112 protein-coding genes and 3 tRNA genes (2 of these 115 only partly in view) are annotated in these 113,174 nt (G+C 62.8%); 62 read left to right on the top strand and 53 right to left on the bottom strand.

What is annotated here, in order from left to right; genetic code table 11:
• Positions 1-204 carry the start of a (2Fe-2S)-binding protein gene (locus D6201_RS07285; protein WP_120048194.1) on the bottom strand. 372 nt of this gene lie to the left of the window's left edge, so only the first 204 of its 576 coding nucleotides appear in the window; its start codon is at positions 202-204; its stop codon lies off the left edge, out of view.
• 78 nt (positions 205-282) lie between these two features.
• Between D6201_RS07285 and D6201_RS07290 the strand changes: the two genes are divergently transcribed.
• Complete coding sequence (locus tag D6201_RS07290; protein WP_242447469.1) at positions 283-1,692, top strand: MATE family efflux transporter; 1,410 nt, start codon at positions 283-285, stop codon at positions 1,690-1,692.
• Here D6201_RS07290 and D6201_RS07295 read toward each other — a convergent pair.
• The 3 genes from D6201_RS07295 to D6201_RS07305 all read right to left on the bottom strand — a co-directional run bounded on the left by D6201_RS07295 (position 1,675) and on the right by D6201_RS07305 (position 4,494).
• Positions 1,675-2,469: a response regulator gene (locus D6201_RS07295; protein WP_120048195.1), complete on the bottom strand. Its 795-nt coding sequence runs from the start codon at positions 2,467-2,469 to the stop codon at positions 1,675-1,677. The genes D6201_RS07290 and D6201_RS07295 overlap by 18 nt on opposite strands.
• A 334-nt stretch (positions 2,470-2,803) precedes the next feature.
• Positions 2,804-3,253 carry a response regulator gene (locus D6201_RS07300; protein ID WP_242447470.1) on the bottom strand — a complete coding sequence of 150 codons (450 nt, stop codon included), beginning with the start codon at positions 3,251-3,253 and terminating at the stop codon, positions 2,804-2,806.
• An 83-nt stretch (positions 3,254-3,336) separates the two neighbouring features.
• A complete protein-coding gene (locus D6201_RS07305; protein ID WP_120048196.1) occupies positions 3,337-4,494 on the bottom strand; it encodes an N-acetyltransferase in 1,158 nt (385 codons plus the stop codon).
• A 138-nt stretch (positions 4,495-4,632) separates the two neighbouring features.
• On the opposite strand from D6201_RS07305, the gene D6201_RS07310 reads away from it, so the two are divergent.
• Positions 4,633-5,724 (top strand): fatty acid desaturase family protein, encoded by a 1,092-nt coding sequence (locus tag D6201_RS07310; protein WP_120048197.1) that lies wholly within the window; start codon positions 4,633-4,635, stop codon positions 5,722-5,724.
• Positions 5,725-5,777: 53 nt separating this feature from the next.
• On the opposite strand, the gene D6201_RS07315 is transcribed toward D6201_RS07310, so the two are convergent.
• The 6 genes from D6201_RS07315 to D6201_RS07340 form a co-directional block, all read right to left on the bottom strand.
• Positions 5,778-6,023, bottom strand: coding sequence for a hypothetical protein (locus tag D6201_RS07315; RefSeq protein WP_120048198.1), 246 nt, complete (start codon positions 6,021-6,023; stop codon positions 5,778-5,780).
• A 54-nt stretch (positions 6,024-6,077) separates the two neighbouring features.
• The gene (gene lptG, locus D6201_RS07320; protein ID WP_120048199.1) at positions 6,078-7,175 is read right to left on the bottom strand and encodes an LPS export ABC transporter permease LptG; all 1,098 of its coding nucleotides are present in this window, start codon (positions 7,173-7,175) and stop codon (positions 6,078-6,080) included.
• Positions 7,165-8,454, bottom strand: a complete 1,290-nt coding sequence (locus D6201_RS07325; RefSeq protein ID WP_120048200.1) for an LptF/LptG family permease — start codon at positions 8,452-8,454, stop codon at positions 7,165-7,167. The genes lptG and D6201_RS07325 overlap by 11 nt, the downstream gene beginning before the upstream one ends.
• A gap of 85 nt (positions 8,455-8,539) precedes the next feature.
• Positions 8,540-8,929: an ATP-dependent Clp protease adapter ClpS gene (clpS, locus tag D6201_RS07330; RefSeq protein WP_242447472.1), complete on the bottom strand. Its 390-nt coding sequence runs from the start codon at positions 8,927-8,929 to the stop codon at positions 8,540-8,542.
• A 152-nt stretch (positions 8,930-9,081) separates the two neighbouring features.
• Positions 9,082-9,843 (bottom strand): phasin family protein, encoded by a 762-nt coding sequence (locus D6201_RS07335; RefSeq protein ID WP_120048201.1) that lies wholly within the window; start codon positions 9,841-9,843, stop codon positions 9,082-9,084.
• A gap of 141 nt (positions 9,844-9,984) precedes the next feature.
• Positions 9,985-11,844 (bottom strand): PHA/PHB synthase family protein, encoded by a 1,860-nt coding sequence (locus tag D6201_RS07340; protein ID WP_193725691.1) that lies wholly within the window; start codon positions 11,842-11,844, stop codon positions 9,985-9,987.
• Between the two features lie 144 nt (positions 11,845-11,988).
• On the opposite strand from D6201_RS07340, the gene D6201_RS07345 reads away from it, so the two are divergent.
• Together D6201_RS07345 and D6201_RS07350 are read left to right on the top strand one after the other, a co-directional pair.
• Complete coding sequence (locus D6201_RS07345) at positions 11,989-13,188, top strand: LL-diaminopimelate aminotransferase (protein WP_120049277.1); 1,200 nt, start codon at positions 11,989-11,991, stop codon at positions 13,186-13,188.
• Positions 13,189-13,419: 231 nt separating this feature from the next.
• Positions 13,420-14,028, top strand: a complete 609-nt coding sequence (locus tag D6201_RS07350; RefSeq protein WP_242447473.1) for a winged helix-turn-helix domain-containing protein — start codon at positions 13,420-13,422, stop codon at positions 14,026-14,028.
• 9 nt (positions 14,029-14,037) lie between these two features.
• Here the strand turns inward: D6201_RS07350 and D6201_RS07355 are convergent, their stop codons facing one another.
• Positions 14,038-14,325 carry a PilZ domain-containing protein gene (locus D6201_RS07355; protein ID WP_120048203.1) on the bottom strand — a complete coding sequence of 96 codons (288 nt, stop codon included), beginning with the start codon at positions 14,323-14,325 and terminating at the stop codon, positions 14,038-14,040.
• 224 nt (positions 14,326-14,549) lie between these two features.
• On the opposite strand from D6201_RS07355, the gene D6201_RS07360 reads away from it, so the two are divergent.
• The 6 genes from D6201_RS07360 to D6201_RS12825 all read left to right on the top strand — a co-directional run bounded on the left by D6201_RS07360 (position 14,550) and on the right by D6201_RS12825 (position 20,277).
• Positions 14,550-14,623: transfer RNA gene (locus tag D6201_RS07360), tRNA-Cys, on the top strand.
• 49 nt (positions 14,624-14,672) lie between these two features.
• Positions 14,673-14,748: transfer RNA gene (locus tag D6201_RS07365), tRNA-Thr, on the top strand.
• 568 nt (positions 14,749-15,316) lie between these two features.
• Positions 15,317-15,868, top strand: coding sequence for a hypothetical protein (locus tag D6201_RS07370; protein ID WP_120048204.1), 552 nt, complete (start codon positions 15,317-15,319; stop codon positions 15,866-15,868).
• 257 nt (positions 15,869-16,125) lie between these two features.
• Complete coding sequence (locus tag D6201_RS07375; protein ID WP_165853517.1) at positions 16,126-16,827, top strand: fimbria/pilus periplasmic chaperone; 702 nt, start codon at positions 16,126-16,128, stop codon at positions 16,825-16,827.
• Positions 16,828-16,830: 3 nt separating this feature from the next.
• Positions 16,831-19,383 carry a fimbria/pilus outer membrane usher protein gene (locus D6201_RS07380; protein WP_120048206.1) on the top strand — a complete coding sequence of 851 codons (2,553 nt, stop codon included), beginning with the start codon at positions 16,831-16,833 and terminating at the stop codon, positions 19,381-19,383.
• A 3-nt stretch (positions 19,384-19,386) separates the two neighbouring features.
• Positions 19,387-20,277: a hypothetical protein gene (locus D6201_RS12825; RefSeq protein WP_133303968.1), complete on the top strand. Its 891-nt coding sequence runs from the start codon at positions 19,387-19,389 to the stop codon at positions 20,275-20,277.
• 10 nt (positions 20,278-20,287) lie between these two features.
• Here the strand turns inward: D6201_RS12825 and D6201_RS12830 are convergent, their stop codons facing one another.
• The 5 genes from D6201_RS12830 to D6201_RS07410 form a co-directional block, all read right to left on the bottom strand.
• Entirely contained in the window at positions 20,288-20,740 is a 453-nt protein-coding gene (locus tag D6201_RS12830) for a hypothetical protein (RefSeq protein WP_133303969.1), read from the bottom strand.
• A gap of 286 nt (positions 20,741-21,026) precedes the next feature.
• Positions 21,027-21,650, bottom strand: coding sequence for an ATP-binding cassette domain-containing protein (locus D6201_RS07395; protein WP_120048209.1), 624 nt, complete (start codon positions 21,648-21,650; stop codon positions 21,027-21,029).
• Entirely contained in the window at positions 21,640-22,332 is a 693-nt protein-coding gene (modB, locus tag D6201_RS07400; protein WP_193725710.1) for a molybdate ABC transporter permease subunit, read from the bottom strand. Before modB ends, D6201_RS07395 begins: the two co-directional genes overlap by 11 nt.
• Entirely contained in the window at positions 22,332-23,105 is a 774-nt protein-coding gene (modA, locus tag D6201_RS07405) for a molybdate ABC transporter substrate-binding protein (RefSeq protein WP_120048211.1), read from the bottom strand. Before modA ends, modB begins: the two co-directional genes overlap by 1 nt.
• Positions 23,106-23,154: 49 nt before the next feature.
• On the bottom strand, positions 23,155-24,852 hold the full coding sequence (locus D6201_RS07410; protein ID WP_242447474.1) for a CHASE domain-containing protein: 1,698 nt from the start codon (positions 24,850-24,852) through the stop codon (positions 23,155-23,157).
• A gap of 218 nt (positions 24,853-25,070) precedes the next feature.
• On the opposite strand from D6201_RS07410, the gene D6201_RS07415 reads away from it, so the two are divergent.
• The 3 genes from D6201_RS07415 to D6201_RS07425 are packed head-to-tail and all read left to right on the top strand — an operon-like array spanning position 25,071 to position 27,070.
• On the top strand, positions 25,071-25,256 hold the full coding sequence (locus D6201_RS07415) for a NepR family anti-sigma factor (protein WP_120048213.1): 186 nt from the start codon (positions 25,071-25,073) through the stop codon (positions 25,254-25,256).
• Entirely contained in the window at positions 25,253-25,888 is a 636-nt protein-coding gene (locus tag D6201_RS07420) for a sigma-70 family RNA polymerase sigma factor (RefSeq protein WP_120048214.1), read from the top strand. Before D6201_RS07415 ends, D6201_RS07420 begins: the two co-directional genes overlap by 4 nt.
• A 24-nt stretch (positions 25,889-25,912) precedes the next feature.
• Positions 25,913-27,070 (top strand): AI-2E family transporter, encoded by a 1,158-nt coding sequence (locus D6201_RS07425; protein WP_242447475.1) that lies wholly within the window; start codon positions 25,913-25,915, stop codon positions 27,068-27,070.
• 56 nt (positions 27,071-27,126) lie between these two features.
• Here D6201_RS07425 and D6201_RS07430 read toward each other — a convergent pair whose 3' ends face one another.
• Complete coding sequence (locus tag D6201_RS07430; RefSeq protein WP_120048215.1) at positions 27,127-27,738, bottom strand: superoxide dismutase; 612 nt, start codon at positions 27,736-27,738, stop codon at positions 27,127-27,129.
• A 182-nt stretch (positions 27,739-27,920) separates the two neighbouring features.
• Here D6201_RS07430 and glmM point away from each other — a divergent pair, with 182 nt between their 5' ends.
• Positions 27,921-29,258 carry a phosphoglucosamine mutase gene (gene glmM / locus D6201_RS07435; protein ID WP_120048216.1) on the top strand — a complete coding sequence of 446 codons (1,338 nt, stop codon included), beginning with the start codon at positions 27,921-27,923 and terminating at the stop codon, positions 29,256-29,258.
• A 6-nt stretch (positions 29,259-29,264) separates the two neighbouring features.
• Entirely contained in the window at positions 29,265-30,017 is a 753-nt protein-coding gene (gene thiD, locus D6201_RS07440; RefSeq protein ID WP_120048217.1) for a bifunctional hydroxymethylpyrimidine kinase/phosphomethylpyrimidine kinase, read from the top strand.
• A 9-nt stretch (positions 30,018-30,026) separates the two neighbouring features.
• On the opposite strand, the gene purU is transcribed toward thiD, so the two are convergent.
• Both purU and D6201_RS07450 read right to left on the bottom strand, forming a co-directional pair.
• The gene (purU, locus tag D6201_RS07445; RefSeq protein ID WP_120048218.1) at positions 30,027-30,896 is read right to left on the bottom strand and encodes a formyltetrahydrofolate deformylase; all 870 of its coding nucleotides are present in this window, start codon (positions 30,894-30,896) and stop codon (positions 30,027-30,029) included.
• 6 nt (positions 30,897-30,902) lie between these two features.
• Complete coding sequence (locus tag D6201_RS07450; protein WP_120048219.1) at positions 30,903-31,787, bottom strand: LOG family protein; 885 nt, start codon at positions 31,785-31,787, stop codon at positions 30,903-30,905.
• A 187-nt stretch (positions 31,788-31,974) separates the two neighbouring features.
• On the opposite strand from D6201_RS07450, the gene D6201_RS07455 reads away from it, so the two are divergent.
• The gene (locus D6201_RS07455) at positions 31,975-32,352 is read left to right on the top strand and encodes a response regulator (RefSeq protein ID WP_120048220.1); all 378 of its coding nucleotides are present in this window, start codon (positions 31,975-31,977) and stop codon (positions 32,350-32,352) included.
• Positions 32,353-32,363: 11 nt separating this feature from the next.
• On the opposite strand, the gene D6201_RS07460 is transcribed toward D6201_RS07455, so the two are convergent.
• From D6201_RS07460 to D6201_RS07485, 6 genes are all read right to left on the bottom strand, one after another.
• Positions 32,364-35,819, bottom strand: a complete 3,456-nt coding sequence (locus D6201_RS07460; protein WP_242447476.1) for a chemotaxis protein CheB — start codon at positions 35,817-35,819, stop codon at positions 32,364-32,366.
• Between the two features lies 1 nt (position 35,820).
• On the bottom strand, positions 35,821-36,363 hold the full coding sequence (locus tag D6201_RS07465) for a PAS domain-containing protein (RefSeq protein WP_120048221.1): 543 nt from the start codon (positions 36,361-36,363) through the stop codon (positions 35,821-35,823).
• Between the two features lie 81 nt (positions 36,364-36,444).
• Positions 36,445-36,518: transfer RNA gene (locus D6201_RS07470), tRNA-Gln, on the bottom strand.
• A 61-nt stretch (positions 36,519-36,579) separates the two neighbouring features.
• Positions 36,580-36,996, bottom strand: coding sequence for a DUF2147 domain-containing protein (locus D6201_RS07475; protein WP_120048222.1), 417 nt, complete (start codon positions 36,994-36,996; stop codon positions 36,580-36,582).
• Between the two features lie 33 nt (positions 36,997-37,029).
• Entirely contained in the window at positions 37,030-38,016 is a 987-nt protein-coding gene (locus D6201_RS07480) for a radical SAM protein (RefSeq protein ID WP_120049281.1), read from the bottom strand.
• On the bottom strand, positions 38,016-39,434 hold the full coding sequence (locus D6201_RS07485) for a dihydrolipoyl dehydrogenase family protein (RefSeq protein ID WP_120048223.1): 1,419 nt from the start codon (positions 39,432-39,434) through the stop codon (positions 38,016-38,018). Before D6201_RS07485 ends, D6201_RS07480 begins: the two co-directional genes overlap by 1 nt.
• Before the next feature lie 93 nt (positions 39,435-39,527).
• On the opposite strand from D6201_RS07485, the gene D6201_RS07490 reads away from it, so the two are divergent.
• Positions 39,528-40,586, top strand: coding sequence for a methyltransferase domain-containing protein (locus D6201_RS07490; RefSeq protein ID WP_120048224.1), 1,059 nt, complete (start codon positions 39,528-39,530; stop codon positions 40,584-40,586).
• Positions 40,580-41,578: an SDR family oxidoreductase gene (locus D6201_RS07495; RefSeq protein WP_120048225.1), complete on the top strand. Its 999-nt coding sequence runs from the start codon at positions 40,580-40,582 to the stop codon at positions 41,576-41,578. Before D6201_RS07490 ends, D6201_RS07495 begins: the two co-directional genes overlap by 7 nt.
• Positions 41,579-41,590: 12 nt before the next feature.
• On the opposite strand, the gene D6201_RS07500 is transcribed toward D6201_RS07495, so the two are convergent.
• Together D6201_RS07500 and D6201_RS07505 are read right to left on the bottom strand one after the other, a co-directional pair.
• The gene (locus D6201_RS07500; protein WP_120048226.1) at positions 41,591-42,313 is read right to left on the bottom strand and encodes a glycosyltransferase; all 723 of its coding nucleotides are present in this window, start codon (positions 42,311-42,313) and stop codon (positions 41,591-41,593) included.
• Positions 42,310-42,891, bottom strand: coding sequence for a TIGR04282 family arsenosugar biosynthesis glycosyltransferase (locus D6201_RS07505; RefSeq protein ID WP_120048227.1), 582 nt, complete (start codon positions 42,889-42,891; stop codon positions 42,310-42,312). The genes D6201_RS07500 and D6201_RS07505 overlap by 4 nt, the downstream gene beginning before the upstream one ends.
• A gap of 104 nt (positions 42,892-42,995) precedes the next feature.
• On the opposite strand from D6201_RS07505, the gene D6201_RS07510 reads away from it, so the two are divergent.
• On the top strand, positions 42,996-44,174 hold the full coding sequence (locus D6201_RS07510) for a Ppx/GppA phosphatase family protein (RefSeq protein ID WP_120048228.1): 1,179 nt from the start codon (positions 42,996-42,998) through the stop codon (positions 44,172-44,174).
• Complete coding sequence (locus D6201_RS07515) at positions 44,171-44,842, top strand: RlmE family RNA methyltransferase (RefSeq protein WP_120048229.1); 672 nt, start codon at positions 44,171-44,173, stop codon at positions 44,840-44,842. The genes D6201_RS07510 and D6201_RS07515 overlap by 4 nt, the downstream gene beginning before the upstream one ends.
• Positions 44,843-44,901: 59 nt before the next feature.
• Here the strand turns inward: D6201_RS07515 and D6201_RS07520 are convergent, their stop codons facing one another.
• A complete protein-coding gene (locus D6201_RS07520) occupies positions 44,902-45,573 on the bottom strand; it encodes a c-type cytochrome (protein ID WP_120048230.1) in 672 nt (223 codons plus the stop codon).
• 119 nt (positions 45,574-45,692) lie between these two features.
• On the opposite strand from D6201_RS07520, the gene D6201_RS07525 reads away from it, so the two are divergent.
• The 10 genes from D6201_RS07525 to D6201_RS07570 all read left to right on the top strand — a co-directional run bounded on the left by D6201_RS07525 (position 45,693) and on the right by D6201_RS07570 (position 56,012).
• The gene (locus tag D6201_RS07525) at positions 45,693-46,586 is read left to right on the top strand and encodes a prephenate dehydratase (RefSeq protein WP_120048231.1); all 894 of its coding nucleotides are present in this window, start codon (positions 45,693-45,695) and stop codon (positions 46,584-46,586) included.
• A 125-nt stretch (positions 46,587-46,711) separates the two neighbouring features.
• Positions 46,712-47,305, top strand: coding sequence for a hypothetical protein (locus tag D6201_RS07530; RefSeq protein ID WP_120048232.1), 594 nt, complete (start codon positions 46,712-46,714; stop codon positions 47,303-47,305).
• On the top strand, positions 47,302-48,564 hold the full coding sequence (locus D6201_RS07535) for a DUF4350 domain-containing protein (RefSeq protein WP_120048233.1): 1,263 nt from the start codon (positions 47,302-47,304) through the stop codon (positions 48,562-48,564). Before D6201_RS07530 ends, D6201_RS07535 begins: the two co-directional genes overlap by 4 nt.
• Positions 48,561-49,523, top strand: coding sequence for an AAA family ATPase (locus D6201_RS07540; protein ID WP_120048234.1), 963 nt, complete (start codon positions 48,561-48,563; stop codon positions 49,521-49,523). The genes D6201_RS07535 and D6201_RS07540 overlap by 4 nt, the downstream gene beginning before the upstream one ends.
• A 6-nt stretch (positions 49,524-49,529) precedes the next feature.
• Positions 49,530-50,891: a DUF58 domain-containing protein gene (locus tag D6201_RS07545; protein WP_120048235.1), complete on the top strand. Its 1,362-nt coding sequence runs from the start codon at positions 49,530-49,532 to the stop codon at positions 50,889-50,891.
• Positions 50,891-51,940 carry a stage II sporulation protein M gene (locus D6201_RS07550; RefSeq protein ID WP_120048236.1) on the top strand — a complete coding sequence of 350 codons (1,050 nt, stop codon included), beginning with the start codon at positions 50,891-50,893 and terminating at the stop codon, positions 51,938-51,940. The genes D6201_RS07545 and D6201_RS07550 overlap by 1 nt, the downstream gene beginning before the upstream one ends.
• On the top strand, positions 51,937-52,821 hold the full coding sequence (locus tag D6201_RS07555) for an RDD family protein (protein WP_242447477.1): 885 nt from the start codon (positions 51,937-51,939) through the stop codon (positions 52,819-52,821). The genes D6201_RS07550 and D6201_RS07555 overlap by 4 nt, the downstream gene beginning before the upstream one ends.
• 84 nt (positions 52,822-52,905) lie before the next feature.
• The gene (locus D6201_RS07560; protein WP_120048237.1) at positions 52,906-54,153 is read left to right on the top strand and encodes a mechanosensitive ion channel; all 1,248 of its coding nucleotides are present in this window, start codon (positions 52,906-52,908) and stop codon (positions 54,151-54,153) included.
• A 42-nt stretch (positions 54,154-54,195) separates the two neighbouring features.
• Positions 54,196-54,714: a GNAT family N-acetyltransferase gene (locus tag D6201_RS07565; RefSeq protein WP_120048238.1), complete on the top strand. Its 519-nt coding sequence runs from the start codon at positions 54,196-54,198 to the stop codon at positions 54,712-54,714.
• A 47-nt stretch (positions 54,715-54,761) separates the two neighbouring features.
• Positions 54,762-56,012, top strand: coding sequence for a sensor domain-containing phosphodiesterase (locus D6201_RS07570; protein ID WP_120048239.1), 1,251 nt, complete (start codon positions 54,762-54,764; stop codon positions 56,010-56,012).
• A gap of 9 nt (positions 56,013-56,021) precedes the next feature.
• On the opposite strand, the gene D6201_RS07575 is transcribed toward D6201_RS07570, so the two are convergent.
• On the bottom strand, positions 56,022-57,779 hold the full coding sequence (locus D6201_RS07575; RefSeq protein ID WP_120048240.1) for a cation:proton antiporter domain-containing protein: 1,758 nt from the start codon (positions 57,777-57,779) through the stop codon (positions 56,022-56,024).
• A gap of 25 nt (positions 57,780-57,804) precedes the next feature.
• Positions 57,805-58,812: a zinc transporter ZntB gene (locus D6201_RS07580; protein ID WP_120048241.1), complete on the bottom strand. Its 1,008-nt coding sequence runs from the start codon at positions 58,810-58,812 to the stop codon at positions 57,805-57,807.
• Between the two features lie 88 nt (positions 58,813-58,900).
• Here D6201_RS07580 and ispG point away from each other — a divergent pair, with 88 nt between their 5' ends.
• The 6 genes from ispG to D6201_RS07610 are packed head-to-tail and all read left to right on the top strand — an operon-like array spanning position 58,901 to position 63,817.
• The gene (gene ispG, locus D6201_RS07585) at positions 58,901-60,040 is read left to right on the top strand and encodes a flavodoxin-dependent (E)-4-hydroxy-3-methylbut-2-enyl-diphosphate synthase (protein ID WP_120049283.1); all 1,140 of its coding nucleotides are present in this window, start codon (positions 58,901-58,903) and stop codon (positions 60,038-60,040) included.
• Complete coding sequence (locus tag D6201_RS07590; protein WP_120048242.1) at positions 60,037-60,555, top strand: thioredoxin family protein; 519 nt, start codon at positions 60,037-60,039, stop codon at positions 60,553-60,555. The genes ispG and D6201_RS07590 overlap by 4 nt, the downstream gene beginning before the upstream one ends.
• 37 nt (positions 60,556-60,592) lie before the next feature.
• Positions 60,593-61,504: a histone deacetylase family protein gene (locus D6201_RS07595; RefSeq protein WP_120048243.1), complete on the top strand. Its 912-nt coding sequence runs from the start codon at positions 60,593-60,595 to the stop codon at positions 61,502-61,504.
• A 23-nt stretch (positions 61,505-61,527) separates the two neighbouring features.
• The gene (locus D6201_RS07600) at positions 61,528-62,073 is read left to right on the top strand and encodes a retropepsin-like aspartic protease family protein (protein ID WP_120048244.1); all 546 of its coding nucleotides are present in this window, start codon (positions 61,528-61,530) and stop codon (positions 62,071-62,073) included.
• Positions 62,070-62,999, top strand: coding sequence for a hypothetical protein (locus D6201_RS07605; protein ID WP_120048245.1), 930 nt, complete (start codon positions 62,070-62,072; stop codon positions 62,997-62,999). The genes D6201_RS07600 and D6201_RS07605 overlap by 4 nt, the downstream gene beginning before the upstream one ends.
• Positions 63,000-63,052: 53 nt before the next feature.
• The gene (locus tag D6201_RS07610; protein ID WP_120048246.1) at positions 63,053-63,817 is read left to right on the top strand and encodes a murein L,D-transpeptidase catalytic domain family protein; all 765 of its coding nucleotides are present in this window, start codon (positions 63,053-63,055) and stop codon (positions 63,815-63,817) included.
• Positions 63,818-63,825: 8 nt separating this feature from the next.
• Here D6201_RS07610 and D6201_RS07615 read toward each other — a convergent pair whose 3' ends face one another.
• Positions 63,826-65,208: a L,D-transpeptidase family protein gene (locus tag D6201_RS07615; protein ID WP_165853518.1), complete on the bottom strand. Its 1,383-nt coding sequence runs from the start codon at positions 65,206-65,208 to the stop codon at positions 63,826-63,828.
• A gap of 119 nt (positions 65,209-65,327) precedes the next feature.
• On the opposite strand from D6201_RS07615, the gene D6201_RS07620 reads away from it, so the two are divergent.
• Positions 65,328-66,224: a DMT family transporter gene (locus tag D6201_RS07620; protein WP_120048248.1), complete on the top strand. Its 897-nt coding sequence runs from the start codon at positions 65,328-65,330 to the stop codon at positions 66,222-66,224.
• Here D6201_RS07620 and D6201_RS13165 read toward each other — a convergent pair.
• Positions 66,221-66,346, bottom strand: a complete 126-nt coding sequence (locus tag D6201_RS13165; RefSeq protein ID WP_277949486.1) for a hypothetical protein — start codon at positions 66,344-66,346, stop codon at positions 66,221-66,223. The genes D6201_RS07620 and D6201_RS13165 overlap by 4 nt on opposite strands.
• A 219-nt stretch (positions 66,347-66,565) precedes the next feature.
• Between D6201_RS13165 and acnA the strand changes: the two genes are divergently transcribed.
• Positions 66,566-69,238 carry an aconitate hydratase AcnA gene (gene acnA / locus D6201_RS07625; protein ID WP_120048249.1) on the top strand — a complete coding sequence of 891 codons (2,673 nt, stop codon included), beginning with the start codon at positions 66,566-66,568 and terminating at the stop codon, positions 69,236-69,238.
• Positions 69,235-69,663: a rhodanese-like domain-containing protein gene (locus D6201_RS07630; RefSeq protein ID WP_120048250.1), complete on the top strand. Its 429-nt coding sequence runs from the start codon at positions 69,235-69,237 to the stop codon at positions 69,661-69,663. The genes acnA and D6201_RS07630 overlap by 4 nt, the downstream gene beginning before the upstream one ends.
• Before the next feature lie 59 nt (positions 69,664-69,722).
• Here the strand turns inward: D6201_RS07630 and D6201_RS13225 are convergent, their stop codons facing one another.
• A complete protein-coding gene (locus D6201_RS13225; protein WP_422664718.1) occupies positions 69,723-69,956 on the bottom strand; it encodes a PEP-CTERM sorting domain-containing protein in 234 nt (77 codons plus the stop codon).
• Here D6201_RS13225 and D6201_RS13090 point away from each other — a divergent pair.
• Positions 69,844-70,650 (top strand): hypothetical protein, encoded by an 807-nt coding sequence (locus tag D6201_RS13090; RefSeq protein WP_242447478.1) that lies wholly within the window; start codon positions 69,844-69,846, stop codon positions 70,648-70,650. The genes D6201_RS13225 and D6201_RS13090 overlap by 113 nt on opposite strands.
• Before the next feature lie 533 nt (positions 70,651-71,183).
• Here the strand turns inward: D6201_RS13090 and ruvB are convergent.
• The 4 genes from ruvB to ruvA are packed head-to-tail and all read right to left on the bottom strand — an operon-like array spanning position 71,184 to position 73,842.
• Positions 71,184-72,212, bottom strand: a complete 1,029-nt coding sequence (gene ruvB, locus D6201_RS07640; protein ID WP_120048252.1) for a Holliday junction branch migration DNA helicase RuvB — start codon at positions 72,210-72,212, stop codon at positions 71,184-71,186.
• Positions 72,209-72,697, bottom strand: coding sequence for a hypothetical protein (locus D6201_RS07645; protein WP_120048253.1), 489 nt, complete (start codon positions 72,695-72,697; stop codon positions 72,209-72,211). The genes ruvB and D6201_RS07645 overlap by 4 nt, the downstream gene beginning before the upstream one ends.
• Positions 72,694-73,230: a DsrE family protein gene (locus tag D6201_RS07650; protein WP_242447479.1), complete on the bottom strand. Its 537-nt coding sequence runs from the start codon at positions 73,228-73,230 to the stop codon at positions 72,694-72,696. The genes D6201_RS07645 and D6201_RS07650 overlap by 4 nt, the downstream gene beginning before the upstream one ends.
• Before the next feature lie 9 nt (positions 73,231-73,239).
• A complete protein-coding gene (gene ruvA, locus D6201_RS07655) occupies positions 73,240-73,842 on the bottom strand; it encodes a Holliday junction branch migration protein RuvA (protein ID WP_120048255.1) in 603 nt (200 codons plus the stop codon).
• 346 nt (positions 73,843-74,188) lie between these two features.
• Here ruvA and aroC point away from each other — a divergent pair, with 346 nt between their 5' ends.
• The 6 genes from aroC (at position 74,189) to D6201_RS07680 (ending at position 81,914) form a co-directional block, all read left to right on the top strand.
• Positions 74,189-75,259 carry a chorismate synthase gene (aroC, locus tag D6201_RS07660; RefSeq protein WP_120048256.1) on the top strand — a complete coding sequence of 357 codons (1,071 nt, stop codon included), beginning with the start codon at positions 74,189-74,191 and terminating at the stop codon, positions 75,257-75,259.
• Between the two features lie 55 nt (positions 75,260-75,314).
• Positions 75,315-76,343, top strand: coding sequence for a hypothetical protein (locus D6201_RS12835; protein WP_133303971.1), 1,029 nt, complete (start codon positions 75,315-75,317; stop codon positions 76,341-76,343).
• Between the two features lie 308 nt (positions 76,344-76,651).
• Positions 76,652-78,865 carry a catalase/peroxidase HPI gene (gene katG, locus D6201_RS07665; RefSeq protein ID WP_120048257.1) on the top strand — a complete coding sequence of 738 codons (2,214 nt, stop codon included), beginning with the start codon at positions 76,652-76,654 and terminating at the stop codon, positions 78,863-78,865.
• A 249-nt stretch (positions 78,866-79,114) separates the two neighbouring features.
• The gene (locus D6201_RS07670; RefSeq protein ID WP_120048258.1) at positions 79,115-79,471 is read left to right on the top strand and encodes a hypothetical protein; all 357 of its coding nucleotides are present in this window, start codon (positions 79,115-79,117) and stop codon (positions 79,469-79,471) included.
• 149 nt (positions 79,472-79,620) lie between these two features.
• Positions 79,621-80,997 carry a glycosyltransferase family 2 protein gene (locus D6201_RS07675; protein WP_199798181.1) on the top strand — a complete coding sequence of 459 codons (1,377 nt, stop codon included), beginning with the start codon at positions 79,621-79,623 and terminating at the stop codon, positions 80,995-80,997.
• Positions 80,988-81,914 (top strand): hypothetical protein, encoded by a 927-nt coding sequence (locus tag D6201_RS07680; protein WP_120048259.1) that lies wholly within the window; start codon positions 80,988-80,990, stop codon positions 81,912-81,914. The genes D6201_RS07675 and D6201_RS07680 overlap by 10 nt, the downstream gene beginning before the upstream one ends.
• On the opposite strand, the gene D6201_RS07685 is transcribed toward D6201_RS07680, so the two are convergent.
• Positions 81,915-82,700 (bottom strand): LytTR family DNA-binding domain-containing protein, encoded by a 786-nt coding sequence (locus D6201_RS07685; protein WP_120048260.1) that lies wholly within the window; start codon positions 82,698-82,700, stop codon positions 81,915-81,917.
• A 159-nt stretch (positions 82,701-82,859) separates the two neighbouring features.
• Here D6201_RS07685 and D6201_RS07690 point away from each other — a divergent pair, with 159 nt between their 5' ends.
• The gene (locus tag D6201_RS07690; protein WP_120049285.1) at positions 82,860-83,408 is read left to right on the top strand and encodes a DUF2306 domain-containing protein; all 549 of its coding nucleotides are present in this window, start codon (positions 82,860-82,862) and stop codon (positions 83,406-83,408) included.
• 3 nt (positions 83,409-83,411) lie between these two features.
• Here the strand turns inward: D6201_RS07690 and D6201_RS07695 are convergent, their stop codons facing one another.
• Genes D6201_RS07695 through D6201_RS07705 form a run of 3 tightly spaced genes read right to left on the bottom strand, consistent with a single transcriptional unit; the run spans position 83,412 to position 85,826 of the window.
• Positions 83,412-83,963, bottom strand: coding sequence for a Smr/MutS family protein (locus D6201_RS07695; protein ID WP_120048261.1), 552 nt, complete (start codon positions 83,961-83,963; stop codon positions 83,412-83,414).
• Positions 83,960-85,144 carry a murein transglycosylase A gene (gene mltA / locus D6201_RS07700; RefSeq protein ID WP_422664719.1) on the bottom strand — a complete coding sequence of 395 codons (1,185 nt, stop codon included), beginning with the start codon at positions 85,142-85,144 and terminating at the stop codon, positions 83,960-83,962. The genes D6201_RS07695 and mltA overlap by 4 nt, the downstream gene beginning before the upstream one ends.
• A gap of 19 nt (positions 85,145-85,163) precedes the next feature.
• On the bottom strand, positions 85,164-85,826 hold the full coding sequence (locus tag D6201_RS07705) for a Tim44/TimA family putative adaptor protein (protein WP_120048263.1): 663 nt from the start codon (positions 85,824-85,826) through the stop codon (positions 85,164-85,166).
• 247 nt (positions 85,827-86,073) lie between these two features.
• Between D6201_RS07705 and secB the strand changes: the two genes are divergently transcribed.
• The 6 genes from secB (at position 86,074) to D6201_RS07735 (ending at position 91,057) form a co-directional block, all read left to right on the top strand.
• Positions 86,074-86,619 (top strand): protein-export chaperone SecB, encoded by a 546-nt coding sequence (gene secB, locus D6201_RS07710; protein WP_120048264.1) that lies wholly within the window; start codon positions 86,074-86,076, stop codon positions 86,617-86,619.
• Positions 86,620-86,647: 28 nt separating this feature from the next.
• A complete protein-coding gene (gene murJ, locus D6201_RS07715; protein ID WP_120048265.1) occupies positions 86,648-88,228 on the top strand; it encodes a murein biosynthesis integral membrane protein MurJ in 1,581 nt (526 codons plus the stop codon).
• Complete coding sequence (gene trpS / locus D6201_RS07720) at positions 88,225-89,244, top strand: tryptophan--tRNA ligase (RefSeq protein ID WP_120048266.1); 1,020 nt, start codon at positions 88,225-88,227, stop codon at positions 89,242-89,244. Before murJ ends, trpS begins: the two co-directional genes overlap by 4 nt.
• Positions 89,245-89,397: 153 nt before the next feature.
• Positions 89,398-90,102: a DUF4136 domain-containing protein gene (locus D6201_RS07725; RefSeq protein WP_120048267.1), complete on the top strand. Its 705-nt coding sequence runs from the start codon at positions 89,398-89,400 to the stop codon at positions 90,100-90,102.
• A gap of 194 nt (positions 90,103-90,296) precedes the next feature.
• Positions 90,297-90,563: a hypothetical protein gene (locus D6201_RS07730; RefSeq protein ID WP_120048268.1), complete on the top strand. Its 267-nt coding sequence runs from the start codon at positions 90,297-90,299 to the stop codon at positions 90,561-90,563.
• A 149-nt stretch (positions 90,564-90,712) separates the two neighbouring features.
• Positions 90,713-91,057, top strand: coding sequence for a hypothetical protein (locus D6201_RS07735; protein WP_120048269.1), 345 nt, complete (start codon positions 90,713-90,715; stop codon positions 91,055-91,057).
• A gap of 5 nt (positions 91,058-91,062) precedes the next feature.
• On the opposite strand, the gene D6201_RS07740 is transcribed toward D6201_RS07735, so the two are convergent.
• The 5 genes from D6201_RS07740 to D6201_RS07760 form a co-directional block, all read right to left on the bottom strand.
• On the bottom strand, positions 91,063-91,629 hold the full coding sequence (locus D6201_RS07740) for a hypothetical protein (protein WP_133303972.1): 567 nt from the start codon (positions 91,627-91,629) through the stop codon (positions 91,063-91,065).
• Positions 91,630-91,659: 30 nt separating this feature from the next.
• Positions 91,660-92,130, bottom strand: a complete 471-nt coding sequence (gene dut, locus D6201_RS07745; protein ID WP_120048271.1) for a dUTP diphosphatase — start codon at positions 92,128-92,130, stop codon at positions 91,660-91,662.
• Complete coding sequence (locus D6201_RS07750) at positions 92,123-93,856, bottom strand: bifunctional phosphopantothenoylcysteine decarboxylase/phosphopantothenate synthase (RefSeq protein ID WP_242447480.1); 1,734 nt, start codon at positions 93,854-93,856, stop codon at positions 92,123-92,125. The genes dut and D6201_RS07750 overlap by 8 nt, the downstream gene beginning before the upstream one ends.
• A gap of 90 nt (positions 93,857-93,946) precedes the next feature.
• Entirely contained in the window at positions 93,947-95,503 is a 1,557-nt protein-coding gene (gene ubiB, locus D6201_RS07755; protein ID WP_120048272.1) for a 2-polyprenylphenol 6-hydroxylase, read from the bottom strand.
• Between the two features lies 1 nt (position 95,504).
• Positions 95,505-96,236: a class I SAM-dependent methyltransferase gene (locus tag D6201_RS07760; RefSeq protein WP_120048273.1), complete on the bottom strand. Its 732-nt coding sequence runs from the start codon at positions 96,234-96,236 to the stop codon at positions 95,505-95,507.
• A gap of 55 nt (positions 96,237-96,291) precedes the next feature.
• Here D6201_RS07760 and mutM point away from each other — a divergent pair, with 55 nt between their 5' ends.
• The 5 genes from mutM (at position 96,292) to D6201_RS07785 (ending at position 101,713) form a co-directional block, all read left to right on the top strand.
• The gene (mutM, locus tag D6201_RS07765) at positions 96,292-97,107 is read left to right on the top strand and encodes a bifunctional DNA-formamidopyrimidine glycosylase/DNA-(apurinic or apyrimidinic site) lyase (protein WP_120048274.1); all 816 of its coding nucleotides are present in this window, start codon (positions 96,292-96,294) and stop codon (positions 97,105-97,107) included.
• 414 nt (positions 97,108-97,521) lie between these two features.
• Positions 97,522-97,782, top strand: a complete 261-nt coding sequence (rpsT, locus tag D6201_RS07770) for a 30S ribosomal protein S20 (RefSeq protein ID WP_120048275.1) — start codon at positions 97,522-97,524, stop codon at positions 97,780-97,782.
• A gap of 470 nt (positions 97,783-98,252) precedes the next feature.
• On the top strand, positions 98,253-99,713 hold the full coding sequence (dnaA, locus tag D6201_RS07775) for a chromosomal replication initiator protein DnaA (RefSeq protein WP_120048276.1): 1,461 nt from the start codon (positions 98,253-98,255) through the stop codon (positions 99,711-99,713).
• A 355-nt stretch (positions 99,714-100,068) separates the two neighbouring features.
• Positions 100,069-100,854, top strand: a complete 786-nt coding sequence (locus D6201_RS07780) for a HesA/MoeB/ThiF family protein (protein WP_120048277.1) — start codon at positions 100,069-100,071, stop codon at positions 100,852-100,854.
• Between the two features lie 55 nt (positions 100,855-100,909).
• On the top strand, positions 100,910-101,713 hold the full coding sequence (locus D6201_RS07785) for an ion transporter (RefSeq protein WP_120048278.1): 804 nt from the start codon (positions 100,910-100,912) through the stop codon (positions 101,711-101,713).
• On the opposite strand, the gene D6201_RS07790 is transcribed toward D6201_RS07785, so the two are convergent.
• Complete coding sequence (locus D6201_RS07790) at positions 101,710-102,411, bottom strand: NAD-dependent deacylase (RefSeq protein ID WP_120049287.1); 702 nt, start codon at positions 102,409-102,411, stop codon at positions 101,710-101,712. The genes D6201_RS07785 and D6201_RS07790 overlap by 4 nt on opposite strands.
• 35 nt (positions 102,412-102,446) lie before the next feature.
• Between D6201_RS07790 and dapB the strand changes: the two genes are divergently transcribed.
• The 3 genes from dapB to nth are packed head-to-tail and all read left to right on the top strand — an operon-like array spanning position 102,447 to position 104,478.
• On the top strand, positions 102,447-103,175 hold the full coding sequence (gene dapB, locus D6201_RS07795; protein WP_120049288.1) for a 4-hydroxy-tetrahydrodipicolinate reductase: 729 nt from the start codon (positions 102,447-102,449) through the stop codon (positions 103,173-103,175).
• Entirely contained in the window at positions 103,172-103,831 is a 660-nt protein-coding gene (locus tag D6201_RS07800) for a DUF6891 domain-containing protein (protein WP_120048279.1), read from the top strand. Before dapB ends, D6201_RS07800 begins: the two co-directional genes overlap by 4 nt.
• Positions 103,828-104,478: an endonuclease III gene (gene nth, locus D6201_RS07805; protein ID WP_120048280.1), complete on the top strand. Its 651-nt coding sequence runs from the start codon at positions 103,828-103,830 to the stop codon at positions 104,476-104,478. The genes D6201_RS07800 and nth overlap by 4 nt, the downstream gene beginning before the upstream one ends.
• Positions 104,479-104,481: 3 nt before the next feature.
• On the opposite strand, the gene D6201_RS07810 is transcribed toward nth, so the two are convergent.
• From D6201_RS07810 to D6201_RS07825, 4 genes are read right to left on the bottom strand one after another with little or no spacing between them, the layout of a single operon-like run.
• Positions 104,482-105,045 carry a DUF7010 family protein gene (locus D6201_RS07810; protein ID WP_120048281.1) on the bottom strand — a complete coding sequence of 188 codons (564 nt, stop codon included), beginning with the start codon at positions 105,043-105,045 and terminating at the stop codon, positions 104,482-104,484.
• A gap of 13 nt (positions 105,046-105,058) precedes the next feature.
• Entirely contained in the window at positions 105,059-106,342 is a 1,284-nt protein-coding gene (locus tag D6201_RS07815) for a dicarboxylate/amino acid:cation symporter (protein WP_120048282.1), read from the bottom strand.
• Positions 106,343-106,347: 5 nt separating this feature from the next.
• Complete coding sequence (gene dapE / locus D6201_RS07820; protein ID WP_277949487.1) at positions 106,348-107,493, bottom strand: succinyl-diaminopimelate desuccinylase; 1,146 nt, start codon at positions 107,491-107,493, stop codon at positions 106,348-106,350.
• Complete coding sequence (locus D6201_RS07825; protein WP_120048283.1) at positions 107,490-108,155, bottom strand: glutathione S-transferase family protein; 666 nt, start codon at positions 108,153-108,155, stop codon at positions 107,490-107,492. Before D6201_RS07825 ends, dapE begins: the two co-directional genes overlap by 4 nt.
• Before the next feature lie 196 nt (positions 108,156-108,351).
• Here D6201_RS07825 and D6201_RS07830 point away from each other — a divergent pair, with 196 nt between their 5' ends.
• A complete protein-coding gene (locus D6201_RS07830; protein ID WP_120048284.1) occupies positions 108,352-110,670 on the top strand; it encodes an EAL domain-containing protein in 2,319 nt (772 codons plus the stop codon).
• A gap of 205 nt (positions 110,671-110,875) precedes the next feature.
• Here D6201_RS07830 and yihA read toward each other — a convergent pair whose 3' ends face one another.
• Positions 110,876-111,520, bottom strand: a complete 645-nt coding sequence (gene yihA, locus D6201_RS07835; protein ID WP_120048285.1) for a ribosome biogenesis GTP-binding protein YihA/YsxC — start codon at positions 111,518-111,520, stop codon at positions 110,876-110,878.
• Positions 111,517-113,174 carry the 3' portion of a membrane protein insertase YidC gene (gene yidC, locus D6201_RS07840; RefSeq protein ID WP_120048286.1) on the bottom strand. It continues 115 nt past the right edge of the window, so 1,658 of the gene's 1,773 nt are visible here — the last part of the coding sequence; its start codon lies off the right edge, out of view — the gene reads right to left on this strand; it ends in the stop codon at positions 111,517-111,519. The genes yihA and yidC overlap by 4 nt, the downstream gene beginning before the upstream one ends.

The raw sequence follows: 113,174 nt of genomic DNA on the forward strand, positions 1-113,174 counted from the left end.
ACGCCCCTCCGCCTCGGCGATGGTGACCAGGCAACTGCGCAGCGCCGCGCCATCGATCAAGACCATGCACGATCCGCAATCGCCGGTTCCGCAGCCATATTTCGTGCCGGTCAAATTCGCCCCGTCGCGCAGCGCCCAGAGCAGCGGCGTGTCGGGGTCCATGTCGAAGAAAACAGGCCGGTCGTTGACGGTCATCGCGGGCATGGCGCAGCTTTAGCACTCGCCCGGCGCGATTGTCACAGCCCTATTGCTCGCCTGTCCCCGCCCGCCTAGTGCCCGGTGGTGGCCGACGCACCCGAAAGCATTCCCGACGAAGAACCGGAAAACGAAAGCGCGAAGCTGGTTCGCGGCTCGATTGCCGGGCATCTCGTCAAGCAGACATCGCCCGCCGTGGTCGGCGTGGCGGCAATCATGTCGGTCGGTATTATCGATGCCTATTTCGTCGGCCAGCTCGGTGCCTCGGAACTGGCTGCGATCAGTTTCATCTTTCCGGTCATCACCGCCTTGCAGAGCCTCGGCGTAGGCGTGATGGTGGGCATCAATTCGGTGGTCAGCCGCGCGCTGGGCGAAGGCGATGACGAGCGTGCTCTGGCCCGTGCCAATCTCGGCATGGCGCTGGGACTGGTGGCGGGCCTCGCTCTCGGCTTATCGCTTTTCCTTCTGCGTCAACCGCTGTTCGAGCTGATGCAGGCGGAAGACGATGTGCTCCCGCTCATCGACGATTACATGGCGCCATACGCGCTCGGCTTCCCGTTGATGATGACGATGATGGGCATGAACGGCGTGCTGCGCGGACAAGGCGCGGCAAAAGCCAATACGGCCGTCCTGATCGTCTATTCCATCGCCAACTGGATCCTCGATCCGCTGCTGATCACCGGCATGTTCGGGATAGAAGGTTTCGGCGTGGCTGGCGCGGCCTATGCGACGATAGGGGGCTGGGCCATCGCCATCTGCGTCGCGTTCTGGCTGCTCGGGCGGTATAACCTGCCGTTCAAGCCCGCCGCGATGACCGCTTGCAACTGGAAAACACAGCTCGGCGCGATTGGCCGGGTGGCCGGCCCTGCGGCGTTCACCAATTCGATCAATCCCGCGGGCTTGGCCATACTGACGTCCTTCCTCGCCGCGGAATCGCAGGCGGCTGTCGCGGGTTTCGGCGCGGGCGGACGGCTGCAGAGCTTTGCCGTGGTGCCGCTGCTGGCGCTATCGGGATCGATCGGGGCCATTGTCGGACAGAATTGGGGTGCCGGTCAGCATGACAGGGCGCGCCTCGCCCTGTGGCAGGCAGGCCTGTTTGCCATCGGCTACGGTCTGGCTGCGGCGCTGGTTCTGTATTCCGCGCGCGGCTGGTTTGCCGGATTGTTCAGCGAAGACGCGCAGGTGCTCGACGCGACCGTCGCCTATCTCGCGATTTCGGTCTGGGGCTATGCCGGATACGGCGTGCTGATCGTCGTCAACGGGGCGTTGAACGCCATCGACCGTGCTTCGACCGCTCTGGCTTTGTCGATCACGCGCGTGCTGCTCGTGATGGTGCCTATCGCCTGGTTCGCACGCGCCATACTCGGTACGCAGGCTGTCTATATTGCCGAGCTTGCCGCCAACCTTCTGGGAGGGCTGGCGGCAGCGGCGATTGCATGGTGGGTGCTCTGGCGCGGTGCGGACACCGACGCCGAAGCATCAGTCCAGCGGGCGTGACGATCCGAAGAACAGCGCCTGGCTGATCGCCGCGCGCACCGTATCTTCCTGGAACGGCTTGGTGATCAGATATGTCGGCTCCGGCCGATCGCCCGTCAGCAGTCGTTCGGGATAGGCGGTAATGAAGATCACCGGCACGCTGGTGATTTCGAGAATGTCGTCCACGGCATCGAGGCCGGACGAACCGTCGGCGAGCTGGATGTCCGCAAGGACGAGGCCCGGCGTTTTCTCGGCGACGACTTCCTGCGCTTGGGTGCGCGTGGCAGCAGTGCCGCAGATTTCGTGGCCGAGTGACTTCACTAGGTCTTCCAGCTGCATCGAGATGAGCGGCTCGTCCTCGATGATCAGGACGCTCGTCGTCGTCTCGCGCTCGATTTCCTGCACGGCCTCTCGCACGAGCGATTCCACATCGTCCTCGGACACGCCCATGATCGTCGCGGCATCGGTGTTGGAGAAATCCTCTACCGTGGTGAGCAACAGGGCCTGACGATTGACCGGGGTGATGCGCTTGAGCTGGTCCTGCGCGGCAACCTCGTGCGCGGTGCCTTCGGATTGGCTTTCGGCCACTTCCATATAGGCGCTCGACCAGACCTTGTTGAAGGCACTGTAAAGCGGCACGCGGCCGCCCTTGAGAGATGCTGCCAGCTCGTCGTCCGCGAGCGCGGCTTCGAGTGTGGCTTGAACGAAAGCATCGCCGGTAGACTGCGAGCCCGTGAGGGCACGAGCGTAACGGCGGAGAAACGGAAGATGTGCGGCGACTTCGGCCCCGATGGACATATAAACCCTTCCCGGTCAACTGGTTGACCATGAACGCCCCTTTGCCCGGTCGGTTCCAGAATAAAGAAGCTGCAATCTGCGGCTGCCGTTTCGATGGTCTGCAGGGTCGATTTTCGATGCCTCGAAAAAATTTCGCATTTTTTGAAAACCGGCGGGAACGCATTTTCCGAACAGCCATTTAGTCTATGTCACCGCCGAGACCCCCCCTCCCGTCCAAGCGGCTGGTGATACGATCCCGAAAGGCCTCCGTTCATAAAGAGCGGAGGCCTTTTTTTCACCCATGTTAAATCGCACACGCGAATGGCGCGCATCAACTTCGGATGGTGGATGAGGATCAGCCCAGAAGGCGGGCGAAGAGACCGCGTTTGCGGCCGGTGCCGAGCTCCGCAACCAGCTGTTCGGGATTGTAGGGCTTTTCGAAGACTGGCCCCATTTCGGCGATCTCTTCGGGAATGTCCTGCGGGCTGCCTGTCGAAAAGGCGATGTGCGGGCGTTTGGGCCCCAGCATGGTCACCAATTCGGCAATGGCCCAGCCATCGTCGCGGTCCGCCAGATGCACGTCGAGCACGATGGCGTCGGGCCGCCGCCCTTTCTCGAGCGCCTGGACAGTCGCCTGCATGGTCTGACAGATTTCGACATCCTGGGTGCCCGCGCGGCGAAAGGCATCCTCGAGCGTCATGGCGAGGACGGCATCGTCTTCCACCAACAGAACACGGCCCAGAGGCTTGGGAGCCTTGGGGGCGCGGTCTTTCGAATTTTTCCGCTTCGGCAGAACCGGCTTCACGTGCGGGACCCTTCCGATGCGCTGATCGCATCATCACCCCAACGCCGCCCGTGGCTGCGCAGTTCCCCGCATGCCGCGGCAGCTTACTGCAACGGCTTTTCGTAAATCCGGTATTCGCGATTGATCTCGGACTCGATCGCATCGGCGATGGCGATCATCCCCTGATTGTCGTCGAGGATCCAGCCGACCTCGCCGCGCTCCGCATCATGCGCTTCCACGGCATAGCGGCGGATATATTCGATCATCATGAAAGCGAGCTGGCTGGCGAGCCTGCTGTTCTGGTATTTCGAAGCGACGCCCATAAGCGGAACGCGGAAATCGGCCTGCTTCGGATTGCGCAGCCACCAGAGAAGCTTCGCCCAGTTGAACGGAAACAGCTTGCCGTCGAAGTCCTTCACCAGCTTGTTCATGTTGGGCCAGGCAAGCATGAAAGCGGCGGGCTCTCCATCGACCTCGGCAATCATGTTCGCGCCTTCCAGGATCAGCGGCTTCAGCTTCTTCGCGCCATAGGCCTTTTCCGCTTCAGTGAAGGGCACGAAGCCCCAATTCTTCGACCACGCATCGTTGAGGATATCGATGCAGATCGCCGCCTCTTCGGCAAAGCGTCTCTTGTCGACCCGCCTGACATTGATCCGGCTGCTGCGCTCTCCCGATGCGACGATACGATCGATGAGCGGAGGAAAGCCGCCGCGAATATCCAGCTCATAAGTATAGAGCCGCTTCGCCGTGTCGTAGCCACGCGCCTCGACCCAGCCCTGATATTCGGCCTTGTCATGCCCCATCAGCAGCATTGGCGGTTGGTCGTGACCGCGCACCAGCAGGCCTGGCTCTTCCCAGATCGACAGGCTGATCGGCGCGAGCACGCGGGTCATGCCCTGCTCGCGCAGCCAGTTCTCGGCCCGGGCGATCAGCGCGGCGGCAACGGTTTCGTCGATCGCTTCGAACAGGCCCCAATTGCCGGTGCCGGGGCCCATGCCCTGCTCTGGCGGCTGGGCCAGTGCCAACTCGTCGATATGCGCGGAAATCCGCCCGACCACCTCATCTCTGCGCCGCGCGAGGAACAACTGCACCGTCGCATGTTCGTGGAACGGGTTCTTGCCCGGCGTCAGCAGCTCGACCATGTCGGCGCGCAACGGAGGCACCCAATTAGGATCGTCGGCGTTCAATCGATAAGCGCAATCGATAAATGCGTTGAGGTCGCCCTTGCCCGATACAGGCGCAATCTCTATTTCAGCGGCCACGGATAATCGCCCCTTCGTTCAGCAGGCAGCATTCCTGTGTATGCAAGGGGCGCAATGTCAAGCGCGCTGCCGAGCCTTTTGAACCGAGCAATGCGTGCCATACGACCGCATGGAAATTGGCTGAGCAATACACCCGTTATGGATGCGACGACGACCCTTTCGGACACTGAACGCGCCGGCCCTGCCGCCGGGGAACGGCGCGTGCATGCGCAAATTCCGGACGACAAGGCGATGCTGCGCGCCGCGGCGGAGCTGACGCGCGATATCAACACCGCGCGACCGGAAATTTACTGGCCAGACATGATCGCAAGCGCGCTGATCGGCTATGGCGCTCTCGCGGGCGCGATCCTGCTGGAGCCGGTCTGGCTGGCCGTGTTGAGCGGCGTGGTCGCCGTGTTCGCCCTCTATCGCGCCCTGCTCTTCATTCATGAGATCAGCCATCTTCATCGTGACGCGCTGCCCGGTTTCCGCACGGCGTGGAACCTGCTTGTCGGCATTCCGATGCTGACGCCAAGCCTGATGTACGAACAGGTGCACACGCTGCACCATGCGCGCACGAAATACGGGACAGTCGAGGATCCGGAATACATGCCGCTTGCGCTGATGAAGCCGTGGAGCCTGCCCGCCTTCGTGCTCGTCGCCGCGCTCGCGCCCATCGCGCTGATCGTGCGCTGGGGCATTCTTGCGCCGCTCGGCGCGATCGTCCCGGCACTGCGCCGCTTTTCGTGGGAGCGGTTTTCGTCTCTCTCGATCAATCCGCAATTCCGCCGCAAGCCCGCCGACGCGAAGACGCGCCACTGGTTCCTTTTCCAGCAGGTGGGCGCGAGCGCATGGGCCGTCTTCCTGATGTCGACGCCCTTCTGGCTGGGCTGGAAGCCGATCCTCGTCGCCGCCGGTATCACCGCCGCCGTGGCGGTCTTCAACCAGCTGCGCACGCTGGTTGCGCATCTGTGGGAGAATGAGGGCGAGGCGATGACGGTCACCGCGCAATATCTCGACAGCGTGAATGTCCCGCGCTTCATCGCCGGTATCTGGGCGCCCGTCGGTCTGCGCTATCACGCCGTGCACCATTTGATCCCCAGCATGCCTTACCACTCGCTGCACGAGGCGCATAAGCGCATCAGCGCGCATCTGGGCGCCGGCTCCACGTTCGAGCAGGCGAGCCATACGGGAATGTGGCCGCTGGTCGGGCGCATTGCGCGCAGCACGATGGGCCGGCGCGAAGCCTGATACGAAAAGGCCCCCGCTTATGCGGAGGCCCATCTCGTCGATCCGACAGCTTGTTATTCCGCGGCATCCGCGTCGATCATGGGATCGGCGGGCATATCCCGCTCGCTGGTCTGTGCAGCGTCCACCTGCTCGTCGAGGCCGCCCTCTATGCTGTCATTATCCGGCACCGGCTCATTGCCGGTCACGTCCGGAACGGGGGCTTCCATGCTGCTTTCATAATCGGTGTCGAGGGTTTCCTCCTCCGCTCCGCAAGCGGAAAGCGCGAAGGTGGCGGCGGCGGCGAGGGCGATTCTCTTCATCGATAAAGCTCCGTTGGTGTTCGACCGGCCAACGGATGTCGACGCGCCGCGTTCCTATTCCTCGGTGCGAACCAGCACCGTCTCGCCGACGAATAGGAACAGAAAGAAGGGCGCCCAGGCTGCGATCAGCGGCGGGTATCCGCCAAAACTACCCAAGGCGAGGGCGGCATTATCGATCACGAAGTAGGCAAAACCCAGCGCCATGCCGATCACGGCGCGGAGAAACAGATTGCCCGATCGCGCCAGGCCGAAGCCTGCCACCGCGCCCAGCAACGGCATCAACACCGCCGACAATGGACCGGAAATCTTGTGCCACCACTTCGCTTCCAGCTCCCCGGTGCGCCGCCCTGCCGATTGGAGCGCCTCGATGCTTCGCGAAAGCTCGCTGAGTGTTTCGGCGTCTGGAGTGACGCGGCCAAGTTCGACCTGGCCGATGGTGACGCCGGGCGCGACAGTGATGTCGCCCAGCTCGCGCGACTGGGCGCTCGCCACGGTGAATTCACTCGCATCGGCGAGCCGCCAGCCCGGATTGGCAAAACTCGCCCGGTCCGCATTCACCTGCCGCACGATCATGCCGAGATCGTCGCGCTCGTAAAAGGTGACATCGGTAAACACGGTCGCGTCGCCCCGCCCGGCAGCGCGCGATGCCATGAACACATCGCGACCGTCATTGAAATAGACATTGCCCCGACCCGCCGGATCGTCCGGCACCTGCGCGTATTCGACCGCCTCCCAAGCCGATAGCGTGGCGTTTGCTCGCGTTACGACCCGCTCGTTGAATGCGAAGGACACGCCCGCCATCACCACGCCGCTGAGCAGCAGCGGGGCGAGGATCTGGTGCGCGGACAGCCCGGCGGCCTTCATCGCGATCACTTCGGAATTCTGGTTGAGGCTCGCCAGCGTGATTATCGTCGCCAGCAGGACGGAATATGGCAGGAATCGCGCGACCAGCTGCGGCCCGCGAAGCGAGGCGTATTTCAGCACCTCGGCCTGGCCATTGCCATCGACAGCGAGAATATCGCCTGTCTTTCCGAGCAGGTCCAGCATGAGGAGAACGAGCACCAGCATCGCCAGCACGGCGACGATGCGCATGGCGAACATCTTCGCCAGGTAGATCGTCAGCCGCCGTGAAGGGAAGAAATCAAGCAGCACCGCGTGCTTCCTTCAAGGCAGTGTCGAGCCCGGCCGGTTGCCCGTCGTCATCTTCGCCGAACTGCCCTTCGGGCACCACGCCCTTCAATCGGCGGCGACCGAAGACCTTGCTCAGCGCGCGGCCGATCTTGGCGTAGAAGACCTCGAGGAAGCCGATGGCTTGCCCGCCGGGGACGAAGGCGATCTGATAGAACATGAAGCCGATCATCCCCGCGAGCACGGCAAAGGGCCCCCACAGGGCCAGCCAGGGATCGAGCTGGCCGATCGCGGCCACCTCCGCGCCGTATTGGTTCACCTTGTGATAGGCGACGACGATCACGATGGAGAGGAACACGCCAAGTGCGGATGTCGATCGCTTCGGCGGTATGGCGAGGGCCACTGCCAGCAGCGGCAGCATGATCATCATCACCACTTCCACCATGCGGTAGTTGAAGTTGGCGAGGCTGCCTGCGCGCTCTGCCTCGGTGCTTTCCGGGTTCCAGCCGATCTCGAGCAACTCGGGGAGGACAAATTCGCGCTCATCCTCCCCGCGGTCCCGGAATTGCTGGATGGCGGGCAGGTCTATCGGCAGATCGTGCTGGCTAAAGCTGAGAACGCGCGGCGTCCCGCTTTCGACCTCATGAACGATAGTGCCGTCCATCAGCCGCAGAATGATCGTGTTGCGATCCTCCCGATTGGCAAGGAAGCGGCCTTCGCGCGCGGTGATCGAAAGCACCTGTCCGTCCTCTGCGGCAAAGCGGGCGAAGATGCCCTGCAACTGCCGCCCGTCATCCTCGCTCCCCTCGATCCGCAGCGCCATGCGGTCCTCGATGGTGTTGAACTCGCCGACTTTGATGGACGCGCCCAGGGCGCCCGAACGCAGCTCGAATTCCATCTCCTCATAGGCGAAACGCGCATTGGGCTGGATGAAGCCGACGATGGCAAAGTTAAGCGCCATCAGGCCGAGCGTAATGATATATGGCACTCGCAACAACCGCGCATAGGACCATCCGACGGCTCGCATCACGTCCAGCTCGCTCGATAGGGCCAGCTTGCGAAACGCGAACAGGATTCCCAGCATCAGTCCCAACGGAATAGCGAGGCCGGCATATTCGGGAATGAGATTCAGCAGCATTTCGAACACGACGCCGACGGGCCCGCCCTCCATGCTGACGAACTCGAACAGCCGCAGCATCTTTTCCAGCATCAGCAGGCTGGCTGCCAGCACGAACACGCCGATCATCGGCACGACAACGAGCCGGAAGATGTAGCGATCGGTGGCGGTGATGAAGCGGGACAAATCCGGATCTCGTGGCTGGTGCTCTGGACGCCTTAGCCGCTATTCGGGCCGAAAACAGCCCCGCACCGTACCCTTGCGGTCCGCGTCAGGCTTTCTCGAGCGTACATTGCAGCGGGTGCTGATTTTCGCGGGCGAAATCCATCACCTGGTTCACTTTCGTTTCCGCGACCTCGTAGGGAAAAATCCCGCAAACGCCGACACCGCGCTGGTGGACGTGCAGCATCACCCGCGTCGCCTCCTCCAGATCCATGCGGAAAAAGCGTTTCAGGACGAGCACCACGAATTCCATCGGCGTGTAATCGTCGTTCAGCATCAGCACCTTGTACTGGCTGGGCCGCTTGGGTTTGGTGCGCGTCTTCGTCGCCAGGCCGACCTGACCATCGCCCTCGCCTCCACCCGCATCGTTACCGCCATCCTCGTCGGCGGCGCGGATCGTCCAGATCGGAACGGTTCGGGAAGAGCGGAGGTGTGTCATGGCAGAGGGCAAATATCGCATCGCAAGCGAAACCTTCAAGGGGTCCTTTTTACCTTACGTCGATAGCGCATACGAAAAAGGCCGGGCAGCAGTGCAGCCCGGCCTTGTCTAGGCGCTTCCTATCGAGGAGAAAGCGATTGTCTCGTTAGCGATTACGCGACCTTCGAGAGCTTCTCGGCGGCGACATTCACACGGCCCGTGATCGGGGCCATGGCTTCGTTCGCCAGCTTCATCGCGACATCGGTATTCTTGGAAGTCGCGGCGACCATGAAGTCGAAGTTGCGACGCATGATCTTGCCCTGCAGCTGGAAAAGCTCGGTCGGGCTCTTGATCGCAGCCATTTCCTTCATGTCGGCGGTGGCGGTCTCGTAAACGACCTTCGCTTCGTCTGCATAGGTCTTGCCGAGCGTCTGGACACCCTCGGCAACGATCTTGCCGCTTTCGACGACGGCTTCGACATTGCCTTTTGCAAAGTCGGTCATGTCGGTCATCGCCGCCGTGCTTTTTTCGTAAGCGGCCTGGGTGCGGTCCTGCATGTCCTTGACGGCGTTGGCCATCGTGTCGGTCATAACGGCGGTGTAGTCGGTGTTCTGAGTAGCCATGATTTTTTCCTTGAGCTGGGTAACTGTGGGTTTCGATTTTGCTGCCGGAGTTTTCTTCGCAGCAGTGATTTTCTTAAGAGCGGGCTTCTTTGCGCTCTGCGCCTTTGTCGGCAGCGACTTTTTGGCCTTGGCCTTCGCCGCCGGAGCCGGAGCCGGAGCCGGAGCCTTCTTCGCGGCAGGCTTGCCTCCCGCCGTTGCATCCGCCTTCAGCGTTTCCGCCAACGGCTTCACCTTGGTGGGCGCCGTGCCGGAAGATGCCTCGGCGTAAGCCTTTTCGGCGCTGTCATCGATTTTGGACTTCGACTGTGCCATAATTCCTCACTTCGTACCGGGATGCGCAATCGCCATCCCTTGTTGCAGTGCACAATTTATGCATGCACGCGCAAGAAGTCAAGAATTATTGTGCAGTGCACAATGGAGCACGTTCGCAGAATTCCTGGGGCTTTCGCGCCGTCAGCGCAATTTGACGTAACGCCCCGGAGCGTCTTCGATTGCAGGGTTCGATTTTCCACCGGGCCGGCGCGCAGCCGTCGCTTTTACCCGCTTGCCGCCATGACCTTCGATCCATGCGATCCAGTCCGGCCACCAGCTGCCTGGATGCTCCGTGGCCCCTGCGATGAATTCATCGAGCGATACGAAGTCGGCCTCATTCGTCCAATACTGGTATTTCCCGGCATCGGGCGGATTGACCACGCCAGCAATATGCCCGCTGCCCGCCAGCACGAAGCGGACCGGACCGGAGAAATGCTCGGTAATCTTCCAAACACTTTCGGGCGGCGCGATATGGTCTTCCCGCCCCGCCTGGACATAACTCGGCGTCTGCACTTTCGTGAGGTCGATCGCGGTCCCTTCGGCCGATAGAGCGCCGGGTTCGACCATGCGATTGTCGCGATACAGGTCCCGCAGATAGGCTGCGTGCCATTTTGCAGGCAGGTTGGTGACGTCGCCATTCCAGAAGAGCAGGTCGAACGCCGGATAATCCTCTCCCAATAGGTAGTGATTGACCACATAGTTCCAGATCAGATCCGAACCGCGCAGCATGTTGAAAGTAGCGGCGAGATAGCGTCCGTCGAGATATCCGCCCTGGCTCGCCTGCCGAATGAACTCGAGCTTACCGTCATCGACGAACAGCTGCAGATCGCCGGCATTCGCGAAGTCGATCTGCGCGGTAAAAAACGTCGCACTCGCAACCTTGTCCGCCTCGCCGCGCTCCGCCAGCACGGCCAGCGTACCCGCAAGGGTCGTCCCCGCTACGCAGTAGCCGATCGTGTGGACGCTATCGACGCCGAGGCGCTCACGAACCACATCGATCGCGTGCATCTGAGCACGGAAATAATCGTCCCAGTCGATATGGGCGAGGCTCTCATCCGCGCTCTTCCAGCTGACCATGCAGACCGTCAGCCCCTGGGCGACGGCCCAGCGAACGAAGCTCTTCTTCTCGTTAAGGTCGAGGATGTAGAAGCGATTGATCCATGGCGGGAAAATCAGCAGCGGCGTCTCGATCACTTCGTTGGTGCTGGGCGCATACTGGATGAGCTGGAAAAGCTCGGTCTCGTAAATGACCTTCCCAGGGGTTGCGGCAATATTCTCTCCCACTTCGAACTGGCTGGTATCGGTGTGGGTCAGCTGGCCCTTTTCAAGATCGCCGGACAGGCGCTCCAGTCCGCGCATGATGTTCTCGCCGCCGGTTTCCATCGTGCGTTCGAGCACGACCGGGTTCATCAGCGGATAGTTTGCAGGGCTCATCGCATCGAGCACGTTTTGCGTGGCAAAACACAGATTGCGGCGATCCTCTTCGGAAAGGCCTTGCGCGCTATCGACGCTTTCGCGCAGCCGCTCGGCAATCAGCAGGTATGTCTGGTGGATGAGCGCGAAGACGGGCTGCTCTCGCCAAGCCTTGTCGGCGAACCGTCGATCCCGGCGAGGAAGCTGAGGATCGTCCGCCTCGCCGCCATCCGCGTCATATTGCGAGAGAACGCCCTGCCACAGCGCGAAGCTGTCCGCCCACATCTTCTGCTGCGCAGCCGGATCCAGCATCGGAACACTGGCGGACCATTGCTGCATCGCCTCCATCCAGCGTGCCGGATCGGCCATCAGCGGCGCGGCATCGGCGTCGGCGGGTGTCCAAGCTTGCAACCAGCTGCGCTGGAATTGCGCCATCGTATCGGCCATGGTGTCCACGGCGCTGCGATCCTGCGCCGCATCGTCTGGGACAAGCGCTTGCATCATCTGCCGCGCGCTCTCGCCCTGGATGCGCATCATTTCCGTGAAGATATCGGCGGCGTCTGCCCCGCTGTCGCTCTGATCGGTCATGACATCCCTATAGCGGGCACCGAGCCCCTTGGGGAGAGGCACTGCCCCACGCATTGCATTGCGAACGCGAGCCACGCGTTGCGTCGCCATCCGGTTTCGTTCATCACTGCCGCGCTGCAACACGAAACCGGATCGACACCAGCGATGGACAACGAATTCTACCGCATCAAGCGCCTGCCCCCCTATGTCATCGCAGAAGTCAATGCGATGCGGGCCGCCGCAAGAGCGGAAGGGCGCGACATCATCGATCTGGGCATGGGCAATCCCGACCAGCCGCCGCCGCCGCATGTGATCGAGAAGCTGTGCGAAGTCGCGGCGAAGCCCGATGCGCATGGTTATTCGCAGTCCAAGGGTATTCCGGGACTGCGCAAGGCGCAGGCGGATTATTACGGACGCCGCTTTGGCGTCTCGCTCGATCCCGAAAGCGAAGTGATCGTCACGCTGGGATCGAAGGAGGGGCTTGCCAGCCTGGCGACCGCGATTACCGCGCCGGGCGACACGATCCTCGCGCCCAACCCCAGCTATCCAATACATACTTTCGGCTTCATCATCGCCGGCGCCTCGATTCGTTCGGTACCGACGACGCCGGACGAGCAATATTGGCATGCGCTGGAGCAGGCGGTGAACTTCACCGTCCCGCGCCCGACAGTGCTGGTCGTGAATTTTCCATCCAATCCGACGGCCGAAGTCGTCGATCTGGAATTTTACGAACGCCTTGTCGACTGGGCGAAATTCCATCGCGTCTGGATCCTGTCGGACCTCGCCTACTCGGAACTCTATTACGACGGCAAGCCCACGCCTTCTATCCTGCAGGTGAAGGGCGCGAAGGATGTGGCGATCGAATTTACGAGCCTTTCGAAGACATATGGCATGGCCGGGTGGCGCATGGGCTTCGCCGTCGGCAACCGCACGCTGATTTCAGCTCTCACCCGCGTGAAAAGCTACATCGACTACGGCGCCTTCACGCCGATCCAGGCAGCAGCCTGCGCGGCGCTTAACGGACCCCAGGAGATCGTGGAGACGACGCGCAAAATGTACCACAAGCGGCGCGATGTCATGGTGGAAGCCTTTGGGCGCGCCGGCTGGGACATACCCTCCCCACCCGCCAGCATGTTCGCCTGGGCACCCCTCCCGCCGGGCCTCGAGGAAATGGGCAGCCTGGAATTTTCGAAGCAGTTGTTGACCCAGGCCGAAGTCGCCGTGGCTCCGGGCGTCGGCTATGGCGAGGATGGCGAAGGCTTCGTTCGCATTGCCATGGTCGAGAATGAGCAACGCCTGCGTCAGGCCGCACGAAACATCAAACGCTACCTGCAGTCCATGGGCGTGGAAACACCAGCTGACTGACGTTCGGCATCGCTTTGCACCGGCGCGCACATTCCCTTACTTGCAGCGAGTCGCAAAGCACGCTGACATGCGGCAGACGCCTTTTCGGGGAGCGGCGGATTGTCAACATTCGGCTGGATCGCTGACGGCACGCAGCCGCCGCCGCGTTGGGACCTGCGCCGGAGAGGCTGGACGCTATGCGCCGGGCGGTGCGGTTGCCGCGCAGAATGTCGACACGTCCTGCTGTGCGATGTGCGGCGGCTGTCAGACGCGCAATGCATCGCCCTTGCCGAAGCCGACCGGCCCGCATGGCGCCTGATCATGCTCGGCGTGGAAGATGCGGGGCTGCGAGCCCGCCTTCTCGGGCTTGGCTGTGCGGAGGCGCTTCGTGAGGACACCGATCTGCTCGAACTGCATGCCCGAACGCAGCGTGTATCGGACATGTTCGGCATGCTGCCGCGCTGGCGCAATATCGGAGCGCTAACGCTCGACCTCTTTCACCGCGATGCGCGTCATGGCGCGAATTGGCTCGGCTTGCATCCGCGTGAATTCGGTGTGCTTTGGCGGCTGAGCGACGAGCCCGGTCGGCGGGTATCGCGCCGTCAGCTGCTTACCGATGTGTGGCGACTGACTCACGAGCCGGATACCAACAGCGTCGAGGTTCACGTATCGCGTTTGCGAACGAAGCTGGCCCTTGCGGGCAGCGCCGGCGTCATCGAAACCCACCCTGAGGGAGGCTATTGCCTGGCCGACGCACCGCCATTCATGCTTTCCGACAGAAACACCGCGCCCGATGCACTCGATGCCTATCTGCGCGAACTGGGTTGGGCGACTTCCAACGCGCAGAACGTGGCCGATTGAAGCGGGCGATCAGTCCGACACGAGGGCGCTGAACTTGTCGTAAATCGTTTCATGCAGCGGCTGTTCGAAGGTGAGCCCGGCGCGGCCATCCTCGATCCAGACCAATTCTGCCGGCTGCGCGGAAAGGCCCGGCAGCGTGATTAAGACGCGGTCCCCGATTTCCGCGCTCCACCCCTGTGCCTGCACCATCGCGCCGCCGATCGAGATGTCGAGCACTTCCAGTTCGGCGCTGGCACCGCGGCGGGAGCGACATTTGATGCGAAGAACCGGCTTATTCGTGTCTGCCGAAATAACCATGGTGGGCCTCTTCCAAGCGTCTCGTCTCGCGCCAGCAGGGAATGCCAAGACTTCGTTGCCAAGCCGTTTACGCGATCTTGACTCTGAAGCGTGCCAGGGCGCGGCGGCGATGCGACATTGCGGTGGACAGGCGCGCAATCCGCGCTATTGGGAAGCCCGATTTGCGAAAACCATACGATGGCGGTGTGCTCTGCAGACCCAGATCGATCGCAAGTCGCTGATAAGGCCCGATGGCGGAGTGGTTACGCAGAGGACTGCAAATCCTTGCACGCCGGTTCGATTCCGGCTCGGGCCTCCATTTTCAGGCTTGGCATCGCGGCAATGTCGCGACTAAGAGCCGCGACATTGCCGCCTTAGCTCAGCTGGTAGAGCATCGCATTCGTAATGCGGGGGTCACAGGTTCGAGTCCTGTAGGCGGCACCATCTCTTTCAGTAATGTTTTGCGAGGCCTGTGGTTCAAGAGCCGTTCGGCTAGTTGCGTGTTTGGGTCCTGTTTGGAGCGTTTTGGGCAGGCTCCCATTTCATACCAAGTTGGAGGTCTGAAAGTGGGCCGGGAGCGGACTGTCCGGTTCTTGGCTCAACTTTCAGGGTCGCTGACCTTTTTGCCCATGATCGCACGACCAGGGACAGCACAAACAGATATGCAGCACCCTATTTTACGACCACGCTTCTGATCGAACGGAACAATGTGGTCCAAATCTAGACGAGGGTATGAGATTTCACCAATCGTTCTAGCCACGGTTAGATATAACACCCTGAGGACGTTGGGTTTTTCAATCAGCGGATCAACCAATTCTCGATTTAGGACAATTCAGGGATTCGTGCTTTTGTTTGTTGGCACCTTTCGTTAAGAAATCGTTAACCGAATTGAGAGGGGCGATTCGTTTTCTCTCATATCGGCAGAGGGGTTGCTGAACTTGCATGTGCGCGAGGGCTCGATTTTGGGCCTGACTGCTCATGTCGTATTGATGATAAATCTAGGGGTTTACTTATGAAAAAGCTTATTCTTGCCGGTGCTGGTGCAGTCGTGGCGTTCTCTTCTACGCCGGCTCTTGCCGACCCGACGGCATCGGAAGATCTCGACATCTCTGCCACCGTTCTGCCTGAGTGCAGCCTGGCCGACCTTTCCCCGGTCGATTTCGGCAATCTCGCGATCGACACCGCTTCTGGCCCCGATGCGCTGCTGCTCACTGGCGACCGGTACGACAGTGGTCAGCAGACTTGGACGAGCTGCAACTATGCCGCAACGATTACGATCTCCGGCACACCGATGGAAAACCAGGATCAGGTCAACGACGGCCCGGATGCTGGTGATTTCACTGACGAGCTGCACTATCGTATCACCTGGCGTTCGGACAATGCGAACGATTTCCTCCAGGCAAACCTGCGCACAACCGATGGTTCTTCCGTTTCGCGTGCTCAGAACGGCGCGTTCCACAACAACGCCATCGTGAACACGGCGCTCACGGTTTCGGACAACCCGCTGCGCCCGCTGTCCGGCACCTACACCGCGACCGCTACGCTAACGCTCGGCGCCATCTAAAACAGTAAGCGAAAGTTCGCTTTCGCCGACTGTGACAAGAGGGGGAGTTTCGGCTCCTCCTCTTTTGCCGTCCTAGGGGGGCGCACCAAAAATTTACCGAGAGTGATAACGCGATCTTCCGGTCGCAACGTCACGCTCTCGAGCATTATGCAGAAGCAATTCGGAGGGGGCCGATGTCGTTTTTCACGCGAATAGTTATTTTCTTGGCGCTTGTCGTAGCCATGCCGACAGAAGCCGAGGCTTCGCGCGTTTCGCCAATGATCGTCGAGCTCGAGCCTACCGGGCGCGGCTCCATCGCTCGCATCGATCTTGTCAATGATGGCCTGCGCGACATCCCGTACGAAGTGCAGATGATGCGCGGAACGATCACGCCAGAAGGCGAGCTTCAGCTCTCTCCGGCCGATGCCGAATTCATCGTCTTTCCTGCGCAGACGATCGTCGAAAGCAACTCTCAGCAAGTGTTTCGCATCCAGTATGTGGGTGAAGAGGCGCTCGCCCGATCACAAGTATATTACATGTCGATCCGGCAGATCCCCGTGGACTTTGAACAGAACGTCTCGCAGATCCAGATGGTTGTTAATTACAACGTCCTCGTGAATGTCGTGCCGGATGGCACGCGCGCTGAGCCGGCGATACGCAGTGCCTCGCTAGCTACACGTCAGATCCCAGGGCCGCGCGATCCCGATGATGCAGATGCCGATGCTCCGATGGTCGAGCAGCGCGGGATCGAAGTCGACCTCGGGAACGTCGGAAGCCGCTTCTTTCTGGCTGGCCTGTCGGACTGGTCCATTACAGGACGCACGACCGCCGGCGAGCCATTCGAGATGACGCTGGAAGGGGACGAAGCGTCCCGCCTGATCGGAGTCGGCGTCGTCGCACCGGATGCGAACAGGCTGTTCTTCATCCCGACAGACACTCCGCTTGATCCACAGAGCATCCGCGTCACTGTCGAGCCCTGATCGATGACGGTGCGGGGGGGACAGATCCGTTCGCAGACCAGCAGGCTGGCACTCGCCGTGGCAGCGGTCTCCGCGATTGCGCCGCATATTCTGGGCGATAGCGCCAAAGCTCAGAGCATTGGGTCGCCTGTGGCCGCATTTGCCATTCCTGTGCATGCGAGCGGGGCCACCGATCCTTCGGAGGCCGTCGGGGAGACTGGCCAATCGACCACCTTCACCGTGCCGCTGATCTACGGACAAAGAGCCCTCGGCGATGTCCTCGTCCGCGTCGGCCGATCAAACGATGTGGCGATCGAAACGGAGACTTTCCTGGCGGAAATGGCCCTGCTGCTGAATGATGCGGGGCTGGCGCGCTTACGATCGCTGACAGCGGGTTATGCATATTTCGAACCGGAACGGATCGCTTCTCTCGGTATCGATGTGCGCTTCGACCAGAGGCGAATCGCCCTCGTCGTCGGCACAATCCCTGGAGAATTGAGGCCCGTACAATCGCTCGGGAGGGAAGGGCGAAGCTCCATCCGTCCGAACCTCCCGGTGCTCGAGCCAGAGCCTTTCAGTGCTTATCTCAATATCGCGCTCAATCAGGACTACCAGAGCGATCTGGATTTTGCGGAGCCCGAAGTCTTTCTGACCGGGGCCACGCGTTTCAACGACTTCGTACTCGAATATGACGGCGCCTTCAGCGACCAGTTCGGCGAAGGCCATCGTTTTTACAGGCGCGGTTTGCGTGCCGTGTACGACAGGCCCGAAAAGCAGCAACGCTTTACCGCTGGCGACCTGCGCGCGGTGACCCTCCCAATATTGCGCACACCGTTCATCGGCGGCATCTCGGTTGAGAAAGGCCGACGCATATTCGATCCCTTTCTTCCCGTCGCAAGACTTGGCGGACGAGAAATCTTTCTCGACAATCAATCGACGGTCGAAGTGCTTTTGAATGGTGACGTCTATCAGACGTTTCAGCTCGATCCCGGGCGGTACGATCTGTCGGATTTGCCTGTTCAAACAGGTGCGAACGACATTCAATTGTTGATCCGCGATTCGGCCGGTCGGCGACAGGTCATCGATTACCAATTCTTTTACGAGCCCCTCGACCTGCCGGCGGGAGAAAGCGAATATTCGATTGCGGTAGGCGCGCTGGCTCGTCAGCTCACTTTCGAACCCGACTATTCCGATGAATTTGCGCTTTCCGCATTTTATCGCCGCGGGATGTCGGACAGTCTCGTTCTCGGGGGTGGGTTGCAGGCATCGGAAGATGTGCAAGTGGCAGCTGTGACGGCATCCTTCGTGCCGCAAATCATTCCCGGCTCATTCGACGTCGAAGCTGCCATCAGCAACGATGGCGAAGAAACCGGTACGGCACTGCGCGCCAACTATCGGTTTCGCTCCGGCAATTCCTTTGCCGACAGCAAGCAACTGACACTCAGCGTCGATTACGAAAGCGACGGCTATAGAACACTTTCCGACATAATCCCGATCCAGTTCGATCTGCTGACTTTAAGCGCCAATTATACGCACGGCATTGACGAGCGCACTTTTGTGAATGCCGGTGCGACCTACTCGAGGATCGGCGGCGATAGCGGCAGCCGCGAACGCACGACGGTCTTTGCGGATGTGGTCCACCGTCTGAACGATCGCGTTCGACTGACCGGCGGCGTCGAATATGGAAATAGCCCATTCCTGGATAGCGATTTCGGCGTCCGCGTCGGAGTGGTGATGGATTTCGGCCGCAGCCACCGCGCGAATGTCGATTATCGAAGCAGGACGGAAACGCTCAGAGCGACGCTTTCTCGCGGTATCGAAGATGAAGTCGGCGCCTTCGGATACGATGTCGGATTTACCGATACCGATGGCCAGACCAGCGCCGATGCAAGTGTCAGCTATATCGGCAATCGTTTCGATGCGCGTCTGTTTGCTGTTTCATCAGGCCGCAATTTCGGAGAAATAACCGAGCGGCAGACCGTGCGGATGCAGGTGGGAACCTCCTTGGCGTTTGCGGGCGGGACATTCGGCATCGGGCGCCCCATCAATGACGCATTCGCTGTGCTGTCACCGCATCCCTCGCTCGAGAATATCGAAGTGGTTTCCGGTCGCAGCCTGGCGGACAATCGCTACGATGCGCGAAGCGGCCTTCTTGGCGGCGCGGTGCAAGGCGACCTGGTGTCGTATTCCAGCCAGGGAATTCAGTTCGACGCCGCCTCCGAAAAGATTGCGATAGATATCGGCGACGGCGTCGCGCAGGTAGAGCCGCCGTACCGCGCAGGCTATGCCGTGACTGTCGGTTCACCATATTTTGCGGTGGCAACCGGATTTCTTAGGGCCGGAGAGGAGCCGGTGGCGCTCGGGGTAGGAACGATAACATCGCCGGACGATCCGGAATTTGCGCCGAAGGCGTTTTTCACAAATTCGGCGGGACGGTTCGCAATAATCGGTCTTGCCCCTGGGGAGGACTACCTCATCACGCTGCAGGATGGGCGGCAATTCGCCATTTCCATGCCGGATGACACTCTCGAACTTTATCGTATGGGCGATATTTACGTGCCTGCGGAGGAGGAATAAATCATGCGCATCGGCATATTTGCGTCAGCAATTTTTCTTCTCACGGCATCGGTCGCACACCCCGCCTCCGCACAAGATTGCTCCCCGGAATTCACACAATCATCCCAAACCGTATCGATTACTGCGAGCGAGATCGGGACTGACCAAGTTCTGCGCGAAACCTTCGGCATCCGGGTTCGAAATCAGGGAAACGGGCAGTGTAGCGCCAGCTTGCGTTTTTCTTGGCAGACGACACCAACCGGCCCTCACGGCGTCTCCTATGCCTTGGTCAGCGCGTCACAGACAGTCGATATCCTTCCAGCGGACATAGGCGCTCCGTCAACCGCCAGCGACGTTTTCGTGGCCGGTATACCGAGCGGAAGCGGCAATGGGCGAAACGTGCCGCTTGCTGTTCAAGTGCCGCTCAGTTGGGGCATCGGAAGTGGTCTGACGAGCAGCTCGATCCTCGTGCAACTCATCAGCCCCGATGGTCAGGTCGTGGACCAGTTGAATCTCGCGATCGACATCAATGTGCTGCCTTCCGTAGCCTTGCGTATCGTCGGGGCGACCGGCCAAGGCCGCGTGGCAAGGGTCGACCTTGGAGCGATCGAGAATGATCGCATCAATCGATCGCAGCCGCTTGGTGTTAGGGTGTGGAGCACGTCGCCCTATCAAGTGACCTATCGCTCCGCCAACCGAGGCGCGCTCGTTCAAGCCGATTTGCCCGATCGCATAGAATACGAACTGCGTGCTGCAGGTGCTGTCGTCGATCTTACCGGCAATCGCCCATCAACCGTGGGCCAGCGCACATCATCCCTGGGCGACCTGCATTCACTCGAAGTGGTCGTCCCGCCTTTCGAGGCGCAAGCGGGAAAGTATGGCGACCGGGTAACTATCACAGTCACTGCTAGCTAGAGAATTCGCTTCAAATCGCAGTAAGGGCAAAACTCACGGTGAGCTGCTTTTGAAGGCGCTCACTTTGTATGGCGACCGGTATGGCGCCATGTCGTGCACCGCCCCGAAACTGAATTGGCGAAATGCCGTCGGGTGAAAGCTCCGACGTCGCTCCATCATAAATGACGCGAACCCGCTCATCGTCGGCGAGCGCCCGGTGATTTGCAAGTACGTGAAAGCCCCGGTTGCTATTACAGCTCTCAAAGACTGCACCGCGAGCAATATTCGCATCATCTCCCACAGAGAGAGTGGTGCTCTCAAGACCGCATTGGACCTTAACGCGCGCAGAAAGATTCACGTTTCCACCCGACTGATCCGAAGCAAATGCCGGCGTGCTGGCCGCGCTCAACCCGCACAGAAAAGTGAGCGCGGTGACAGCGCAAACGGGAAATTTTTTCGATCCAGTAAGGTCAGTAATACGCATCGGAGGCTCCTTTTTTCGCCTCCGGAATGCCTTATCTTGCTTAACTTTATCGAAGCCGACTTGGTTAACACGCTCCGATAAAAACGTCGATGCCTGCCGAACTCGGCTTGGCGTCGCCCCTACAAACACGCCCGGATGCTCATCCAAAACAGCCTTCTGTGGACAAGAAGATCGCAAAAATATTGAAGGTTCGGCGATGATCTTCGACGACTTCGCCCTAAGCTTGGTCCCGGACGGCTTCGCCTGATCCGGAAATGAAGACTGGGCGGCTGCTATTTCCGCCGCCCTACTTCATCGCAAAAACGTCTCCTGCAAGGCGTGTAATATCGGAAGCCGAATGGCTGACGAGCAGGATCGGTAATCCGATCTCGTCGCGAATGCGCTCTATCAGGTGATATAGCGCATTGGCCCTATCGGCATCGAGCGACGCGAGCGGTTCGTCGAGCAACAGATATTTCGGCCCGCTCAGCAGAGCTCGGGCGATAGCCACGCGCTTCGTTTCGCCGCCGGATAGAGTGGCCGGCCAGCGATTGAGCAAATCGCCTATCTCTAGAATCTCGATAATGTCGGAGCGGCTGATGACGCTGGCTCCTTTCTCGGCAAGCCTCTCCGCAAAAGCGAGATTTCCAGCCACGCGCCGATGCGGGAAAAGCCGGGCATCCTGAAAGACATACCCCACGCCTCTCCGCTCGGGCGCGACATGAAGGTCGGTGGCGCTGTTGAACAGGGTCTCTCCGCTAACGGCGATGCGGCCTTGCTCGGGTCGCAGGAGGCCAGCGATGGCGTTGAGCGCGCTCGTCTTTCCCACGCCCGAAGGCCCTATCAGCACCGCTACGCTAGCTGTCGAGCTAATGACGCAGCGCATCGGATGCTCGCCCGGCCGAAGCGTCACGTCGATTTCAAAGGACATGCGCGCGATTCCCCTGCGAACGCCGCACCAGCCATTCCGAAACGAGCAGCGCGCTGAGCGAGAGAACGATGGACATGCCTGCCAGCCTGGCGACGGCAGCTTCTCCGCCCGGCATCTGCAAGCCGGTATAGATCGCCAGTGGCAAGGTGCGTGTTTCGCCAGGGATATTGGCGGCAAAGGTAATCGTCGCGCCAAATTCTCCCAGCGAACGGGCAAAGCCCAGCATCGCCCCCGCGGCGATGCCCGGCATACTGAGCGGCAAGGTAACGGACAGAAATGCGCGCCACCGCGACGCGCCGAGCGTCCGCGCGGCGTCGACGAACCTGCGGTCCACCGCCTCGATCGAAAGGCGCATCGCCCTCACCATCAGCGGCAAAGCCATGACGGCCGCCGCCACTGCAGCGCCGGTCCAGTTGAAGACGAGGGTGATGCCGAGCGCCTCATCCAGCCACGCGCCGACGAGTCCGTTACGCCCGAGAAGCACCAGCAGGAGCCAGCCAGTGACGACGGGGGGCAGGACGAGCGGAAGATGGATCGCGGCATCGAGCAGCATGCGTCCGGGAAAGCGGCGCCGCGCGATGAGCCATGCCAGCGCGTATGCCACCGGCATCGTGACGATCATCGCAACGACGCTTACTTTCAGGGAAAGCGCGACCACCTGCCATTCGGCGGGCGACAGCATCACGAAGGCTGCTCGTAAGGCGTGAAACCGTGCCGCGCGAAGATGTCCATGGCTTCCATGCTATGCAGGAAAGCCAGAAAATCTGCCGCATCGGGATGCGTCGCTCCGGCAAGCCGGGCGGCTGGATATTCGATCTGCGGCGTGTCGCGGACATCGAAGATGGCAAGCTCCGCCACGCTGCGCGATGCTTGCGCGTCGGTTGCGTATACGATGCCGAACTCCGCTTCACCGGCCTCCACCAGCATGAGTGCGGCGCGCACATTTTCGGTCGGGATAATTCGCTCACCCATTACGGACCAGAGGCCCATCCGCTCCAGCGCCGCGCGCGCATAGCGACCGGCCGGCACGCTCTCGGGATCGGCCATCGCCAACCGCCAATCGTCGGTGCGCGTGAGGCGGTCCGCAATCGAGAGCGAAGGATCGTCCTGGCGCGGGGCGATAAGCGCGAGACGATTTCCCGCGATGACGCGGTGTGGTGCAGGATCGATCAGGCTCCGCTCCTCCAGCCATGACATCCACTCACGATCTGCGGTGATGATCAGATCTGCAGGCGCGCCCTCATCGACCTGCCGGACCAGGCTTGGCGTTCCCGCAAAAGAAAGGATCGGGTCGGGTCGCCCCGTGCGCTGCCATGCATCCGCAATGTCTTTCAGAGCGTTCTGCATGCTTGACGGTGCCAGCACGACCGGCCCCTCGGCGCGGTCAGCATCACAGGCCGACAGAACCAGCGCTGACAGCAGACAAGCAATGACGCGGAGAAGTCGGCCCCTCATCGCTTAATTTCCTATCCTCCGCCCCGGAATACGTCCAGCGCGGCGGAGCTCAGGCTTTCTCGTTTTCCAGCGGAGCGCCTCCAGGCCGGTTGGCGCGAATCATGAACTCCTTCGCACGGCGGACCGGCACGAGCAGGGCGCAGCGCACGCCCTCGGGGTCGAAATCCAGTTCGACTGGGTGACGCAATTCGTGGGCGACGATCCTCTCGATGAGGTCCATGCCAAAGCCGCGCGATCGCTCCTGCTTCACTGGCGGGCCTCCGCTCTCCCGCCATTCGACCCGCACCAGATCTTCGGCCACCAGCCGCCATTCCACATCCACCACGCCGCCGGACTTGCTGAGCGCGCCGTATTTCGCCGCATTCGTCGCCAATTCGTGCACGGCGAGGCCGAGAGACAGCGCATCGTTCGGCGCAAGCTCGACATCGGGGCCTTTCATATGGACTTGTCGATCCTCCCCCTGAGCGTAGGGCAGCAATTCCGCGTCGATAACGGAGCGTACCGGCGTACTGCCCCAATCCGATTGCGTGAGGAGATCGTGCGTGGCCGACAGCGCGCGGATGCGACCATCGAGACCGTCGGCAAATTCCTGCAGATCGTCCGCGCGCCGACGGGTCAACGCAATGATCGACAACACATTGGCAAGCGTGTTCTTCACGCGGTGATTGAGTTCCCGCGTCAGCGAATTGCGGATCGACGCCTGTTCTTCGAACCAGGCCAGGGACGCTTCGTCCTCCTGCGCCTGCTGCGTCAGCATGCGAACAAGCAGCATCAGTAGCGCACCGACAAGCAGCCCGAAGATCAGCGTGGCCATCGAAAGTCCGGACAGCCCTCCCTGCCCGCGCTCGAAGACGACCAATTGCCAGGGATTGTTCGCGATGGTGACCGTCATCGCCGCCTCGCGCGTATCGTCGGGCTGCTCTGCCTCGTCTTCGAAATTGCTGGCGAGCAGATTTTCCGTCTCGCGGTCGCCATCGTAGAGACGCACGCCGTAAGCGCCGGCATCTTCCAGCTCCAGCGCGCTCTGAAGGAAGTCGCGCGCATTGAAGGGACTGTAAATGAAGCCCTTCAGGCTGCGCCCGCCCTCGCTCGCTTCGAAAACCGGCATGAAGACGACGAAGCCGGGTGACTGCCCATCGCCTTCCTGCTGCAAAACGATCTTGTCGGTTGCCGTCGGCCGGGCCGTGCGCTCGGCTTCTTCCATTGCGGCGCGGCGCACGGGCTCCGAATACATATCGAAGCCCAGCGCCCGGCGATTTCGTTCCGTATCGGGTTGCAGATAGGTCACCGGAATCGCAAAGGGCTGCTCGGCCGACAATGGCGGATACAGCTCATTGCGTGTCCCCGGATCACCAGCCCTGGCATCGAAGGCGGCAATCTCGGAGGGGACTACAACTTGCGCCCAACCGATACCCTCGGCACCGCGATAATCGGCGTCGAGCCGTAGTTCCGAAACGAAGCGCCGGAAATCGTCGGGCGGAATATCGTCCATCGTCGATAGCAGCGCTGCACCTGCGCGCAGATAAGCACTGCTGGCATTGGCGCGACGTTCCAGCGCGGAGGCGATGGCGGTGGCGCGGGCATTCAGCTGCGCCCTGTCGCGCTCGGCTTCGCCATTTTCGATGGCGAAGATACTGAGCACGGTTATGGCGGCAATCAGAATGAAGATGCCGATGGGCAGGCCACGCGGGTAGCGCAGAAGCCATCGCTTCGTCCTGCTTCGCCCACTCGTTTTCTGCTCTTGCAAAACCATTCCTCAAGCGATGCAGGAAACTGTTATCGAAAACAGCTTCTTGCGTACCGAACCGCCCTGTTCTGCGCCGATCCGCGCGTTAAACCATTCATCCGGGGAACCGGAGCGGGCGCATTTCGTTCCGAACCCACGCAATAACGCGAATTGTTACAGTGATTGAACCGCCTCTTCGGATCGCACGGCGACAATCCCGACGGGAAACGACTTGATTGATGACCTCCTCTGAGGACCAAGCGAAGAAGGTTGCAACGCCTTCGGAAAAGGCGGATGATGCTGCCACGAAGGATCCGGAATGGAAATCCGGCCTTAAGCGCCTTTACGACAGCGTGCTGGACGAGCCGCTGCCGGACACTTTTAAGGATCTTCTCTCCAAGTTGGACGAAGACGAGGGGAAATGAGCCAGAACGACAAAAAGCGCGAGCTGCCCGAGCGCAGCGCCGACGACAAGCGCGCGTTCAAGACAGAGCTCACCGAAGTCGTGCCACATCTGCGCGCCTTCGCGCGTGGTCTATGCGGCCGTCCGGACATGGCCGACGATCTCGTGCAGGAAACCCTGCTGAAGGCATGGGCAGCACAGCAGCGGTTCGAACCCGGCACATCGATGCGCGCCTGGACCTTCGTGATCCTGCGCAACGCCTACCTCACCGATATGCGCCGCAACCGGTTCCGTGGCGAGTATGACGAGAACGTCGCCGAGCGCATCCTGACGGCACCTGCCGGGCAGGAAGAGCCGATCCACCTTTCCGACCTTCATCGTGCATTGCTGACGCTGCCGCCCGAACGGCGCGAGGCGCTGTTGCTTGTCGGCGCGGGAGGCTTTTCCTATGAAGAAGCAGCCAATATCTGCGGCTGTGCGGTCGGCACGATCAAAAGCCGCGTGGGCCGTGCCCGCGCCGCGCTCTCCAGCATGATCAAGGATGGCGACATTCCGGATCGTTCGCTGCACGACCCGGCCGCTCATCGCGCCATTCTCGAGGAACTGGACGAAGTCGCCGCGGGGCGCGGTGAAGCCGCCGCTTCCAACAATTAGTCCGGTCCGGTAAGGATCCGCAGGGTGAGCGAAGCGGACAATCCGAACGATCCCGAAGAAGTCGGCTTCAGCCGCCAGCGCACGATGACCTTCGCCGCGCAGGAATTGCGGCTGATTTCCGCCCTGGTGGTGTTGCTGGCGATCGGCCTGTTTCTGGCCTTGCCTTTCGTGCTTTCCATCGGCGCGGTGGTGTTTCTGCCGCTGGTCGCTGCAATCATTCTTACGATCATCCTTTCGCCGCTCGCGGACAAATTGTCGGCCTGGGGCATACCGAACACGCTATCGTCCCTGCTGGCGCTCCTTGTTTTCTTCGCCATCCTGGCCTTAGCGCTAACCGCCGTGCTGACGCCGGCGATCTCTCTTTACGACGAGGTCCCGGCTATGGTGGACCAGGTGGAGCGGCATTTCGCTGACTTGCAGGTGACCTTTGCCTGGGTGGGAGAGCTCAACCGCCAGCTTGCCGCGCTTTCCGGAGACGGAGAGCGGCAAGTCGTCATCGCCAATCCGACGATGCTCGAACAGGCCGCGCTCGCCACGCCAATCGTGCTGCTCGAAGTCTTGCTGACGTTCCTTCTCGCATTCTTCCTGATCGAAGCGCGCGTGCGGCTGCGCCGGCGCCTGCTGCTCGATCGCCAGCAGGTCGGCGGCAGCCTGAAGGCCGCGCGCGCCATACGGGAAGTGCAGGACAGGGTGGCGGCCTACATCCTGACCGTCGGGCTCATCAATACGGGGCTCGGCGTGGTCGTCGCCCTTGGCGCGTGGGCGCTGGGCATGGACGCGCCGATCATGTGGGGCGGGCTTGCCGCGCTGCTCAACTTCGTTCCCTATGTCGGACCGCTGGTGATGGTCATCCTGCTTGGCCTCTTCGGCCTCGGCTCCGCGGACTCGGTGCTTGTCGGCATGATTCCGGCCGCCGCATATCTGGCCCTTAACACGGTTGAGGCCAATGTCGTCACGCCCAGCGTCCTTGGCGCGCGCTTTACGATGAATCCGGTCGCGATCCTGATGGCGCTCACGTATTTCGGCTGGATATGGGGCGTTGCCGGCGCGCTGCTTTCGGTGCCGATCCTGCTCACGCTTACCGCGCTGGTCGATCATCTCGGCCGACCGAACCTGATCGGCTTCATGTTCGGGGAGCCGCTGTTCAGGACAAACATCCTGGAGATGCAGACCGAGGACTGAAACGAAAAAGGCCCGCCGAACCGACGGGCCTTTTCATTTGCGAAATACGGTCGCGATCAGTTGGGATAGGTCCAGACGGTGCCACGCGAAAGATTATCTGCCGCAAAATCCCAGTTCAGGTGATTGTCTACAACGGCATCGAGATAGCTCGGCCGCGCATTCTGGTGGTCGAGATAATAGGCGTGCTCCCATAGGTCGATGACGAGCAGCGGGTTGTGCCCCTGATCGACCACGGTGTCGGCATCATGCGTGTCGACGACGCTCAGCTTGCCGTCCTTTTCGACAAGCCAGACCCAGCCGCTGGCAAAGTGGCCTGCACCCTTGCTCTTCAACTGGTCCTTGAGCTCCGCAAGCGAGCCGAAGCTTTCTTCGATTTTCGCAGCCAGTTCACCGCTCGGGCCGGTGCTCTGCGGCGTCAGTGAATGCCAGTAAAAGCCGTGATTCCACGTCTGCGCGGAATTGTTGAACAGGCCCTGGTCAGATCCGCGCGATGCGGCGACGATGTCTTCCAGCGGCTTGTCAGCGTGATCGGTGCCTTCGATCGCGTCATTGGTCTTGTTCACATAGGCCTGGTGATGCTTACCGTGGTGATAATTGAACGTTTCCGCCGTGATCGCCGGTGCGATGGCTTCCTTGTCGTAGGGCAGATCGATGAGAGTGAATGCCATGAGTGGTCCGTCCTTCCTGTGATCGGTCTAATGGTGTTGCCAGCTTAACGCATGAGCCGCGCACAAGTTGCAGATCGCGGACCAAAGTCGGTACCGCGCGGAACCGGCATCGGCTTCGCGCGTGACAAGGGGGCCGGCAGGCGGCATGGCTTGCCCAGCACAGCCCATCCGCGGGAGAGATCATGGGACGCACCTATTTCGGCACGGACGGCATTCGTGGCCGCGCCAACGGCAAGACGCTTAACGCCGCGATCGCGATGAAGGTCGGCCAGGCGGCCGGACGCCGCTTCCTGCGCGGCGATCACAAGCATCGGGTGGTGATCGGCAAGGACACGCGCCTGTCAGGCTACATGATGGAAAACGCGCTGGTCGCGGGCTTTACCAGCGTCGGCATGGATGTGGTCATGACCGGGCCGATGCCGACACCCGCCGTGGCTCTGCTTACGCGCGAGATGCGCGCCGATATCGGGGTTATGATTTCGGCCAGTCACAATCTCTATCCCGATAATGGCATCAAGCTGTTCGGCCCTGACGGCTTCAAGCTGTCAGACGCTGACGAGGAAGCGATCGAGGCAATGATGGCGCAGGACCAGCCGCTTGCCGAGGGTGATGCCATCGGGCGCGCGCGGCGCATCGACGATGCGCGCGGGCGCTACATCCACGCGGTCAAGCAGTCGCTGCCTGCCGATTGCCGTCTCGACGGCCTGAAGATCGTGGTCGATTGCGCGCATGGCGCAGCCTACAACGTCACGCCCACCGCGCTCTGGGAATTGGGCGCAAGGGTGATCGCGATGGGTGTCGAGCCGAATGGCCGCAACATCAATGACGGCGTCGGCTCCACCGCGCTCGACGCGATCAGGGCGCGCGTCGTCGAGGAAGAGGCCGATATCGGCATCGCGCTCGACGGCGATGCGGACCGGTTGATCGTGATCGACGAAAAGGGGCGTCCGGTTGATGGCGACCAGATCATGGCACTGATCGGCAGCCGCTGGGGCAAGGACGGGCGCCTTCGCGGCGGCGGGGTGGTCGCCACGGTCATGTCCAATCTCGGCCTAGAGCGTTTCCTCGAAGGCGAAGGCCTTGAACTGGTCCGCACCAAGGTTGGCGATCGCTACGTTCTCGAAGCGATGAAGGCGGGTGGGTACAATGTCGGCGGCGAACAATCCGGCCACATGATTCTGCTCGATCACGCCACCACGGGCGACGGGACGGTGGCCGCGCTGCAAGTGCTTGCCGCGCTGGTCCGCACCGGCAAACCGGCGAGCGAGTTGCTGCATCTCTTCGATCCGGTGCCGCAAGTCCTCAAGAATGTCCGTTACGAAGACGGCGACCCACTCGAGGTCGAAAGCGTCAAGGATGCCATCGCTGCCGGCAAGGGCGAGCTCGGCGGGCGCGGGCGCCTCGTCATCCGCAAATCCGGAACGGAGCCGGTGATCCGCGTAATGGCGGAAGGCGATGATGAGGGACAGGTGATGAGCGTGGTCGATGGCATTTGCGATGCCGTTCGCGCGGCTGTCTAGAGGCCGATGACCAGCCGCCCGCCCCGTATCCTCGCCATCGCCGGATCGGACAGTTCCGGCGGCGCAGGCATTCAGGCGGATATCAAGACGATCACCATGCTCGGCGGCTATGCAATGACCGCAATCACTGCACTTACCGCACAGAACACGCGCGGCGTCCACGCGGTCGAAGCGATGGCGCCCGATTTCGTGGCTGCGCAGATCGATGCGTGCCTGGAAGACATAGGTGCGGACGCGGTGAAGATCGGCATGCTCGGCAGCGCGGATATCGCCGAGGTCGTGGCGGACAGGCTGGAAGACCTGCCATGCCCCGTCGTCTTCGATCCGGTCATGATCGCCACCAGCGGCAGCGTGCTGGCAGACGAGGCGACGATTGAAGTCTTCGAATGGCTGATGGAAATCGCCACGCTTACCACACCCAATGTGCCCGAGCTGGAAGCGCTCGGCGGCGCGGACGGCATGACGGCGCGTGGCATCGCCTATCTCGCCAAGGGCGGCGATGCCGACGGGCCGATGATCGAAGACCGCTTGGTGCGCCCGGGCTTGGAGGACGAGATCTGGAGCGAGGCACGGATCGTGACGAAGCACACGCACGGCACCGGCTGCACGCTCTCTTCCGCGATCGCCACAAGGCTGGCGGTCGGTGATCCGCTGGAAAAGGCGGTGGCCGAGGCACGCCGCTTCGTGCGCCACGCGCTCAGGCAGGCGCCGGGTTACGGCCTCGGAAACGGGCCGCTCGGGCATCAGGCGGTGCGGTAGACCCCGCCGCTAGCGAAAGACGATCGTCCGATTGCCGTTGAGAAGCACGCGGCGCTCGGCGGTCCAGCGCACGGCGCGCGCCAGCACATGTGCTTCCGTATCGCGACCGATGCGGATCATGTCCGCTTCGGTGGCGCGATGGTCCACACGCTCCACATCCTGCTCGATGATCGGACCCTCGTCGAGATCGCGCGTAACGAAATGGGCGGTCGCACCGATCAGTTTCACGCCGCGCGCGTGCGCCCTTCGATATGGCCGCGCGCCCTTGAAGCTCGGCAGAAAGCTATGATGGATGTTGATGCATCGGCCAGCAAGCGCATCCACGCACTCTCCCGACAGGATTTGCATATAGCGCGCCAGCACAACATAATCCGTGCCGGTCTCCTCGACCAGCGAAAGAAGCTGCGTCTCCTGCTCCGCTTTCGTTTCGGGTAAAACGGGCAGATGATGATAGGCAATGCCGTGCCATTCCACGAGTTCGCGCAAATCATCGTGATTGGAGACGACGGCGGCAATCTCCACCGGCAGGCTGCGCGCGCGCCAGCGATACAGCAGGTCGTTAAGGCAATGACTGGCTTTCGACACTGCAATGAGAAGCCGGGGCCTCTCTGCGGTGTCGTGCAGATCGAGCGTCATGGCGAACCGGTCGGCGATGGGTTCCAGACTGCTGCGTAGCGCGCTCACATCTGTAGGAAAACCCCGCCCAGCCGGGGCGAAGTGAACGCGCATGAAGAAGCGGCCAGCGTCGAGATCGGCATATTGCTGGCTGTCCAGAATGAAGCCGTCGATCTGTGCAAGATGGCCGCTTACCGCGGCGACGATTCCCACCTCGTCGGCGCATGATAAAGTGAGGATATAGCTTGCCGCGGTATCGGTCATGGTCGGCTACAGATCGTAAAAGTCCGCAATCGCCGCCCAGCCTTCTTCGGCCGTTTCGCACCAGGTGATGAGGTCGAGATCCTTCTTCGACACCGTGCCTTCTTCGGCGAGCGCTTCCAGATCGACGACGCGGTTCCAGAATTCCTTGCCGAACAGCAGGATCGGCATGGGCTTCATCTTGCCGGTCTGCACCAGCGTGAGAAGCTCGAAGAACTCGTCGAACGTGCCGAAGCCGCCGGGGAATACCGCCACCGCGCGGGCGCGCAGCAGGAAATGCATCTTGCGCAGCGCGAAATAGTGGAAATTCAGCGACAGATACGGCGTCACGTAGGGATTGGGCGCCTGCTCGTGCGGCAGGATGATATTGAGCCCGATGCTCTCGGATCCCGCATCGCTCGCGCCCTTATTGGCCGCCTCCATGATCGACGGCCCGCCGCCAGAACACACCACGAACTGGCGCTTGCCGTCTTCGACGATGGCCATCTCGCTGACCATCTTGGCGAAGCGATAGGCTTCCGCATAATATTTGCTCTTGGCCGCCAGGCTGCGAACCACCTTGGCCTCGTCCTCGGGCAGGCTCTCTGCCTGCTTGAGTGCAGCGTCGGCTGCCTCGGGCGGGGGAATGCGGGCAGAACCGTACATCACCAGCGTCGAGCCGACGCCTGCCTCGTCCAGCAGCATTTCGGGCTTCAACAGTTCGAGCTGGAAGCGGACCGGGCGCAATTCCTCGCGCAGCAGGAAATCCGTGTCGCGGAAGGCCAGCTTGTAAGCCGGGTGGCGGGTCTGCGGGGTATCGTCGGGATTGGCTTCGGCGAATTTCGCTTCGCTGTCGGCGTGGTAGAAGCGGTGATCGGTCAGATCGCCGTCCCGCTTTCTCTTGTCGGAACTCACATATTTCTCCTGAAAGTCTTTGGGATACGGCCCTATCCGCCTCGTGCGGGCTTGGAAAGGGTCGACGCGCGCCGGACTTCGCACAGCGCCCCGCGACCTTTGGGAGACAGTGGTTAACCTTTCGCAAGAGTTCTAGGAAACCAAGCGCGGCCCTGCACGTTGCTCCGGCCAATACCAAAGAAAGTATATGAAGGTTCGCGCTGCAATGCCCAATGTCATGATCGTCGACGATGAAGCCATGGTGCTACTCGACCTTGTCATGACGGTCGAAGAATTGGGCTACGAGGTGCACTCCGAATGCTGCTGCCTGAAAAATGCGCTGGACGCGGCAGATGGCGCGCCGCCGGACGTCGCGCTGCTCGATATCGATGTGGCGGGAGAGCCCGTCTGGCCGCTGGCGCGCAAGCTCGCCGAGAAAGGCCGGCCGATGGTGTTCATCAGCGCCAATCTCTCGCATGCCGAACTGCGTGAGGAATTTGCCGAGTGCCTGGCGCTCGACAAACCTGTTTCGCGTGCGGAAATTGCCGAGGCGATCGAGCAGGCTCTGGCGCCGCAGGGCGCTTAACCCCGCCCCGTTTACCGCGCTGGAAAAGACAGTTCGCGGCGATAGCCGTCGGCGCTCGCCTCACCGCTGGCTTCGCCCTGCAATTGACGCGCGGCGGTCGCGACGAGCCGTGTTCCGAAGCCCGGCGTACCGTCGTCCTCAACCCCGGCGGCGCGGCCCGTTTCTCTCCATTCGAGGCTGACGAGGCCATCCTCCTCGCGCCAGCCAATCGCCAGCGATCCGTCCTCGACGCCAAGCGCCCCGTATTTGGCCGAGTTTGTTGCCCATTCGTGCAGGATGAGTGCGAGCGAAGTGAGCTTGTCATTCGACACGGCGACATTTTCCCCGTCCAAGGCCAGTTCCTGCCCGGCCATGTTCGGCTTCAGCACTGTTTCGATCAACTCGCGCAGTTCGACGCTGCCGTTTTCATTGGCGGGCGAATTGGTGAGAGCATGCGAGCGACCGAGCGCATAGATTCTCTCACGAAGACCGTCGGCGAAGCTTGAGACGTCATCCGCATCGCGCGCTGCGATCGTGACCATCGCAGCGATGACGGAGAACAGGTTTTTCACCCGGTGATTCATTTCCTTGATCATCAGTTCGCGCTGGTCCAGCAGTCCCTGCTCGGCCGAGACGTCGAAGGTGACTCCGATGAACTTTCGTTTCCCGCCATTGTTGATCAGCTTGCCGAGCCCATGCAGATAACGGATCTTCCCATTGCCCAGCGGCAAGCGGAATATCTCGTCGAAAACATGCGATCCTTCCATCGCCATCCGCAGGGATTTGTTGATCCGGTCGCGATCCTCGCTCGGGATTGTCTGCAGGATGTCCTGCATAGACGTGCCGGGGTCGTCTTCGGGAATATTGAGCAGCCGGCGTTCCGTATCGTCAAGCGTCGTGGTGTCCGTGCCCGGCTCATATTCCCAGATGCCGATCCGGGCGACTTCCAGCGCCAGACGCAGCCGCTCGCTCTCCTCGCGCAGCTCGCGTTCGAGCGTCAGCGTGCTGGTAACGTCGGTGAACACCAACGTGGCGCCGTCGATATCGCCGTCGAGAAGGCGATATGGCATGGCTCGCATGATGTACTCGGCATCGAGGATATCGGAAGACAGGGCGGACTCGGATACGCCTTCGCCACGCGCCGCCCGGCGTGCCTTATCCAGATAATCCTTAGTCTCGAGATTGGTGGGCAGATTGCCCAGCGGTTTCCCGAGAAACGCATCGTCGATCGGGAAAAGCTCCGTCGCCGCGTCGGTGTAGCTGCGGATATTCATATCAGCGTCCACCACGAGGACGGCAAGCTGCGTGCTGTCGAAGAAGTTCTTGAGGTCGGAATTGGCTGTCGTCAGCTGATCGACCTTGTTCTTCAGCTCGTCATTGACCGTGGTCAGCTCCTCGTTTGTCGATTGGAGCTCCTCGTTCATCGACATCATTTCTTCGTTCGAGCTCTTCAGCTCCTCATTCGTCGTTTCCAGTTCCTCGACGGTGGAGCGCAGGCGATGCCGCGTCGCGTGCAATTCTTCTTCGAGAAACTGGACCTGGCCGTCCCCCGCGTCGAAATCCTCGAAATCGTCCGCGTCTCCCTCCGGCTCCTCCTTCAGCTTGCCGGAATCCTCGATCACCAGCAGGAAAATGCCGTCGCGCACCTTCTCGCATGTCGCACGCGCTTCGAGCATTCCGAACTCGGTCTTAATTTCGAGGTTTCTTGCAATGCAGCGGCGACCGGTTTCGCGAACCCGTCGCATCAGCGGCATCACGATTTCGCGTAGCCCCGGTCGTGCCAGCGTCGGCACGTGTACGTTGCGCTCCAGCTTGTCGGGAAATTCGAGGTAGCGGCCTGCCGATCCCCAGCGCTCGACCAGCATACCTTCCGCATCCACCATCAGGCTCACCGGGGCATAGCGCTGCGCAATGAGCTGCAAGGCGTCGGTTTCGACGCGATTGACCGTCGGGCGCTCGGACGCAGATGCCAGTTCGCCACGCCTGCGCCGCGCGGCGTAGCGCATGTCCGATGGCAGATGCAGGTGATAGCTGCCCTTCACGCTCCGGCGGCGGAAGAGGCGCGCCGACTGATCGACCGTTTCGAAAAGGTCCTCGAACCTGCCGATCGCTTCCGATGATCCGAGGAACAGCGATCCATTCTGCTTCAGCGCGAAATGAAACCTGGGAATAACGGTCTTCTGCAATTCGTCGTCGAAATAGATCAACAGATTACGGCAGGAGACCAGATCGATGTTGGAATAAGGCGGATCGCGCATCACATTGTGCGGGCTGAAGCGCACCATGTCGCGGATGTAGGGCGATATGCCGAAATGATCCGTGCCGCCAACAATGAACTCGTCGCGATAGGCGGCTGGAATGCTCTCGATTGCGGACAGCGGGTAGGACGCCGCCCGCCCGATCTCCAGCATGCCTTCGTCGATATCCGTCGCGAATATCTGGATATAGGGGCGCGTGCCATGCTTGCGCGTGGCCATGCCGAACATCATGGCGATCGAATAGGCTTCTTCCCCGCTCGAACAGCCCGGCACCCAGACGCGGATTTCCTCCCCGTCCTTGCTCCTTGCGACCAGCGGGTCGATCACCAAATCTTCCAGTTTCTCGAACGCGATGCGGTCGCGAAAGAAGCTGGTGACGTTGATCAGCAAATCGCGGAACAGCGCCTCGCACTCGTTCTCGTCCTCGCGCAGCTGCGCGACATAGTGGCGCATATCGTCGAGACCGAGCACCTGCATCCGCCGGGCGACCCGGCGGCTGAGCGTATTGCGTTTATATTGCGAGAAGTCGTGGCCGATCACTTCGTGCAGCACGCCACAAAGATCATCCAGCTCATCGGCCTCGTACAGCTCGGTTTCCAACTCCTCCGCCAGCTTCGTTCCCAGCCGGAAGAAACTGTCGAGATGCTCTACGATCTGTTCCGGCTCGCTGACGATGTCGACAAGGCCGGTGCCAATGGCAGACGATGGCATTCCGTCATAGGCCGCAGTGTCAGGATCCTGCGCGATGCAGAGGCCGCCATGCTCCTTGATCGCACGCAGCCCGCTGCTGCCGTCCGCGCCCGTACCCGAGAGGATGACGCACGCAGCCTGCCCGCCCCGGTCCTTCGCGAGGCTTATGAAGAAATCGTCGATCGGCCGGCGCATTCCGCGCGGGTCCTTGAACTCCGTCAGGTTGAGGACACCATCGTCGAGCGCGAGCCCGTGGCCGGGTGGGATGACATAGACGTGATCGGGCTGGATCGCCTCTCCGCCGGTCGCCTGGGACACCTGCATGGAGGTGTAGCGCTCGAGCAGTTGCGCCATCAGCGATTCGTGATTGGGATCGAGATGCTGGACGACCACAAAGGCCATTCCGCATTTCCCCTCGAACCCGCCGAACATTTCGCGCAGCGCCTCGAGGCCGCCGGCTGATGCGCCGACGCCGACGATCGGAAATTCCTTCACCACATCGGCTCCGTCGGCCGATCCGTCCACTTGCGCCATATCCATCCTATTCGATCCTCGATCTGGCGATGATCGAGTGGCTCGAGGCCAATGTCTCGTAATTGCCCAAGAGAGCCAAGTTGTGCCTGTCCGTCAACCGGTTGATCTGGCGCAAATCCTCTTTCAATGCCCTGTCGTACAGATCGGGGTCGAGAGCTGTCGCGTCCTGGAAAGCAAATTGCGAGCCGAGCACGTAGCGTGCCTGTCCGCGCGTCGACAGTTTCGACATGTAAAGCAGGTTGAGGAACCTCTCGCCGCGTTTGGTGACGTTGGGCACGAGAAAGCGCCCATCGCCCGCGCCAGCCGTTTCGAGAAACGCACTCATGCGCGCCCGAACCGGACCCGCGCCGCCTTCGGGCTGCAGAAAACGGCAATTACGACCCAGTATATCCTGCGGCAGATAACCGCTCAGCTCGCAGAACTTCTGGTTCACACCGACAAGCGGCGAATCCTCCAGCGAGAGATCGGCAAGGGTGAGCGAGACCGAACTGCGCGCGAAGACATCCCTGAGGCCCTCGGGAAGATCGCCATCGGTAAACCAGTTGCTCATCGCCGGGCCATACAGCCGGCTGCGTATCGGTGCAATCGAACGTGGCGGCGATCACCGTATCGAGCAGCGCTGCTGAAAAGCTGGATGCCCCGCAAGGATTCGAACCTTGATTGACGGAGTCAGAGTCCGCTCTCTTACCGTTAGAGGACGGGGCAATACCGGTGGCGCGCGCCTCTATAGGGCGGGCCGATTCTGGTCAAGCCTTGTGCGGCAAGGTCAGTCTGCGGGCCGCCAGCGCACTTCGCGGCAGATGATGGTGACGCATCCTTCGACGCGCAGGGTGCCGCCGCTGCCGGGGCGAACCACGGCGCGGTAGGTGTTGCCGTCTTCCGGATTGTAGACGCGCCCGCGCCAGGCTCCATCGTCCCAGCGCAGGCCGGAAAGCACGTTGATGCCGAGGATCGGGCGACTGCGCAGATTGGGATCGTCATTGTGCCGGTCGCGATTGCTCTCTCCCGGCTTGTTGCGCACGATCCGCGTGATTTCGCCGCAGCGCGAATTGCCGCAGGGGCCGACGGTGATTTCGACATAGCCGCCCTGGTCGAGATAGACGCCGTCGATGCTCTGCTGCGCGGGCGCGGCGACGGGGGCGAGTGCCAGCGTGGCGGCGGCTGCGATAAGTGACCTGATCATATGTTTGCTACGCCTATCCTGTTGGTATGTGCCCTAAGCTGAACAGCTTGCCCCGCCCAGCACGCAGAAGCGCGCGCAATGCGGGTGATTGAGAGGGATCGCGCGGTCGGCCTCGGCCACAGTCGCGCCCATTTCGAAGCCAGGATCGTAAGGCAGCAAGGTGCAGGCGACCACGCGCGGGCACGCCTCACCCTTGCGGTGGACGACCATGCGGCTGGTTGCGCACATCTGGTCCGAAGGTGACTTGCCGAGAATATCCCAGCAGCCGGTGCTGATTTCCGGCACGTCGGCATGGGCGTCCATCTCGGGAAATAGGACCAGGCGCGACGGGTCGGCGGTGTCGACAGTAATGCCCTCGCCTTCGAACAGCAGGCGGTAGGCGTTGCGCGAAAGGGCGTCGGTCTCGCCCGCGAGATGACGCCCGGCGGCGGCAAGGGAGAACCCGTTGGCCGAAAGCCAGCGCATCCCGTCAAGCATGGGTTCCCACGAACGCGGTCCGCGCTCGGCCTCGTGCACCGCCTGCGTATGGTGGTCGATGGAGACGCGGATGGTGAGCCTGTCGCCATATGTCTCGCGCAGTCGCAGCAACTCCGCCTCGTGCCGCCGCATCGGCTTCATCGCATTGGACAGCACCAGCACCTCGTGCCCGCGCCCCAGCGCGTCCTCGACCATGGCGATGATCTCGGGGTTCATGAACGGCTCGCCGCCGGTGAAGCCGATCTCGCGCACGTCTCTCTCTGCGATCTCGTCGAGGAAGCGCGCGACATGCGCCGCCGACATGTAGATCAGCGCGTCATTGGTCGGGCTGCTTTCGATGTAGCAATTGGCGCAGGCGAGATTGCACAGCGTGCCGGTGGCGAACCACAGTGTGTCGAGCCGCTCCAGCGCGACGGAAGCGCGCGGCTCGCCCTTCGCCGTCACCAGCGGATCGGCAAATTTTTCGTGCGCCAGCCGTTCGGCCTCCACCGCGAAGGGGGACGCGCCTGCCGGGGCGTTTCGGGAAAGCGTGCGCGTAGCCATCAGAACATCCTGCGGATTTTCGCCAGCAGCGAAACCCACCTCTTCGGCCATGCGCCGAACACGATCGGCTCCCACGCGCTGAAAGCCGCGGCCTTCACGATTTCGGCGCGCGTCGGGTAGGAGACGATCGCGCCGCCCATGTCGAATGTGCCGGCCTTGCCGGTGATCATCTGGGTGAAGGGCAGCAGCAACTCGCCCGCATGCACGCCGCAAATGCTCGCGCCGACGACCTTCTTGCCCTTCAGCATCACCTTGGTGTGCCCCTTGGTCAGCCCTTCGGCGATGGCGCGCTCATTGTGATCAAACCCTTCGGTGACGACGCGCAGCTTCTCACCGTATTTCTCCCGCGCCTCGCTCTCGGTCATGCCGATCTGCGCGATTTCGGGCTCGGTATAGGTGCACCAGGGCAGCGCCTTGAAGTCGACCTTGGCTGGCAGGCCGAGCGCGATTTCGAGCACGGCGTTGGAGCCTTCATAACCGGAAACATGCGTAAGGCGCGGCCCCTCGCGGCAATCGCCGATGGCGTAGATGTGCTTCAGGCTGGTGCGGCGGCGCTCATCCACTTCGATGCCGTTCCTGCCGATGGCGATGCCGAGCTTTTCCAGTCCATAGCCCTCTGTGCGCGCCTTGCGGCCCACGGCGATCAGCAGATGCGTGCCGGTCACATCGTCGCCGCCATCGGTGCTGACGGTGATACCCCCGTCCGGCCCCTGCGAGACCCTTGCGGCGCGCCCCTTCACGAAACGCACGCCTTCCTTGTCCATCGTCGCCTTGACGATGGCCGCGCTGTCGCGGTCGTCACGGCCCAGCACTTCGCCCGGTTCCAGCACGGTGACATCGCTGCCGAGACGGCGGAAGCTCTGCGCCATTTCCATGCCGATCACGCCGCCGCCGATGATGACGAGATGGCCCGGCTGCTCTTCCAGATCGAACAGGTTTTCATTGGTGAGGTAAGGCACATCCGCCAGCCCATCGACCGGCGGCACGAAGGGCGCGCTGCCGGTGGCGATGACGATGCGCGGCGCCGTCAGTGTGCGCCCGCCGACCTCGACCGAATGCTTGCCGGTGAATTTCGCCCAGTCGCGAATGACTTCGCAGCCCATCTCCGTGAAGCGTTCCTCGCTATCATGCGGAGCGATATCGGCGATGGCTTTGTGAATATGCGCATGGACGCCCGACCATTCGACCTGCGGCGCGGCCAACTGCACACCAGCCCGCTTGCCTTCGCGCGCTTCGGCCGCGCGGCGGGCGCTGGCGATCAGCGCTTTGGACGGGACGCAGCCATTGTTCAGACACTCGCCGCCCATCTTGTTGCCTTCGATCAGCGCAACCTTCAGGCCGAACATCGCGCAGCCGCCCGCCGCGGTAAGGCCTGCGGCCCCGCCGCCGATCACGATAACGTCATGTGAGTATTTCATATATGGTCCCCGCCGTAACCCAGCCGGGCTGGGAAACGAAATGCTTCATGTCTATGGCCCCACCATTCGCTCGAAATGCAGGAACGGTTTCAAATGAATCTCGAAAATTCGCAGGACTATTACGGCAAGGTGCTCGCCAGCTCGGCAGATCTGCGCACCGATGCCTGCACCACATTCGCCATGCCCTCGGCCGATATCATCGCCGCGCTGAAGAACGTGCATGAGGATGTGAAGGCGCGCTATTACGGATGCGGGCTGGTGACGCCGCAAGCGCTGGCCGGATGCCACGTGCTCGATCTCGGCTCGGGCAGCGGACAGGACGTCTATCTGCTGGCCCAGCTCGTCGGCGCTGAGGGCAGCGTGACCGGCGTGGATGCGACGCCCGAACAGCTCGCCGTCGCGCGCGAACATCAGGACTGGCACGCCGAGCGCTTCGGCTATTCCAATACCCGCTTCCTCGAGGGCGATATCGAAAAGCTGGGGGATCTCGACCTGGAACCGGAGAGCTTCGACGTCATCGTCTCCAACTGCGTCATCAACCTGGTGGCCGACAAGGAAGCCGTGTTCCGCGCCGCGCACCGCCTGCTGAAGCCGGGGGGAGAACTCTATTTCTCGGATGTCTATTCCGATCGCCGTGTACCCGAGCATCTGCTGAGTGACCCGGTCCTGCATGGCGAGTGCCTGTCCGGCGCGCTTTATTGGGGTGATTTCGATCGGCTGGCCAAGGCGGCCGGCTTTGCCGATCCGCGGCTCGTTACCGATCGCCCGCTCGGCATCAACGATCGCGAAGTAAAGGCCAAGCTCGACGGCATCGAATTCGTGTCCGCCACTTACCGCCTGTTCAAGCTGGATGGGCTGGAGCCGCAATGCGAGGATTACGGCCAGGCCGTGCGCTACAAGGGCAGCGTGCCGGGTGAAAGCCGCGTCTTCGCGCTCGATGCGCACCACATGATCGAAGCCGGGCGGACCTTTCCGATCTGCGGGAACAGTTATCGCATGCTCGCCGAAACGCGCTTTGCCAAACATTTCGACTTCATCGGCGACTTCTCGAAGCATTACGGCGTGTTCCCCGGCTGCGGGACGGATGCGCCCTTCGGCCACTCGGACGAGACACCTTCGACAGCGCCCGCCACTGGCTCCGCCTGTTGCTGAACATACTCGTCACCGGAGCCGCTGGCCTGATCGGCGGCGAAGTCTGCGCGCGGCTGGCGGCGCACGGGCATCGCGTCACGGCCATGGTCCGCCGCAACCCCGAAGTGCGCGGCAATGATGGTGCGCTGGTAGAGGGGATCGAAACGCTTTCCGGCGATGTGACCCAGCCGCTTATGGGGCTGGAGCCCTCACCGCAGGACGTGGTGATCCACTGCGCCGCCAGCCTCGAATTCGACGCGTCCGAAGGAGATCTGCGCGCGATCAATATCGAGGGCACGCGCAATGCGCTGGCTTTCGCGGAGGAGGCCGGTGCAGCCTTCCTTCACGTGAGCACCGCCTATGTCTGCGGAATGCGGGAAGGCGCGATTGCCGAAGGGCCGGTGCCTGAAGGCACGCAGTTTACCAATCGCTACGAAGCGAGCAAGGCTGCTGCTGAGCGTGTAGTGGCCGAGAGCGGCCTGCCCTTCGCCGTGGCCCGCCCTTCCATTGTGCTGGGCGACAGCGAGAGCGGCGCGATCCGGGATTTCCCCTCGCTCTGCAACGTTTTCCGCCTGATGGCGCGCGGCAAGGTGACGGTGTTTCCGGCGGCTGACGGCTCCACGCTCGATCTCGTGCCGATAGACCATGTCGCAGGCGGCATCGTCGCGCTGGCGGAACGGATGGGGGAAGCGAATGGCGGGCACTATCACCTCGTTGCAAATGACCCGCTACCGGCAGCGGCGCTGGCGCATGGCGTGGCACGCGTTGCGCACTTTCCGGACCCGCGTGTCGTCGCGCCCGAGCACTACAATCCCGCCGAATTGCGCGGGGCGGAGCGGATGTTGGCGGCGCGGATGCTGGGAACATTCGGCGCCTATTTCACCCGCTCGCCGCGCTTCGAGGATGCGCGCTTTCGCGAGGTCACCGGCCTCGCCTGCGCGCCGACGGACGATGCCTGGCTCGACCGCCTCATCGCCTATGGAATAGAGCGGGGCTATCTGCCCTCCGCCTGATCGCCGGATCGTCTAGCGCACATCGGGATAATACTGCTCCAGCCGCTTCTTCGCGCCGAGGCCCCAGAGAATTCCGACTTTCAGATAAATCCAGTTGGCCTTCACCGCGCCCCACTCGGCGATGCGGCGGTCCGAGGTCTCGATGGTGCGGCGGACCAGCTTGACCCGGCCGAAGCGCGTCATGCGGATGCAGAGGTCCGCTTCTTCCATCACCTTCGCCTGCGGATCGCAGCCGCCGCATTCCAGGAATTGCGCGCGGCGGAAAAACATCGCGTGATCGCCGAACAGCAGGCGGCAGCCCTTCACAAAAAAGTGCGGACGAAAGAGCAGCGGCGCGTACCAGGTCTTGGCAAAATTGTGCGCCGTGGTGCCCCAGCGCGTCTTTTCCGGCCCGCGCAGTATTGGGGTGAACCCTGCAAGCGCTATGCCACCGTCCTGCAATGTGTCCGCGATGACGGCGACCATGTCGCGCGGCGGTTTGGTGTCGGCATGCAGGACGACGACCAGCTCGCCCCCTGCTGCCTCGACCCCGGCATTGATCTGCCGCCCGCGACCGGCCGCGGTTTCGACGATGCGCCACCCGGCATCGCGCGCCAGCCTGACCGAAGCATCCTCGCTCCCTCCATCGACCGCAACCACCTCCAGCGGCTGCGGAGCGAGTTCGACGAGATGCGAAATGAGCGCAGGCAGAGCGCGCTCCTCGTTCAGCATCGGGATGACGATCGAGACGGTCATGCCGTTAAATCGGGCCAGCGGTCAAGATCCTCGGGCCGGTCGCAGTCGCTGAGCGTTTCGAGGACGCGATAGCGCACTTCTCTGTCCCTCAGCGCCCTTTCGGTGTCCCTCAGCACCGTTTCCGTGCCCCACGCCATATCGGCGAAAAGAAACGGCATTTCTTGCGTAAAACCAAGCAGATAGTAACCGCCATCTGCCGCCGGACCGATCACAGCATCATTTTCGCCCAACGCCTTTGCAGCTTCACGCAGATGCCGTGCGGCCAGATCCGGCACATCGCCGCCGAGCAGAATTGCCGGAGCCGGAACGCGGCCCAACCGCTCGCCGAGATCGCCCTCCCCCTGCTCCTCCAGCGGCACGTCATCGCCCAACCATTCGGTAAACGCACCGTGTTCTGCCCCAGTCGTCCAGACTGCGAAGGGCAGTCCACTTTCGCAGATGGTTCCGAGCGTCCGTTCCACCAGTCGGCGGTGTAGGTCGGCCGCCCCCTCTTCGCCCAGAGCGGGAATCAGCCGCGTCTTCGCCAGACCCGGCCGCGGGTACTTGGCGAACAGCGCGATTGTGGGAGGCGGCGTCATCCCCGCCGTCCTACCCGGCGGCCACCTTGTGTCAAAGCCATGTCTCGTCTAGCCTGATATCAGGTTCCCGCTCTTTCGGCGGGTGAGATTTTGGAAAGAAAGTCATGGCGGATCACTCTCCGCCGGATGGACGCGACAGGGCCGGTGGGTCGGCAGGCAAGCGCAAGAGCCGCCACCCCGATGCGAAACAGGGCCGCAAGCGCGCTCCCGGCGATGGCAGGACGAAAGGCCCATCCCCCGGCGGATGGCGTCGGCCGCCGCACCAATCCTATCGGCAGGCCTATGCGGCCATCGACCTCGGCACCAACAATTGCCGCCTGCTCATCGCGCGCCCCTCCGACGAGAATTTCGTCGTGATCGACGCCTTCAGTCGCGTGGTGCGCCTCGGCGAAGGCCTGGCGCAGACCGGACGGCTGTCCGACGCAGCGATGGACCGTGCGCTTGGCGCCCTCAAGGTCTGCGCCGACAAGCTGCGAAAGCGCGGCGTACATCTCGCGCGTTCGGTGGCCACCGAAGCCTGCCGCCGTGCCGAGAACGGCGAGGCTTTTATCGAGCGGGTGCAGGATGAAACCGGCATCGTGCTCGACATCATAAGCGCGCAGGAAGAAGCGCGGCTCGCCGTGCTCGGCTGTCACATCCTGCTGGAAGACGGGCGCGGCCCGGCGGTCATTTTCGATATCGGCGGCGGATCGACCGAGCTGGTGCTGATCGAGCCGGGCGCGCCCGTTCCACGCATTCTCGACTGGCAGAGCGTGCCCTGGGGCGTGGTTTCGCTTACCGAAACGGTCGGCCAAGAAACCGGCGGTGAGGCCGCGCGGCTGGCGCGCTATGCCGAAATGAAGCGGCTGGTCCGCGAAAGCTTCGCCGAGTTCGCCGAACGGATCGAGCAGCACAAGGCACAGGATCAGCGCCTGCTCGGCACCAGCGGCACCGTCACCACGCTTGCTTCCGTGCATCTCGGCCTGCCGCAATACGATCGCAAACAGGTGGACGGTCTGATCGTGCCGACCGATGCGATGCGCGAAATTTCCCAGCGCCTTGCCGCCATGTCGCCCGCCGATCGCAGCCAGCTCGATTGTATCGGCCAGGACCGTGCCGAACTGGTCGTAGCGGGTTGTGCAATCCTCGAGGCCATCCTCGAAATATGGGACGCACCACGCCTCGGCGTTGCGGATCGCGGCATTCGCGAGGGCATCTTGCGCAGCCTCATGTCGACCGATGCGGAAGGCATGGAAACGCAGGCTGCGCTGCGCCGCCTCAAGCAGGGAACCGCAGGACAATGAGCCGTTCCGGACAGGACTCCCAGCGACGGCTCAAGAGCTCCAAGAAGCGCAAAGCCAGCTCGCAGCGCTGGTTGGAGCGGCAGCTGAATGACCCTTATGTGAAAAAGGCAAAAGACGAGGGCTGGCGAAGCAGGGCGGCCTTCAAGCTGATCGAGCTCGACGATCGGTTCGGACTGGTCAAGGGATCGAAGCGCGTCGTCGATCTCGGCATTGCGCCCGGCGGCTGGGCGCAGGTCGTCCGCAAACGCGCGCCACAGGCGACGGTGGTCGGCATCGACTATCTCGAAACCGAACCGATCGACGGCGTTACGATCCTGCAAATGGACTTCATGGACGAGGGCGCGCCCGCCGCGCTGGAGGAGGCGCTGGGCGGCCCGGCCGATCTCGTCCTGTCGGACATGGCGGCGAACACAGTCGGTCACAAGCAGACGGACCACTTGCGGACCATGGCGCTGGTCGAGGCGGCCGCGTGGTTCGCCGTCGAGAATCTGACCAAGGGCGGCGCATTTCTCGCCAAGGGGTTTGCGGGCGGGACGGACAAGGATCTGCTCGATCTGCTGAAGAAGCACTTCACGAGTGTCAAACACGCCAAGCCCCCCGCCAGCCGCAAGGGATCGAGCGAATGGTATGTGGTGGCGCAGGGCTTCAAGGGTCGCTCCGACGCCTGATGCGCAAAGAAAAAGCCCCGGCGCTGACCGGGGCTTTTTCTTTGCGCAGACGAAGGCGATCAGGTGCCGGGATTTTCCGCCACGGGCTGCTCGTCGCCCATCGCACCGGCTGCCTCGATGGCCGAGGGATCGGCACCGTCGACTGCGCCCGGACCTTCACCCGGCGCATCGACCTCGTCGCCAGCTTCGGTCTCGGCTTCGACATATTCGGGGAGTGCAAGATTGCTGCCGTTCTGGTTCATATACAGCATGACGTTGGCCCGGTCTTCCGCGCTGCTGAGTCCGGCGAAGCTCATCTTCGTGCCATTGGCGTAACCGCGCGGGCTGAGAAGCCAAGCGCTCATTTCTTCCCAAGTCCAATTGCCGCCCTTTTCGGCGAGCGCGCTGGAATAGGCGAAACCCGCATCCTGCCCGGCGATGGGCGATCCCATCACACCGTGGAGATTGGGGCCGATACCGGCCGGTCCGCCTTGGGCGATCGAATGGCAGGCCGTGCATTTGGCAAACACGGCCTCACCTGCCTCTGCGGAGCCTTCCGCCAGAAGCTGTGCCAGCGGCGGTCCGCTATCGGCGGCCGCGCCTTCTTCAGGCGCATCGATGCAGTAGCCACAAACCTCAGGCGGCTCCGCGTTACCGCCATGGAAATACATTCCGGCGACGATGGAACTACCCAGCGCGATGCCGCAGCTGGCGAGAACCCAGCCAAAAGTGGTATTGAGACGGTCGTTCATGATTGCAGTCGTTCTTCAGCCATTCCGGTGTGTGAGCGCGCTCTAATGTCCAGCGGCTAGGCGCGCAAGGGCGTAAAGCGGCTTGTTCGCCTGCCGCAGCGAAGCTAGCGACGCAGGCGATGGACAGCTTCCCAGCCCCTGCCAGAGAAATGGTCGAAACCATGCGGCGTTCCGCAGCAGACGAACCCGCGCGCGCCATCGCGTTCCAGGGCTCGCCCGGCGCCAATTCCCACAGCGCGGCGATGAATTGGGCGCCCGAAGCACTGCCGCTGCCCTGTTTCAGCTTCGCCGCCGCCATAGACGCGGTGAAGAATGGCGATGCGGGTTGCGCGATGATCCCGATCGAAAATTCGCAGGCCGGGCGCGTGGCGGACATCCATTTCCTGCTGCCCGAAAGCGGCCTGTCCATCGTCGGCGAATATTTCATGCCGATACACCACGCGCTGATGGCGCTGTCCGACGGTCCGTTCAAGGCGGCCTACAGCCACCCGCATGCCCTCAGCCAGAGCAGGCATTATCTGCGGGAGCGCGGCATCGTCCCGCTCAGCCACGCAGATACGGCAGGCGCAGCGGCCCATGTGGCGCAGGCCGGCGACCCGGATATTGCAGCGATCGCACCCGAAATCGCAGCCGATCTCTACGGCTTGAAAATCGTCGACCGCAATGTCGAGGATACAACCGACAACACCACCCGCTTCGTCGTGCTGGCGAAGGATCCACTCGATCCTGCAACGCTGGCCGGTCAGGATGCGATGACCACCTTCGTCTTCGCTGTGAAGAACATTCCTGCCGCGCTTTACAAGGCGATGGGTGGTTTTGCGACCAATGGCGTCAACATGACCAAGCTGGAAAGCTATCAGAAGGGCGCGAGTTTTGCCGCCAGCATGTTCTTTGCCGATATCGTCGGCGCGCCGGGCGATCCGGCGGTCGACCGTGCATTGGAGGAACTTGCCTTTCACTGCGAGGAGGTCCGCATGTTCGGCAGCTATCCCCTGGCGCGCAAGCGGGGCTGACGGATGGTGAATGCCAAGGCGTTGCGTCGTGCGCGCCGCCATGTCACACAGCCCTTGTGACGACGGGTCAGGGGACAGATGCGCTACCGGCGCGAGGGGACGATTTTGCGCAGGCCTGGCGCGAGATGCGCGCCGACGACTCCATCCAGTTCGCCGAAGTCGATATGCCCGATCAGCCGCCGCCACCCGATTGGCTGGTGCGTTTCATGGAATGGCTCGCCACGGTGTTCGAACCCGTGGGCCTCCTCTTCGTCGCCATGTGGCCGGTCCTTATGTGGGTGCTGATCGCCGCTGGCGTGGCGCTGCTCGCTTTCGGGCTATGGCGCACCTTCGCGCCCGAAGCAGGTGCCCGTCGGCGCAAGCGCGCGGCAGAGGAGGAGGCCTGGGTCCCCGATGAGCGCGAGGCGTTGGCCCTGCTGGAAGAGGCGGATCGCCTCGCTGCCGAGGGCCGCTATGACGAGGCGACGCACTTATTGCTCAAGCGGTCGGTCGGCCAGATCGCCGAGGCAAGGCCCGATATCGTCGAGCCGTCGAGCACAGCGCGCGAACTCTCGGCAGAGCCGCGCATTCCCGACGATGCGCGCACCGCTTTTTCGGTGATCGCGGGGCGGGTGGAACGCAGCCTGTTCGCGCTCACCAAATTGTCTTCCGACGATTGGGCGGCGGCGCGTGCGGCCTATGCCGAATTCGCCTTGCAGCAAAAGGCGCTTGCCGCGTGACCCGCCAGCGCAGCCCCTTCCGTCCCGTCGTGGTGCTCGGCCTGCTCGGTGTCGGCGTGTTCGCGTTTCTCCTAATGCTCTACGCGCTCGCGCAGGGCTGGACGGGACAGAACGAACGCGATGGCGGCGCGCATGCCGCGTCCAACGGACTGACGGGCTATGCAGGTCTTGCTCAGATGCTGGAAGGCAGCGGTTACGATGTCGAGCTGTCCCGCGCACGGTCGTCTTACGACAGTTACGGGCTGCTCGTTCTGACCCCGCCGCTCTATGCGGATCCCGAAGAGCTTGCCGAGATCATCGAGCAGCGGCGCGATGCCGATACCGGGCCCACTCTGGTCATCATGCCGAAATGGGCTGCATTCGCCATTCCCGAACAGATGGATGTCGAGGCCGAGGAAGGCTGGGTGTTCATATCCGATGCGACCAGTCCCGACTGGTTTTCGGACCTCGCTTTTTTCGATGGCGGAGAACTGGCCGTCGGCGAAACGGGCGGATGGAACGCCTTTGGTGACAATGGCTCCGTGCCCGATGGCGAGCGTGTGCAGGCCCTGACCGAGCAGCCCGACCGGGCGCTTGGCGCCGTGGTGCTGGACAGCGAAGGCGACCTGCTCGCCGGAACCCTGCCGCCGCAGTGGGAAGGCGGCGATTACGATTATGCGCCCTATCCCACTGTAGTCGTCTTCGAACCCGACCTGATGAACAATTACGGTCTGGGAGAGCAGGAACGCGCTCGGCTAGCCATGCAGCTAGTGGAAACGGCCATGGGCGGCGAGCCCGACCTGCCCGTCATCTTCGACCTCACCCTGCCCGGCCTAGGCGCGAGCGAGAACCTGCTCACCCTCGCCTTTCGCCCCCCGTTTCTGGCTGCGACATTGTGCCTGTTGCTTGCGGCGCTGGTGATCGGCTGGCGCGCTTTCCGCCGTTTCGGCCCGCCCGTGGCCGAGGCACCTGCAATGGCGCGCGGCAAGCGCCAGCTGGCGCAGAACGGCGCGGCGCTGATCGCTCGGGTGAAGCGCTTCCACCTGCTGGCGGATCCCTATGCCGCGCTGATGGGCAAGCGGATCGCCGACTCGCTCGGCATTCGGGAGGCCAATCCCGAGCTTCGGGCGAACGCAATCGACGCGGCGCTGGAACGGCGCGGACATGACGGACCCGGCTTCGCCGCGCGGGCCGACATCCTGCGCAAGGCCGACAGCCCCGGTGACATCATTCGCGCCGCGCGCGCACTCAAATCCCTCGAAAGGACGCTGAATCAATGACAATGACCCTTGAACAGACCGCCGAGCTTGCGGGTGCGATCCGCAGCGAAGTGGGCAAGGCCATCGTCGGCATGGACGACACGATCGAACACCTGCTGATTGCGCTTGTCGCGCAGGGTCACGTCCTGCTCGAAGGCCCGCCGGGCACGGCCAAGACCTTCCTTGCCAATTGTTTCGCCCACGCCACGGGCCTCGATTTCGGGCGCATCCAGTTCACGCCGGACCTGCTGCCTGGCGACATTCTCGGCTCCAATCTGTTCAACTTCCAGACCAGCCAGTTCACCCTGACGCGCGGACCGATCTTCTGCGAACTGCTGCTGGCGGACGAAATCAACCGCACGCCGCCCAAGACGCAGGCGGCGCTACTGGAAGCCATGCAGGAACGTCGGGTGACGCTCGATGGCGAAAGCCACGCGCTCGGCGATTTCTTCATGGTGGTGGCAACCCAGAACCCGATCGAGAACCAGGGTGTCTATCCGCTGCCCGAAGCCCAGCTCGATCGTTTCGCCTTCAAACTGCTGATCCCTTATCCAAGTGCCGAGGAAGAGGCGAAGATCGTCTCCCGTTTCGGCGAGCGCAGCGGGCCGCAGAAGCCCGCCGATTTCGGAATTGCGCAGATTGCCTCGCCCGACGCCATCGCCGGCGCGCAGGCCGCCGTGAAACAGGTTACGCTGGCGCCTGAAATCATCGAATATGCCGTGTCGCTCGTGCGCGCGACCCGCGAAAGCGCCGATCTGGCGGGCGGTGCATCTCCGCGTGCAGCCGTGCTGTTGTCCAACGCTGCGCGGGCCCGCGCAGCATTGCAGGGCCGCAATTACGTGATCCCCGACGATGTGAAGGCCTTGGCGACAGCAACGCTGCGACATCGTCTGATGCTCTCTCCGGCGGCCGAGATCGAAGGCAAGCTGGTGGAAGATCTCGTTTCCGGACTGATCGACGAAACCGAGGCGCCGCGCTAACTCACGATGGACCGCATCCGCGCCTTCCTCTCCCGGATCCCGCCAATCCCGATCGTGCCGACACCGCTCACGCTGGTGCTGCTCGGCCTGCTGGCCCCCATCGCGGTGGTCGTGGCGGCGACAGCACCTGGTGCCTGGGTGGTGGCCCCGGCCGCCGGTTTCGCGCTGCTGCTGGTCATGTTGATCGACGGATGGCTTGCAGGTTCGCTGGCGACGTTCGAATATCACATTCCCGGCGATGTCGAGGTGGGCCAGCCAGCCATGCTGCGGGTCGATGCGACGATCGAGCGCGATGCGGATGCGGCGCTTCCGGAAGCTTCCATTGGCTTCGATCCGCGGCTGGGCGAAAGGGGCTTGATGGAGTTTCGCTTGCAACCCACTAGCGAAGCAGGCGGCTTCTCCGGCTTCGGAGAAGCGGTGCCGGTGCGGCGCGGCACGGGCGAGTTGCACGATCTGTGGCTACGCTGGCGGGGCCCGCTCGGCCTTGCCGTTCGTCAGATCCATCGCCACCTGGACGCGCAGCTGCGCGTCTGGCCGGACCTGTCACCAGTGCGCTCCCCGCAATTGCAAACTTTTTTGCGCGACAGCCAGTTCGGCCTCGTCGCCCGGCGTATCCGCGGCGAAGGCACTCAGTTCGAAGCGCTGAGCGAGTACGAGCCCGGCATGGACCGTCGCCGCATCGACTGGAAGGCGAGCGCGCGCCACACCGCGCTCTATGCGCGTGAAAACGAGAGCGAGCGTGACAATCAGATCGTCTTCGCTTTCGATTGCGGGCAAAGCATGTGTGAGCCGGTCGACGGCCTGCCGCGTATCGACCGCGCCGTCTCCGCCGCGCTTACGGCCGCCTATGTCGCGCTGAAGGGCGGAGACCGCGTCAGCCTGTTCGGTTTTGCCGATCACCCACAGGTGATGACGCCCTTCGTGTCCGATACACGCGCATTTCACCGTTTGCAGAGCGCAGCCGCAGAGCTCGACTACGTCGCGCGGGAACCCAATTTCACGCTAGCTCTCGCCACGCTGACTGCCCGGCTGAAACGGCGTTCGCTGATCGTGCTCTTCTCCGATTTCGCCGATCCGACTTCGGCCGAGCTGATGGTCGAAAGCGTCGAGCGGCTGGTGCGCCACCATCTCGTGATTTTCGTTACCATGGTGGATGAGGAACTGGAGGAGATGACCGCCGGCGAGCCGGACAGCATGGGCGATATCGCCATTGCCGTGGGTGCCGATGCCCTCGCTCGCCAGCGCGCGCTCGTGCTGCAACGCCTGCGCCGCCTCGGCGTCGACGTCATCGAAGCGCCGCACGATCGGATCGGATACCAGTTGATCGACCTTTATCTCGAGACGAAGCGATCGGAGGCGATCGGCTGATGGCTCTCCCATTCTTCAACTCCGCCGAGATCGAACCGCCTGCCGATATCGAAGCGGCATCCCTGCGATCAGACCGCTTCCGGCTCGAACGCGAAGTGGACTGGCAGCGGCTGGAAGCGATCGTCACCGCGCTCGAGAAAAACCGCCCCAAACGCATCAGCGACGACGATCTGCTCGAACTGCCGGTGCTTTATCGCAAGACCGCATCCAGCCTCGCCGTGGCGCGGGAAACGTCGCTCGATGCGGCGACGCTCGATTATCTCGAGGCGCTGGTGCGCCGTGCCTGGTTTCAGATTTACGGTCCGCGCATGGGCCTGTTCGGCTGGCTGCGACGCTTTTTCCTGGGCGGATGGAGCGCGTCGGTGCGCGCCATCTGGCTGGACATCTGCATCGCTTTTGCAGTGATGGCGGCCGGGACAGCGGTCGGCTGGCTGCTCGTCGCGCGCGATCAGGAGTGGTTCTACGCGCTCGTGCCCGGTGGAATGGCGGGCGGCCGCGTCCCCGGTGCCAGCCGCGAAGTGCTGGAAGAAACGCTGGCGACCACCGATGGCGCAGAAGGACTGACCGTCTTTGCCGCCGCACTGTTTTCCAACAACACAGGCGTGACGATACTCGCCTTTGCCCTCGGATTCGCCTTCGGCGTCCCGACGCTGCTCCTGCTGGTCTACAACACGGCGCTGCTGGGCGCGATGTTCTGGGTGTTCGCCGAGGCCGGGCTCGGCTGGGAATTCGGCGCGTGGCTCTCCGTCCACGGTACCACCGAATTGCTTGCCATTCTGCTCGGCGGGGCGGCGGGCGTGCATATCGGACGGCAGATGGTCTTCCCCGGAGAGCGGTCGATCCTCACCGCCATGCAGGAAGCCGGCGTGCGCGCGGCGCAGGTGCTGGCGGGCTGTACCATCATGCTGATCATCGCCGGATTGCTGGAAGGCTACGCCAGGCAACTGGTTGGCGACATGGGCAGCCGCTACGCCATCGGCGGGGCGATGCTGGCGATCTGGATCGGCTATTTCCTCGCCGTGCGACGGACAGAGGAGCGCGCGCTGTGAACGCGATCACGCAGGCGATGCGGGATGAGGCCGGCAAGCGCGCACGCATGCTGGTGACGCCGGAAGGGTTGGCGCTGCCGCTGACCGTAGGCAGTCGCGGCAGCCGCGCGGGCGCGCTGCTGCTGGACCTGACTTTCATCTTTATCGGCGTCATCGTGTTCCTGGTGTCGCTGACGGCCATCGGTATCGGCATCTTCACCTCCGGCATGGACGAATCCAATCCGGCGCTGGAATTGGTGATCGTCGCGATCATCATGCTCCTTTTCCTCGCCCGTTACGGTTACTTCATGTGGTTCGAGCTTGGCCCACGCGCGGCGACGCCGGGCAAGCGCTTGCTCGGCCTGCGGGTTGCGGCGCGCGATGGCGGTCGGCTGACCGCGGAAATGGTCATTGCCCGCAATCTGATGCGCGATGTGGAGGTGTTCCTACCGCTCTTCTTCCTGCTCGGCGGCGGCCAGAATGAAGGCATTTTCGGCATTGCCCTGTTCGCCTGGCTGGCGGTGTTCGTGCTGTTCCCGTTCTTCAACCGCGACAATCTGCGCGCGGGAGACCTAGTTGCGGGCACCTGGGTGGTCGAAGCCAAATCCGCCAAGCTGCGCGATGCCATGTCCGTCGCCCCCGATCGCAGCACCGATTACCGCTTCGGGGAAGCTGAACTTTCAATCTATGGCGAGCATGAGTTGCAGGTGCTGGAGCGCGTGCTGCGGCAGGATCAGCCCGACGCGATGCGTGACGTGGCCGACGCCATCACCCGAAAGATCGGCTGGCAGCTCGGCAACGGGGACGATCGCGAATTTCTCGGAGCTTTCTACGCGGCACTGCGCGGCCACCTTGAAAGCGGACTGCGTTTCGGAAAGCGCAAGCGGGACAAGCATTCGTAAGATCAAAGGCTTGTGCACAGGCGGTTTCGCATTTCACTTGCGCCCATGCTAAGGCTTTCGCCAATATTAACGGGGAGAGCTTACATGTCTTTCGGAAACAGACGTTTCGATCCCGACCTGGCGATGCAGGTCGCCGAGAAAGTCGGGCTGGCGATCATCATACTCATCGTCACCTGGCTGCTTGCAAAAGCCGCGAAATGGGCTTTCGCAAAGCTTGTCGACAATGTGACCTTCCTCCAGCGCGCGACTTCGAGCGGCGAAAGCCTGGGCACTCAGCTGGGCAAGATCGTCTCCCTGCTCATCTGGCTTCTCGGCCTGCTGGCAGTGCTCCAGGTCTTCGATCTTGGCGGCGTCATGCAGCCTGTCACCACGCTGCTTGATTCCATCATGGAATTCGTGCCGAACCTGATTGGCGCGGCGCTGATTTTCTTCATCGGCATCATGGTCGCCCGCATCGTGCGCGACCTGACAATCACGGCGTTGCAGACAGTCGATTTCGATCGTTGGGCGAACAAGGGCGGTGTCGACAATGTCACCGGCAATACCACGATCAGCAAGACGATCGGCGTGATCGTCTATGTGCTGATCATCATTCCGGTGGCGATCATGGCGCTGGAAGCGCTCGAACTGGAGTCGATTTCGCAACCCGCCAGCGAAATGCTGCAGCTGATCTTCGATGCCATTCCGCGCATTATCGGCGCGGCGATCCTGCTGGGTCTCGGCTATCTCATCAGCCGCTTCGTGGTCGATATCCTCAAGCAGCTCTTGAGCGGCTTCGGCGTCGACCGGTCGCTGGCAGAAAGTGGCATGCTGCCCGACGGGACGAAGGCATCCTCCATCATTGCACGCGTGGCGCAGGTGGCGATCATCCTGTTCTTCGCCATCGCCGCAACTCGCCTGCTGGCCTTTCCGGAACTGACCGCCATCCTCAACGAGGTGTTGGCGCTCGGTGGACGGGTCGTTTTCGGCGCGGTCGTGATCGGCTTCGGCTTTCTCCTCGCCAATCTTCTGGAGCGGGTGCTGTCCGGCACGAGCGGGGGCACGGCGGGCCAGATCGTGAAGTGGGCGACAATCGTTCTGTTCACCTTCATGGGCCTAAGCTTTACCGGCGTTGGCGATATCATCACCGAAACGGCCTTCACCGCACTGGTCGTCGGCTTCGCGGTTGCCGCCGCCCTGGCCTTCGGCCTCGGCGGGCGCGAATGGGCGGGCCGCAAGCTGGAGCAAATGGATCGGCGCATGGAAGATTATTCCGGCGGTTCGGCGATGACGTCCTCGGCCAGCGATCCCGCACCGTCCGAGGATCCGGAAAACCTGCCGCCCGGCGCATGACACTTGGCGCTTGAGCGCGGACGCGATACGGGGCGCAGGGTTATGATCCTGCGCCCTGCTTCTTTATCCGATGCCGAGCCGCTCGCCCAACTCGGCCGCACAAGCTTCTGCGCGGCATTCCAGCATCTCTATCGGCCAGAGGATCTCAAGAGCTTCCTGACCGAGGTTTACTCGGTCGAGGCGGTGAGAACGGAAATTGCCGATCCCAAGATCACCCACAGGCTCGCGCAGGATCGGGAAGGCAGCCCGCTCGCAGGCTTCGTAAAAATGCGCGCACCCAGCTGGTATGCCGAGCATTCAGATGCCGCTCGCCCAATCTCGCTCGGCCAGCTTTACACCGACCCGCAGCGGACCGGCGAAGGCATCGGCGCGGCGTTGATCGACTGGGCGATCGATTATTCGCGAAGCGAAGGGCACGATGCCGTCCAGCTGTCGGTGTGGAGCCAGAATTACGGCGCGCAACGCTTCTACCAGCGCTACGGCTTTGCGAAGATCGCCGACATCCATTTTCTGGTCGGTAAGCAGGTCGACGACGAGTTTCTCTTTGAATTGCGGTTCTGAGGCAGGGTTAAGCACACCTTAGGCCTTTTCCGGCATTCACTGCCGCGATGGGACACGCCGCACAAATCCTGCCCGAATTCGAGGCACCCGCCCCGCCGCTCGCAGACGAGCTGGTGAACGACCCTGCAATCGAGCGCATTCTCGGCAGCGTGCGGGGGCATCTCGGCGTCGAAATTGCCTTTGTGGCACGTTATATCGAAGGCGAGCAGCGCGAGCTGACGCATGTCAGTACCGATCTCGACCTGCCGATGGGGCCGGGTTACCGCAATCCGCGTGACGAGGGCTATTGCTGGCACATCCTAAATGGTCGCCTGCCCGAGCTGATCCAAGATGCAGCCGATCACCCGCTGACGGAAACGATGGAGATTACCCACTTCCTGCCCGTCGGCTGCCATATCAACACGCCGCTCCGCCTGTCCGACGGAACGGTATGGGGCAGTTTTTGTGCATTGGGCCGCAATCCCGATCGCACGATGAACGAACGCGATCTCGACATCCTCAAAAGCTTTGCGAGCCTTGCGGCGGAGCGGATCGAGTCTTCGCTCGAACACGATGTGCTTACCTATGAAGCGCGCAAGCGTGTCGAGTCGATGCTCGACGGCCATGGCGTCTCGACCTTTCAGCAGCCGATCGTCTCGCTGGGAAGCGGCGATCCTGTCGGCGTCGAATGCCTGTCGCGCTTTCCGGACCTGACCAAGCGCGGCCCGGAAGCCTGGTTCGAGGATGCCGAGCTGGTCGGCCTCGGCAAGGAACTCGAAATGACTGCCGTGCGCTGCGCGCTCGATACGCTCGGCCATATTCCGGACGGCCTGTACGCTACGATCAATGTTTCGCCGCAGACCGTCGCCACCGGGGCGCTGCGCGAGCTTCTGGAAAGCGTCGAGCCCGGCAACATCGTCGTCGAGATAACCGAACACTGCCAGGTCGACGATTTCGACGAACTGGCGCGGGAAATCGCAGCACTGAAGGCCCATGCGAAAATCGCCATCGACGATGTCGGCACCGGCTATGCCGGCCTGCGCCACATCGTCGATCTGCAACCCGACATCCTGAAAATGGACATGGTGCTCACGCGCGGGATCGAAGCCGATCCGGCGCGCAAGGCGATGACGGCGGCGCTGGTCCAGCTGGCACACGAAATCGGCTGTACGCTCGTTGCCGAGGGGATCGAGACCGAGCACGAAGCGCGCGTGATGCGCAAACTCGGCGTCGATTGCGGTCAAGGCTATCTGTTCTCGCGCCCGCTACCGGTGGTCGCGGCACAGCAATATCTCATGGAACACGCCGCGAAGGGCTGACCGCGCCCGTCAGGTTTCGCCGCGCAGTTTCTGTTGCCGTTCGCGGGTCATTTCCTTCGCGGCGTAGATATCGCCCTTGTCGATCTGCACATCGAGCCGATCCTTGTCGTGCTCTCGGTAATCGCGCTCGGCCTTGTCGATCTCTTCCTGACTGACGCCGATTTTCTCCAGCGCCATGCGGCCCATCGCCACAGCCGATTCGTAAAGTTCGCGGACAACATATTCGACCGGGCTTTTCGCCAGTTCGATGACCGAGCGCCTGTCGAAACCGCGCACGTAGATCGCGGCATCGGGGAACGCCTCATGGATGTTCTCGATCAGCTCGGCGTCCGGCACTTCGTCGGCGCAGAACATTATCAACTGCGACTGGTCCGCCCCGGCCTGGCGTAGCATGTCCATGCGCGTGCCGTCGCCGAAATAGACCTTGCTGCCGAACTCCTCCGCAATGTCGATCTGTTCGGCCTTCTTGTCGACCACGGTGACGGAGACGCCGCCATTCATCAGCGTTTGCGCGACGCCCTGTCCGAACCTGCCATAGCCGATGACGATGGCGGCCGCGCCTTCGTTCTGCGGTTCCTCGCGGGTCTCGTCCTCATCCTTGGGTTCCTGCCGGATGCGGCGTGTGGCGATCATCAGGAAGGGCGTCGCCGCCATAGACAGCGTCACGATTGCGCCGAAAATACTCGCCGTTTCCTGCTCTATCAGCAGCGCCTGCTGCGCGGTGGTGTAAAGCACGAAGGCGAACTCGCCGCCCTGGCTCAGCAGCAGGCCGAGCGCGAGTGCAGCGCGCCAGCGCATCTTGCTGAGCAGGCCGAGGCCGAAGATCAGCGCCGTCTTCACGACGATCAGCAGGATGGCGAAGCCGATCACGAAAAGCGGATTGGCCGCGACTGCACCGAGATCGAGCATCATGCCCACGGCGATGAAGAACAGGCCGAGCAGGATCGAACGGAATGGCTCGATATCCGCCTCGAGCTCGTGGCGATAAGGCGTGTCGGCCAGCATAACGCCGGCAATGAATGCGCCCAGCGCCGCCGACAGGCCGAGCGCCTGCATCAGTGTCGCACTGGCCAGCACCGTGAACAGCGCGGCGACGACGAACAGCTCGCGTTCGCCAAGGCCGCCGATCAAACGGAAGAGCGGTCTGATGATAACGCGCCCTGCCACAATCAGTCCGAGGATCGCGCCAACCGTCATCAACGCCAGCATCCAGCCGCCCGGCCCCTCCTCGGCGGCGGGATCGCGGCTCATCGCGGTCACGATCGTGATCAACGGAATGATCGAAAGATCCTGGAAAAGCAGGATGCCGAAGGCCTTTTCGCCGAACGGCGTGCGCAGACGGCCCGCCGTTTGCAACATCGGCAGCACCTGCGCGGTGGAAGACAGGCCGAGCGGCAGTCCGATCGCCAGCGCCGCCTCCAGCGTATAGCCGGCCAGCGCCAGCACCGTTGCCGTCACCGCCAGGCCGCAGGCAACCACCTGCGTCAGGCCAAGGCCGAATATCAGGTGCTTCATTCGCCACAGTCGCGCCGGGCTCAGCTCCAGTCCGACGACGAAGAGCAGCATGACGATGCCGAGTTCGGCGACGACCGCCATCTCCTCCGCCCCGCCGACCAGCCCGAAGACTTCCGGGCCGAGCAGCGCGCCGGCGACAAGGTAGCCGAGCGTCGCGCCCAGCCCCGCGCGCCTGAAGGTAAGCACGGCGACAAGCGCGAAGCCGAGCATCAGCAATGCATCGCGCAGCATCAATCCGCCGTGATGTTCCATTATTTCAGTCCCCGTTCGCGGCCGGTCAGAGCCATTTCCATTTCCAGAACAGCACCAGCTGCAAGAGCAGGATCGCGCAGCACAGGCCGACCACGATCCAGAAGCCGTCATTGTCGTTCACACCCGGCATGCCGCCCACATTGATGCCCATCAACCCGGTCAGAAAGCCCAGCGGAAGGAAAATCGCAGCGACGATCGTGAGCAAGTAATTGGTCCGTTCAGACCGTGCCACCGCGCGGGCGCGAATATCGTCCTGCAGCACCAGCGCGCTCTCCTTCGAGATATTGATGTCCTCGAGGAAACGCCGGAGCCGGTCGATGCTTTCCGCAATCTCGCGGCGGTCCTCTTCCTCGAACCAGGCGAGCGGCAGGCGCGAAATCGTCTCCAGAGCCTCGTGCTGCGGGGCCATGTGACGCTGCAGCGCCAGGCAATTGCGGCGGATGGTCGCGATGCGCTGGAGGAAGTCTTCCGTGTCCTGGTCGCTGTCGACCTCTTCCATCTCGTCGATCGTGGTGTTCATGTCGACGATGGATGTGTTCATGCGGTTGATCAGCGTCTCGATCATGTCGGTGACGATCCGCCCGGCATCCATCGGCCCGGTCCCGGCGTCGATCTCGGCCAGCACGTCGCGCGGGCTTTGCAGACGCTGACGTCGCAGCGTGAAGATGCGCTTCCCGTCGCTCCACAGCTGCATGGCGACCATGTCTTCCGGCTCCGCGCCGGGATTGAAGTTGATGCCGCGCAGGGTCGACACAAGCGTGTCCCCTTCCCGCAGCGCGCGCGGGCGCGTTTCGTCGCTGACCAGCAACTCGGCGGTAGGCTCCGGAATGCCCAGTCCTTCCAGCCATTGCTGCACACCCGGCGTCGAGCGGCAGATATGCAGCCAAAGCACTTCGCCGGTCGCGCCGGGTTGCCAGTCGCGCGCCTCGGCCCAATCAATCCGCCTGCCGCCGCCCTTGCCATCCAGCACCCGGCCGAACAGCAATGGGCCGTCGAGTTCGCTGTCGTCGGTGTGAAGCTGCGAATGGCTCATGCGCGCACAGGTCTAGCGGTTTGCGCCGCGCCTGTCATTGCCCCTTCACATGCCAGCGTCTATATCGCCCGGCATGTCAGCAGACGCCATATCCAAGGTGCGCCCGTGGCGCATGATCGAACGCCGCCAGTCCCGCCAGATCATGGTCGGCGATGTGCCGGTCGGCGGCGATGCGCCGATCACCGTGCAGACGATGACCAACACGCCCACGGAAGATGTTGGCGCCACGATCGATCAGATCCGCCGCTGCGAGGATGCGGGCGCGGATATCATCCGCGTCTCCTGTCCTACGGAGGAAGCAACCGCGCATTTCGACCGGATCACGGGCGCGGCGAATATCCCGATCGTCGCGGACATCCATTTCCATTACAAGCGCGCGCTGGAAGCGGCGGACAAGGGCGCGGCCTGCCTGCGCATCAATCCCGGCAATATCGGCTCCTCCGATCGCGTGGCCGAGGTGGTTCGCGCGGCAAAGGCCAATGGCTGCGCGATCCGCATCGGCGTGAATGCCGGCAGCCTCGAGAAGGACTTGCTCGAAAAATATGGCGAGCCTTGCCCCGAAGCACTGATCGAAAGCGCGCTCGATCACATCAAGCTGCTGCAGGATCACGATTTTCACGAATACAAGGTGGCGGTGAAGGCGAGCGACGTTTTCCTCGCCGTCGCCGCCTATCATGGGCTTGCCGAGGCGGTCGACTGCCCGCTGCATCTCGGCATTACCGAAGCAGGCGGACTGATCGGCGGCACGGTGAAGTCGAGCATCGGAATCGGCAGCCTGCTATGGGCCGGGATCGGTGACACGATCCGCGTCTCGCTTTCCGCAGAGCCTGAGCAGGAAGTGAAAGTCGGCTTCGAGATGCTCAAAGCGCTGGGCCTTCGCACGCGCGGCGTTCGCGTCGTTTCCTGCCCCAGCTGCTCGCGCCAGGGGTTCGACGTCATCCGCACGGTCGAAGCGCTCGAAGCGCGGCTCGAACATATCAAGACGCCGATGAGCCTTTCGGTTCTCGGTTGCGTCGTGAACGGCCCAGGCGAAGCGCGCGAAACCGATATCGGCCTTACCGGCGGCGGCAGCGGCAAGCACATGGTTTACCTCTCCGGCGTGAAGGACCACCATATCGAAAGCGACGACATGCTCGATCACATCGTCAAACTGGTCGAGGAAAAGGCCGCGCAGATCGAGGCCGGCAGCGCCACCGCTTTCGACCCGCACGCGGAAGCGGCGGAGTGAAGCGGCTTGCCGTCTTGGCCACCGCCCTCGCGCTCACCGGCTGCACGACCGCGCATCACGACTATCCCGAGGCCACACCCTATACCGAGAGCGCGAATGCCATGGCCGAGGTCGATGCGGCGCTGCTCCGGGCTACGGCGGCGGACAAGCGGGTTCTGCTGGTGATGGGTGCCGACTGGTGTCACGATAGCCGTGCGCTGGCCGGGTGGCTGGAGACGCCGCGCCTCGCCGCGCTGGTGGAAAAGCATTACGAGCTGCTTTTCGTCAATGCGGGCACGCCGCAAACCAGCGAAGGCAGCAATCTCGATATCGCCCGCCGTTTCGGCATTGCGGACCTGCCGGGAACGCCCAACGTCTTCGTGCTCACTCCGTCGGGCGCGCTTGTGAACACGGACACCGTCACCACCTGGCGCAATGCCGCCAGCCGCAGCGAGGACGCGATATACGCCGAGCTTGCGGAACTGGCGGTTAGGCCGGTCTACTCGCCGGTGCCTGGCGCGGAAATCGCCGAGTAGGGCGGGCTTGCTCCACGTCGTTCACCACGTCGATTACATGGCACCTCCGCCCACGCGGGGCACCTTCAAGTTCGACAAGTACCAACTCGTCATGATGGCTCTGCGTGAAAGCGGGCTGCCGGTCACCGAGCATGCGCCCGAGGCCTGCCCGCGCGAGTGGCTGGAGGCGGTTCACTGTCCCGATTACGTGGAGGAGGTCTTCACCGCCAGCGTCCCGCGGGAAAAGGAGCGGCGTATCGGCTTTCCCGTGACGCCGCATATCGCCCAGCGGGTTCGGCATACCAATGGCGGCACTTGGCTCGCCGCGCATCTCGCGATGCGATATGGCTACGCGGCCAACAGCGCGGCGGGCAGCCATCACGCGCTGCACGACACCGGCGCGGGCTATTGCGTGTTTAACGACCTTGCCGTCACCGCCAACCGTCTGCTCGCACAGCGTGCAGCGAACCGCGTGCTGATCGTCGACTGCGATGTGCATCAAGGCGATGGCACGGCCAGCCTCACGGCGGGGCGCGACGATGTCTTCACGCTCTCGTTTCATGCCGAGAAGAATTTTCCGGTGCGTAAGGCGCGCTCCTCGCTCGACATCGATCTGGCGGACGGCACGGACGACGACGCCTATCTGCAGGCCCTCGCCGACCATTTGCCGTCCGTGATCGCGCAATTCCGGCCCGACATCGTTCTTTACCAGGCCGGGGTCGATCCGCATGCCAATGACAAGCTCGGCCGTCTCGCCTTGAGCGATGAAGGTCTGATCGCCCGCGATCGCTATGTGCTCGATCAGGCACGCCGAAGCGACCTGCCGCTCGCCAGTGCGCTTGGCGGTGGATACGGCGCCGACCAGAGAGAAGTGGCGGCGCGGCATGCCCGATCGATGCTCGCGATGGCTTTCCCCGAGATCGAGCCTGCGGCGCTCGTGGAGGCGACGGCCCTCTTTACCCGCGCTTAAAGCCTCCACGTTAGGTTGCAGACATGGACATGCGCATTGCCCTGGCTGGCGTAATGATGACGGGCGGCCTGCTGGGCATCACCCTGCCCGTGATAGCGCCTGTCGAATCCACAGACACAGCCGATGCCGAAGGCCTTGAGCCCGCCACCGAAACGCTCTCCATGCTCTCCGACGCGCCGGGGGGCGGCTGGTCCGACGACGTGCGCCTCGACCGTGCAGCGGACGGGCACTTCTATGCCAATGTCACTGTCGAGGGTGTGCCGAGCAGAATGCTCGTCGATACCGGAGCCAGCGTGATTGCGCTGACTGGCGACGATGCCGCGGCGATGGGCCTCTTCTGGGATCCGAACACCGTCGCTCCCGTCGCCCAGGGCGCAAGCGGGCCTGTCTATGGTGCGCGCACCAGATTATCCCACGTGCGGCTCGGAAGCTTCGAGGCGCGCAATGTCGATGCGATGATCATCCCCGAAGGCCTGGCTATATCTTTGCTCGGCCAATCCTTCCTATCGACGATCGGCAATGTGCAGATCGCCGACGATACCATGGTCCTGAACAGTAGCCCGCAATGAACATGGCTTCGCTTCTCCCGCGCCGATGGCGCAGCAAACGCGAAGCGACGCGCCATGCGGAGGCCATTCGCGGGATCCTAGATACACCGCCCATCGCGCCTGCATCGGATGGCCTGGTGCTGTTTTCGATGATCGGCACGGCGGTGCTGCTGCCATATCTCGTGGCGGTGAAGAGCCTGTGGCGCGAATTGGGCCGGGGCCGCGTCGCGATCCTCGACGACGGCACCCTCACTGCGCAAGACCGGGCGATCCTCGCCCACCACTGCGGCGATCCGCAACTAGCGCGACTGGACATGGTGGAGCTTGGCGGCTTCCCCGCGGGCGGCACCTGGGAGCGGCTGCTGACGATTCTCGACGCGCGCGCTGGCGAGTACCGCATCCAGCTCGATAGCGACACGGTGACCCTCGGCCCGGTGCCGGAAATTGCCGACGCCATTTCCCGCAACCGCAGTTTCTTGTTTCTCGGCGGCGCGGATGCCGAGGTCGGCCCGCTTCCGCTGGCCGAATTTCGCCGCCGCTTCTATCCGGATGGCCCGAGGGAGGGCCATGTGCAGACGCGCATTGAGTCCCGGGTGGACACGGTCGATGCAGCGCGTGGATGGAAATATGCGCGCGGTTGTTCCGGCTTTGCAGGTTTTGCCGCGATGGGCGAAGGACGTCCCTTGGCCGCAGCGTTCTTGTCAGAAATAAAACGCATGATCGGCGAAGACGACGTGACGATCTGGGGCACGGAGCAGGTCACGTCCAACTTCCTGCTTTCCAATGAGCCGGAGCCGGTCGTGCTGCCCTATGGGCGCTATCTCAATTACTGGAACGAGCCGTGGGACGACGATGCGGCGTTCGTCCATTTCGTTGGCACGCATCGCCACGACAATGGTGCCTACGAAACGGCGAGCCTTGCCGCGATCGACCGGTTGAAAAGCTGATTTCGCCGAAATCGTATGGACAATGTTCAGCCAGTGCCTGCAATACTAAGCAGATGAACCGTCGCCAGCTTCTCACCTCGTCTCTCGCTGCCGGAGCCGTTCTTGCCGCGCCAACGCGCGTTTTCGCGCAGGCTGGACCGAGGCCGCAGGCACGCCGACTGCTAGAAGTGGCCGCACGCGAAGTGGAGCGCAATTCGGCAAGCCTGTGGCGGCGCAATATCGTCGGCATCTCGGATTTCGGTTTGCACTCCAGCCTGCCGCGTTTTCACATCGTCGATCTCGACAATGCCCGCGTGGACAGCCTTCTCGTCTCCCATGGCAGCGGCTCCGATCCGGAGCATGACGGGTGGCTGAACGGTTTTTCGAACATGCAAAGCAGTTGGGCGACGAGCAAAGGCGCCTATCTGACATGGGAGTGGTACATCGGCCGGTTCGGCCGTTCGGTCCGCCTGAGCGGGCTCGATCCCACCAACTCCAACGCGTTCGATCGCGCCATCGTAATGCATCCGGCCGATTATTCGACGCCTGAACATGTCGCGCGCTGGGGTCGCCTTGGCCGTTCCAATGGCTGCTTTGCCCTGGGGCCGGAGCCGTTTCGCCAGGCGCTCGCGCGGCTTTCCGGCGGCTGCCTGCTTTACGCCGACACTCTCGGCATCGGTCCCTCGGGAGAGGACGTCGCGCGTCCGCTGCAGGACAGCGTCGATTTCGAAGCGAACGTGGCGCGCAACACGCAGCGAAACCAGCGCGCGCAGGATACCGACGCGGGCGAGCTGGCACGAATTTACGCTGACGCCAATCCTACCCTGACAACCGAGTGAGCCTCAGCTCAACCGACGACAGTCCGCGCGTCCTCGACGATCTCGATGACTTCCTCGTCGGTCTCGCGGGCGCGATTGTCCTGACGCGGCGCATCTAGTGCCGCGAGCACCGGCGCGTCGCGGCCATAAATGTCCTCGAAGCTACGCAGCTTTCCGTCGATATCGACGCCCATGGTGAAATAGGTGATGTAAACCGGCATGGTCCGTTCCACGGGGACACGGGTATATTCGCCGCTGGTCGAGATTTCGACAGCCTCGTCCCGCGTCGCACCCTGGCCGAGAATAGCCACCGTCATCGCGAGTTCGAGAGCGCGCTCCACACGAATGCAGCCGTGGCTGCGCGCACGATTGTCGCTGCCGAACAGGTTGCGCGCAGGCGTATCGTGTAGGAAGATCGCATGCTCGTTCGGCATGTCGAGCTTCATCCGGCCCAGCGAATTGCCGGGGCCAGGCTGCTGCACCACCGTCACCCAATTGTTTGCGCCGCGCGTGGCGGTGTAGCCATTGGCGCGCGCCCAACGCGGATTGTTCAGCACGCGATTGCCCAGCCCCTCGCCGCGAACGATACTTTGCGGTACCGTCCAAGTCGGGTTGAAGACAACGCCTTCCACGGTTTCGGCAAGCTGTGGGGTCGCCGTGCGGCCTGGCGCGCCGACTATGGTGCGATAGGTGCGGATAATCTGGTCGTTCACCGTCAGGCGCAGCTGATATTCCGGCACATTGGTGATCAGATACTGATTGCCCAGATCGCGCGCCAGCCAGCGCCAACGGTCCATGTTGGCGCGGATCATCTGGCGGCGCGCCGCTTCGCTCTCGGGCGTTTCGGCCAAAGCTGAGCGCAGCGCGGCATAGTCTGGATGCGTCGGGTTGAGAGACGCGAGCGTTCCGGCAATGTCGCCGCTCGCCAGCGCGTCCGCCATTACCGCGGCAGTTGGCAAAAGGTCGGGATCGGGATCGACGACGAACCACTGGCGGCGCGCATCCATCGGAGTGCGGCCATCGCGGAGATCCTCGACCAGCCAGGAAAACACTCCGCTGGCGCGGACGCTCAACGCTTCGCTCGAGCCATTGGCGATGTCGGCGCGTAGCAGGTCCGGACGATAATCGGCGGGGTTGAGACCCTCGGCATCGATCGCTTCGACCGCGGCAAGCAGCGCCTCGGCATTGGCGATAGACCAGTCCTGAACGCGTGGCTCGCGCGGGTCTGCCTGCACGACTTCCTGCGCCACCGACGCTGCGGACATGTCCTGTGTCGCCGGTGCAGGATCGTTCTGGAGCACATCTTGCGCAAACAAGGTCTGCGCCGCACCCGGTGCCGTGAGAGCCAAGGTCGCTGAAATCGCGCCGAAAAGTCCGCCGAAGCGCATGAATTTGAAAGTCCTGTTAACCATAGTTCCGACGGTATATCCGCTTTGTTGCCCTTCTATCAAGCAAACGCGCTTTCGCGGGCCTGAACCACGCGGCTTCGGCGCGTGACGGGCTGCCTGCCGCAAGATAAGGCGGGCCTCTGATGAGCCCGTCGCAACGCCTTCTTCTCCCTTTCGTCGCCGCACTGGCAGGCGTAGCGCTGCTGTCGTTGATGGATGCGCTGATGAAGAGCGCTTCGCTCGCTGCGGGGGTCTACACCGCTTCCCTGCTGCGATCTCTTCTCGCCGCGATGCTGGTCGCACCGGTCTGGCTCGGAAGCGGCTTTACCTGGCCGCGCGGCACGGTGATGCGCCTGCATATCGAGCGCGGTGTGGTGTCAGCACTGATGGCGCTCACCTTCTTTTACGCCTTGACGAAGCTGCCTATAGCAGAAGCGATCGCGATCAGCTTCGTCGCGCCATTGCTCGCGCTCTATCTGGCAAATATCCTGCTGGGCGAGCGGATCGGGCGAACAGCGATCTGGGCATCATTGCTTGGCTTTGCTGGCACGCTCGTGATCGTCGGCAACAGGCTGGGCCGCACCGATTTCGATGAAGAAGTGGCGTGGGGCTTGGCATCGCTCTTTGTCTCCGCGCTTCTTTATGCATACAATTTTGTGGTGATCCGCCGCCAGTCTCAGGTCGCCGGGCCGCTGGAGGTTGCGACCTTCCATGCCGGTGTCGGCGGTCTCGTCCAACTGCTCGCCGCGCCTTTCTTCTTCGCGCTTCCTGGCATGGAAGCATTGCGGGAGATCGGCTTTGCCGCTGTGTTGACTGTTGCCGCATCGCTGTTGATCGCGTGGTCCTACGCCCGCGCCGAGGCGCAGGTTCTCGTCCCGCTCGAATACACAGGATTTCTATGGGCGGCGCTTTTCGGGTGGCTGTTCTTCAGGGAGCCTGTGACCGTGCCTACATTGATCGGCGTCGTGCTTATCGTGATCGCCTGCTGGGTCGCAGTGCCTAGGGCTCGTACCGAGCAGACACTGGAGGCGACCGACTAGCCGGCAGGCTGGTCGCCAGTCACCGTTTCAGTTTCCGGCTCGTCCTCGAACCAGTCGCTATCCTGCCAGACCGAACCGATGGCGGCGCCGAGAAAAGCGGACAGCACGAGCGCCGCAAGCATTGCGACCACACCTAGAGGAGCCTTGCGACGGGTAGGATTTCCGAAAGCCATGTCCGCATTCTAGCAGCTTCGCGCGCGGAACAAAGCCTTCCACGCGCCCGTTCTTTCGCCACATACTTGACGCGGCACTGCCAAACGCGCAGGTCGCGCCCAGAAACGGCGGGCCCCGGCGACCCGGGCCGCCTATCCCGCAACGCTTTGACAGGAACGTAAAGCACCATGACCCAGGTCGGCGCAAACTCGCTCGGAACCCGCAAGACCCTCGATGTGAACGGCAAGACCTATGCCTATTACTCACTCAAGGCCGCCAGCGAGAAATTCGGGGATGTTGCGCGCCTGCCGCACTCGATGAAAGTGCTGCTCGAGAACATGCTGCGTTTCGAGGATGAAGGCTTCACGGTGGGCGAAAGCCACGTGAAAGCCATCGTCGACTGGCAGAACGATCCCAAGACCGGCAACGAGATCCAGTACCGCCCGGCGCGCGTGCTGTTGCAGGATTTCACCGGCGTACCTTGCGTGGTCGACTTGGCCGCGATGCGCGATGCGATCGGCAAGCTCGGCGGCGACACCGCGAAGATCAATCCGCAGGTGCCGGTCAACCTCGTGATCGATCATTCCGTCATGGTCGACGAATTCGGCCATCCGCAGGCCATGGAAATGAACATGGACCTCGAATACCAGCGCAATGCGGAGCGTTACGACTTCCTGAAGTGGGGTGCGAAGAGCCTCGAGAATTTCTCCGCCGTGCCTCCTGGCACAGGCATCTGCCATCAGGTGAACCTCGAACATATCGGCAAGTGCGTGTGGTCGTCCGAAGATCAGAATGGCGAGCTCGTCGCCTATCCCGACACCTGTGTCGGCACGGACAGCCACACTACGATGATCAACGGCCTCGGCGTGCTGGGATGGGGCGTTGGCGGGATCGAGGCGGAGGCCGCCATGCTCGGCCAACCGATCTCGATGCTGATTCCTGAAGTCGCAGGCTTCCGCCTCGACGGCAAGCTGGCCGAAGGCGTGACCGCGACGGACTTGGTCCTGACCTGCGTGCAGATGCTGCGCGAGCATGGCGTGGTAGGTCGCTTCGTCGAATTCTACGGACCGGGCGTCGCCAATCTTTCGCTCGCCGACCGTGCGACGATCGCCAATATGGCCCCCGAATACGGCGCAACCTGCGGCTTCTTCGGCATCGACGACAAGACGTTGGATTACATGCGTCTGACCGGCCGTGACGAAGACACCATCGCACTGGTCGAAGCCTACGCCAAGGATCAGGGCATGTGGTTCACGCCCGACGCGGAACCGATTTTCTCCAGCACGCTCCAGCTCGATATGGCTTCTGTCGTGCCCAGCCTTGCGGGGCCGAAGCGCCCGCAGGACAAGGTTGCGCTTCCCGAAGTGGACGAGCTGTTCAACTACGATCTCAAATCGGTCTATGGCAAGGATGCGCCCGAGCGAGTCGATGTCGATGGCAAGGACCACGATGTGGGCGATGGCGACGTCGTGATCGCCGCCATCACGAGCTGCACCAACACCTCCAACCCCGACGTACTTATCGCCGCAGGTCTCGTCGCCAGGAAGGCGCGCGAAAAGGGCCTCGCGCCCAAGCCGTGGGTGAAGACCAGCCTTGCGCCCGGATCGCAGGTGGTAACCGACTACCTTGTGAAATCCGGTCTGCAGGAAGATCTGGACGCCATCGGCTTCGACCTGGTCGGCTATGGCTGCACGACCTGCATCGGCAATTCCGGCCCGCTCGCCCCGCCGATCAGCAAAGCGATCAACGAGAACGATCTCGTCGCCGCGTCGGTGCTGTCGGGCAATCGCAATTTCGAAGGTCGCGTATCGCCCGATGTGCGCGCCAACTTCCTCGCCAGTCCGCCGCTCGTGGTCGCCTACGCTTTGAAGGGCACGGTCACTCAGGACATCACGGACACGCCCATTGGGCAGGACCAGCGAGGCGATGACGTCATGCTCGCCGATTTGTGGCCCAGCAATCAGGAGATTGCCGACCACCGCGCGGCCAATATCGACCGCGACATGTTCGTTTCGCGTTATGCCGACGTCTACAAGGGCGACGAGCACTGGCAGGCGATCAATGTCGAAGCGTCGGACACTTATAATTGGAACCCGTCGAGCACCTATATCGCAAACCCGCCCTATTTCGACGGCATGGGAATGGAGCCCGAGCCGATTGCCGATATCGTCGGCGCCAAACCGCTAGCCGTGCTGGGCGATAGCGTCACGACCGATCACATCAGCCCCGCCGGCTCGATCAAGGAAGACAGCCCGGCGGGCGAGTATCTGATCGAGCATCAGGTGCCGAAGAAGGAGTTCAACTCCTACGGCTCGCGCCGTGGCAATCACGAAGTGATGATGCGCGGCACCTTCGCCAATATTCGCATCCGCAACGAAATGGTGCCCGGCGTGGAGGGTGGCTTTACCACCTATGATGGCGAACAGATGCCGATCTACGACGCCGCCATGAAGCATCAGGCGGACGGTACGCCGCTCGTCGTGATCGGGGGCAAGGAATACGGCACAGGTTCCAGCCGGGACTGGGCGGCCAAGGGCACCATCCTGCTGGGCGTGCGCGCCGTGATCGTCGAAAGTTATGAACGCATTCACCGCTCCAACCTTATAGGCATGGGCGTGCTACCCTTGCAGTTCAAGGACGGCGAAGGCCGCGAGAGCCTCGGCCTCGGCGGAGACGACACCTTCACGATCAAGGGCCTCGACTCGCTCACGCCGGGTCAGGATGTCGAAGTCGAAGTCACGCACGGCGACGGCTCTACTGCGAGCTTCATTGCGAAGTGCCGCATCGATACCGCGAATGAAATGGAATATTACCGCAATGGCGGCATCCTCCATTACGTGTTGCGCAAACTCGCCGCATGATCCGCGCGCTGTCCGCTCTCGTCCTCCTCACATCGCTTGGCGCTTGCGAGGAACTTGCGCGAACGGGCAGCAACAACATGACGGCGATGACCGACGGCGCCGAGGTAGCCTTGGTGAACAGCTCCGAGCTCGCTGATTTGATGGCGGCAGGCAATGTGGTGCTGATCGACGTACGCACGCCGGAAGAGTTTGCCGAGGGTCGGTTGCCGGGCGCTCTCAACGCGCCGGTCGAGACTTTCGGGCCCGCGGCTATTCCGATCGAGGATGGGCGCGAGACGATATTCTATTGCCGTTCCGGAAATCGTTCGGAGCACGCCGCGCGGGTGCTCGCCGAGGAGATAGGCGGACGAGTGAGGCATCTCGATGGCGGGATTGTCGCCTGGAAGGCGGCTGATGGCGAGATCGTAATCCAACCGGAACGCTGATCCCGTACGATAAAGGGCGGCCCGCATGGACTGCCCTTCATCTCTCCATCGATTCGATCTCAGGCTGTCATAGCCTCCCGCCCGGTGGCGCCCCTTGTCCGCCGGCGGCGCAGGAAGACCGCGCCCGCGCCCGCCCCGAACAGCAACAGCATTCCCGGCGCCGGAACAGGCGTCCCCGAAGTGGTCGCGCCGCTCGTCGTGGTGTCGCCGCTTGTCGTCGTATTGCCGCTCGTCGTGGCTCCCGAACTGGTGCTGGTCGATGTGGACGTGCTGGTCGAGGTGGAGGACGTGATGTCGCCCGACGTCGATGTGGAGGTCGACGTGGACGAACTCACATCGCCCGATGTCGAGGTGGACGAGCTGACGTCGCCGGATGTGGACGTAGATGTCGAGCTCGAAACATCACCGGAACTCGACGAGCTCACGTCGCCCGAACTCGATGAACTGACATCGCCGGATGTCGAGGATGTGCTGGTCACCATCCCGGAGGACGAGCTGACGTCGCCCGAGGTCGAAGAGGTGCTCGTCACAGTGCCCGACGATGTCGAGGTGGTGCTGGTGACGGTGCCGCTGGTGCTGGTGACCATGCCGCTGGTGCTCGAAATCTCGCCGGTCGAGCTGGTGCTCGTGACCGTGCCGCTGGTGCTGGAGATTTCGCCCGAGCTCGTGCTGGTCGAACTACCGCCAGTCGTGCTGGTGATGCCGCCGGTCGTCGTCGACGTGGATGTCGAACCGCCGGACGTCGAGGTCGAACCGCCCGAGGACGATGTCGAAGTCGACGAACCCGTCGAGCTGTTGTCGTTGTCGATATCGATGATGATGTCGCCAGACGAATTGCCACCCTCGCCGCTTGTCGTCGTCGTGGTGCTCATGTCCACGACCGCGCTAGCGCTGCCGCCACCTCCGCTGCCACCGAAAAAGCCGCCGAAGAAACCTCCGCCGAACCCGCCACCGAACCCACCGGAGCCACCGATCACAATGGGCTGACCGCCTCCGCCACCGCGCAGCGGGGCTGCGGGGAGCGGGGGCAATGGAAGCGGCGCACCGGCGAGGTCGTATTCCTCCACCGGATCGCAGCACTCGCGCTCAATCGTGCGGCGAAGCCGGCGCTGTTCGCGCGGGCGCGGCGGAATGGACCGGCGCGCGGTGCGCTCGCCCTTGACACTCACCAGCTCTCCGGCCTCGTCCTTGTCGGACTTGTAGCGGACGGTCGAGGTCTGCGGCTCCGCGACGTGGACTGCGCCCCCGCCAACGATCGCTCCGCCCGCTACCGCGGCGGTGAGTTTCGCAATGGCCATGCGTACCGACATGCGTGTTCTACCTGTTCTGGCGGAATCGGCCTGCAGCGTCCCTCAATGGCGCCGACGGCCTTTTCCGCGTCGTGCCAGAGAGACCCGTAGCGGCAGCTTTCGCAATGGCTTTAAGGCTGTTTTCGGAACTTCACGCTGCAAAAAATGGGACACATCGTACCTCTGCTAGCGGACTGTCCCACTATGGAACCGAATCCGGCGATGCTCCGCTCATTTGCCGCCGTCGAACAGCCCGCCCTGCGGTTTATCGGGCGCGGCAAGACCGAGGTGATTCCATCCGCCATCATTCAGGCATCGCCCCCGCGCCGTGCGGGCGACCAGACCGAGCTGGATGAGATAGGGCTCGATCACCTCCTCCACCGTATCGCGCGGTTCGGCCAAACCAGCCGCCAGAGTCTCGACGCCCACGGGCCCGCCCTTGTAAGTGGTGGCGATCATGGTGAGGTAGCGGCGATCCATCGCATCCAGGCCGAGCGTATCGATCTCCAGCCGGGTCAGCGCCTCGTCGGCGATGGCCGCAGTGACCTCGCCCTGCCCCTTCACCTGCGCAAAGTCCCGCACCCGGCGCAGCAGCCGCCCGGCGACGCGCGGCGTGCCGCGGGACCGGCGCGCGATCTCTCGCGCGCCCTCCTCCGCCATCGTGACGTCCAGCAGCCGCGCACCGCGAGTGACCACCTGCGTCAGCTCGTCCTCGGTATAGAATACCAGCCGCACCGGGATGCCGAAACGATCGCGCAGCGGCGTGGTCAGCAGGCCCTGTCGCGTCGTCGCGCCGACCAGCGTGAAGGCCGGCAGGTCGATCCGCACGCTGCGTGCCGACGGCCCCTCACCGATGATGATATCGAGCGCGCGGTCTTCCATCGCCGGGTAGAGCACTTCCTCGACCACCGGATTGAGCCGGTGGATCTCGTCGATGAAAAGCACGTCGTTCGGCTCGAGATTGGTGAGCAGCGCGGCGAGGTCGCCCGCCTTGGCGATGACGGGGCCGGAAGTGGCGCGAAAGCCGACGCCGAGCTCCTTGGCGATGATCTGCGCCAATGTCGTCTTGCCGAGGCCGGGCGGGCCGAAGAACAACGTATGGTCCATCGCCTCCTCGCGACCTTTCGCAGCCTGGATGAAGACCTCCAGATTGTCACGCGCCGCTTCCTGCCCGACGAACTCGCCGAGTGATTTGGGACGGAGCGCCGCGTCGGGATCGTCGGGTTGGCGGGCGGGGGTATGGATGGGCTGGTCGGTCATTGAAGCGCAAACAGGGCGACGAACGCGCCGACTAGAAAGGAAACCAAACTGAGCGTTGATAGAATTACAGCGCTGTAGAGAGCTCGATTTCCCCAATCGAGTTCAGCGCTTGTTTGGTAGGGCTCCTCTGCACCGCGAGACCTGTATTGGGCATTCCAAGCCTCATACATCGTCAGTTTCATGAAAAAATGCTGAGAGAAGAAGGCCCCAAAGTATGCCGCAAGAGAGCACACAAGACCACTCGCAAACCAGAAGAATGCCCACCACAATCCAAAGAAATTGAAATCTAGGCCAGTGTTTCCGATGAAAGTTAGGAGAGCGAGGACAGCGCCGCCGTTCACAAGCTGCAAGTTTCGCATCGCCGACTGCGAGTATTCAACTTGGAATCGAAGCCGATCTTTTCCCTCGTCAATTCGAGTGGCATAGTCATCAAGCGCGATTTCACGCGCTATCCGCTCCCGTTCGATTGCTATGTCGCGGATCAAAACGGGTTCACCGTGTAGCCCTCACGCTGCAATTGCGCGTGGGCAGTCATCGCTGAGAGGGCCATTTCGACGCCGGGGATGAGGTCTTCGCGGGCAACACCCTGCCCCGCCGCGCTCTGGCCGCAGACCACGAAGCGCACGCCACCTGCCAGCATGGCACGTACCATGTCGCCGCTCGGGTTCATCCCCGGCTCGCCATCCCGCGCCGCCAGCGCTTCGTCGCTCAGCAGGTCGAGCACCGCGCCGCCATGAACCACCACCGCGACGCGCATGTTCGCCGGGTCGACGCCATAGGCCGCGTGCATGTTGACGAAGCGCGCCGCGCTCTCGATGCCGCGATTGCGCCCGTCTTCGGCCCGCTCGGCCACGTCGAAGCTGTGGGCGAGTTGCGTCTCGGCGGGGAAGCGTTCCACGCCCTCCACGCGGGTCCACGGGCCGAAGCCTTCGAACACCGGACCCATCTGCCACTGCGCCTCCTGCGCCGCAGCCGGGCTCGCCAGTGCCAATGCCGCCAGAGCCATGAGGTACCGCATCGCCATCTCCTATCCTGCCGCCTTCTTGAGCGCCACGCGGATCAGCGCGCCCTCGTCCGCCTCCGCGCCCAGTTCCTCCTGCGCGCGCGCCACGGCCTGCGCGGCCACCGCTGGCTTGAAGCCGAGGTTCTGCAAGGCGCTCACCGCATCGGCGCTCGCTCCGCCGGCGGGGGACACCGCCGCGCCGCCAGCCACGCCGCCACCCGGCAGAACCCCCGCCCTGTCCTTCAACTCGTTGACGATGCGCCCGGCCAGCTTCGGCCCGACGCCCTGCGCTCGCGCCACGCTGGCCGCGTCGCCACCGGCGCAGGCATCGCGCAGCTCTCCGGGCGAGAGGGCGGAGAGGATGGCGAGCGCGACCTTGCTGCCCACGCCCTGCACGCCCGTCAGCAGGCGGAACCAGTCGCGCTCCCCCGCTTCGGCGAAGCCCAGCAGCCGCATGTTGTTCTCGCTCACCTGCAGGTCGGTGTAGAGCGTGCACTCGCCGCCCTGCTCGCCCAGCGCGGTCAGCGTCTTGGCCGAGCAGTGGACGAGGTAGCCCACACCCGCGACGTCGATCACCGCCCAGTCGCCGCCGGTTTCGTCGAGCTTGCCTGTCAGCTTTGCAATCATGGACACCTCCCTGCCCGCTCCGCCGCCACCGGTCCAGAGCGCCCGCGCCGCTGTCCGCAGCGTAAGGGGGTGTGACAAGTGGCACAGTGTCCAGGAGCAAAAACGCCGATCTGTAACCCTGGGCGGCGAAAAGTGTGACCTTGCGTCCGAAACTGTGACCCTTGGCGCAGAAACCGTCACTTTCGCGGGCCTTTTGTGTGACCTTGCGGCGAGCCGAAGTGTCACCTTTTCCAAGCCGATCTGTAACCCTGTATGCGCGCTCATGTCACCGTGATGGAAGAAGGCACGCCCTGTAGGACAGCGCGATCTCTCGACACGCCCGCCCATGCGGCTATGACATTGCGCCATGAGCTGGAACACTTTCGGACGCGTCTTGCGCTTCACCACCTGGGGGGAGAGCCACGGGCCTGCGCTTGGCGTAGTGGTAGATGGCTGCCCACCGGGGCTGGAGCTCACCGAAGAGCACATCCAGCCCTTCCTCGATGCGCGCAAACCCGGGCAGAACCGCTTCACCACGCAGCGGCGCGAGGCGGACGAAGTGCTTATCCTCTCGGGCACCTTCGAAGGCCGCACCACCGGCACGCCGATCAGCCTGATGATCGAGAATACCGATCAGCGCAGCAAGGATTACAGCGAGGTCGCCAAGGCCTATCGCCCCGGCCATGCGGACTACACGTATGACGCCAAATACGGATTTCGCGACTATCGCGGCGGCGGGCGGTCGAGCGCGCGGGAAACGGCGGCGCGGGTGGCGGCGGGCGCAATTGCGCGGCTCGTCATTCCCGAGGTGACGATCACCGGGTGGACCGAGGCCATCGGCCCGCACGCGATCAACTACGACCGCTTCGATCGGGACGCGATCGGCGCCAATCCCTTCTTCTGCCCGGACCCGGAAGCGGCAAATGCATGGGAAGGCGTGATCGACGAAACGCGCAAGGCAGGCTCTTCATTGGGCGCGACCGTGGCATGCGAGGCGCGCGGCGTTCCCGCCGGATGGGGCGCGCCGATCTACGCCAAGCTCGACAGCGAGATCGCCGCCGCGATGATGACCATCAACGCCACCAAGGGCGTGGAAATCGGAGACGGTTTCGCCGCCGCGCGCGCTTCGGGCGAGGCCAATGCGGACAGCATGTCGCCGGGCGGAGGCGGCGCGGTGGATTTCGCCAGCAACCATTCGGGCGGCACCGCAGGCGGCATCTCCACCGGCCAGCCCGTCACCTGCCGCGTCGCCTTCAAGCCGACCAGTTCCATCCTCACCCCCGTGGACACGATCACGACCGAAGGCGAGGCGACGCGGATCAGCACGAAAGGCCGCCACGACCCCTGCGTCGGCATCCGCGGCGTCCCGGTGGTGGAAGCGATGATGGCGCTGGTGCTGGCGGATCAGAAGCTGCTGCACCGCGCGCAGTGTGGGTGAGGCGTCTGCTGCGACCCTGATTGCGGACGATTGGTGGGGCGGCTAGTCAGTCGGAATGAACTCCGTTCTGAATGACGAACTGGCGATCGCTTTGAATGATTATCTCGTCGCTAGACGCTCAGGTCGCGGCCTTCAGGAGGCATTGGCGACAGTCGTAGAAGCGATGGGGCGGCAAACAGCTTCGTCTATTTCTGAGGCGGCCAGCGTAATTGGAACTGCGGCTAACCTTTGGCAGTGGCAACGTAAGACTAGCTGGTGGCGAAGGCTTCTCCCCGTAGAACAAAGCGACCGGTATCTTCTTGCGAATGAGCCGGACGTGGCGTTGCTTTTCATCTTCCATCGGAATGGATTCATCCGCCAGGCTGCACTTGAGCGGATCAGGGGGCCGATCCCGAATACCTTCTTGGTCGCGGCATTGGCGTGGCGATTGAATGACTGGGTTCCACAAGTGCGTAAGAGTGCTCTTGCATGTGCTGCTCGGTGCCTACCGAAGACAGATGCAAAACCGCTTGCAGATTTTTTCTTTGAAACTGTTCACCCTCGAACCACTTGGAGGCGATGGAACGCTAGAGGAAAGGCAGTCTTGGAAGAGGCCATTACCAGAGATGATGTCAAAGAGGAGATTGTGGCAAAACTTCTTGATGGAAGGAAGGGTCCCTTACCGTCGTTTCTTTCCTACCTACTACGATACGATTGGATCGATCCGTATCTTCCGACCATCGCGTCAAACTCTAAGGTTCCGGGAGTAAGAGCAATCGCGCTGCGAAGCCTGATTAGAGGAAACGCGAGATATAAAGATGGGACTGTTTTGCGCTGGATTGACAAACCGATGGGCCTTCGGAGGCGTGAGCCGAAAATCATTGCTAGATCGCTGTCAATAGAACGCAATCCGATTGCTTTGATCCAAGAAGGAGCGAATGACAAATCCGCTGTCGTAAGGCGTGTCGCTCTATCAGGAGTGATCGAACTCGGGCTCTACAAATCGATCGACCACGAATTTATTCAGCGCTGCACTAAAGACGCATCCAGATCCGTGCGCTCCAGAGCGGATTTCATACAAAAGAAGGCGAGAGAAACTGCCTAAAATAGATGTCTTCTCTCCACCCCACTCCAGCCCCTCCGTTGCCCCGGACTTGATCCGGGGTAGTGCTTTTCTTCCGACGTCGCGCTTGCAGGAAGCATTGGCCCGGATCAGGTCCGGGCCGACCATGAGGGCACGTTTGTCAGTCTCGCCATGCGCCTCTCACCCTGCACCACACACGCCTTGCCGACTAATCGTCCCACTCGCTCAATCCGCCAAATCTAATCGATTGGACTAATCACCGGAACGCCCGCATATTCCATCCATTGACGACTCGACCCCTTACGATTTGACGAGAGGAATTTTTCGACATGGATGCTGAAACTGGCTCGATTTCCGGCGGCTGCCCCTTCACCGGGCACGGCGAAACGCGTGACCTTCTGGGTCGCACCAATCGCGACTGGTGGCCCGATGCGCTGCAGCTCGACATTCTTACCCAGCACGGATTGCAGGCCGATCCGATGCCGGACTTCGACTATGCCGAAGCGTTCAACACGATCGACTACAAGGCGCTGAAGCAGGACATCACGGACCTGATGACGGACAGTCAGGAGTGGTGGCCAGCGGATTACGGCCATTACGGCCCGTTCTTCATCCGCATGGCGTGGCACGCCGCGGGCACCTATCGCACCGGTGACGGGCGCGGCGGTTCGTCCAGCGGCCAGCAGCGTTTCGCTCCGCTCAATTCCTGGCCCGACAACGGCAATCTCGACAAGGCGCGCCGCCTGCTCTGGCCGATCAAGCAGAAATACGGGAAGAACATTTCCTGGGCGGACCTGTTCATCCTCACCGGCAATGTCGCCATCGAAAGCATGGGCGGCCCGGTCTTCGGCTTCGGTGGCGGCCGTGCGGACGTGTTCGAGCCCGAAACCGTCTATTGGGGCACGGAAGAGTTGTGGGTCGACCAGGGCGTCGAAACGCGCATCATCCCCGATGAGGGCAAGGCACTGGAGAACCCGCTTGCCGCGATCCAGATGGGCCTCATCTACGTCAATCCGGAAGGTCCGGGCGGCAATCCCGACCCGCTGCAATCGGCCCGCGACATGCGCGAGACCTTTGCCCGCATGGCCATGAATGACGAAGAAACCGTCGCTCTCACCGCAGGTGGCCACGCTTTCGGCAAGGCGCACGGTGCCAAGCCCGCCGACACGTTCGGCGGCGCGCCCGAAGGCGAAGCGCTCGCACTGCAGGGCTTCGGCTGGCTGAACGACGAGGAAGAGATCGCCAAGGGCAACATCACCACGTCGGGCATCGAAGGCGCGTGGACGCCCAATCCGACGCAGTGGGGCGGCGACTATTTCCGCCTGCTGTTCAAATACGATTACGAACTGGTCGAAAGCCCGGCAGGCGCGAAGCAGTGGCAGCCGGTGAACCCGGACGAGGAAGACATGGCGCCCGATGCGCGCGATCCGAGCCTGAAGGTGCCGACCATGATGACGACCGCCGACATGGCGCTGAAGATGGACCCGGATTATCGCAAGATTTCCGAACGCTTCCGCGACGATCAGGCGGCGCTCGACGATGCCTTCGCCAGAGCATGGTTCAAGCTGTGCCACCGCGATATGGGCCCGAAGGTGCGTTACATGGGCCCCGAAGTGCCCGAAGAAACGCTGATCTGGCAGGATCCCGTTCCCGCCGGTTCTCAGCCTTCTGACAGCGCGGTCTCCGACTTCAAGAGCAAGGTTCTCGATAGCGGCCTGACCGTCGCCGAACTGGTGAAGGTGGCGTGGGCCTCGGCCTCGACCTACCGCAATTCAGATCATCGCGGCGGCGCCAACGGCGCGCGCATTCGCCTGGCTCCGATGAAGGATTGGGAAGCGAACGAGCCGGAGACGCTCTCCAGGGTCCTGTCCAAGCTCGACGAGATTCGCGGCGACCTGTCGATGGCCGATGCCATCGTGCTGGCCGGCGCGGCGGCGATCGAGAAGGCAGCCAAGGATGGCGGTCATTCGATCAAGGTCGATGTCACCACCGGCCGGGGCGACGCGACGGACGAGCACACCGATGCCGAAAGCTTCGAACCGCTCGAGCCCTTCGCCGACGGTTTCCGCAACTATCTGCGGACCAAGGCGCAGGTGAAGACCGAGGACATGCTGGTCGACAAGGCGCATCTGCTCGGCCTTTCCATCCCGGAAATGACCGCACTGGTCGGCGGGATGCGTGCGCTGGGTGCAGTGAACGCGCACCCGACGCATGGCGACAGTATCGGCGTTTTCACCGATCGTCCGGGTACGCTGTCCAACGATTTCTTCGTCAATCTGCTGTCGATGGATACCAAGTGGGAAGTGGTGGACGAGAGCGGCGATGAGGAATTCGTCGGCAAGGACCGCAAGACGGGCGAGGAGCGTTATCGCGCCACCCGTACGGACCTCGTCTTCGGCTCCAACTCGCAGCTGCGTGCCATCGCCGAAGTCTTTGCGGAAAACGGCGGCGAGGCGAAGTTCCTCGACACGTTCGTCACCGCGTGGACGAAGGTGATGGACGCCGATCGCTTCGACTTGCGCTGCGCCAAATATCACGGCTAATCGGCGCCAGCCGTAAAGGCCAAAGCCCGCAAGAGCTTGCCCCCCAAGACTCTTCGGGTCGCTGGAAGGCCCTCGGCAGTCCGCTGTCGGGGGCCTTTTTACACCCCAGTCCGGTTGCGAATGAAACCTACCGCGCCGTTCATCGACGATACCGAACGGTCTATGCCGAATTAACCATTGTCATGAGTGATACGTAGGGATTTCCGCAGCTTCGCGCGGTATGGTCCTTCCGAAATCGAAGGGCCGCAAATGGGACAGACAGGGGGCGCACCGCGCCCGGACGAAAGCGACGGGGATGACCAGCGCCCCTACCGCTATGCCAACAGCCGACCGATAAAGGTCTTTGCCCTCGCTTGGGTCGCAGCGCTGGGCGCGCTGGGTGCCGTGTGGGTGGCGCAGACCTCTCTCGAACAGGCGGCGCAGGCCGGCACGATCGCCCAGCCGCCGAACGTCAAGGATATGGTCGAACGCCTGGAGCACGGCGCAGAGGCGCGCGCCCGGGATATTGCCGATGCGGCGCGCGGCGTGCCCGATTCAGACGAGCAGGCTCTCGAAGCCGAGGACGGCGACGGTGCCCTTGGCCGCGAAAATGGCGGCGGTGAGTAGCGCATCGACGGCGCGTTCGGCGATTGTATCGGCCACATCTTTCTCCTGATCGAGAAGAGCGTGGCCAAGAGGTGTGAGGACCGGGTTGGCAAACAGCCTTACCGCCATATTCACTTTCAGGACGGAAATTCGGATTAATCATGGCCAGCGTGACAGGATCCCCGCCGATTTCGCCCCGCCTTTCTGCGGGCCATTCCGAGGATTACTGGAACAAGCGAGATCGCCGGGCGAGCCTGCGTTTCGTGGTCTGCATCGCCTTGGCGCTGTTCTGGGTGCTGTTCAGCATATGGGTGTCGCTGCCTTGGCTGGCGGATCTCGGCAATCTTGCCCATCCCATCGTCGCGCTCTTCGTGCTGACCTTCATTGCCTACGTCCCCGGCTTCATGAACGCCTTCCTGCTGTCCAGCCTCGTATTGCGACCGGACGCGCAGCGCCGCACGCCATCGCGCTGGCCAGCCATCACCGTTCTTGTCGCCGCGTATAATGAGGAAAGGCTGATCGGAGAGACGCTCGCTTCCCTCTCGCGCCTCGAATACCCCGGAGAGCTCGAAATCCTCGTGCTGGACGACGGCTCGACCGATGGGACGGCGGAGCAGGTAAATGCCCGGATGACCCTCTTTCCGAGCGGCGGGCGGACCAGCATGACTCTTGTCAGCCACCGCAAGAACCGCGGCAAGGCGAGCGTGCTCAATGACGGCCTCGCCCGCGCCAGCCACGGTCTTATCGTCACCATCGATGCCGACACGCTGCTGGAAAAAGGCAGCATTATCTCGCTGGTGGAGCATCTTGCTGCCGCTCCGCCGGAAACGGTCGCCATCGCCGGATCGCTGCTGACAGCAAATTACGATGCGAGCTGGATCGCGCGGGCACAGCAGTGGGATTATTTCCACGGCATCGCCGCGGTGAAGCGGATGCAGGCCATGTATTACGGCACGCTGGTCGCCCAGGGTGCTTTCTCGATCTACCGGAGAGAGGCGCTGGAGGAAGCGGGCGGCTGGCCGGACACGGTGGGCGAGGACATCGTCCTCACATGGAGTCTGCTGAGAGCCGGTTACCGCACCGGATATGCCGAGGACGCCGTCGCCTGGACGCATGCGCCGATTCGCCTGCGCGGCCTCGCCAAACAGCGAAAACGCTGGGCGCGCGGCATGATAGAAGCGCTGGCGATCCACAAGGAGCTGCTGATCGCGCCGAAGATGCGCACCATGTTCATCTGGTGGAACCTGCTCTTCGTCAGCATCGACATCACCTTCTCCTTCGCCTTCATTCCCGGCCTGGTGCTGGCCTTTCTCGGCATCTTCTGGCTCGCCGGGCCGATCACCCTGCTCGTGCTGCCGCTGGCGCTGTTGTGGAACATCGTCATCTACCGCATCCAGACGCGCATGTTGAAGCGGCAGGAGATCGAAATGGAGCGCAGCGCCATCGGCTTCCTGCTCTACGCCATCGTCTACCCGCTGCTGATGCAGCCCGTTTCGGTGTGGGGTTACGCTGCCGAATTCGCCGGAGGGCGCAAGCAATGGAATTGATGAGAAATATCCGCGCGGCGCTCCTCGCCGCCACGCTGTTCAGCCCGGCCCCCGCCTTGGCGCAGGATGAAGCACGCCCGGCCATCGGCGTTCACGCCTTCGTCTCCAGCGATAGCGAGGATACCGACGTTCAGCGTCTGGCCGTGGATTTCGACCTGCGCAATGCGGGCGAGCAAGACAGGCTCGGCATCCGGGTGGAGAAGGCCTGGTACGATCCCTTGGACACTGGCGTGCGGGAGCGGGAGCGCGTGTTCCTGCAGGCGGCCGACAGCTCCGGCCCATGGGACTGGCGCATCAGCGTCGGCACCGATGGCGACACGGTGATCGGCTCCGCATCGGTCAATGACGATGCGCGGTTCCGGAAGGAATTCTTTATCGAGCGCGACGTGGTGGAAACCCCGCGCGGCCTCGATGAAGGCATCTATTCAACCTATGCCGGGGCGGCGCTGGACCTGCCGATCGACGATCGCAACATCGTAACTGTGCTCGGCGGCGTGCAGGCCTTTACCGGCGACAATGTCCGCCTCCATGCACGGGCGAATTACGTCCATGTGATCGACCCGGATCTGGGGCTGAGCGCGCAATTGCGCGGGCGATATTTCACCAGCAGCGATCCGGGCGAATTCGATTACTACTCGCCCGAATGGTATGCCGAATTGCTGCCCGTGCTGCAGATGCGGCGCTTTGTCAGCGGGTGGCAATTGCTCGGCGCGGGCGGGATCGGCGTCCAGCGCGATTCCGAAAGCGATTGGCGGCAGGCGAACTATCTGCACGCCCGCGCGATCAGCCCGCCGGGGCCGCGAGACTGGTCCGTGCGCGCGGAGCTTACCTACACCGATACGCCGTCGAACACGGCGAGCGCGGGTGAAGGCTACAGCTATTTCCAGGCGATGCTGGGCGTGACGCGGCGGTTCTGATCAGATCCAGCCGCGCTCTTTCAGCGCAGCGACATTGGCGCGGCTGACCGGCGCTTCGAGACCGTTTTCCAGGATCAGGCGCACATTGCGCCCATCGCGCTGCACATCGCCGACCGCGCCGCGCGCAACCCACCAGCTGCGATGGACCTGCTCTCCTTCGATCCCGTCCAGCTCCGCCACCGCGTCGCGCATCCGCATGAGGACGAGCTCGCTGCCCAGCGCCGTATGCGCGCGGACATAATGGTCCTCCATTTCCAGCGCCATCAGATCGCTGCCGAGATGGGCGGGGAGGCGCTCCAGGAAGCGCGGCTGCGGTGCGCTTTGCGGTTCCGGTTCGGTCGCCGCTGGCGGCGGCTGCACCGTGTTGGCGGACGAACGCTGGACGAGCGTGTTCACCAGCGTAATCAGTCCGCCGATAATGGCGACATAGGCATAATGCGTCAGCGCAAGGTCGAGGCCCGGCCAGTGCCACGCGTCGCGCGGCAGCATCCAGACGAGCACCGCCATCGGCGCCGAGGAAACCAATACGCCGACGACGCGGAGCGCCCATGCGGGCAGGGCGAGGACCGGTGCCAGCCGCTTCGCCAGCCAGTCGATCGGTGAATATAGCGCATAGCCGACCCAGGCGAGGCTCACCCACCACAGCAGGCGCACCGGCAGCGGATCCTGGAAACTGCCGAACGGGCCGATAAGCGCAAGCACCACGCCGATGGCCGTCATCACCGCGAGGTCGATCAGCAGGCGGCGCGTAACGGCGGCGCGGGTGGAAAGTGTCAATTCGCTCATTTCAGGGGCCGAGACTAGCGCCCATTGGCGCTTCGTAAAGTGGCAGCATGGCCGAAATCCGCGCGGTTCACGAAGGATCGCGCCCGTCCCCGCATGGCGCGTTGCGCGTGAATGGCGGCACGGCAAAACGGCTCCCAACGAACCGAAGGGGATACCGACATGACCGCTGCTACCGCCCGCTCGATACAGTTTCTCAACCCGTTTCACCGCCCAGCCGGCGCGCTCGACCTGACGCCGCTGACGCGCGGCATCGTAATGGTGGCCGGGACGGCGATGACGGCCCTTTGCGTCCTCGCCATCGCTCGCGGAATGCTCGGGCTGACGCCGGACCTGCCGCATCTGGGCAATATCGCGGTCGTGATCCATGTCACAACCGTCGTGCCCTGCGTGCCGCTCGGCCTTTTCCTGCTGCTCGCGCCGAAGGGAACAGCGATGCACAAACAGCTGGGAAAGTTGTGGGTCGCGCTGATGGTAGTGACGGCTACGAGCACGCTGTGGATTCACGGCCTCGGCAATTTCACCTGGATCCACATCTTCGTGCCGATGACCTACCGCGCCGCGTGGCTGATCGTCTCCTCGGCGCGCAAGGGCGACATGAAGCAGCACAGGAACGAAATCGTCGGCCTGTTTCTGGGCGCGCTGATGATTCCGGGCGTCTTCGCCTTCGTGCTCGACGGCCGACTGATGAACGTCATGACCTTCGGCTGAGCCTCACCGACGCCGTTTCAGCACCAGGTAAAGCGCGCCTTCGCCCCCGTGGCGGCGGTGCGCTTTTCGTATGGCGGCGATGTCGGACGAATGGCTGCCCGCGGCGAGCCAGTCGAGGATCTTGGCGCGGATAGCGCCGCGCTTGCTGCCTCTGTCCGCCGCATCGACCGGGCGCGGCTTGCCCGTCACCACCAGCACCAGCCGCGCGCCCATCGCCTTGGCCTGCGTCAATCCGGAATCGAGCCGCCTGTACGCCTGATCGAGCGTATGGCCATGCAGATCGAGCGTGAAGTCGGGTTCTGTCGAAGGGCGCGCAAGGCGGCGCTCCCAGTGCGAATCGAGGCCAGTGCGATCATCTTTCGGCGAAGTATGTGGGGGCTGGGAACGCGGTGATACGCGCGAGGCGCGTACCTCTGCGGTCGGTGCCTCCCTGCGGGGCGCTGGATCGAGCGGGACGGCACTTGCGCTACGGGTGCCGGTCAGCGGTTCGACGGTGCTGGCCAGCCGTTCCCAGACCGCCTGCTCTTCGGCAGACAGCCCTCTCGGCGAGCTCATCGCGCAAGGCGAGCGGCAGCCTCGCGCGGCAGCAGCACCACCGCGCTGCCCCGCCCGCTCATGCCACCGGCGATTTCGCGCGCATCCTCGCCCGCGCCCCAGAAGGTGTCGAAGCGGTTCGGTCCCTTGATCGCGCCGCCCGTGTCCTGTGCGATCCACAATCCGTCCGCGACATCGCGATCGAGGTCGAGGAGCACGGGCGCACCATAGGGGACATAGCGCGGATCGACCGCGACGGAGGCTTCGCGCACCACCGGGACCCCGATACTGCCGAGTGGGCCGATCTGCGCGTCCGGTCCAATCAATTCGCGGAAGAACACCCAGCTCTCATTCTCGCGCATGATCGCGCGGCCTTGTGCCGGATGATCGCGCAGATACTGGACGATACCCTGCATGGAAGTGGCGTAAGGTGTGCCGTCACCGATCAGCCCACGCTGCCTCATCAGCGCGCCGATGCCGGTATAGCCGTGCCCGTTCTGGTTGGCATAGCCGATGCGCATGACCTCACCCGTATCGGTGACGAGGCGGCCCGAGCCCTGTATCTGCAGGAAGAAGAATTCGATCGGGTCGCTCGCATAGCCGATGATCGGCGTGGCGTTCCCTTCGAGCGCGCCGTCCTCGATCTCGGCGCGCGTGAAATGCTCGATGCAGCGGCCATCGGGCAGGCGGCGGCTGAGCGGCGCGCGTCCGTCGCGCTCGCTTTCGGCCATGTCGTCGCGCCAGCAGCGCTCCAGATCGGGCGGGACGCCGTATACCGGGACATCGCTGGCGGAGCGTCGCTGGCGGCCGCCGCGTATCTCGGGTTCGAAATAGCCGGTTGCGAAAGCCTGACCCTCGCCAACGCGCACAGGCGTGAAATAGCTGGCGAAGAACCGCGACGCGTCGCGTTCCGGCCAGCTTGCCGCGGCATCGCAGGAAAGCTGCCAGTCGCTCATTCGCGTAAGGCCCGATACGTCCTCTCGCCGCAGCGCCACGGGGCAGGATCGGCGAAAGGCCCTCAGCGCAGCCGCGGCGTCGGCCTGGCGCGGGGCGATGGCGGAAAGCGGCAGCGCAATCACGCCGAGCGCCGCCGCGGTCGAAGGCACCGGCCCGGCGGTCGCAGGCACGTCGCCGGCAGGTATCATCGGCCCGCACGCGGAAAGCGTGGCGATGGCGCAAAGCGAAAGGAGGCGGCGCAGTATGGTCACGCCGCGCTGGCTATCAAGCCGCGTCGGTCTCGTCGAGCAGCCAGTTCGGATCGTCGCTGCGGGTATCGCGGCTGAAGGTCCAGATGTCGCGGCTCTCGATCGCATCGTCGAGCGAACCGGCGATGACATTGCCGTCCTTGTCGCGGGTGACGCTGGCGATATCGGCGACGAACCGCACTGCGATGCGCGCGATCCGACCATCAAGCACGGCCGAATGCACGGTCTCGTCCTCGATCCGGATCAGGCGATTGTGGAGCTTGTAGCCCGCCGCCTCGCGCTCATCGATGGCAGCGGCGAAGCTCTGATAGACATCCTCGTCGCACAGCTCGCGCAGCTCTTCCTTGTCCCCGCGCCAGAAGGCTTCGAGGACCACTTCATAGGCGCCTTTCGCGCCTTCGAGGAACGGCAGCAGTTCGAAATTGCGGTCGGCAGCGGAAATGTCGCGCAGGCCCTGCTCGATAGCGGGCGTGAACCCGGCGAGCGCGCGTTCGGACTGCGCTGTTTCACCGCCTTGCGGAGCGGGTGCCAGCTGCTGCTCTTCGGCATCCTGCCGTGCGCGTTCGAGCCGATTGGCAATCGCCTCTTCCTCATGCTCCGCCTTGCGACCGAGCACGGAATAAAGCCGCATGCCCAGAAAGGCGGCGATCATGGCGAGGATGACGATTTGCCAAATCATGCAATAAATTCCCAGTTTGCCCGCTTTTCCAACCGTGCGGGCCGCTTGTTACACTGAACCAGATAGTGACCAATAGCAAATGGGCAACCAGTGCTTAAGGTCCCCTGAAGCGCATGCAAAACGCCTCGCCGCACGCTCGACAGGAGCGTTGCGGGCGATAGTCATCGGTGATAGGCGCGCGGCTTCAAATTCACGGGGGCCGGTAGCAGCACGATTGCGCGGTCCGCAGACACATGAAAGCAGCAAGATGGCCGACGACAACGACGTTCTCACCGATCTCGACAATATGCCGCCTCCGGGCAATGGCGCGGACAACCAGCCGGTGGCCGGCATCGTCTCCCAATATGTGAAGGATCTTTCGGTCGAGAACCCGAAGGCGCCCGAAAGCTTCCGCTGGCGCGAACAGCCGGAAATGGACGTGCAGTTCAATATCGGCGCGCGCGAGATCGAGGCCGAGCTTTCCGAAGTCGAACTGAAAGTGACGGCAACCAGCAAGACGTCGCAGGGCACGGCCTACATCGTCGACCTGTCCTATTGCGGCCTTGTCGGCATGCGCAACATGCCCGAGGAACAGAAGCACGCCTTTACGTATGCAGAAGCGCCGCGCCTTCTCTTCCCCTATGCGCGCCGGGTGATTTCGGACGCCGTTCGCGATGCGGGCTTTGCGCCGCTGGTGCTCGATCCGATCGATTTCAACGGCCTCTATGTCCAGCAGCTGGCACAGAAGCGGGCGGCGGAAGCGGCAGAGGGCGGCCCGGCGCCGGCAGGCGACACCCCCGGCGGCGAAGGCTGACGACCATCAGCTCGCGGGCAGACGCGCGATGAGCCTGCTCAGACATGTCGGAACGATCGGCGGGCTGACCATGGTCAGCCGTATCGCCGGCATGGCGCGCGAGATGATCTTCTCTCGCGTGCTCGGCGCGAACGCCGTCACCGATGCGTGGTTCCAGGCGTTCATAATCCCCAACGTCTTCCGCCGCCTGTTTGCCGAAGGTGCTTTCAGCGCGGCATTCGTGCCGATGTTTTCAAAGCGCCTGCACGGCGAAGGCGGCATCGACGACGCGCGCACTTTCTCGGATGACGTATTGAGCGTCTTCCTGCCGGTGCTGATTGCCCTTTGCGCCGTAATGATGCTGGCCATGCCGCTTATCATCCGCGTTCTGGGCGATGGCGATGCGCCGCCCGCCGATTTCGCTATGGAAGTCGATTTCGCGCGGATCATGTTTCCCTACATTCTCCTGGTCAGCCTCGTCACCCTGTTCACAGGAATGCTCAATTCGGTGAGCCGCTTCGCGCCGGGCGCGAGCTTTCCCATCATTCTCAATCTCGTCTTGATCGCATCCTTGGTGTTCGGAGATTACGCGATGGCCGAACTGGGATGGTCGACACGGCAGGTGGGCTATACCCAGGCGTGGGCGGTGACGGTCGGGGGCGTCATCCAGCTGGTCTGGCTCTTCGTCTGGACGCGAGTCGAGGGGTTTCGCCCGAAGCTGCTCTGGCCGCGCATCACGCCGGAGGTGAAGCGCCTTTCCATAATCGCGCTGCCCGCCGCCATTGGCGGAGGGGCGTATCAGATCAACACGCTGGTGCAGCTCTATTTTCTCAATCAGCTCGACAGTGGATCGATAAGCTACATGAATTATGCCGACCGGCTCAATCAGCTGCCGCTCGGCATTATCGGAATTGCTCTGTCGACCGCAATCCTGCCGACGCTCAGCAAGTTCGTGGGGGCAAACAACAAGGAGGGGACGGATCGCATTCAGTCGGACGCGATAGAACTGGCCATGCTGCTCACCATTCCTGCCGCTGCGGCTCTGGCGATCTGCGCGGTACCTTTCGTCACCATGATCTTCCAGGGGGGCGCCTTCTCGCTCGACCAGGCGGAACTGACCGGGCAAGTGCTCGGCGCGCTGGTGCTCGGCTTGCCCGCCTATGTGCTGGTCAAGGTGCTGGTGCCAAATTTCTACGCCCGCTCGGACACGCGCACGCCCGTCTATGCGGCCTTTATCTCGCTCGTCGTTTTCGTGGCGATGAACTTGCTGCTGCTCGAACGCTTCGGCGTCGTCGGCGTCGCCTTCGCCAGCGTGATCGGCGCGTGGATCAATGTCGGGTATCTCTACATCATACTGGCGAAGCGCCGGTACTACACCATCCCGCTGGCGCTGGTCGGGCGGATTGCAAGACAGCTGGTCGCCGCCGCCGCGATGGGCGCCGCCTTGTGGTACGCGCGCGATCTGCTTACGGGCTGGTACGATGCCGGCCTGCTCGCGCGGGCTGGCGCGCTGATCGTCCTCGTAGGATGCGCAGCGGCCGTCTATTTCGGCGTCGCTTTTGCAATCGGCGCGATCGACAGGCAGCGCATCGCCACCCTCACGAAGAAAAGAGAGCCCACCGCGTCATGATCGTCGTTTCCGGCATCCAGCCCACCGGCAAGCCGCATCTCGGCAATTATCTCGGCGCGATCCGCAATTACGTGAAATTGCAGGACGAAGCGCATGCGGGCGGCGGCAAGTGCTTCATCTTCCTTGCCGACCTGCACGCGCTTTCCATGCCGCATGAGCCTGCCGAACTGCACGCCAGCACGCTGGAAATGGTCGCCACGCTGGTCGCCTGCGGGCTCGATCCGGCCAATACGACGCTCTTCAACCAGGCGCAGGTGCCGCAGCACGCAGAGCTGCAATGGCTGCTGATGGGGACGGCGCGGATGGGCTGGCTGAACCGTATGACGCAGTGGAAGGACAAGGCGGGCAAGAACCGCGAGGGCCAGTCGGTCGCGCTGTTCTCCTACCCGGTGCTGCAGGCCGCCGATGTGCTGCTTTACCAGGCAACGCACGTGCCTGTCGGCGAGGATCAGAAGCAGCATCTGGAGCTGGCGCGCGACATCGCGCAGAAGTTCAACAACGATTTCGCTTCCGAAGACGCCCCGGTGTTCACCCTGCCCGAGCCCTATATCCCCGAAGCGGCGGCGCGGATCATGTCTCTGCGCGACGGCACGCGAAAGATGTCCAAGTCGGAACCTTCGGATATGAGCCGCATCAACCTGACCGATGATGCCGATGAGATGGCGCAAAAGTTCCGCAAGGCCCGCACCGATCCCGAACCGCTGCCCAGCGAAATGGCGGGCCTGGATGACCGTGCAGAGGCGAGCAATCTCGTCACGATCTATGCCGCGCTGGCCGAGACATCGCCCGATGCCGTGCTCGGCGAGCATGGCGGCAAGGGTTTCGGTGAGTTCAAACCTGCCCTGGCCGATCTCGCCATATCGGTGCTCGGCCCGATCCGCGATCGCTTCGTCGAGCTGAAACAAGATCGCGAGTCGCTCGACGCTATTCTGGCGCGCGGCGCGGCACAGGCGCGGGATGCGGGTGCGCCCACGCTCGATGCAGCATACAACGCGCTGGGCCTCGTGCGCGGCTGACATCGTTCAAGCCGTTCTAATCTTTCAATTTTGGCGGTTTTCGGTTAAAGACGGGTTCAGCCCATCCGCGGCATAACACGCCCCATCGAGAGTTTCCGTGCGTGTCGAAGTGAGGGCGACGCGCCTGTTCGCACGTATCAAAAGGGATTGATCATGACCGTAACCACCAAGCTCAAGAAGGCCGCGAAGCTTGCCGCGATTCCCGCGCTTGCTCTGGGCCTGTCCGCCTGCGCGACGCCCGCTTTCAAGGCCGATGTGTCGCGTTTCGAAAGCCAGCTCCCCGCGCCGCAGGGCGAAAGCTTCTACGTTCTGGCCGACGATCCGGCGCTTGCCGGCGGCCTCGAATTCTCGCTTTATGCCGATCACGTCGAATCCGAAATGGCGCAGCTGGGCTATGTCCAGGCCGCCACGCCGGAAGATGCCACCCTTCTGGTGCGCTTCGATTACGGCGTTGACAATGGCCGTGAGCGCGTGCGCTCGACCGGCTTTCGCAGCGACCCTTTCTATCGCCCGTGGTACGGGTATTCGCGCCCGGTCGCTTATCGCGATCGCCGCGGACGCACCCGCATCGCCTATCTGCCGTCGCGGGCGTGGGGCTATGGCTGGCACGATCCGTTCTTCGGCGGATCGGACATTCGCAGCTACACGGTCTATACCAGCAATATCGGCCTGAAGATCGACCGCGCTTCTACAGGTGAGCGCCTGTTCGAGGGTCGTGCGGAAGCCGCTTCGCGCTCGGACCGGCTGCAGTATCTTGTGCCGAACCTGGTTGAAGCGATGTTCACCGATTTCCCGGGCAATTCGGGCGAAACCGTGCGCATCTCGGTCGCTCCGGAAGAGACCACCGCGCGCCGCTGATCCGGCAAGCGTAGGAAAGCACGATAAACGGGTCTCTCCTTGCGAGGGGCCCGTTTTTCTTTGCCGAATTTGGCGATAGAATTCTTCCTATGAGGGCGACAGCATTGTTCGTCATCGCCGCAACGGCCATGGTCGCGGCGCCCGCTGCCACGCAGGATCGCGCGCGGGCCGATGGTGAATGGACGGTGTGAAACGTGGTCCCCGATTGCCAGCCCGGCGGCGCGGAGAAAGACAGCGGCCTCAGCGTGGCACTCGGCCCCGCGCTCACCGACATATTGCTCGAAAGCCCGCTTGCGCGGCAGCTCGAGCGCGAGGATCGCAAAGAACGCGCGGCTGATCGCAGACCCGAACCCGCCCTGCAGCGTCGTGCCAGTGATAGCGGACGGCTCGACCCTTGCGTAACACAGCTGCCGACGGCGCCCATCAGGCCGACGTCCCCGCCGACGCTCGGCGAGAACTGACCGACTTAACCCGGCCTTCACGTCGCGGATCATATGCCAAGCTGATGAAACTTCGTGCTCTGTCGATCTACATAGCTGCCTGCGCTGCGACAGCCTCTGCAGCGGTTCCGGCGAAGGCCTGCAGGGTGTTTGAGCTTCCCGAGTCAAAATTGACCCGCGCGTATGCTGAGGAAGTTATCGCGGCGCGCGCGGTCGTTCGTGTGGAGAACGCGCAATACATCCGTGAATCGAGCAACGACACGCACCCATATCGCGTCCGGACCGCCCTCGTCCGAGGGACGCATGACAACGTCCCCGATAGCGACACGTTCGAAGCGGGATGGGGCTCCGCAGCGTGCGATTACGGTTTCGCAAAGCCGGAGCCGGGCGATATCTACGCGCTCTATTACTGGCGCAGGGCCGACGGCTCGCTGGCTGTATGGATGGCATTGCCGATAGACGAAGCGCGATTGTCCGATCCGCGTGGAGACACACTCCTGCGGTCCTCGCGATAGCGCCGCTAGTCGCCAGCCGTCATCGCCGCGATGCGGCGGCGGCGGAAATCTATAGCCGGATAGGCCTTTATCAGAGTTTTCATGCCGAGCGCGCCGGTGCCGGCAAAAATCACGAATTCATCGCCGACTTCGCCTTCCAGCACGTCGAGCGGGCCGGTCGGGCCGCAGCTGGTGAGGCCGGTATATTGCAGCGTGAAGCGCTCCGGTGCGCCTGCGCCCCGAGCCGTCTGCGTCACTTCCAGCGTCGCAAGCGGCGAGTTGATCTCCCGGTAACCGGCAATCTCGATCCGTGTCGTTTCCCGCGATATGAGCCGCGCGACAACCACTTGCGGGCTCGCTTCCCAAACGGCGTTTTCATAACCGTTCGCCCACGCTGTGCCGCTGGCTGCGGACAGCTCCGCCTCGTGCTCCCGCTCCCGCTCGAACAGTTCGAGCCGGTGCGCAAAGTCCGCATCGCTCTCGCCATCTAGCTGCGCGGGCGGCAATGGCGGCGGAGGTGGTGGCACGCATGCGAGCGCGGTGCCTGCATGAAGCGCGCCCGCTATCGCAATAGCCCCAATGGTCCGCAGCATTATTGGTCTCCGCTCTGACGGAGCGTCAGTCTAGAGCTTAGCGTGGCCGCCTGTCGAGCCGAAGCCGCCAGCGCCGCGATCGGTGGCATCCAGCTCCTCCACCTCGTCCCAATTCGCAAGAGTGACGGGCGCGAGGACGAGTTGCGCGATCCGGTCACCGCGCGCGATGGCGAAGGGCTCGTCACCGTGATTGATGAGAATGACCTTCAGCTCGCCGCGGTAGTCGCTGTCGATCGTGCCGGGAGTGTTGGGCAGCGTGATGCCATGCTTCAGTGCGAGGCCGGAGCGTGGCCGCACCTGCACCTCGTATCCATCCGGGATGGCGAGCGCGAAGCCGGTGGGTACGGCGTGGCGGCCCGATGGCGGGATCGTCACGTCCTCGGCGCTCAGCACGTCCATCCCGGCCGCGCCGGATGTTGCGTAACTCGGCAGGGCCAGCCCGTCAGCGTGTTCGAGGCGCTTGATACGGACGGGGACGCGAACCGCTTGTGGTTCAAGCATCCTCGGTCAGCCTTTCGGCGATCTGGGTGACAAGCTTCATCGCGACATCCTGCTTGGTCATCGCGTCCCAGTGCTCGACCTTGCCTTCGCGGACAAGGTGGACCTTGTTGTCATCCCCACCCATCACGCTGTCGTCGGGTGGGCCAGACACATCGTTGGCGACGATCCAGTCCACGCCCTTGCTCTTGCGCTTCTTGCGGGCGTTTTCGACCACATCGTTCGTTTCGGCGGCGAAGCCGATCAGCAGGTCCGGCCGATCCGCGCTGGCGGCGACGCTGGCCAGGATATCGGGGTTTTCGGACAGGATGAGCGCGGGCGGCGCGCTGCCGCGCTTCTTCATCTTCTCGCCCTTGAAATCGCGCGGACGCCAATCGGCGACGGCAGCGACCATGATGGCCACATCGGCGGGCATCGCGGCGCGCACGGCATCGGACATTTCCTGCGCGCTGCCGACATCCACCCGATCGACCCCGAGCGGAGTGGCCAGATGCACCGGGCCGGAGACGAGTGTGACCTGCGCGCCCGCAGCGGCGGCAGCGGCGGCGATGGCGTATCCCTGCTTGCCGCTCGAACGGTTGGCGAGATAGCGCACCGGATCGATCGGCTCATGCGTTGGCCCGGCAGTGACGAGCACATGCTTGCCGTAAAGCGGGCGGTGCTCGATATCGTCGGCAAAGCCCGGCTGGCCGGCAAGCGGATCGAATTCCTCTTCGTCCTGCGCCAGCGAGATTTGCGGGCGCGCCTCCCCTGCCTGGCCCGGATTGACCGGCGCTGCGGCATCCTCGCCCTCGAATGGCTGGGGCGCCCGCTGGCGCGCATTGACTTCGTGATTGATAGCCTCGCGATCGGTCGGCGGTGCGGCGCTGGCGCTGCCTTTCTTGGCAAAGAGATGCTCCGCGCCGGTCAGGTCCGGCTCGGGCAGTTCGGGCCCTTCGACGATGCCTTCGGGCAATTCCATATCGGCGAATTCGTCGTCATCGTCCTCGACCGGCTTGGCCGCGGTGCGCGGAATGATGGAGGATAGCAGACCGCTCAGCCCGCCGCCTCCGGCAGAGCCGTCGTCCTCCGCTTCTTCCTCGTGCCATTCGCCGTCATTGTTGCGGCGCGCGAGATAGGCAGCAATGTCCGCGCTTGCGGCGCCTGCATCCAGGCCTAGCGCCTCGGCGATTTCGAGCCACACGGCTTCGGGTTCGGGCAGGCGGCCGGGGCCGAATTCACCGCAGGCCATGTCGCCCATGTCGGGCTCCATCACCCGGATTCCGTCTTCGCGCAGCTTGGCAACGTTGCGCTCCGTCGCTTCGTGCTGCCACATCTTCACGTTCATCGCGGGCACGGCCATGACGGGCCGGTTGGTGGCAAGCAACATGGTGGTCGCCAGATCGTCCGCAATGCCTGCTGCCATCTTGGCGAGCATATTGGCCGTGGCCGGGCAGACGACGACCAGATCGGCGTCGCGCGAAAGCTGGATATGGCCGATCTCGGCCTCGTCCTTCAGATCCCACAGCGTGGTGTGGACCTGATTTCCGGACAGCGCGGCGAGCGCCATCGGCGTCACGAATTGCGCGCCCCCTTCCGTCAGCACGCAGGTGACGTCGGCGCCGCCTTTCCTGATCAGACGAACGAGCTCGCAGGATTTGTAGGCAGCGATGCCGCCGCCCACGACAAGCAGGATGCGGGGATTGGTCGCGTTACCCTCCGATTCCGGTTCTATGCGCTCGTGCAGCACGACGTGTCATAATCCGCTAATAGTCCAAGCGTGCGCCTTCGCAAATGATGGTTAAGATTGCTTTATCACCTGCGCCAACATGCGGCGCGATCAGCCGAGCCAGCCGGTAAGGACACCGCCATAGACAAGCGCAGCGCCGCCCAGTGCGGCAGCGATATAACCAAGCCATCCGCGCCCTTCGCGGCGACGGCGTTCCCACACCAGCTCGACATCGGGCAATGGGGGTGGCTCGGGCGCGCCGCCTTCGGGCGGAAAGCGGCTTTCTATCCGGCGCACCAGGTCGGGCAGGCGCAGCAGCGTGCCGACATCCTCGCGGATCCGGTCCGCGATCGCCGCTTCGGGTCCAAGCTCGTCGCGGATCCAGCTGCGGACATAGGGCGCGCTGGTTTCCCACATATTGATCGACGGATCGAGCTGGGTGGCGATGCCTTCGACCATCACCATCGTTTTCTGCAGCAGCAGAAGATGCGGCTGGGTCTGCATGTCGAAATCGCGGGTGATCGCGAATAATCCGTCGAGCATCTGCCCGACGCTCAATTCGCTCACCGGCTTCCCGCGCATCGGCTCGCCAACAGCGCGCAGCGCCGTCGCGAATTCGTCGACCGAGTGATAGCTCGGCACATATTGCGCTTCGAAGTGAATTTCCGCGACCCGCTTGTAGTCGCCAGTGATCAGGCCATAGAGAATTTCCGCCAGCCATTGCCGCGCCCGGCGGTCGATCCGGCCCATTATGCCGAAATCAATGGCGACGATCGTCCCGTCCGCTTTCACGAACAGATTACCCTGATGCATGTCGGCATGGAAAAACCCGCCGCTGATCGCCTGCGTAAGGAATGCGATTACCAGGCGGCGGGCGAGATCGGGCAGATCGTGGCCGGCGGCAATCAGCGCCCCGCGGTCGGAAATCTTGACGCCATCGATCCACTCGATGGTCATGATCTTGCCGTTGGTGCGATCCCAATCGATATCGGGAATGCGATATCGGTCGATGCCGCGCATCGCCTCGGCCAGTTCGGAAGCCGAGGCAGCCTCGCGGCGAAGATCGAGCTCGCTATTCGTCCAGCGCTTGAAATTGGCGATGACAAGGCGCGGGCGCAGCCGCGATGCTTCACCGCCCAGCGCTTCCAGATGCGCCGCGGCCCATTCATACGTCGCGATGTCGCGCGCGAATTTCTCGCGCACGCCGGGACGCAGCACCTTGATCGCCACTTCGCGGCCTTCGGTGGTGATGGCGCGATGGACCTGGGCGATGCTGGCAGCGCCGACGGGCACGGGATCGATTTCGGTGAAGAGCTCGTCCACAGGCCGCTCGAACGTACGGGCGAGCTGATCCTCGATCAGGGCGTAATCGACCGGTGGCAGGCTGTCCTGCAGGCTGAGGAGATTGTGCGCCGCATCCTCGCCGACGAGATCGGGCCGCGTCGCCAGCGTCTGGCCAAGCTTGATGGCCGCCGGGCCGATGGCGCGAAAGGCCCCGGCATAATCGGGCTCCTTAGGCTGGATCGTGCCGAAGCGCGCCAGCCGCACCAGCCGCTGCACCGGCACGGGCGTGTTGGGATCACGCTCGATCCCGCGCAGCGCCCCGTGGCGCGCGAGGGTCCGGCCCCATTTCAGGAGCCGCCAGATATGCGTGGAGGGGCGCGTCACCCTATATCTTCCATCCCGAATGGATGGCGACGGCGCCGCCCAGAATCGGCTCGACCTTCGTGCGGGCGAAGCCGGCCTCCCGGGTCATCCGCTCGAATTCGGCCGGTTTCGGGAAGCGGCGAATGCTTTCCGCCAGATAGCGGTAGCTTTCCTCGTCATTCGCAACCGCCTTGCCGATCTGCGGCATGATCTTGTGCGAATAAAGGTCGTAGACTTCCTTGAACCCACCCCACTCGGTGGTGCTGAATTCCATGCAATAGAACCGGCCGCCATATTTCAACACGCGGTGCGCTTCGCGAAGGGCCTTGTCGATATAGGTCACGTTCCGGATGCCGAAGACGATGGTGTAGGCATCGAACTGACGATCGGGATAGGTCAGCGTCTCCGCATTCTGCTGCGACCACGATAGCCCATCGAGACCGCGATCCATCGCCCGCTCGATACCGACATCGAGCATGTCCTGATTGATATCGGCGACGACAACTTCCGCCCCGCGCTCCGCCATGCGGAAGGCGATGTCGCCCGTGCCGCCGGCCATATCCAGGATTGCCTCGTCCGGCTGCGGTTTTACGCGCCGCACGAACTGGTCCTTCCAGAGCCGATGCATGCCGCCCGACATCGCATCGTTCATGATATCGTATTTGCTCGCCACGTTGGAAAACACGCCGCTCACGCGCGCGGTCTTCTCTTCCGGGGCGACGTCTTCGTAGCCGAAACTGACTGTATCGCTCATGCGGCGCGCTTTAGGGGGAATTGAGCGCAGCGCAAAGGGTGATAAAGGGCTGGCCATGCCCGAGCTTCCAGAAGTCGAAACCACCGTACGCGGGCTGGCGCGCTTTCTCGAAGGGGAGCGGGTCGAGCGCCTGTTGCTCAACCGGCCAGACATGCGGTTCCCTTTTCCGCCGAACCTGCGCCAGGCGATGACGGGCGCACGCATCACAGGTCTCGGTCGCCGCGCGAAATACGGCCTGCTTCACACCGATCGCGACACGACGATGATCTTCCATCTCGGCATGAGCGGTCGCTGGCGGATCGATCCCGAGACAGACGAAAAGCACGATCATCTCGTCATCGAAACCGCGGGCAATCGCTTCGCGCTCAACGATCCGCGCCGCTTCGGCTATGTCGATCTGGTGGACACGGTCGCGCTGGACGCCTGGCCGGCCTTTGCGATGATGGGGCCGGAGCCGCTCGGCGACGCGCTCGACGCCGACCATCTTCGCCGCGCCATCCGGGGCCGCAAGCAGGCGATCAAGCTGTTGCTGCTCGACCAGAAAATCGTCGCCGGCCTTGGCAATATCTATGTGTGCGAGGCTCTGTTCATGGCCGGAATTCATCCGCGCAAGGCCGGCGGCCGCGTCTATCGCCCCGCCCTGGAACGGCTGGTGCCCGCCATCCGCGCCGTGCTCGAACAGTCCATCCGCGATGGCGGCTCGAGCTTGCGCGATTACGCCCGGCCCGATGGCGAACTCGGCTATTTCGCCACGCGCTTCCAGGTCTATGGCCGCGAGGGCGAACCCTGCCTGCGCTGCGATGACGGAGTCATCCGACGCGTGGTCCAGGGCGGGCGGAGCACCTGGTTCTGTCCGGCGTGTCAGGGGTAGGTTGTTTTGGGGTGATTTGTTTGTTTCGTACACGCATCCGCGGGTGCGTCCTCGGTGCTGTTCCCTCCCCCGGATCAAGTCCGGGGTCCGGGGCACCTGCGGTCGCGCGTTCGCGCTCTGTCGGGCGCTGGTCGCGCCCGATGCTTGCGCTTTCCAAGAGGGCTGGTCGCAGAGCTCCGAGCACAGCGAGGCAAGGGCGAACGCCCGCCCGCAGCGGGCGCAGCTCTGCTGCGCGTCTAGCGAGGACGATCCGACGGATGTCGGATCGAAAAGCAAACAAACACCACAAACATTGACCTTCCCGGCTCTCGACCTTATGTGAGCCGCCGTTCAGGCGCTTTTGCGCCCGTTTTACCGATTCTATGAAAGCATATGCCCGGCCGTTCGCGGACGGTCGAGATACAGGACTGACACATGGCCAATACGCCGCAAGCCAAGAAGCGCATTCGTCGCAACAACAACCGTGCCGAGATCAATGGCGCGCGCATCAGCCGCATCCGCACGCAGGTGAAGAAGGTCGAAACGGCCGTTGCCGAAGGCGACAAGAAGGCCGCGACGGCCGCTCTCAAGGATGCGCAGCCCGAAATCGCGAAGGGCGTCGCCAAGGGCGTGCTCCACAAGAACACCGCGGCTCGCAAGATGAGCCGGTTGAGCAAGCGGGTCGCCGCGCTCTGATTCGGGTCCGCCGCCGCGCGATTCGCAGCGGCGCGGACAGCGAAAAGCGGAACGAAATCGGAACGGGGTCGGTGGTTGTCCACCGGCCCCGTTTTTGCATCTGCGAAGCTGGCGGGCGCGCTGCGGACTAAGTGCAGGAAAAACCGCGATTCGCGGGACTGTCACAAGAAAATCGCCATTTTTCAAAGCGATGAACGCAGCTCTGCGGCTTAGGGACGAGTCAAGAACCTAAATTTTAATAAATTTGTCATGCGACCCTTGCCCGCCGCGAGGAGTGGTTCATAACAGCATTCGAGGCGGCGGTGATCTCCATCGTAGCCATCACATGAGAGTTATCGACACGAAAGACCCGACGGGCTGCCTGAGCCCGCTGGAAGGGGAAGCTTTGTCTTTCGCGTCGGTTGGAGAGGCGACCAAGGCAGGGGAAGCCGGCTCAGCTTATTGAGGACGGGATTACAGCGATGATCAGAATGGGACCGCATAGCGGCCGCATCAATGCGTCTAAAGACAAGGTGGCAGAGGACAATATGGAGGATCGCGAAGCGCTGGACCTGGCGGCCGATTGGGCGGATATCAGCCAGGGGCTTCGCAAAGACCTCGGCCATCAGCTCTTTACGCAATGGATCAAGCCGATCCAGCTGGGCAAGCTCGACAAGGCCGACGGCACACTCGATCTTTTCTTGCCGACCGAATTCTCCGCGAATTGGGTGAAGGACCGCTATCACGACCGGCTATCGCTCGCCTGGAAGATCGCTTCTTCCGAAGTGCGCCACATCGCCATCAAGGTTCATCCCGGCCGCCGCAAGATCGCCGAATTCGATCTGCGTGGGCATGACGGCTTCGGCCATCGGGCCGCGAACGATTCGACGCTCGCTATGGAGTCGATCGGCGACGATGGTTTTACATCCAGCGTCGGACTCGATCCCAGCCAGACGTTCGCCGCGTTCATCACCGGAAGCACAAACGTGCTCGCCAAGAATGCCGCCGAGCGCATGAGCAAGGCCGAAAAGCCGCAATTCAGCCCGCTCTATCTCAAGGCCGCGACCGGTCAGGGCAAGACGCACCTGCTGCACGCGATCGGCCATTCCTACCTCCAGGCCTTCCCCCGCGCCCGCATCTTCTACTGCAGCGCAGAGCGCTTCATGGTCGAATTCGTCCAGGCGTTGAAATCGAACGAGATGATCGAGTTCAAGGCCCGCCTGCGCGCTTTTGACCTGCTGCTGGTGGACGATATCCAGTTCATCATCGGCAAGGCCGCTGCGCAGGAAGAGCTGCTTTACACGATCGATGCGCTGCTTGCCGAGGGCAAGCGCCTGGTCTTCGCCGCAGATCGCGCGCCGCAGGCGCTCGACGGTGTCGAGCCGCGCCTGCTCAGCCGCCTCTCCATGGGCCTTGTCGCCGACATCCAGCCCGCCGATATCGAGCTGCGCCGCGCGATCCTGGAATCCAAGCTGACGCGCTTCGCCCCGCTCGAAGTGCCCGCGGACGTGATCGACTTCCTCGCCCGCACTGTCAGCCGCAATGTGCGCGAGCTGGTGGGCGGACTCAACAAACTGATCGCCTACGCCCAGCTGACCGGACAGGAAGTCTCGCTCCAGTTGGCCGAAGAGCAGCTGACCGATATCCTGTCGGCCAATCGCCGCCGCATCACGATCGACGAGATTCAGCGCACGGTGTGCCAGTTCTACCGCATCGACCGCAGCGAGATGTCGTCCAAGCGCCGCGCGCGCGCCGTGGTTCGTCCGCGCCAGGTGGCGATGTATCTGTCCAAGGTGCTGACCCCGCGCAGCTACCCCGAAATCGGGCGTAAGTTCGGTGGGCGCGATCACTCGACCGTGATCCATGCCGTGCGCCTGATCGAGGATCTGCGCGAGCGGGACGCCGATATGGACGGCGATGTGCGCAGCCTGCTGCGCCAGCTCGAGAGCTGATCGGCTACCGGCCGCTTCTCCACACGATATCGACAAACTTGCCGACAGACACATCGAAGGGCGTTCTCCCGGCGAGATCCACAGGCTTGTCCGCAAGTCATGCACAGCCTTGTGCACGAGGCGTACACTTGTTGAAATCGACACTTTTCAAGCGATGCACTTGCCTTTTTTGACGTGATTACATAGGCTTACTTCCATAAAGCAGACTGAACACCTGCGTCGCCACCTCCGCCCAATCCGCGCATTTCCACAGGCCGGACAAATCATCCGCGCTGTATGCCTTTCGCCACAGGCTGTAGGGCAGCCGTTCCGCAAAACTTTACCGGCGCGGCGATCCGGCTAGGGAGGGTGGATCATGGATGACGCCCCGCACCCACTTTCCGAGGACAGGCTCGACCGCTTCGCTCGGCATATCGTGCTGCCCGAAATCGGCGGCGCGGGGCAGGTACGGCTGGCGCGCAGCCATGTCGCAGTGATCGGGCTGGGCGGGATCGGATCGCCGGTGCTGCAATATCTTGCAGGGGCGGGGATCGGTCGCTTCACGCTGGTGGACGATGGCGATGTCGAGGCGAGCAACCTTCAGCGCCAGACCCTCTATGCGATGCGCGATATCGGCCATGGCAAGGCCGTCTCCGCGCGCCGCTGGCTCGCCAATTTCGATCGGCAGATAGAGGTTTCGATTTCGGACACTCGGGCCACGACGGACAATGCGCGCGCCATGATCGACGGCGCAGATCTGGTCATCGACGGAACGGACAATTTCGCCACCCGACTCGCCGTCTCGGACGCTTGCGTCGCGGCACATGTGCCGTTGCTTTCCGCCGCAATCGGCCGCTTTCAGGGACAGGTCGGGGCATTTGCCGGACATCTGCCGGCCGAGGCCTGCTATCGCTGTTTCGTAGGAGACGCCTTCGATTCCGAGGATTGCGACACCTGCGCCGAGGACGGCGTGCTGGGCGCAATGGTCGGCTGGGTCGGCACCCTTTCGGCGATGCAAGCCATCCGCATCCTCGTCGCCCCGCAAATGGGCGAGCCCGGCTGGGGCCAGCTGCAGCTGATGGACGGTCTGAAGCCGGGCATGCGGACGCTGACGATTGCGAAAGACCCGGATTGCAAGGCCTGCTCAGGCCACCTCGATTGAGGCAACGCATTAAGCGCTGTGCAGTCGGTCTGGAAGCGATTACATGCCCGCCGCAATGACCGCGTCCGCCCAGCCCGAGACCTTGCAAAGCCGCGTGCGCAGGCTCATCGAAACGCGCATCTTCGACCGCGCGATCATCGCGGTGATTGTTGTCAATGCACTTGGTCTGGGCATGGAGACGTCGCCAGCCATCATGGCGAGTTACGGCGATATCGTCGGCCTGCTGGACAGGATCGCCATCGCCATCTTCGTTGTCGAACTTGCGCTGAAGCTCTTCGCCTATCGCTTCGCCTTCTTCCGCAATGGCTGGAACGTCTTCGACTTGCTCATCGTGAGCGCCGCGCTCGTTCCGGCGTCGCGTGAATTTTCGGTGCTGCGCGCTCTGCGGATCCTTCGTGCGCTGCGCCTCATTTCCGTCGTGCCGAGCATGCGGCGCGTCATTGTCGGCCTGTTCAGCGCCATCCCCAGCATCGGCACCGTCATCGTCATGCTCTTGCTGCTGTTCTATATCAGCGCGGTCATGGCGACGAAGCTGTTTGGCGCGGCTTTTCCCGAATGGTTCGGCACGCTGGGCGCATCGCTCTATTCGCTTTTTCAGATCATGACGCTGGAAAGCTGGTCGATGGGCATCGTGCGCCCGGTGATGGAAGTCTTTCCGTGCGCCTGGGCCTTCTTCGTGCCCTTCATCCTCGTCACCAGCTTCATCGTGCTCAACCTCTTCATCGGTGTGATCGTGAACGCGATGTCGGAAGCTACGGATGAAGAGGCCCATGACGAGCGAGAAGAGATCCTGCGTGAATTGCGCGGGCTGAGAGACGATATCGGCAAGCTGCGCGCCGCTGCAGACAGAGGCGATTAGGCCCGCAGCACCTCTTCCACCCATTGCGGCACCAGCTCGCTCGCAGGGCCAAGGCGCGTTTCGTCGAAGAGGTGCGATCCGGCGCTGCGTTCGAGATTGAGCTCCAGCGTGCGCGCTCCGCCGCGGTTCGCTTCGGCAACCAGCCCTGCTGCGGGGTAGACCGCTCCGCTTGTCCCGATGCTGACGAACAGATCGGCCTGCGCAACGGCGGCGAAGATGCGATCGAGATCGTAGGGCATCTCGCCGAACCAGACGATGTCGGGCCGCATCGCCGCTTCGCCGCAGGCAGGGCAAGCGGGGCCATCGCCCAGCGTCCCTGTCCAGCGGTGGCGCACATCGCAGGCCCTGCACCAGACGGACAGCCCCTCGCCATGCATGTGGTGGACCCGGCGCGCCCCTCCCCGCTCATGCAAATCGTCGATATTCTGCGTGACGATGAGCAATTCGCCGCCGAATTGCGCGTCCAATCGCCCGATCGCCTGGTGGGCAGCGTTCGGCTCCGCGGCCACGATATTGGCCCGACGTTCGTCGTAGAAGCGCTGCACCAGTGCCGGATCCCGGGCGAAGCCTTCGGGCGTTGCCACCTCTTCGACCGGGTGATCCTCCCAAAGGCCATCCTCTGCGCGGAAGGTCTTCAGGCCGCTTTCAGCGGAAATCCCCGCGCCTGTCAGGATCACGATATTGCGAATGACTGCCATGCCCTGCATGAAGCATGCCCAGCACAGGAGAGGCAATGGCACGTATCGGCATAATCGGCAGCGAGGGGCGGATGGGGCTGGCGATTGCCGAAGTCCTGGCGACAGGCGAGCATGAATGCGCGGGCGGCGTCGATCGCGGGCATGATCCGGCCGACGTTGCGGGTCATGCCGATGCTCTGGTGGATTTTTCCGCGCCCGATGCCCTGGCGGAAAATCTCGCCTCCGCGCGCAGAGCCGGCGTGCCGATACTGATCGGCACGACAGGCCTTGCCGATGAGCACCACGCTGCGCTCGATGAAGCCGCAAACGGTATCCCCGTCCTGCAGACGGGCAACACCTCACTCGGCGTAACGCTGCTGGCGCATCTCGTGAAAGAGGCCGCGGCGCGGCTGGGGCCGGAGTGGGACATCGAAGTGCTCGAAATGCATCACCGGATGAAGGTCGATGCACCATCGGGTACGGCGCTGCTGCTCGGCGAAGCGGCAGCCGAGGCGCGCGGGGTGGACCTTGCCGAGAACACCGAAAGCGGGCGGGACGGCCATATCGGCAAGCGCGCGGAGGGAGCGATCGGCTTCGCGGCACTGCGCGGCGGAACGGTAGCGGGCGAGCATTCGGTGATCTTCGCAGGCGAGCAGGAGCGCATCACCCTCGCCCACTCGGCCGAAAACCGCTCCATCTTCGCCCGCGGTGCGGTGCGCGGGGCCGCATGGCTGATCGGCAAACCGCCGGGGCGCTACACTATGCAGGACGTGCTTGGGCTGTGAGTGGATCGGAAGACGCACTCGATTACTACCGCGACCAGCTGCGCGTCCTCGTCTGGTCAGGCTTCTTCAACGAAGACGATTTGGAATTGTACTGCGGCGACCTGACATACGACAAGGATTCAGCCACGCATGTCGATGTGCTGCGCGAATACGGCAACGCGTTGATGGCGAAGAAGCGCGTTGCGGAAGCTGGATGGCCAGCTCGCACGGATTGGGACAAGCTCGATGAAGTATTTGCGGCACTTGAGACTTGCGACATCTTGTCGCTCCATAATGTTGGCTACACAACCAGCGACGCGCATGACGATGCCTGGCAGACCATCCGTGAAGCATCGGACCGAGAATATCGAGGCTTCGTCTACTACCATGGGCAGGACGTGGAACGCGCTGTAGATGCGATGCCCCTATTTCTCGGATATGATTCAATCGCGGAAGGTGAAAAGGCAAAGCGCGAACTGGGCGAGGAAATAGTTGCGGCGGTGCGCGAAGGCGGCTTTGCCGTCGACTGGTCGGGCGATCCCGAAACGCGAATGAGCATCGTCGATCTCGTTTGGAAGAAACGCGCTGAATGGTCCGACCAGGGCTCTGAGTCCGAGACAACGGAAGCGTCAGACGCGAAAGCGAGCGGTTTTTTCCGCCGACTTTTCGGACGATGACAAAAGATCAGATCTTCGAATTCTTCCGCCGTCTGGCGGAGGACAATCCCGATCCGGAAACCGAGCTCGAGTACGGGAATGCCTATCAGCTCGCCGTCGCCGTGGCGCTCTCGGCGCAAGCGACCGACATAGGCGTGAACAAGGCGACCCGCGCGCTCTTCGCCAAGGTCGAAACGCCGCAACAGATGCTCGATCTGGGCCACGATGCGCTGGTGGAGCACATCAAGACCATCGGCCTTTTCAATTCAAAGGCGAAGAACGTCATCGCGCTCTCGCAAATGCTGGTCGACGAATATGACGGCGAAGTTCCCGACACGCGTGACGATCTCGTCCGCCTGCCGGGCGTGGGCCGCAAGACAGCGAATGTCGTGCTCAATTGCTGGTTCGGGCAGGAAACCTTCGCCGTCGACACGCATATATTGCGCGTCGGCAATCGCACGGGGTTAGCCAAGGGCAAGACGCCCGAGCAGGTCGAGGCGAAGCTGGAAAAGCGCGTGCCGCAGCCCTTCCGCCTGCATGCGCATCACTGGCTTATCCTGCATGGGCGCTACACCTGCAAGGCGCGCACGCCCGAATGCTGGCGCTGCAAGGTCGTGGATCTGTGCAGCTATCGAAAGAAGGTGACGGAGAAGCCGAAGGGGCGGTAAGCGCTAGCGCACCGAGGCGGGCTTTTTCATCGCGATGATAGCATACACATAGGTGAGCGCCGCCACGCCCGCGACGGCAGCGGCCGTGTAAGGCTGCGGCGTGAGCAGATAGGCCGCGTAGCAACCTGCAGCCCGTATCACGAAATGCACGAACCCGGCTGTGTCGTCGGCACCCCATCCATGCGGCACCCAGACGAGGCCCGCGAATATGGCAAGGCCGAGGACGAGGAATGCCACGTCCTGCAATGCCGTGGCCGCGATGATGACCAACGGGATCAACATGGCGACGACCGTGATGAAACGCATGAACAGCTGGCTTACCGGGTTGTCCTGCCCCTGCCTCCAGTAATGCAGCTCGCCGCGCAGCGCGTCGATGGCGAGCGCAATCGGAACAGGTATCGCCGCAGCCACATAGGGCAGGAAGGACGGCAGGCCGTCCGGCACAAGAGCATAGGCTATCGCGAGCGCGCCCCAAGCAATAAGGCCGCCGATCGGCATCGCTGCGGTGCTGTTTGCGAGGTAGTCACGCCGCGCTTCCGCCAGCGGCATACGGTCATAATCCGTCATCAGATGTGCCCCCTCAAACGTCGTCGGCGCTTTTCAGCTCACCCTTGTCGATTTCGCCCATCGCGCTTGCCGTGGCGACCGTGACGGTGGCATCGCCGGTGACATTCGTGGCGGTCCGCATCATGTCCATGATCCGGTCCACCCCGGCGACGAAGGCGATGGTTTCGAGCGGCACCTTAACCGCCGTGAAGATCGCGCCCATCATCACGAGGCCGCCGCCCGGAATGCCCGCCGCGCCGATGCTGCCGACCGTCGCCAGCAGGGCGATCATCAGATAGTCGGTGGTCGAGAGATCGACACCGAAGATCTGCGCGCCGAATAGCGTGGCAAGGCCCAGATACATCGCAGTGCCGTCCATGTTGATGGTAGAACCAAGGGACACGACAAAGCTGGAAGTCGGCTTGCTGACGCCCAGATTGCGCTGGGTGCAGCGCAGGGTCACGGGCAGCGTCGCGCTGGAGCTGGCGGTGGAATAGGCGACCGCGATCGCGTCCACCATGCCGCGGAAGAAGCCGCCGATCGACACTCGCGCCATGAAAGCGAGGATCCCGGTATACATCACGCCGATGATCAGCAGACAGCCAAGGTAATTCATGCCCACCAGCTTGGCGAGCGCGACGACTGCGTCGAGGCCGAGGATCCCGACGACCCAGGCCATCAGCGCGAAGACGCCGAAGGGGGTCAGCTCCATCACGAGGATGGTGATCTTCTGGAAGATGAGCGCACCGCCATCGAAAGCGCGCGCGATCATGGCCGCGCCGCGCACGCCGCTATCGGTTTCGGCCTCGTCGTCATCCTCCACATCGCCGCGCGCCAGCAGGATGCCGATGCCAACCAGCAGAGAGAAGACGATAAGCGGCAGGACTTGCACATTCGCCATCACGCCCACCGGGCTGACCGGGATCATCGAACGCAGCATTTCGCGCCAGTCGAAAGCGGCAGGCTCGGGCGTGTCGCCCATCGGGATGGCCGATGTGTCAAGGCCGACGCCCGGTTCGAACCATGTGCCGAGCGCCAGGCCCAGCCACACCGCCACTTGCCCGGTGATGACGAACAGCAGGATCGCGCGCCAGCCTACGCTGCCGAGCTTGCCGAGATTGCCGATGCTCGCAACACCGGAAACCACGCTGAAAAAGATCAGCGGGACAATCAGCATCTTGATGAAATCGATGAAGATATCGCCGATGATCTTGATGCTTTCGGCACCTGGACCCCAGAAATAGCCGGTGATGCCGCCGAGGATCAGCGCGGCGACAACGCGCTGCCACAGCGGAATGGCGAACCAGGCTTTCAGCATTTTTTCTACGTCCCCTCACCCAGCGCCGTCATCGCGATGCGGCGGTATATCCGGCTTAGCGTAGCAAGGTCGGCAATGGCCACTGCCTCGTCCGTCTTGTGCATGGTCGCGTTCACCAGGCCGAATTCGATTACCGGGCACAAATCCTTCAGGAAGCGCGCATCGGACGTGCCGCCGGTGGTCGAGCTTTCCGGGTCGATGCCCGTCTCCGCCTCGATCGCGGCAGCAATCGCTCGGGAAAAATCGCCAGGCGGCGTCAGGAACGGCTCACCGCTGATGACGGGCCGCGCGGTGCCACCATGCTTTCCGGCGATGGTGGTGACCCTTTCGGACAGCGAAGCGCCCGAATGCAAATCATTGAAGCGGATCGATATCCGCGCGGTCGCTTTCCCGGGAATGACGTTGTGCGCCTTGTTCGGCACGTTGAATTCGGTGATCTCGAGATTGCTCGGCTGGAACCACTCGGTCCCCTCGTCGAGCACCAAGGCATCGAGCTCGGCCAGGATCGCGACCATTTTTGGCATCGGATTGTCGGCAAGGTGGGGATAGGCGACGTGACCCTGCGTGCCCTCAGCTTCCAACCAGATATTCACCGATCCGCGCCGCCCGATCTTCATCATGTCGCCGAGCTTGTTCACGCTGGTCGGCTCACCGACGAGGCACAGATCAGGGATCTCTCCGCGCTCGCGCATCAGATCGATCAGCGCGCGCGTGCCGTGAAGCGCCGGGCCTTCCTCGTCGCCGGTAATGACGAAACTGATCGTCCCCGCATCCGCCGGAATGTCGGCGACGGCAGCGACCATGCAACCGATCGCACCCTTCATGTCGACCGCGCCTCGGCCGTAGAGCAGCTCGCCGCGCTCCTCAGGCTCGAACGCGCCGCTTTCCCAACCCTCGCCCGGCGGCACCACGTCGAGATGTCCGGCAAAGGCGAAATGCTTGGACCCTTCGGGCCCGTGGCGAATGGCAAAGAGATTTTCGACCGGCTCCTCCTCGCTGCCTTCCGGTCCCTCGCCTCGGATGAAGCGATGCACCTGGAACCCTAGCGGGGCGAGCATCTCCTCCATCATGTCGAAAACTGCGCCGCGCGCCGGGGTCACGCTTTCACATGCCATCAGATGGCGCGTATTGGCGAGCGGATCGGCGCTCACGCTTCCTGCCCCACTTCGAACTGAGAGATCGTCCACTCCTCGGCCCGGGCCGCGTCGACCCAGTGCTGCATCCAGTCATGCTCCCAGACGGACTGCATGTAGGTTTCCGCAAAGCCCGGCACGCCGATGCCGTAAGTCAGGAAGCGGCTGACGACGGGCGCGTAGAAAATGTCGGCTGCACTGAATGTGCCGAACAGGAATGGCCCGCCCTTTCCGAAGCGCGCTCTCGCCTCGGCCCAGAGGCCGAGGATACGCACGATATCGGCCTTGGTTTCCTCGGCCAGTTCGACGCGCGCTTCGGCGCGGATATTCATCGGGCAGTTGCGCCGCAGCGACATGTAGGAGGAATGCATTTCCGCCACCATCGCGCGGGCCATCCCACGCGCATCGTCGGACTTCGGCCAGAAACGATCGCGCCCGACCTTGTCGCCCAGATATTCCATGATGGCGAGGCTGTCCCACACCACCGTATCGCCGTCCCACAGCACCGGAACCTTGCCCGCCGAAGGACGGAATTCACCCTTCGCGCCTTTCATGGCCTCCCAATCGTCGCCGTAGAGCGGGACCGTCCATTCCTCGAAATTGAGGCCGCTCTGCTTAGCCGCCAGCCAGCCGCGCAGCGACCAGCTGGAATAATTCTTGTTGCCGATAATAAGCTTCATGCGCGTTTCCGTGTCCCCTGTTGGCGCGAAGGGCTAGCCGTTAAGGCAAAGCCTGTCGAGCCTGAACGGCATGCCGTGCGCCGCCCTGTTTCTCAAGCTGCATACCGGCTGAATCCTTTGGGTTTCGGGTTTGTTTACCATCCTGTGCCAGAGCAGCCTTCTCGCTTCGTGCGGGATCGCAAAACGAGGGCAATCGGTGGCGGACGCCAAACCGAAGAAGCAGCGAAAGGCACGGCGGCTCGAACGCCTGAAGCATGCCGTGTGGGCAGGCGCGATCGCGCTCGTCCTCGGCGTGCTGACGCTGCTGCATCCGATCGATCAGGTTTTCTGGGCGATGCAGAGTCGCGCGGTCTCGGAGCCAGCCTCTGGCGAATTCGTTTATGTCAGCGACGAATCGGACTTTACCGATCCCGATTACCCGGAGAGACGCCGCCAGCTTGCTCAGGCGATCCGTCAACTCAACGCGGCGGGTGCCAATAGGATCTTTGTTGATGGCGTATTCGATACACCTACGAACGCCGAAGTTGACAGGTCGTTGAATGAGGCGCTGCGTTCTTTTGAAGGCGAGGCGTTTCTTGTTCAGAAGACTCAGACAGGTATCGATGGACAACGGCAAGAGTCAGGCTCCGTCGAAGCGGTCGCTGACGGTGTCCAGCCCGTTGGTAGCGATCTCTACAAAAATTTCATGGGTCTCGCTTGGGACGCGCAGTACGAGATCGCCACTGTGGACGGGATGCTGCCGAACCTGTCCGCGAAAGCAGCGCGGATCGACGCGGCAGGTAAAGACAGCTTTCCGATCGCATATGATGTTGCCTTGGAGACATTGCCCACTTTGACATTGCGAAATGTTGCGATGGCCAACTTCTCGCCAGAGACGGTTGAAGGAAAGACCATCGTCGTTGGTAGCGAAACCGATGACGATCGGATGAGCCTGGACATCCCCGGCCTTACGGGCGTTTCGTCAACTCTCGTGCAAGTGCTGGCCGCCGAAAGCCTTTTTTCAGATCGAATTATTTTCGTCCCGTGGTTTCCTCCACTTATGGTGACCATCATTCTGCTTTTGGCGGTATCTCAACTGCCTGGCGCACGGCTAAGGCGAATTGGATATGCAGTCGTCGCGCTATCCGCGCCGATCGCTCTTCTCATTACTGCTTATCTTGGCTGGCGCGTTAGCGCGTCTGATGCTCTCGCCCTTCTCGGTGTCTACGGATTTTTCCGACTCCGCACGCGCTGGAAAGATTCTTTTGCGCTCGTTGATCCGGAAACGAACCTGCCGACATTCGCCGCGATGGAGGGCAGTGAAAAGATCGCGCAGGACTTGCCTGCGATCATCGTCGCGAAGATCCATCGTTTCGAGCAGGTTCGTCGCACCCTGCCAAAGGAAATGCACTCGGAATACGTCCTGCGGATCATATCGCGTCTGAAAGCCGCGACCCAGGATGCGACGATCCATATCGGCCAGGGCCATATGATCGCGTGGACGATGGGGGAAAAAGAACCGGGACTGCTGCAGGAACACCTGGAAGGGCTGCGCGCATTGTTCTCCGCGCCTCTTATCGTGGGGGACCAGCAAGTCGATGTCGGCATCACATTCGGCGTCGACATTACCCCCAGCCCCAATATCGCGCGGCGCTTGGCATCGGCCGTCGACGTGGCCGAGCAAACGAACGAGACATACGATCCGCTGATCATCGCCGATGCGACGTCGGAAGAGGATCTGATCTGGAACATCTCCCTGCAGGCGCGCATCGATGCGGCGCTCGGCAATGGCGAGATTTTCCTGGCCTACCAGCCAAAGATCATGGTGCAGACCGGAGAAGTCATCGGCGTCGAGGCGCTGGTGCGCTGGCGCGATCCAGCCAAGGGCCTGATCCCTCCAGACAGTTTCATCCGCCAATGCGAGACCGCCGGCCGGATGACGCATCTCACGCGCTTTGTCCTCGAAGAAGCCTGCCGCGCGGGCAACGCGTTCGAAGATGCGGGGCACAATTTCCCGGTTGCGGTGAATATCTCGGCGACGCTCATGCATGAAGACGCTGTCGTGGACATGGTGGCCGACGCCTTGCGGCGGACCGGGTTCGATCCGGGCAGGCTGACGCTCGAAATCACCGAAACCTACCGCATCTCCAATCTCGAACGCGCGGCGGAGGTCATGGAAAAATTGCGCGCGCTCGGCCTGAAGATTTCCATGGACGATTTCGGCGTTGGCGCAGCAAGCCTCGAGGCACTGCTTCGGCTCCCCTTCGGCGAACTCAAGATAGACCGGATGTTCGTCTCGCGCATGACATCCGATCCCAAGGCGGCAGGCATCGTGCGCAACATCCTGCAACTCGGAAAGGATTTGCGAATCATCGTCGTCGCGGAAGGCGTCGAAGATGCCGCGACGTTAACGATCTTGCGTGATTCAGGCTGTCTCGTGGCCCAGGGTTTCGCCATTTCGAGACCGGTAGAATTTACCAAAATCCTTTCCTATCAGAAGGATAGCCAAGATCGCCGCCTAACGAATATGGTTTAGACTTTACAAACATCGTTGGTTAACGCTAGGACTGTCTTCAGTTAACAGGAGACTTCCTATGGGTAGAAGTTTTTGGGACTGGCTTTGGGGCGGACGTCACGTCTAACAGGCCAGCAAAAATCAAGCGAAAGAGGGTGCCTCAGGCGCCCTTTTTTGTGTCTGGGATCCGTCTCGCCGACCGGTGGGGCAATGCGCTTGAGCGGACCTACTGTCGGATATCGAAAAGCATGGCCGCCCGCAGCTCGTCGAGGCCCATGCCTTTTTCCGCGCTGGTTACATGCACGTGCGGAAATGCTGCGGGATGCTTGCGCGCTTCTTCGCGCACGGCCTCGGTGACTTTCTCCAGAGCGCTCGCCTTGATCTTGTCGGCCTTGGTCAGCACCAGCCGGTAACCCACGGCCGCCTCGTCCAGCATGGTCATCATGTCGCGATCGCTGTCTTTCAGCCCATGGCGACTGTCGACCAGCACCATCGTCCGCCGCAGCGGCACGCGCCCGCGCAGGAAGGTGCGCACGAGCTTGCGCCATTTCTCGACGACTTTCACAGGCGCCTTGGCAAAGCCATAGCCCGGCATATCGACCAGGCGGAACTGCGTCGGCTCGCCGACTTCGAAGAAATTTAGCTCCTGCGTGCGCCCCGGCGTCACCGACGTGCGGGCAATGCTCCTGCGCCCGGTCAGTGCGTTGATGAGCGAACTCTTGCCGACATTGGAGCGGCCGCAGAAGGCCACCTCGGGAAAGTCGGGATCGGGGATGAATTTAAGCTGCGGCGCGGATAGCAGGAATTCCACCCGCCCCGAGAAAAGTCGGCGCGCCTCTGCTGCCAGGTCCTGTTCGAGTTCGGGGGTCACTCCGCGGCCTTCTCTGCCTTCTCACGCTCGGCCGCGCGTAGTTTCTCTTCCTTGTCCTTCAGCATCTGCGCTTTCAGCTGCGGATTGCGCGAATAGAGATACCATTGCTGCGCCAGCGTCAGCACGTTGTTGCTGATCCAGTAGAGCAGCAAGCCTGCGGCAAACGGCGCCATCACGAACATCAGCACCCACGGCATCAGCATGAAGATCTGCTGCTGCATCGGATCCATCGCCGCCGGGTTGAGCTTGAACTGCAGCCACATGGTGAAGCCCAGCAGCACGGCGAGAACGCCGATGGCCAGGAAGCTTGGCGGCGTGAAATCGAGCAGGCCGAAGAGATTGAGAATGGTCGCCGGGTCGCGCGCCGAGAGATCCTGGATGTAAAGGAAAGGCTGGTGACGCATTTCGATCGCCAGCAGCAGCACCTTGTAGAGCGCGAAGAAGATCGGGATCTGGATGAAGATCGGCAGGCAGCCCGCCAGCGGATTGACCTTCTCTTCCTTGTAGAGCTTCGCCATCTCCTGCTGGAGCTTGGGCTTGTCGTCCTTGTAGCGTTCCTGAAGCGCCTTCATCTTCGGCTGCACGGCGCGCATCTGCGCCATGGAATGGAATTGCTTCTGCGCGATCGGGAACAGGATCAGCCGGATGATGAGCGTCAGGCAGACGATTGCCACGCCGAAATTGCCGACCAGTCCGAACAGGAAGATCAGCACCTGCCACATCGGCCAGGCGATCCAGGCGAACCAGCCCCAGTCAATGGCGTTGCCGAAACGCTCGACACCCTGTGCCTGGTATTCGTCGAGCAGCCCGCTTTCCTTGGCGCCAGCGAACAGGCGCGTGGTGCGGGTGACAGTCTGGCCCGCGCCGATCGTGACGGGGTCGTAGATCAGGTCTGCGCGGTAGGTGTCGCCTCCCGAAGATCGGAACGCGCCCGATGCCGCCTGACCTTCCTCGGCGATAAGCGCGGAAAGCCAGTAGATATCGGTAAAGCCGATCCAGTCCGTGTCGGAGCCAAAGGTAACCGGGCCTTCCTCCAGCACCTCGTCGTAATCCCAGTCGAAATTCACGCCCTCGCCGGTCGCCGCGATGGGGCCGGAATGGACGTTCCAGGTGCTCAGGCTAGCGGTCGCGCTGGTCCGGTTGACGAAGGCGTAGGGGCGCAGCGCAATAGTGCCTTCGCCCACATTCGCCACGGCCTGCGTGACGGTGAGCATGTAATGTTCGTCGATAGCGTAGCGCAGCAGAAAACGCAGCCCTTCGCCATTGTCGTAGCGAAGCGTAACGGGCGTTTCCTGCGTCAGCGTATCGCCCTCGGACACCTGCCACTGCGTATTTGCATCGGGCAGAGAGACACCCTCGCCCACCCAGCCGAATTGCGCAAAGTGCTGGCCTGCCGTGCCGGCCGGCGCGAACAGGCGGATCGGGCCGCTATCCTGCTCCACCGTCTGGCGATGGGTCTTGAGATCGATGTCGTCGAGCCGCGCGCCTGTCGGATTGATCGAGCCGCGAATCTCCGCCGCGTCGATCGCAACGCGCTCACCGCTCGCCAGCGCCGTTTCGAGATCGACCGGGCCCGCATCAATGCTTGTGTCGCCGCCGGGTGCGGACAGCTCGCCGTCGACGCGCTGCATCGGCGCGTCCTCCCGGTTCGCCA

The sequence above is a fragment of the Aurantiacibacter aquimixticola genome, from assembly GCF_003605475.1.
Classification (GTDB): domain Bacteria; phylum Pseudomonadota; class Alphaproteobacteria; order Sphingomonadales; family Sphingomonadaceae; genus Alteraurantiacibacter; species Alteraurantiacibacter aquimixticola_B.

Excerpts from the sequence above, each read along its gene's own strand:
- D6201_RS13165 (WP_277949486.1), bottom strand. The coding sequence starts at position 66,346 with ATGCTTGCGGCGCTCGTGCTGTCCGCTTTTCTCGGCGCCGCCATCGGT.
- purU (WP_120048218.1), bottom strand. The coding sequence starts at position 30,896 with ATGACCGATACCGCGGCAAGCTATATCCTCACTTTATCATGCGCCGAC.
- D6201_RS07630 (WP_120048250.1), top strand. The coding sequence starts at position 69,235 with ATGATCCGCGCGCTGTCCGCTCTCGTCCTCCTCACATCGCTTGGCGCT.
- D6201_RS07505 (WP_120048227.1), bottom strand. The coding sequence starts at position 42,891 with ATGACGCCGCCTCCCACAATCGCGCTGTTCGCCAAGTACCCGCGGCCG.
- thiD (WP_120048217.1), top strand. The coding sequence starts at position 29,265 with ATGACCAGCCGCCCGCCCCGTATCCTCGCCATCGCCGGATCGGACAGT.
- D6201_RS07815 (WP_120048282.1), bottom strand. The coding sequence starts at position 106,342 with ATGCTGAAAGCCTGGTTCGCCATTCCGCTGTGGCAGCGCGTTGTCGCC.
- D6201_RS07335 (WP_120048201.1), bottom strand. The coding sequence starts at position 9,843 with ATGGCACAGTCGAAGTCCAAAATCGATGACAGCGCCGAAAAGGCTTAC.
- dnaA (WP_120048276.1), top strand. The coding sequence starts at position 98,253 with ATGGGACCGCATAGCGGCCGCATCAATGCGTCTAAAGACAAGGTGGCA.
- D6201_RS07550 (WP_120048236.1), top strand. The coding sequence starts at position 50,891 with ATGGCTCTCCCATTCTTCAACTCCGCCGAGATCGAACCGCCTGCCGAT.
- D6201_RS07430 (WP_120048215.1), bottom strand. The coding sequence starts at position 27,738 with ATGGCATTCACTCTCATCGATCTGCCCTACGACAAGGAAGCCATCGCA.
- D6201_RS12835 (WP_133303971.1), top strand. The coding sequence starts at position 75,315 with ATGAACTCCGTTCTGAATGACGAACTGGCGATCGCTTTGAATGATTAT.
- D6201_RS07310 (WP_120048197.1), top strand. The coding sequence starts at position 4,633 with ATGGATGCGACGACGACCCTTTCGGACACTGAACGCGCCGGCCCTGCC.
- D6201_RS07455 (WP_120048220.1), top strand. The coding sequence starts at position 31,975 with ATGAAGGTTCGCGCTGCAATGCCCAATGTCATGATCGTCGACGATGAA.
- ruvA (WP_120048255.1), bottom strand. The coding sequence starts at position 73,842 with ATGATTGCAAAGCTGACAGGCAAGCTCGACGAAACCGGCGGCGACTGG.
- rpsT (WP_120048275.1), top strand. The coding sequence starts at position 97,522 with ATGGCCAATACGCCGCAAGCCAAGAAGCGCATTCGTCGCAACAACAAC.
- D6201_RS07395 (WP_120048209.1), bottom strand. The coding sequence starts at position 21,650 with ATGTCCTTTGAAATCGACGTGACGCTTCGGCCGGGCGAGCATCCGATG.
- D6201_RS07530 (WP_120048232.1), top strand. The coding sequence starts at position 46,712 with ATGCGCGCCGACGACTCCATCCAGTTCGCCGAAGTCGATATGCCCGAT.
- D6201_RS07540 (WP_120048234.1), top strand. The coding sequence starts at position 48,561 with ATGACAATGACCCTTGAACAGACCGCCGAGCTTGCGGGTGCGATCCGC.
- D6201_RS07780 (WP_120048277.1), top strand. The coding sequence starts at position 100,069 with ATGGATGACGCCCCGCACCCACTTTCCGAGGACAGGCTCGACCGCTTC.
- D6201_RS07480 (WP_120049281.1), bottom strand. The coding sequence starts at position 38,016 with ATGGCTACGCGCACGCTTTCCCGAAACGCCCCGGCAGGCGCGTCCCCC.
- D6201_RS07500 (WP_120048226.1), bottom strand. The coding sequence starts at position 42,313 with ATGACCGTCTCGATCGTCATCCCGATGCTGAACGAGGAGCGCGCTCTG.
- modA (WP_120048211.1), bottom strand. The coding sequence starts at position 23,105 with ATGAGGGGCCGACTTCTCCGCGTCATTGCTTGTCTGCTGTCAGCGCTG.
- D6201_RS07520 (WP_120048230.1), bottom strand. The coding sequence starts at position 45,573 with ATGAACGACCGTCTCAATACCACTTTTGGCTGGGTTCTCGCCAGCTGC.
- D6201_RS07595 (WP_120048243.1), top strand. The coding sequence starts at position 60,593 with ATGGCACCTCCGCCCACGCGGGGCACCTTCAAGTTCGACAAGTACCAA.
- clpS (WP_242447472.1), bottom strand. The coding sequence starts at position 8,929 with ATGACACACCTCCGCTCTTCCCGAACCGTTCCGATCTGGACGATCCGC.
- D6201_RS07460 (WP_242447476.1), bottom strand. The coding sequence starts at position 35,819 with ATGGATATGGCGCAAGTGGACGGATCGGCCGACGGAGCCGATGTGGTG.
- D6201_RS07315 (WP_120048198.1), bottom strand. The coding sequence starts at position 6,023 with ATGAAGAGAATCGCCCTCGCCGCCGCCGCCACCTTCGCGCTTTCCGCT.
- D6201_RS07345 (WP_120049277.1), top strand. The coding sequence starts at position 11,989 with ATGGACAACGAATTCTACCGCATCAAGCGCCTGCCCCCCTATGTCATC.
- D6201_RS07545 (WP_120048235.1), top strand. The coding sequence starts at position 49,530 with ATGGACCGCATCCGCGCCTTCCTCTCCCGGATCCCGCCAATCCCGATC.
- D6201_RS07420 (WP_120048214.1), top strand. The coding sequence starts at position 25,253 with ATGAGCCAGAACGACAAAAAGCGCGAGCTGCCCGAGCGCAGCGCCGAC.
- D6201_RS07705 (WP_120048263.1), bottom strand. The coding sequence starts at position 85,826 with ATGATTTGGCAAATCGTCATCCTCGCCATGATCGCCGCCTTTCTGGGC.
- D6201_RS07825 (WP_120048283.1), bottom strand. The coding sequence starts at position 108,155 with ATGAAGCTTATTATCGGCAACAAGAATTATTCCAGCTGGTCGCTGCGC.
- D6201_RS07810 (WP_120048281.1), bottom strand. The coding sequence starts at position 105,045 with ATGACGGATTATGACCGTATGCCGCTGGCGGAAGCGCGGCGTGACTAC.
- D6201_RS07485 (WP_120048223.1), bottom strand. The coding sequence starts at position 39,434 with ATGAAATACTCACATGACGTTATCGTGATCGGCGGCGGGGCCGCAGGC.
- D6201_RS07380 (WP_120048206.1), top strand. The coding sequence starts at position 16,831 with ATGACGGTGCGGGGGGGACAGATCCGTTCGCAGACCAGCAGGCTGGCA.
- trpS (WP_120048266.1), top strand. The coding sequence starts at position 88,225 with ATGATCGTCGTTTCCGGCATCCAGCCCACCGGCAAGCCGCATCTCGGC.
- D6201_RS07670 (WP_120048258.1), top strand. The coding sequence starts at position 79,115 with ATGGGACAGACAGGGGGCGCACCGCGCCCGGACGAAAGCGACGGGGAT.
- D6201_RS07510 (WP_120048228.1), top strand. The coding sequence starts at position 42,996 with ATGGCGGATCACTCTCCGCCGGATGGACGCGACAGGGCCGGTGGGTCG.
- ruvB (WP_120048252.1), bottom strand. The coding sequence starts at position 72,212 with ATGACCGACCAGCCCATCCATACCCCCGCCCGCCAACCCGACGATCCC.
- nth (WP_120048280.1), top strand. The coding sequence starts at position 103,828 with ATGACAAAAGATCAGATCTTCGAATTCTTCCGCCGTCTGGCGGAGGAC.
- D6201_RS07785 (WP_120048278.1), top strand. The coding sequence starts at position 100,910 with ATGACCGCGTCCGCCCAGCCCGAGACCTTGCAAAGCCGCGTGCGCAGG.
- D6201_RS07295 (WP_120048195.1), bottom strand. The coding sequence starts at position 2,469 with ATGTCCATCGGGGCCGAAGTCGCCGCACATCTTCCGTTTCTCCGCCGT.
- D6201_RS07740 (WP_133303972.1), bottom strand. The coding sequence starts at position 91,629 with ATGCTGCGGACCATTGGGGCTATTGCGATAGCGGGCGCGCTTCATGCA.
- D6201_RS07515 (WP_120048229.1), top strand. The coding sequence starts at position 44,171 with ATGAGCCGTTCCGGACAGGACTCCCAGCGACGGCTCAAGAGCTCCAAG.
- D6201_RS07565 (WP_120048238.1), top strand. The coding sequence starts at position 54,196 with ATGATCCTGCGCCCTGCTTCTTTATCCGATGCCGAGCCGCTCGCCCAA.
- D6201_RS07685 (WP_120048260.1), bottom strand. The coding sequence starts at position 82,700 with ATGAGCGAATTGACACTTTCCACCCGCGCCGCCGTTACGCGCCGCCTG.
- D6201_RS07355 (WP_120048203.1), bottom strand. The coding sequence starts at position 14,325 with ATGGTTATTTCGGCAGACACGAATAAGCCGGTTCTTCGCATCAAATGT.
- D6201_RS07575 (WP_120048240.1), bottom strand. The coding sequence starts at position 57,779 with ATGGAACATCACGGCGGATTGATGCTGCGCGATGCATTGCTGATGCTC.
- D6201_RS07615 (WP_165853518.1), bottom strand. The coding sequence starts at position 65,208 with ATGGTTAACAGGACTTTCAAATTCATGCGCTTCGGCGGACTTTTCGGC.
- D6201_RS07610 (WP_120048246.1), top strand. The coding sequence starts at position 63,053 with ATGAACCGTCGCCAGCTTCTCACCTCGTCTCTCGCTGCCGGAGCCGTT.
- secB (WP_120048264.1), top strand. The coding sequence starts at position 86,074 with ATGGCCGACGACAACGACGTTCTCACCGATCTCGACAATATGCCGCCT.
- D6201_RS07475 (WP_120048222.1), bottom strand. The coding sequence starts at position 36,996 with ATGATCAGGTCACTTATCGCAGCCGCCGCCACGCTGGCACTCGCCCCC.
- aroC (WP_120048256.1), top strand. The coding sequence starts at position 74,189 with ATGAGCTGGAACACTTTCGGACGCGTCTTGCGCTTCACCACCTGGGGG.
- D6201_RS07490 (WP_120048224.1), top strand. The coding sequence starts at position 39,528 with ATGAATCTCGAAAATTCGCAGGACTATTACGGCAAGGTGCTCGCCAGC.
- D6201_RS07465 (WP_120048221.1), bottom strand. The coding sequence starts at position 36,363 with ATGAGCAACTGGTTTACCGATGGCGATCTTCCCGAGGGCCTCAGGGAT.
- D6201_RS07580 (WP_120048241.1), bottom strand. The coding sequence starts at position 58,812 with ATGAGCCATTCGCAGCTTCACACCGACGACAGCGAACTCGACGGCCCA.
- D6201_RS07760 (WP_120048273.1), bottom strand. The coding sequence starts at position 96,236 with ATGAGCGATACAGTCAGTTTCGGCTACGAAGACGTCGCCCCGGAAGAG.
- D6201_RS07370 (WP_120048204.1), top strand. The coding sequence starts at position 15,317 with ATGAAAAAGCTTATTCTTGCCGGTGCTGGTGCAGTCGTGGCGTTCTCT.
- glmM (WP_120048216.1), top strand. The coding sequence starts at position 27,921 with ATGGGACGCACCTATTTCGGCACGGACGGCATTCGTGGCCGCGCCAAC.
- D6201_RS07680 (WP_120048259.1), top strand. The coding sequence starts at position 80,988 with ATGGAATTGATGAGAAATATCCGCGCGGCGCTCCTCGCCGCCACGCTG.
- D6201_RS12825 (WP_133303968.1), top strand. The coding sequence starts at position 19,387 with ATGCGCATCGGCATATTTGCGTCAGCAATTTTTCTTCTCACGGCATCG.
- dut (WP_120048271.1), bottom strand. The coding sequence starts at position 92,130 with ATGCTTGAACCACAAGCGGTTCGCGTCCCCGTCCGTATCAAGCGCCTC.
- D6201_RS07725 (WP_120048267.1), top strand. The coding sequence starts at position 89,398 with ATGACCGTAACCACCAAGCTCAAGAAGGCCGCGAAGCTTGCCGCGATT.
- acnA (WP_120048249.1), top strand. The coding sequence starts at position 66,566 with ATGACCCAGGTCGGCGCAAACTCGCTCGGAACCCGCAAGACCCTCGAT.
- D6201_RS07415 (WP_120048213.1), top strand. The coding sequence starts at position 25,071 with ATGACCTCCTCTGAGGACCAAGCGAAGAAGGTTGCAACGCCTTCGGAA.
- D6201_RS07340 (WP_193725691.1), bottom strand. The coding sequence starts at position 11,844 with ATGACCGATCAGAGCGACAGCGGGGCAGACGCCGCCGATATCTTCACG.
- D6201_RS07525 (WP_120048231.1), top strand. The coding sequence starts at position 45,693 with ATGGACAGCTTCCCAGCCCCTGCCAGAGAAATGGTCGAAACCATGCGG.
- D6201_RS07790 (WP_120049287.1), bottom strand. The coding sequence starts at position 102,411 with ATGGCAGTCATTCGCAATATCGTGATCCTGACAGGCGCGGGGATTTCC.
- murJ (WP_120048265.1), top strand. The coding sequence starts at position 86,648 with ATGAGCCTGCTCAGACATGTCGGAACGATCGGCGGGCTGACCATGGTC.
- D6201_RS07375 (WP_165853517.1), top strand. The coding sequence starts at position 16,126 with ATGATCGTCGAGCTCGAGCCTACCGGGCGCGGCTCCATCGCTCGCATC.
- D6201_RS07650 (WP_242447479.1), bottom strand. The coding sequence starts at position 73,230 with ATGCGGTACCTCATGGCTCTGGCGGCATTGGCACTGGCGAGCCCGGCT.
- D6201_RS07620 (WP_120048248.1), top strand. The coding sequence starts at position 65,328 with ATGAGCCCGTCGCAACGCCTTCTTCTCCCTTTCGTCGCCGCACTGGCA.
- D6201_RS07695 (WP_120048261.1), bottom strand. The coding sequence starts at position 83,963 with ATGAGCTCGCCGAGAGGGCTGTCTGCCGAAGAGCAGGCGGTCTGGGAA.
- D6201_RS07605 (WP_120048245.1), top strand. The coding sequence starts at position 62,070 with ATGAACATGGCTTCGCTTCTCCCGCGCCGATGGCGCAGCAAACGCGAA.
- D6201_RS07560 (WP_120048237.1), top strand. The coding sequence starts at position 52,906 with ATGTCTTTCGGAAACAGACGTTTCGATCCCGACCTGGCGATGCAGGTC.
- D6201_RS07600 (WP_120048244.1), top strand. The coding sequence starts at position 61,528 with ATGGACATGCGCATTGCCCTGGCTGGCGTAATGATGACGGGCGGCCTG.
- modB (WP_193725710.1), bottom strand. The coding sequence starts at position 22,332 with ATGCTGTCGCCCGCCGAATGGCAGGTGGTCGCGCTTTCCCTGAAAGTA.
- mutM (WP_120048274.1), top strand. The coding sequence starts at position 96,292 with ATGCCCGAGCTTCCAGAAGTCGAAACCACCGTACGCGGGCTGGCGCGC.
- D6201_RS12830 (WP_133303969.1), bottom strand. The coding sequence starts at position 20,740 with ATGCGTATTACTGACCTTACTGGATCGAAAAAATTTCCCGTTTGCGCT.
- katG (WP_120048257.1), top strand. The coding sequence starts at position 76,652 with ATGGATGCTGAAACTGGCTCGATTTCCGGCGGCTGCCCCTTCACCGGG.
- D6201_RS07690 (WP_120049285.1), top strand. The coding sequence starts at position 82,860 with ATGACCGCTGCTACCGCCCGCTCGATACAGTTTCTCAACCCGTTTCAC.
- dapB (WP_120049288.1), top strand. The coding sequence starts at position 102,447 with ATGGCACGTATCGGCATAATCGGCAGCGAGGGGCGGATGGGGCTGGCG.
- D6201_RS07570 (WP_120048239.1), top strand. The coding sequence starts at position 54,762 with ATGGGACACGCCGCACAAATCCTGCCCGAATTCGAGGCACCCGCCCCG.